The organism is Allobosea sp. NPDC055353 (genome assembly GCF_053644975.1).
This window is the reverse complement of record NZ_JBSHMC010000001.1, coordinates 933,376-1,044,468: the sequence shown is the minus strand read 5'-3', so window position 1 is coordinate 1,044,468 and position 111,093 is coordinate 933,376. Positions and strand designations below refer to the sequence as shown.

The window sequence follows — 111,093 nt, the reverse complement described above, 5'->3', positions numbered from 1 at the left end:
GCCCGGCCCGCAACATGGCCGAGGTCTCGCTCACCCTCGACAACAGCGACCGCAAGGCACCGGCCGCCTTCAACGAAGCCGATGTGCTGGAGGTCACGCGCCGGATCGAGCGCGAGGAAGGCTCGACCTACCGCATCAACGGTAAGGAGGTGCGGGCCAAGGACGTACAGCTCCTCTTCGCCGACGCCGCGACCGGCGCGCGCTCGCCAGCCCTCGTCCGGCAGGGCCAGATCAGCGAGATCATCTCGGCCAAGCCGCAATCGCGCCGGCGCATTCTGGAGGATGCCGCCGGCATCGCCGGCCTGCACAGCCGCCGCCACGAGGCGGAACTCCGCTTGCGCGGCGCGGAAGACAATCTGACCCGGCTGGAAGACGTGCTCGGCGAGATCGACGGGCAGATCGACGCGTTGCAGCGGCAGGCGCGGCAGGCGGGGCGCTATCGCAGCCTCGCCGCCGATATCCGCCGGGCCGAGGCGACGCTCGCCGTCATCGCCCTGCACGACGCCCGCGCCCAGGAGGCGCAGGCCGCGCATGTGCTGGAAGAAGCGGTGCGCGGCGTTGCCGACCAGACCGGGCTCCAGGCCGAGGCCGCCAAGCGACAGGCCATCGCCGCGCACGAATTGCCGGCCTTGCGCGAGGGCGAGGCGACGGCCGCCGCCGCTCTGGTCCGACTGAAGCGCGGGCTGGACGAGCTCGAAGCCGAGAACAGGCGTGCCCGCCTGCGCGCGGAGGAACTCGAAAAGCGCCTCGCCGAACTGCAGACCGATCTTTCGCGGCAGGAGAGTATCGGCCGCGATGCCGCCGACAGCCTCGCCCGGCTTGCGGAAGAGGACGCCGCGCTTGCGGGCGAGAACGATGGCGCCGCAGGGGATGCCGAAGCAGCGGCAACGGCACAGCGGGAGGCGGAAGATGGGCTCGCCGCGGCCGAGGCAGAGCATGCTTCGGCCCAGGCGGGATTGTCCGAGCTCACCGCGCGGCGCGATGCACTTGAACGCTCGGTTCGAGAGGCAGGCGAACGCCGCAACCGGGCGGCGGCCGAACAGGACAAGCTGCGCCGCGAACAAGGCGCGCTCGATGCGTCCGACACCAAGATTGCGCTGGACAGGCTGCGCGAAGCGGTGACTGCAGCGGAAAAGGCAGCGCAGGCGGCCGAGGCCGGGACCGTTTCGGCTCGCAACGCCGTCGCGGCGGCGCGCGAGCGCGAGGCGGAATTGCGCGCACCGCTTGCCGAGGCGGACCGGCGGGCGCAGCGGCTCGACACCGAGATCGGCACGCTGCGCAAGCTGCTCGCGCCGGCGGCCGGGGATCGCTGGCCGGCGGTCCTCGACGCGATCAGCGTCGCGAAGGGCTTCGAGATCGCACTCGGCGCGGCGCTGGGCGACGATCTCGACGCCTCCGCCGAAGCGAATGCGCCGGCGCATTGGGACGATACCGGCCCCGGCACCGGCGACCCGGCTTTGCCTGGCGGCATCGAATCCCTGCTCGGCCATGTCGAGGCCCCGGCCGCGCTGCAGCGGCGCCTCGCCCAGATCGGCGTCATCGCGCGCGGGGATGGCGAGGCCGCTCGCCTGCAATTGAAACAGGGGCAGGTCCTCGTCTCGCGCGAAGGCGATCTCTGGCGCTGGGACGGCTTCACCAGCGCTGCGGACGCCCCTTCGCCCGCGGCGCGGCGTCTGTCGGAGAAGAACCGCCTCGGCGATCTGGAAAAGGAGGCGAAGGCCGCGCGCTCAGCCGCCGAGACAACCCGCAAGGCGCTGGAAACAGCCGGCGCTGCGGCACGCGCTGCCGCACAGGCGGAAACCGCTGCGATCGAAGCGACGCGGCAGGCCCGGCGCGTCGTCGACCAGGACCGTCAACACCTGGCCAGGGCCGAAAACAAGGCCGCCGAGACGCTGGTGAAGCGCTCGACTCTGGCCGAGGCGATCAAGCGGCTGGGCCAGGCGGTTTCCGAAGCGACGGGCCTGATCGCGACCCATGAGGCCGGGCTTGCCGCCCTGCCCGCTCCGGCGGAGCTTGAAAACACGCTGCTCAAGGCCCGCGTGCAGCTCGGCGAGCGCCGCTCGGCCGCCTCCGATGCGCGAGCGCGCGTCCAGACGCTGGTGCGCGAGGTCGAATTGCGCAGCCGGCGCCGCGCCGGGATCGCCAACGATATCAAGGCCTGGACGGAACGTGCCGCAGCGAGCCGTCACAGCGCGGAAGAGACGGCGCGCCGGATCGCGGCCGCCCGCGCCGCACAGCGGACGCTGCTGGAAGCGCCCGACACCTTCCTGACCGAGCGGCGGCGTCTCGTCGCCGAGATCGAACAGGCCGAAACGGCGCGCCGGGAGGCCGCCGACAGGCTCGCCGCCGGCGAAACCGCGCTGGCTGAGGCCGACCGGCAGGCACGGATCGCGCTCGAAGGCCTGTCCGGCGCCCGCGAACGCCGCGCCTCGGCCGAAGCACGGCTCGAGGCCGCCCGCCAGCGCGTTGCCGACATCACCCGGCAGACCGAGGATGGTCTCGATACCGGTCTCGACGGGGTGCAATCGATCGCCGGCATCAAGCCCGGAGACGCCCTGCCGGAGCCGGAAGCCATCGAGCGGCGGCTCGCCAATCTCAAGGGCGAGCGCGAGCGGCTCGGCGCGGTCAACCTGCGCGCCGAAGACGAACTGACCGAGGTGAAGGCCAAGCGCGAAGGGCTTGCCAGTGAGCGCGACGACCTGACCGAAGCGATCCGCCGCCTACGGCAGGCGATCGGCGCGCTCAACCGCGAAGGGCGCGAACGCCTGATCGCCGCCTTCGATGTCGTCAACGGCCATTTCCAGCGGCTGTTCGGCGTGCTGTTCGGCGGCGGCGAGGCAGAGCTTCGGCTGGTGGATTCGGAAGACCCACTGGATGCCGGGCTCGAAATCTTCGCCCGCCCACCCGGCAAGAAGCCGCAGGTGATGACGCTGCTGTCCGGCGGCGAACAGGCGCTGACCGCGACCGCGCTGATCTTCGCGGTGTTCCTGACCAATCCCTCGCCGATCTGCGTGCTCGACGAGGTCGACGCGCCGCTCGACGACGCCAATGTCGAGCGCTACTGCGACCTGCTCGTCGACATGGCCCGCAATACGCAGACCCGCTTCATCCTGATCACGCATAATCCGATCACCATGGCGCGGATGGAGCGCCTCTTCGGGGTGACGATGGCGGAACGCGGAGTGAGCCAGATGGTGTCGGTCGACCTCGCGACGGCAGAGCGCATCCGCGAGGCGGGCTAGGCCGGGACGTGCCCTCATGCTCGGGCTCGCCCCCAGCATCTCAGGCCGAAGGAGGGTCCTATGGTCTCTCGTCCCGCGATTCTCGGGTCTGCGCGCGGCTGAACCTGAGAATGACGGCCCGGCTGTTGCGCTGCTTTGATGACGAACGCCTTGGGAAAACGCTCCGGTGCCGCTGAAAAAATGCCACATTCGCTCCCGCAATGCGGCGAGATTGTCGCACTTTGCCAGAATTTATAGATATTCCAATACGTTAGACATTATCCCCCTGTCTTGACAGCGCCGGGGGCTGCCAATAAAGGAGGCCGTGCTGACGACGGCTCGATGCGCGGGTTTGATCGTGGTTATAGTGGTTTTTCGCGGGATCGCGACGTAAACGCGATCAAGACGGAGGCCCAAGACCATGTCCGAACCCGACCCAAACGCCTCAGACTCGGAGTTGCGCGCAAGACTGGGTTCCCTGAAGACCGCGATCAAGCGGGCGGAAGAGAACGAAAAGCCGGGCGCGAGCCCGGTTGGAGAGGACAAGGCGCTTGCGGGCGCGATGTCCTCAGGCTTTCGCGCCGCGACGGATCTCGCAGGTGGCATCATCGCAGGCGCCCTGATCGGGTACCTCGGCGACCGGTGGCTGGGAACCTCTCCGTTCCTGCTGATCGCCTTCCTGGTGATCGGTGCCATCGCGGGCTTCAGATCCGTCTATCGGCTCGGTTCGCGTCCGACCTCCGGGTCGAAGGGCGGTCCGAAGGACAATTGATCGAAAGGCGGCCATCCAGGCCGCGCGACGAGGAACGAGACCATGGCGGCCGGCGGCGGAATCGATCCGATCCACCAATTCCACATCGCTCCGATCGTGGAGCTGAAGCCGTTCGGCATCGACCTCTCCTTCACCAACACCTCGCTGTGGATGGTGATCGTGCTCGCCGTCGTTTCCGCCATCATGATCTATGGCTCGAGCCAGCGTGCGGTCGTCCCCGGCCGCCTGCAGTCGCTCGCCGAGATGGCCTATGAGTTCGTCGCCTCGACGATGACCGGCGTGATGGGCAAGGACGGCCTGAAATTCTTCCCGTTCGTGTTCTCGCTGTTCATGTTCGTGCTGGCGTCGAACCTGCTCGGCCTGCTGCCCGGCTCCTTCACCGTCACCAGCCAGATCATCGTCACCGCTGCGCTCGCGCTGCTCGTGATGACCATCGTGGTGGTCTACGGCGTCGTGAAGCATGGCAGCCATTTCTTCGGCCTGTTCGTGCCGTCGGGCGTGCCCGGCTGGCTCCTGCCCTTCATGGTGCTGATCGAGGCCGTCTCCTTCCTGTCGCGCCCGGTTTCGCTCTCGCTTCGTCTGTTCGGCAACATGCTCGCCGGCCATATCGCGCTCAAGGTCTTCGGCGGCTTCGTCGTCGTGCTGCTGGGCTCGGGCGCGGCGCTGAACTACGCCATCGCGCCGCTGCCGCTGCTGCTGGCGGTCGCGCTGACGGCGCTCGAGGTCATCGTCGGCATTCTGCAGGCCTATGTCTTCGCGATCCTGACCTGCGTCTATCTCAACGACGCGCTGCACCCCGGCCACTGAGGCCAAGGGCAGCGCTCGCGAGAGTTCATCCCACCCGTCAAAACGTTCCACACTGGAGAAACACCATGGATCCTGTTGCAGCCAAGTTCATCGGCGCCGGCCTCGCCTCGCTCGGCATGGGCCTCGCCGCCATCGGCGTCGGCACCATCTTCGGCAACTTCCTCTCGGGCGCCCTGCGCAATCCGTCGGCCGCCGACGGCCAGTTCCCCCGCGCGTTCATCGGCGCGGCGCTCGCCGAAGGTCTGGGCATCTTCGCGTTCGTCGTCGCGCTCGTGCTGCTCTTCGTGGTCTGACGCTTTCGTCGACCGCTTTCTCGTCGCGCGTTCGGGCCATTCCGGCCGGCGCGCGACGGTTCCGTATCTTAAGCGCTGAAAGGCACGCTATGCCGGTTCGATCTTCAGGGTTCGCGCGACAAGGATGGCTTCTGGCTGTCGGCTCGTTCGCCACTCTGGCGGCGGGTGCGGCGCAGGCTGCCACTCCGGGCCTGAGCGGCGAGAAGGCCTCCTTCCCGCCCTTCGACCCCGCGCATTTCGCCAGCAACCTGTTCTGGCTCGCGGTCACCTTCGCGGCTCTCTACTGGCTGATGTCCAAGGTCGCGCTGCCGCGCCTCGGCTCCATCCTGGAAGAGCGCGCCGAGACGATCGGTCGGGATCTCGACCAGGCCACCGAGATGCAGGCCAAGGCCGAGGACATGGCGCAGGCCTATGAGAAGGCTCTCGCCGAAGCGCGCAAGAACGCCCAGGGCATCGCCCAGACGGCGCGCGAGGCCGGCGCCAAGGCGAGCGACGCCCAGCGTCACGCCACCGAGGCCGAGCTTGCCGCCAAGCTGGCGCAGGCCGAGGCGACCATTGCCAAGACCAAGACCGGGGCAATGGGCAATGTGCGCGGCCTCGGCAGCGACATCGCCGTCGCCATCGTCGCCAAGCTGACCGGTCAGGCTCCCAGCGCCAGCGAGGCGTCGGCGGCTGTCGACCAGGCCCTGACGCAGGGCTGAGGAGAGTTCAAATGGATACTTTCTGGGTCGGCGTCGCGCTCGTCATCTTCCTGGCCATCCTGGTCAAGTTCGGCGTGCCGGGCGCCATCGTGAAGGCACTCGACTCGCGCGGCGAGAAGGTCGCGCAGGAGCTGGCGGAAGCCCGCCGCCTGCGTCAGGAGGCCGAGAAGCTGCTCGCCGAGTACGATGCCAAGCGCAAGGCCGCCGAGGCCGAAGCTGCCGAGATCGTCTCCTCCGCCAATGACGAGGCCAAGCGCCTCGCGGCGGAAGCCGAGGCGAAGCTCGCCGATTTCGTCGCCCGCCGTACCAAGGCGGCCGAGGAAAAGATCGCTCAGGCCGAGAGCCAGGCCGAGGCCGAGGTTCGCGCCGCGGCTGCGGAGGCCGCCACCAAGGCCGCCGAGACCATCCTGCGCGGCCAGATGGCCGGCAAGGCCGGTGAAGCCGCCTTCGCTGCGGGGCTGACCGAGGTCAAGGCCAAGCTCAACTGAGCCCTTAGCCGATTGCTCGATATGATGACGCCGCGCCCGCAAGGGCGCGGCGTTTTTCTTTGCCCCTCTCCCGCCGGAATCCCGATGCGGGATGCGGCCGTCGCCGTCGTCTGCGGCGCATCGGCGATCCCAGGAGTTTCGAGATGATCGGCCGTCTTGCCCGTGTGCTCATCGCGATCGTCTCCGTCGTTGCGGCAGCCGGCCCCGCGAGCGCCTTCGAGAAGGTCAGCTTCCCGTCGCGGGACGCAGGCGATCTCGTGGGCTGGCTGGCGCGGCCTGCTGGAGCAGGTCCCTTCCCGGTCGTTATCGGCCTGCATGGCTGCGCTGGGCTCTATGCGCGCTCAGGCGAGATCAACGCCCGCGAGAGCGACTGGTCGGGGCGTCTCACTGGGGCCGGCTATGCCGTGCTCCTTGTCGACAGCTTCGGGCCGCGTGGCATCAAGACCCTGTGCAACGAGCGCGAGCGCTCGCTGACGCCGGCTGGCCGCGCTCGCGATGCCTTCGCCGCCATCGATTGGCTGGAGAAGCAAAGCTTCGCCCTAAAGCAGCGTGTCGCCCTGATCGGCTGGTCGAATGGCGGCTCGACGGCGCTGCGCGTCGCGGGGGCTCTCGAAGCGAAGCGTCTGCGCCATGTCATCGCCTTCTATCCCGGCTGCCGCGTCATCCTGAAGCGCGGCTGGCAAGCGCAGACCGATACCGCGATCTTCCAGGGCCTGGCTGATGACTGGACGCCGGCGGCACCTTGCGAGGAGCTCGCCCGCAGCGGCGGGGCGCGCTTCGTCGGCTTTCCCGGCGCCTATCACGACTTTGAACATCCGAGCCTGAAGCTGCGCGAGCGCAAGGCGGCCTATTCGCAGCGGCCAGACGGCATGGTCACGATCGGCAGCGATCCGAAGGCCCGCACCGAGGCCATCGACGCGGTGATGGCGATCCTGAAGCGGTCTTAGGCTGCCCGGATCATTGCCAAACTTTTCGCTGTTGGAGTCACCCCTGTCATTCCGGGGCTTCGCGTAGCGAAGAACCCGGAACCCACGACCGGGTGAGCGGCCCGCAGCCCGGCATCGAAATGTCTCACCGGGTCGTGGGTTCCGGGTTCGCACCTTCGGCGCGCCCCGGAATGACAATCGTCGAGCTTGAAAGGCTGTCAGTTGCTGGCGGTCGCCGTCGCTGCCGGCTGATTGCCCGAAGCCGCCATCGGTGCCGCCACAGGCCTTGCCGGCGGGATCACCACCGCCTTGGGCTTCGGCTTGCGGGCCTGGATCGTCGAGGTGACGATGCCTTGCGGCGTATCCAACCCATAGATGTCGTCGCGGAACTGGACCTGTCCGTCGGCGCCCTGCCAGCCGGTGAGATAGACCCAGGCGACCGGCACCGACTTCTTCAGTGTGATGTTCTTGCGCTCGCCCTTGGCGATCTCGTCCTCGATCGACTGACGGTTCCACTCCGAACCCTCCAGCAGCCAGGCGGCGAGGTCGCGGACGCCCTCGATGCGGGCACAGCCGGAGGAGTTGAAGCGCACATCGTTGCGGAACAGCGTCTTCTTCGGCGTATCATGCATATAGACGGCTTCGCTATTCGGCATGTCGATCTTCATCTGGCCGAGCGAATTGGTCGGGCCCGGCTCCTGGCGCACGTAGAAATAGGGGTTCTTCAGCGTCGCCCAGTTGACGCTCGCCGGGTCGATTTCCTTGTTCTCGGCGCCGAGCAGCTTCATGTTCGACTTGACGATGAAGTTCGGGTCCTTGCGCATATGCGGGATGATGTCGGCCTTCACGATCGACATCGGCGCCGTCCAGTAGGGGTTCAGGTTCACCGAGGTGATGTTGGCCTGGATCACTGGCGAGGGCCGGTCCGGGCGACCGACGATGGCGAGATGGCGCTGGGCGACCGCGCCGTTCTCGACCGCCTCGACGCTGGCGCCGGGGATGTTCACCACGACATAGCGGCTGGCGAAATTGAAGCCGTTGCCCTTGAGGCGCTCCAGCGTCGCGGTGAGCTGGTTCAGGCGCAGCTCAACCGGCGTGTTCATCGCCTTGAGGGTCAGGCGGCCGACCGTGCCGAGATCCGACAGGCCATGCCGACGCTGGAAGCGCTTCACCGCCTCGGTCACGTTGGCGTCATAGAGGTCGCCGGCGATGGCCTCGGACGCCAGATCGCCGCTGGCGAGCAGACGCTGCTTCAGAACAGTGACATCCGGCCCTTGCGAATCCGGCTTCAGCGCGGTGACGCTCGCCGGCACCTTGGGCCAACCACCGCGATTGGCGATGTCCTCATGGGCGATCAGGGCCTCGAGCGTGCGGTCATAGGTGTTGGGGCCGTAGCTCGGCTCATTGGCACGCACGAACGCCGTCGAGACCAGCAAGGCAGCAGCCGCTAGAGCGAGGATGGAGGGACGCGCAGACATGAAAACCCCCGGGCCGCAGAGAGCGGCACCGGGGGATCATTCCGCGACATGGTCAAGGAATGCTTAAGACGCGATCACCGCCCTTCACCATGCTGACGCGGGGCGTCAGCGGTGGGGGCGTGGGACATTTGTCATTCCGGGGCTTCGAGAAGCGAAGAACCCGGAACCCGCGAACAGGCGTCACGGCAAGAATATTCGATCGGCGCACCCGGTCGTGGGTTCCGGGTTCGGCCCTGCGGGCCGCCCCGGAATGACAACGGCTCTTACTCCGCCGCCTGGGCCGGCGCCGGCTTTTCCCATTTCAGCACCGGCGAACGGGCGGCGCGGGTCTCGTCGAGGCGGCGGATCGGGGCGTGATGCGGGGCGCTGGTGAAGCGCTCCTTGTCATTGCCCTTGGCCGCGATGGCGAGGTCGCGCAGCGTCGCGATGAAGAGGTCGAGCGCCGCCTTCGATTCCGACTCGGTCGGCTCGATCAGCATGGCGCCATGGACGACCAGCGGGAAATACACCGTCATCGGGTGGTAGCCCTCGTCGATCATCGCCTTGGCGAAATCGAGCGTCGAGACGCCCGAGCCTTTCAGCCATTCGTCGTCGAACAGCACTTCGTGCATCGACGGATGGTCCGGGAAGGGCAGCGACATCAGGTCACTGAGCCCGGCGCGGATGTAGTTCGCGTTCAGCACCGCATCCTCGGAAGCCTGGCGCATGCCGTCCGAGCCGTGGCTGAGCATGTAAGCCAAAGCGCGGACATACATGCCCATCTGGCCGTGGAAGGCGGTCATCCGGCCGAAGGGCTGGTTGCCCGCCGGCGCTTCAGCGCGCGACTCGATCAGATGCGGCTTGTCGTTTTCGACATGGATGAAGGGCACCGGCGCGAAGGGCGCCAGACGCTCGGAGAGCACGACCGGGCCGGCACCGGGACCGCCGCCGCCATGCGGCGTCGAGAAGGTCTTGTGCAGGTTGATATGCATGGCGTCGACGCCGAGATCGCCCGGACGGGCCTTGCCGACGATGGCGTTGAAGTTGGCACCGTCGCAGTAGAAATAGGCGCCGGCCTCATGCATCGCCGCGGCAATCTCGACGATCTGAGGCTCGAAGATGCCGCAGGTGTTCGGGTTGGTCAGCATGATCGCGGCGATGTCCGGCCCGAGCAGGGCCTTGACGTCCTCGACCGCGACGGTGCCGTCCGGACGGGCCGGAACCGCCTTCACCGAGAAGCCGATCAGGGCCGCCGTCGCCGGGTTGGTGCCATGGGCCGATTCGGGGACGAGCACGACATTGCGGGTCGCGCCCTCGCCCTTGGCGGCGATCGCAGCCTTGATCGCCATCATGCCGCAGGCCTCGCCATGGGCGCCGGCCTTCGGTGACAGCGCCACGGCCGGCATGCCGGTCAGCGTCATCAGGTAGCGGGAGAGCTCCAGCATCAGTTCCAGCGCGCCGGGCACGCTCGAGGTCGGCTGGAGCGGATGCACGTCGGAGAAGCCCGGAAGCCGCGCCACCTTCTCGTTGAGGCGGGCATTGTGCTTCATCGTGCAGGAGCCGAGCGGGAAGAGCCCGGTATCGATGCCGTAGTTCTTCTGGCTGAGGCGCACATAGTGGCGCATCGTCTCGGGCTCGGAGAGGCCGGGCAGGCCGATCTCGCCCTGGCGGGCATGCTTGCCCAGCCGCGACTTGAACGGCGCCGGCTTGTCGATATCGACGCCGGTCGACTCATGATGGCCGATCTCGAAGATCAGCGGCTCGATCTGCTGCAGCGCCTTGTTGCCGGTGAAGGTGGCGTGCTCGGCATGAGCGGCCTCGCCGGCCTGGGTGGGACGTCCCTGACGGTTCAGCATCACAGCACCTCCACGAGCGCCGCCACGAGGGCCGCCCGGTCTTCATCAGTATTCACCTCGGTCGAGGCGATGATCAGCAGATCGTCGAGCCCGGCCTTGGGCAGGAGCCGCGAGACGGGAACGCCTGCCAGGATGCCCTTGGCGGCAAGAACTTCGACGACCTCGGCGGCAGGCTTCTTCAGCTTCACGGTGAACTCGTTGAAGAAGCTGTCGTTGAGGACGGTGACGCCTTCGACGCCCGCGAGCGCGTCGGCGAGCTTCACGGCATTGGCGTGGTTCACCTCGGCGAGACGGGCGAGGCCGGTCTGGCCCAGCAGCGTCATGTGGATGGTGAAGGCCAGCACGCAGAGGCCGGAATTGGTGCAGATATTCGAGGTCGCCTTGTCCCTGCGGATATGCTGCTCGCGGGTCGAGAGCGTCAGCACGAAGCCGCGCTGGCCGGTCGAATCGACCGTCTCGCCGCAGAGCCGGCCCGGCATCTGGCGGATATATTTCGACTTGGCGGCGAAGAGGCCGACATAGGGGCCGCCGAAGTTCAGGGCGTTGCCGATCGACTGGCCCTCGCCGACGACGATATCGGCATCCTGGGCGCCCGGAGGCACGACGGCGCCGAGCGAGACGACCTCGGTGAAGACCGCGATCAGCAGGGCGCCATGGGCATGGGCCTTCTCGGCGATCGGCTTCAAGTCCCGAAGGTTGCCGAACACGTCCGGCGACTGGACGACGACGCAGGAGACGCTGTCGTCGATTTGGGAGAGGATGTCCTCTTGGGCCGAGACATCGGGCTTCAGGGCCACGACCTCGTCATTGGCCATCTCGGAGAGGGTCTCGACAACCGCGGTGTAATGCGGGTGCAGGCCGCCGGAGAGCACAGCCTTGCGACGCTTGGTGACGCGATGGGCCATCAGCACGGCTTCGCCGGTGCCGGTCGAGCCGTCATACATCGAGGCGTTGGCGACCTCCATGCCCGTCAGCGCCGCGACCTGGGTCTGGAATTCGAAGAGATATTGCAGCGTGCCCTGCGCGATCTCGGGCTGATAGGGCGTGTAGCTGGTCAGGAATTCCGAGCGCTGGATCAGGTGATCCACCGTCGCCGGGACATGGTGCTTGTAGGCGCCGGCGCCGACGAAGAACGGCACGGCCGAGGCGGCGGTGTTCTTGCCGGCCATCCTGCCGAGGATGCGCTCGACCTCGAGCTCGCCCTTGGCGCGGGGCAGATCGACCGGGGCCTTCAGCAGCTTGCCGGCCGGCACGTCGCTGAACAGCGCGTCGACATCGGAGACGCCGATCCGCGCGAGCATGTCCTCGCGGTCGGTGTCGGTGAGCGGGAGATAGCGCATGGGGTGATTCCGTTTCGGGGTGTCATCCCGTGCGCGCCGCAGCGCTTGAGCGATGCGGTGCAGACACGGGATCGTGCGACGAGAAGGCGCCTTGTCCGGATGGCGGTCCCGCATCTGCGCAGCGGCATTTCATGCCGCAGCGCGTGCGGGAAGACCGCGATCAGAGCGACTTCACGTAGTCCTGGTACTCGGCCTCGTTCATCAGGGCGTCGAGCTCGCCGGCATCCTTGATCCTGATCTTCAGGAACCAACCCTTGCCGGCCGGGTCTTCGTTGACGGTGCCGGGCGCGGCCTCGAGCTCGCCGTTGACCTCGACGACCTCGCCGGAGACCGGGGCGTAGACTTCGGAAGCGGCCTTGACGCTCTCGACGACGGCAGCTTCGCCACCCTTGGCCAACGCCTTGCCGACGCTCGGGAGCTCGACGAAGACGACGTCGCCGAGCTGGCCCTGTGCGTAGTCGGAGATGCCGACGGTGCCGACGTCACCCTCGATGCGGATATATTCGTGGTCCTTGCTGTAACGGGTCTCGGCCATGGTTTCCTCCTGGCGTCAGTTGTCTGGAAAAGGGTTCAGCGCTTGTAGCCGTTCGGCACGAAAGGCATCATCGCCACGACCGCCGGCAGCGGCTTGCCGCGCACGATCAGGTTGAGCTGCGTGCCTGGCGCGGAATGAGCCTTGGCGACGTAGCCCATGGCGCAGGGGCCGTTGAGCGTCGGGCCGAAGCCACCGGAGGTCACCACGCCGATCACCTCGCCCTCGGGCGTCGCGATCTCGGTGCCCTCGCGGGCGGGAGCGCGGCCTTCGGGCTTCAGGCCGACGCGGATGCGCGAGACACCCTCGGCGAGTTCGCGCTGGACACGCGCGGCGCCGGGGAAGCCCCCCTCCTCGCGGCGGCGCTTCTGGATCGACCAGTTGAGCGCCGCTTCGATCGGCGAGGTCGTGGTGTCGATGTCATGACCGTAGAGGCAAAGCCCCGCTTCTAGGCGCAGCGAATCGCGGGCGCCGAGGCCGATCGGCTTGACGTTGGCGTCGAGCAGCAGCGTGTCCCAGATCTCGCCGATCTTGTCGGCCGCAGCCGAGATCTCGTAGCCGTCCTCGCCGGTATAGCCGGAGCGACTGACATTGGCCTTGATGCCGGCGACCTTCATGGTGCGCGAGGTCATGAAGCCCATCTCGGCGGCTTCGGGAGCGATCGCAGCGAGCGCAGCTTGGGCGCCCGGCCCCTGCAGCGCGATCAGGCCGCGATGCTCGGCCTTGACCAGCTTCACATTGGCCGGCAGGCGGGCCTCGATATGGGCGTAGTCGGCATCCTTGCAGGCAGCGTTGACGACGACATAGAGCGCGCCGTCCTCGTCGGGATCGATCGAGCGCGTCACCATCAGATCGTCGAGGATGCCGCCCTCCTCGTTGAGGAGCTGCGAATAGCGCTGCTTGCCGGGGGCGAGATTGACGATATCGGCGGGGATCAACGCTTCCAGCGCCTTGGCCGTCGTCTCGTGATCGGGACCGATCAGAAAGCACTGGCCCATATGCGAGACGTCGAAGAGGCCGGCCTTCTCGCGCGTCCAGTTATGCTCGGTCAGGATGCCGCTCGGATACTGCACCGGCATGTCGTAGCCGGCGAAGGGCACCATGCGGGCACCCAGCGCGACATGGCGCGAATGGAGCGGGGTCTTCAGCGGCGCAGCCGCGCCGGCGGTATCGGTAGTGACCTCGGCAGCCATGGCATGCCCCTTCCAGAATCGAGCGCAAGCCCCGGACGATAGTGTCCGGGACGCGCCCCCTCTGTCTTGGGACCTGAGAGATTTCCCCGCCGGCCGCGAAGCCGGACGAGTTACACCCTTCGGTGGGCGGACATCGCTGTCCGCCGCTTTCCAGAGCGCCAAATCCCCAGCGGCCCTTTTGCCTGAGCGTTTCCGGGGCGGTTGCGCCTTCGGCGCCGAGCCCTGACGGGCCCGGTCTCTCCCGCGGGGATATGCGGCTTCGGCACAGATACAAGACGCGCCGTCTTAGTCAATCGGCGCGCCGCCGTCTTTCACGGCAAAACCGGCTTTACCGACGGCGCTTGCGCGCCGGTGCGGCAGGCCCGCCACCGCCAAGGCTGACGAAGATATCGACATCGCCCTTGCCGGCCGGCACCATGATGCCTTCCTCGACATGGGTGAAATCGACGCCGCCCTGGCCGGACGGGACCGTGCCGCCGACACGCGCGCTGCGCTTGCCGATGACGGTCGTCCCGCGCATCACGGTGGTGGTCAGCGTGGCGCCGTAATTGCCCGGGCTGCCGGCCGGGCCGAGCAGCACGCGCCCCTCGACGCCGACCTTGAGCCGGAAGGTGCCGTTGCCGGTCGCATTGCATTCGCGCGCGACGTTGGCGATCGAGATCTGGTAGCGCAGGCCGCTCGAATCCTGTCCGGACTGGGCGCGGATCGCGGCCCCACCTTCGGAGACGATGACCTCCGGGCAGACCAGTTGCTCGTCCTGATTGTCGTCCGTCGGCAGCGGGTCCGGGGCCGGCCGCGTCGCGGACTGGAACATGACGATGTTGCCGAAGGTCTGCATCGCGCCCGGCTGCCCCGACGACGACGAGGAACCGCAGCCGGCCAAGCCGAGGCAGAGCAGCGGCAGGGCTAGCCAGCGGCCCTGGCGAAGAGTTTGATCGATCACGGCAGCGCCTCCACGCCCGGGCCGAAGCCATTGAGGGAAATGGGCACGCCCACCCCCTCCTCCGGCGTCTGGAATACGATGAAAGTCGCGCTCTTGCCGCCCTTGAGCTGGCCGAGCAGGGTATCGTCCATGACGACCTCCGCCACGCAACCGGTGGTCAGGCAGCGCACGAAACCGGCGCGGCCGATATCCTTGTCGTCGATCTTGAGGCCGAGCCCCGAGGGCAGGAGCACGCCGAGCGGCGCGACGACGCGCAGGAGCCGGCTCTTCTGATCCGCCGTCTTCAGCACGATGACGAGGAGCGTGAGATTCGGCCGGTCCTCCGCCGCGACGTTCTGGACCAGTGCGCATTGCTCGGCCTTGGCGCCCGGCGGCACCTCGCAGCGCATCTGCCAGTCGCCATGTGTCGAACGCACTGCGCCCTGCGCGAAAGCGGAGCCGGCGGCGAGGCTCGTCCCCACGAGCGCCAGCGCCAGCGCGCCTGCCGCCCCGATGATCCTCATCATCCCTGCCATCCCTTCCAAACCGAACTCAGAAACCGCAGCTGAAGCGCAGAATTCAGGCAAAACGCCGACCGCACCAAAGAATCCTGCCGTCTCTCAACATAAACCGCGTTGGGACCATGGAGGTCCGGTCCTGTCAAGGCGCGATGGCGGTTCGCGGCAAAGGTCAAGGCCTCGTGCGATTATGCCGCACGGCCGTTGGGGGCAGTCTTCATTGTCCCTCTGGCGCAAGCGTGATCTTTGATTTATCGCAATCTCGAAGAATGAGGCGACTTCGCGGTCGCCCCTTCATGCGTGGGGCAAAAGCCGGTCGGTTCCCATGCAAGTCGATTGAGGAGCATGTCGGATCGATGCGATTTCTGAGCAGGACCTTTGCAACAGCGGCCGTCGCGGCCCTTGCCGTCGCCACGCTGGCGAGCGTCCCGGCGCTGGCCGGCACCGGCATGCCCACCGACTGGCAGATGAACCTGCAGGGTGCGGTCACGCCCGTCGCCGAGTTCATCCACTGGTTCCATAACTGGCTGAACGTCATCATCACCATCGTCACGCTCTTCGTGCTGGCGCTGATGATCTATGTCGTTTTCCGGTTCAACGAGAAGGCGAACCCGGTCCCGTCCAAGACGACGCACAACGCCCTGCTCGAAGTGTGCTGGACCGTGATTCCGGTCCTGATCCTCGTCGTCATCGCGATTCCCTCCTTCCGTCTCCTCAAGCTCCAGCTCGAAATCCCGAAGGCCGACATGACCCTGAAGGTCACCGGCAAGCAGTGGTACTGGTCTTATGAATACGTGCAGGACGGCGGCAATTTCGGCTTCGATTCGCTGATGCTCGACGAGAAGGCCCGTGCCGAGGCGATCGCCAGCAACAAGATCGCCGCCGCCGAGGCCCCGCGCCTGCTCGCCGTCGACAACGAGGCGATCGTGCCGGTCGGCAAGACCGTCCGCGTCCAGGTGACCGGCGCCGATGTCATCCACAAGTTCACGGTTCCGTCCTTCGGCATCAAGATCGACGCCATTCCCGGCCGCCTGAACGAAACCTGGTTCACGGCCGAGCGCGAAGGCATCTATTACGGCCAGTGCTCGTTCATCTGCGGCCAGAACCACGCCTACATGCCGATCGCGTTCCGCGTCGTCAGCCAGGAGCGCTATGCCGCCTGGCTCGCGGAAGCGAAGCAGAAATTCGCCAATGCCGAAGACGCGGGCAGCAAGCTCGCTGCCGCGTCCAAGTAAGTCGCCGAGGAGAAGAACGATGGCAACAGCGGCTCACGCTCACGGCCATGACGAGGCCCATCACGACCATCCGACCGGATGGCGCCGGTGGCTCCTGTCGACCAACCACAAGGACATCGGCACGCTCTACCTGATCTTCTCGATCATGGCGGGGCTCGTCGGCGGCTTCCTCTCGATCATGATGCGCATCGAGCTGCAGCAGCCCGGCCTGCAGATCTTCGCCAACGGCCAGAGCTACAACGTCTTCGTCACCGGCCACGGCCTGATCATGATCTTCTTCATGGTCATGCCCGCCGTCATCGGCGGCTTCGGCAACTGGTTCGTGCCGCTGATGATCGGCGCACCGGACATGGCCTTCCCGCGGATGAACAACGTCTCGTTCTGGCTGCTGGTCGCCGCCTTCATCCTGATGATCATCTCGATGTTCATGGAGGGCGCGCCGGGTGCGCATGGCGTCGGCACGGGCTGGACGGTCTATCCGCCGTTCTCCACGGTCGGCCACCCCGGCCCGTCGGTCGATTTCGGCATTCTCTCGCTCCACCTGGCCGGTGCCTCGTCGATCCTTGGTGCAATCAACTTCATCACCACGATCCTGAACATGCGCGCGCCCGGCATGACCATGCACCGCATGCCGCTGTTCGCCTGGGGCGTGCTGGTCACGGCCTTCCTGCTGCTGCTGTCGCTGCCGGTCCTGGCGGGCGCGATCACCATGCTGCTGACGGACCGCAATTTCGGCACGACCTTCTTCGACCCGGCCGGCGGCGGCGACCCGATCCTGTACCAGCATCTGTTCTGGTTCTTCGGTCACCCCGAAGTGTACATCATGATCCTGCCGGCCTTCGGCATCGTCAGCCACATCGTCTCGACCTTCTCGAAGAAGCCGATCTTCGGCTATCTCGGCATGGCCTACGCGATGGTCGCGATCGGCGTCGTCGGCTTCATCGTGTGGGCTCACCACATGTATACGGCCGGTCTGTCGCTCAACACGCAGCGCTATTTCGTGTTCGCGACGATGGTGATCGCGGTGCCAACGGGCATCAAGATCTTCTCCTGGATCGCGACGATGTGGGGCGGCTCGATCCGCTTCACCGCGCCGATGCTCTGGGCGATGGGCTTCATCTTCCTGTTCACCGTCGGCGGCGTCACCGGCGTCGTGCTGGCCAATGCCGGCGTCGACCGCTCGCTGCATGCGACCTATTACGTCGTGGCGCATTTCCACTACGTGCTGTCGCTCGGCGCCGTGTTCGGCATCTTCGCGGGCTTCTACTACTGGTTCCCGAAGATGAGCGGCTATGTGATGCCCGACTGGATCGGCCGCCTGCACTTCTGGATCGCCTTCGTCGGCGCCAACGTGCTGTTCTTCCCGCAGCACTTCCTCGGGCTCGCCGGCATGCCGCGTCATTATGTGGACTATCCGGACGCCTTCGCGCACTGGCATTTTGTGTCGTCGATCGGCTCCTACATCTTCGCGTTCGGCCTGCTGGTGTTCTTCTACGGCATCATCGTCGCCTTCACGAAGAAGCAGCTCGCCGGCGACAACCCGTGGGGCGAAGGCGCGACGACGCTGGAATGGACGCTGCCCTCGCCGCCGCCGTTCCACCAGTTCGAGACGCTGCCGCGTATCACCGGCTCGGACCACTGAGACTTCGATCATCGCGCGTCGATGGACGCGCGATGATCTCGCCGATTGCTGGAGCATCCGATTTTTCCGAAAAGTGGGATCCACTTTTCGGTCAGATGCTCGAGGCGGCGGGCTTTTCGGCCCGCCGCCGCCCTTCCCCCGAGCGCCCCGCGGCGTTCCGGAGACGGGCGGCTACCACCGCCGCGAATACCCAGCGCCCATGGCGCCGTTCACAAGAGTACGAAGACGATTCGACTGATGTCTGCTGCGTTCGAGACCCATACCGAGAGCCTGACAGCCTCCACCGGCGAAGCGCGCGACTTCTTCGCGCTGCTGAAGCCGCGCGTGATGTCGCTGGTCATCGTGACGGCGCTGACCGGCATGGCCACCGCGCCGGGCTCGGTGCATCCCGTGCTCGGCCTTGCCGCCTTGCTGGCGATCGCGGTCGGCGCCGGCGCGTCAGGCTGCCTCAACATGTGGTACGACGCCGATATCGACGCGCTGATGAGCCGCACGGCCAAGCGGCCGATCCCGTCGGGCCGCGTCCTGCCCTCCGAGGCGCTGGCCTTCGGGTTGACGCTGTCGATCGGCTCGGTGCTGGTGCTCGGCCTCATCGCCAACGCTCTCGCCGCGGCGATGCTCGCCTTCACCATCTTCTTCTACGCCGTCGTCTATTCGATGTGGCTGAAGCGCTGGACGCCGCAGAACATCGTGATCGGCGGCGCTGCCGGCGCCTTCCCGCCGATGATCGGCGAGGCCGTCGTGACCGGCGATTTCGGCTGGCATTCGATCGTGCTGTTCGCGATCATCTTCCTGTGGACGCCGCCGCATTTCTGGGCGCTGGCCCTGGTGAAATCGGCCGACTATGCCCGCGCCGGCATTCCGATGATGCCGAACGTCGCCGGTCCTGCTGCGACGCGCCGGCAGATCGTGCTCTATTCGCTGATCATGGCTCCGGTCGCCGTCCTGCCCGCGCTGATGGGCTTCGGTGGACTGCTCTATCTCGCCGTCTCGGTTTCGACCGGGCTCGTCATGATCGCATTGTCGATCCGGGTCTGGCTGCGCACGGAAGGCCCGGCCGCGACCAAGGCCTGCTGGTCGCTGTTCGGCTTCTCGATCCTCTATCTCTTTCTGCTGTTCGCCGTGCTGATCGTCGAAAACGGCTTCGGGCTGATGTGGGCCCTGCCGAAGGTGCTGGGATGAGCGACCAGCGCCCTCAGCACTCCGCTCCCGCCGCGTTCTCGCCTGAGGACATGGCGCGCCGCCGCCGCCGCTCGATCGCGCTGGCGCTGGTGCTCGGCGGGCTCGTGATCTTCTTCTTCGCGGTGACGCTGGTGAAGATCGGCCCCGCCGTCCTGAACCGGCCGCTGTGATGACGAACGCCTCTCCCCAGAAGTCCGGAGGCCACCCGGCCCGCACCGCCCTGATCTGCACCGGCGTCGCCTTCGGCATGCTCGGCGCCTCCTTCGCTGCGGTGCCGCTCTACGACCTGTTCTGCAAGGTCACCGGCTTCGGCGGCACGCCGATGACCGGCACGGCCGGCGCCGGCAGGATCCTCGACCGGACCATGTCCGTGCGCTTCGACGCCAATGTCGCGCCGGGGCTGGGCTGGAAATTCGAGGCCGAGAGCCCGGAGATCAAGGTCCAGGTCGGCGCGACCCAGACCGTGTTCTACAAGATGACGAATCGGTCGGACCGCACGGTCACCGGCATCGCGACCTACAATATCGCCCCCGAAAAGGGCGCGGCCTATTTCGTCAAGATCCAGTGCTTCTGCTTCACCGAGCATACGTTGAAGCCGGGCGAGAGCTTCGAGGCGCCGGTGGTGTTCTATATCGACCCCGAAATCGCTGATAATCGCGAGCTCGACGGGGTCCACGCCATCACGCTGTCCTATACCTATTTTGCCTCCAAGTCGGGCCAGCCCGTCGCGGAGGACAAGGCCGGCTCCGTCAAGGGTGACGCGGGCAATCCGAAACTGTAGAACGCGCTAGAGCAGAAGCGCGGACAAAAAGCCGTACGCGGAGACTGAATACGATGGCCGGGGCCCATACGAAGCACCACGACTACCACCTCGTCGATCCGAGCCCGTGGCCGCTCGTCGGCGCCGCCAGCGCGACGATCATGGCGATCGGCGCGGTGATGTGGATGAAGGCGCTGCCGATCGGCGGCATGCATCTCGGTCCGCTCGTCTTCGGCGCCGGCCTGCTCGGCGTGCTCTACACCATGCTCGCCTGGTGGATGGACGTGGTGCGCGAGGCCGAAAAGGAAGGCCACCACACCCGCGTCGTCCAGATCCATCACCGCTACGGCATGATCATGTTCATCGCCTCCGAGGTGATGTTCTTCGTCGCCTGGTTCTGGGCCTATTTCGACGCGAGCCTCTTCGCCGGCGAGGAGATCAACTATCTCCGCTACGACTTCACCGGCGGGCACTGGCCGCCCAAGGGCATCGAGACCTTCGACCCCTGGCACCTGCCGCTGCTCAACACGCTGATCCTGCTGACCTCGGGCACGACCGTGACCTGGGCGCATTACGCGCTGATCAACAATGACCGCTCCGGCCTGAAGCAGGGCCTGTGGCTCACCGTGATCCTGGGCATCCTGTTCACGATCTGCCAGCTCTACGAGTACTCGCACGCCACCTTCGCCTTCAGTGGCAATATCTACGGCGCCACCTTCTTCATGGCGACCGGCTTCCACGGCTTCCACGTCTTCATCGGGACGATCTTCCTGGCGATCTGCCTGTACCGGGCCTATCTCGGGCACTTCAAGCCGGAGCAGCATCTCGGCTTCGAGTTCGCCGCCTGGTACTGGCACTTTGTCGACGTGGTCTGGCTGTTCCTGTTCGCCGCGATCTACGTCTGGGGCGCCGGCGCGCACGCTGCCGCCGCGCACTGACCCTGCGCTCCACCGCGCTCTCGCGGTCAACGTCTGACGAGAGGCGGCCGCGAGGCCGCCTTTCCTGTTTAGGTCCTTTGATTGTGCAACGGCTTTCCCGAAAACCGCCTTCCACGTTTCGGGCCGATGCTCTGGGAGGCTGCGATGGCCAATTCTGACCCCACCCTCCCCTCTCCCTATTCGACGGGCCTGGCGGGGCGCTGCCCGCGCTGCGGCGAGGGCGCGCTGTTCGATGGTTTCCTCAAGCTCAAACCAAGCTGCAATGCCTGCGGGCTCGACTACAAGTTCGCCGATTCGGCCGATGGCCCGGCCGTGTTCATCATGCTGATCGTCGGCTTCGTCGTGCTCGGCGCGGCGCTCTATGTCGAGATCGCCTATGAGCCGCCGATCTGGCTGCACCTGCTGATGTGGCTGCCGCTGGCCATCATCCTGTGCCTCGGCCTGCTCCGGCCGATGAAAGGGCTCGCGGTTGCCCTGCAATATGCCCACAAGGCCGAGGAAGGCAGGCGCGAGCCGTGACCGCAACGTCGACACCCGCCCCCCGCAAGTCCGGGCTGCTGCTGCTGACGCTGCTGACCATCGTCGGCGCCGTCGTCCTGTGCGCGCTCGGCGCGTGGCAGCTCGAGCGGATGGGCGAGAAGCACGCCTATATCGACCGCCTCCAGCAGCAGGCAGCCGGGGCCCCCGCCCCGATGCCATCGAGTGCCGACTGGGCGAAGCTCGATCCTGCCGCGCTCGACCTGACCCATGTCGTCGCCAGGGGCAGCTATCTCGACGAACGCATCGCCGGGGTGCGCACCACTATCGCCGCCGGTCCGCCCGGCAGCCGGCAGCTTTCCGGCTTCGGGCGCTGGATCTTCCAGGCATTCAAGCTGGAGGATGGCGGCGTCATCCTGGTCAATCGCGGCTTCGTGCCGGAGGGCCGGCTCGGCCAGATCGGCCCGGCCAGCGGGCCCGATACGATCAACGGTTTCCTGCGAGCGCCCGAGGCGCGCAACAGCTTCACCCCGCAGGACCTGCCGGCGATCCGCGAATTCTACACGCGCGACCCCGCCGCGATCGCAGCCTCGCTCGGCCAGCCGCCGGCGCCGTTCTACCTGGAAGCGGCGCGCGAGGGCGACGGCATGACGCCGCCGGCCGGCGTCGATGTGCGCGAGCTGATCGGGCGCATTCCGGACAACCACCTGCAATATGCGCTGACCTGGTTCGGGTTGGCGCTGACGCTGCTCGGGGTGTTCGCCGCCTTCGTCTGGCAGGCCCGCAAGGGCGCCGCGGCGAGCTGAGCGCGCAACCTTTTGCCGAATGCGCCGGACCGGCCTATAGCAACAGGCTGAGATCATCGAGGCCAAGACCGTGCTGCATGTTTCCACCCGGGGCGAAGCTCCGGCGCTCAGTTTTTCCGACGCATTGCTGACCGGGCTTGCCCGTGACGGCGGGCTTTATCTGCCGCAGAGCTGGCCGACGCTCTCCACCGCGGAGATCGCCGGTTTCGCCGGAAAACCCTACACGACTGTCGCCGAGCGCGTGCTCGGCGCGTTGAGCGACGGCGACATCGAGAGCACTGCGCTCTCCGGCATGATTCACCAGGCCTATGCCGGTTTCCGCCATCCGGCCGTCTGCCCGCTGACGCAGATCGGCGACAATCTCTTCGTGCTGGAGCTGTTCCACGGCCCGACGCTCGCCTTCAAGGACGTGGCGATGCAGTTGCTGGGGCGCCTGATGGACCATGTGCTCGGCCAGCGCGGCCAGCGCGCCACCATCGTCGGCGCGACCTCGGGCGATACCGGCGGCGCTGCCATCGACGCCTTCAAGGGGTTGAAGAGCGTCGACGTCTTCATCCTCTATCCGGAAGGCCGCGTCTCGGACGTGCAGCGCCGGCAGATGACCACGGTCGATGCGCCGAACGTCCATGCCATCGCGGTCGAGGGCACGTTCGACGACTGCCAGAATCTCGTGAAGGCGATGTTCAACCATCACGCCTTCCGCGACGAGATCGGCCTGTCCGGCGTCAATTCGATCAACTGGGCGCGCATCGCAGCGCAGGTGGTCTATTACTTCACGGCGGCCGTCTCGCTGGGCGGGCCGGGCCGGAAGGTCTCCTTCACCGTCCCGACCGGCAATTTCGGTGATATCCTCGCCGGCTGGGTCGCCAAGCAGATGGGCCTGCCGATCGAGCGGCTGGGCATCGCGACCAACAGCAACGACATCCTGGCGCGCACGCTCGAAACCGGCGCCTACGAGATGCGCGGCGTCCAGGCGACGACCTCGCCCTCGATGGATATCCAGATCTCCTCGAATTTCGAGCGCCTGCTGTTCGAGGCCCATGGCCGCGACGGCGCTGCCGTGCGCCGTTTGATGCAGTCGCTGCAGCAATCCGGCCGCTTCGAGATCGCGCCTGAGGCACTCCAGCGCATCCGCAGCGAGTTCGACGCGGCTTCGCAGAGCGAGGACGAGATCGCAGGCGAGATCAAGAAGAGCTGGAGCGAGGCCGGCTACCTGCTCGATCCGCATACCGCGATCGGTGTCGCCGCTGCGCGGCAGGCGCTGAAGCGCGATTCGGCGACACCGATGATCGTGCTCGGCACAGCCCATCCCGCCAAGTTCCCGGCGGCGGTGAAGGCGGCAAGCGGCATCGAACCGGCGCTTCCGGCCCATCTCGCCGACCTGATGGAGCGCAAGGAACGGATGACGCTGCTGCCGAACGATCTCGGCACGATCGAGGCCTTCGTGCGCGAGCATGCACGGGCCGTGCGCGGAGCGGCAGCGTGAGCGCGACGGTTCCTCACGAGACCACCGAGCTCGCCGCCCCCGCGCGACCGGAAGGCCAGCACGATCCCGATGTCGCGCTGACTGCCCTGCCCTCCGGCCTGCGCGTCGTTTCGCAGCGCATGGACCATGCCGCGACCGTCTCGCTCGGCATCTGGATCGGAGCCGGCTCGCGCGATGAAATGCCTGATGAGCATGGGCTTGCCCATCTGCTCGAGCATATGGCGTTCAAGGGCACGGCGCGCCGCAGCGCGCTCGCGATCGCCGAGGAGATCGAGAGCGTCGGCGGCGATCTCAATGCCGCGACCTCGGTCGAATATACCTGCTACACCGCCCGCGTGCTCGGCTCCGATCTCGGGCTGGCCGTCGACATTCTCGCCGACATCATCACCTCGCCGTCACTGACCGCGGAGGAATTGAAGCGCGAGAAAGGCGTGATCCTGCAGGAGATCTCGGCCGTGCAGGATACGCCGGACGATCTCGTCTATGATCGCTTCCTGCAGGCTGCCTTCCCGGACCAGCCGATCGGCCGGCCGATCCTCGGCACCGCCAAGACGGTCAAGGGTTTCACGCCCGACGCGATCCGCGCCTATCTCGCCCGCAACTACCATGCCGGCAACATGGTGCTCGCCGCCTCGGGCGCGGTCGACCATGACGAGCTCGTCGCGCTCGCCCGCCAGCACCTGTCGAATCTTCCAGCACCGCCGGCCGAGCCATTGACCCGCGAAACCGGCGAGTATCGCGGCGGCGAGGCCCGCATCGGCAGCGACGAGGAACAGGTCCATCTGGTGCTCGGCCTGCCTGGCCTGCCCTTCACCGGAGGCACACATTATCCGCTCCAGATCTTCGCCTCGGTGCTTGGCGGCGGCTTGTCGTCGCGCCTGTTCCAGGAGGTGCGCGAGCAGCGCGGCCTCGCCTATGCGATCGATGCCTTCCACTGGCCTTTTTCCGATTGCGGCGTCTTCGGCATCGGCGCCGGGACCGCGCCGGAGGATGCGGGCGAATTGATCGAAGTCGCCCTCGGCTGCCTTCGTCAGGCTGCCGAAGACGTCAGCGAGGTCGAGGTCGCCCGCGCCCGCGCCCAGATGAAGGTCGGTTTGCTGGCTTCGCTCGAGAGCCCCGGCGGCAAGCTCGAGCAGATGGCGCGGCAGGTTCTGCTCTTCGGCCGGGCGATTCCGCGCGAGGAGCTCGCCGCCCGGCTCGATGCCGTGACGCTTGAGGATGTGCGCGCCGCCGGCCGCTCGCTGTTGGGCCACCAGCCGACGATCGCGGCGGTCGGCCCGACTCAGGGCCTGCCCCCGGCCAAGCGCCTGCGCCACGCGGCCCGGGCTGCGGACTGAACCGCAATGGCGCTCTTCCGTTTCCCGAGCGAGCCGCCGAGCCGCCCGCTGATCCGGACGCCGAATCTCTATCTGCGCGCACCGCAAGCCGGCGACCATGCAGCCTGGAGCGCCCTGCGCATGGAAAGCCGGGAATTCCTGGCGCCGTGGGAACCGACCTGGAACGAGGACGACCTCACCCGCACCTCCTTCCGGCTGCGCGCCAAGCGCGCGGCCCGCGAAATCTCGACCGACGAGGCCTATTCGCTCTTCATCTTCGAGACGCATACGGAGACCCTGCTCGGCGGGCTGACCCTCGGGCTGGTCCGGCGCGGCGTCGCCCAGGCCTGTACGCTCGGCTACTGGATGGGGCGGCACCATGCCGGCAAGGGCCATATGACGGAGGCCGTGCGCGGTGCCGTGCGCTTCGCCTTCTCCGATCTCGCCCTGCACCGAGTCGAGGCGGCCTGCCTGCCGAACAACGAGCCGTCGCGGCGCCTGCTCGAACGGGTCGGTTTCCGGCATGAAGGGCTGGCGCGCGCCTATCTCAAGATCAACGGAAACTGGGCCGATCACCTGCTTTACGGCATGCTGTCCAGCGACGTGCTGCCCGGAAGCAGACCGTGACCGCGACGGTTGACCACAGGCCAGCTCCGCCTTGCCCTTGCCATGAGCGGCCGATAGGGCTTTTCGTTAAATTTCGAATGATCGCTTCCCGCCTGAGAATCGAGCACAGCTTGTCCATTTCCGAGCGCGTCTTCCGGGCCGGCCTCATGCTGGCCGGCCTTGTCCTGTGGTTCTGCGCCGCTGCCCTGCCGGCCCAGGCCGTCGAGGCGGTCCGCGTTCCCGTCGATGCCCCCGTGATCGACCTCACCCATGTCGTCGAGCGCAACAAGTCCGACGGCGACGTCATCCAGATTTCCACCGCGCCGGGGCCGGATGGCATCGTCAGGCGCATTGCCGTGAAGGCACGCGAAGCCGGCGCCCGGCCGGACTGGATCGTCTTCGCGCTGACCAACGATTCCGACGAGCAGATCGACCGCCTGCTGGTCGCGCCCTTCCACCGGCTGATCGGCTCCGGCGTGGTCTGGCCCGATCTCGGCGACAAGCGCATCGAGGCAGTGACCGCGAGCCAGGGTCTCTCGCCCGACCGCGAGCCCAGCCCCGATGCCGATGTCTTCCTGATCACGCTCGACCCCGGCACGACGGTCACCTTCGTCGCCGAGCTGAAATCGCCGAACCTGCCCCAGCTCTATCTCTACGAAGCCGAGGCCTATCGCCAGAAGACCAACGGGCTGACGCTCTACAAGGGCATCATCATCGGCATCGCCGGCCTGCTGGCGCTGTTCCTGACCATCATCTTCGTGGTCAAGGGCGCGGTGATCTTCCCGGCCGCCGCAGCGCTGGCCTGGGCGGTCCTGGCCTATGCCGGCCTCGATTTCGGCTTCTTCCAGCGCCTGTTTCCGCTCACGCCGGCGATCGAACGAATCTACCGCGCCGGCGCCGAGGTGGTGCTGGCGGCGACGCTGCTCGTCTTCCTCTTCGCCTATCTCAACCTGTCGCGCTGGCACGTGCGCTACGGCCATGTCACGGCAATCTGGATTCTCGGCCTTGCCGGGCTGATCGGTCTCGCCGTCTTCGACGCGCCGATGGCGTCCGGCATCGCGCGCATCTCGATCGCCGCTGTCGCGGCGATCGGCTTCATCCTCGTCGTGCATCTGGCGACGCATGGCTATGAGCGGGCGGTGATGCTGATCCCGACCTGGTTCCTGCTCGCCGTCTGGGTGACCGCCGCGAGCTTCACGGTGACCGGGCAGTTCCAGCGTGACCTCGTGGCGCCTGCCTTGTTGGGTGGCCTCGTCCTGATCGTGCTGCTGATCGGCTTCACCGTGATCCAGCATGCCTTTGCCGGCGGCGCGATCTCGCAGGGGCTGGTCTCGGATACGGAGCGCCGGGCGCTGGCCCTCTCCGGCTCCGGCGACCTCGTCTTCGACTGGGATGTCAGCTCCGACAAGGTCTTCGTCTCCCCACAGATCGAGGCATTGCTCGGCCTGCCCAAGGGCGCGCTCGAAGGCTCGGCCGCGCGCTGGCTGGAGCACATGCACGTCGCCGACCGCGACCGCTATCGCGTCACGCTCGATGCCGTGCTGGAGCAGCGCCGGGGCAAGCTCAACCTCGATCTGCGCCTGCGCGCCGCCAGCGGCGCCTATCACTGGGTCAACGTCAAGGCGCGCCCGGTGATCGGCTCTGACGGCGAGGTCATCCGCGTCATCGGGACGCTCACGGACGTCACCGAGCAGCGCACCGCGCAGGAGCGGCTGCTGCACGACGCGGTCCATGACAATCTGACCGGCCTGCCCAACCGCAAGCTGTTCCAGGACCGGCTGGGGGCGATCTTCGGCTTCACCCGCGCCGACGACAATATCCGCCCGACCGTGCTGGTCATCGATGTCGACCGCTTCAAGCAGGTGAACGAGTCGGTCGGCTTCTCGGCCGGCGATTCGATCCTGCTGACGCTGGCGCGCCGCCTCGGCCGCCTGCTGCGGGCGCAGGACACGCTCGCCCGCATCGGCGGCGACACCTTCGCGATGATCCTCGTCTCCGAGCGCGACCCCGAGCGCATCCTGGCGCTGGCCGAACTGGTGCGCCGCGCCGTCTCGACGCCGATCACCTATGCCGAGCGCGAGATCGTGCTGACGCCCTCGATCGGGCTTGCGCTGTTCGATCCGGCGCCGGCCTCGCGCAAGGAAGACGCGCTGAAGAACGCCGAGCTCGCCATGGCCCATGCCAAGCGCCAGGGCGGCAACAAGATCGAGGTCTTCGTGCCGGCGATGCGGACCGACCGCAACGACCGGCTCGCGCTGGAAAGCGACCTGCGCCGGGCGATCGAGCGCAACGAGATCCAGGTCGTTTACCAGCCGATCGTCCGGCTGGAGGACCGCACCATCGCCGGGTTCGAGGCGCTGGTGCGCTGGGACCATCCGCGCGAAGGCCGATTGATGCCGCAGGACTTCCTCGCCATCGCCGAGGAAACCGGGCTGATCGTCGATCTCGGCGTCTATGTCATGGACAAGACGGCGCGCGAGCTGGAGGCCTGGCAGGCGGCGCTGGAGGTCGATCCGCCGATCTTCGCCAGCGTCAACGTCTCCAGCCGGCAGTTGCTGCGCCATGACCTGCTGCATGACGTGAAGACCGTGCTCGGGCGCCGGCGCGTGCTGCCGGGCACGCTGAAGCTGGAGATCACCGAGAGCCTGGTGATGGAGAACCCGGAATATGCCGCGCAGATGCTGCAGCGCATCCGCGATCTCGGCGCCGGCCTCTCGCTCGACGATTTCGGCACGGGCTATTCCTCGCTGTCCTATCTGCAGCGCTTCCCGTTCGACACCATCAAGATCGACCAGAGCTTCGTGCGCCAGATGGGCAATGGCCGCCCGCCGGTGATCCTGCGCTCGATCGTGCAGCTCGCCGCCGATCTCCACATGGATGTCGTTGCCGAGGGCGCGGAGAGCGAGTCGGATGCGATCGAGCTCTACCAGCTCGGCTGCCAGTATGCGCAGGGCTACATCTTCGGCCAGCCGATGACAGCGGCGGAAGCGCGCCGGCTGATGGGTGCCACGGCTGCGGCGGCGACCGAAGCGGCTTGAGAATCCTTCTCCCCTCGGGGGAGAAGGTGTCAGCGCGCAGCGCTGACGGATGAGGGCAGCGCCACATCGCAGAAACAACGAAGGGCCGCTTGCGCGACCCTTCCCTCATCCGTCTGCTTCGCAGACACCTTCTCCCCCGAGGGGAGAAGGAATTACGCGTGCCCGGCCTCGCGCGACAGGAACGCCGGGTCGATGCCGATCTTGTTCAGCGCACGCTGATATTTCGTCTCGACGCCCTCGTCGAAGAGCAGCTCAGGGTCGGCAGCGCAATGCAGCCAGCCATTGGACTGGATTTCCGATTCGAGCTGGCCGGCGGCCCATCCGGCATAGCCCAGCGCCAGCACCGCATTCTCCGGCCCGTCGCCATTGGCGATGGCGCGCAGGATGTCCAGCGTCGCAGTCAGGCAGATGCCTTCGTCGATCGGCAGGGTCGCCGATTCCAGAAAGAAATCGGCGCTGTGCAGGACGAAGCCGCGCTTGGTCTCGACCGGTCCGCCACGCAGCACCTGCATGCGCTCGGCCCGGCTCGGCAGCCGGATCAGCTCTTCCGAGGGAATCACGTCGAGCTGGACGAGCAGCTCGGGGAATTTCGTGTCGCCCGCCGGCTTGTTGACGATGATGCCCATGGCCCCATCCTCGGAATGGGCGCAGACATAGACGACGCTGCAGCTGAAGCGTGTATCGGCCATGCCCGGCATCGCGATCAGGCATTGCCCATCGAGATAGCTGCGGCCGCCGACGCGCGATTGTGAGCCGATCTTCATGGTGAGCATGCTAGAGGCTGTCGGGGAGGGTCGGCAAGGCTTGGCTTGCAGCCGCGCGCTGTCGAAGGACGTACCGGCCGGAGGTTGCGGCGTGGATCACGTTCGCGTGCGCCTGTACCATCGCGACGGGCAGCGGCCGCGCTATCGCGATTGTGCCCCAATCCTGCGCAAGGTTCGGCGCGTGCCGCATCGGCACGGACCGGCGGAGGATGACAGGTTTTGTTCGCTTTTCAGGGCCGCAATCGGTAAAGGCTGGGCCCGTGAACCGCATTCTTCCCCTGCTCGCCCTGCTGCCCCTGGCGCTCGGCTCCGCTGCTCGCGCCCAGGAGGCGATGACCGAGGCCGCCACCTCGCCCTGGTCGGCGAGCGAGCACGCGAAGCTGCGTCTGATCGCCGGGCCGACCACCGCGACCGGCAAGCAGCGTGTCGGCGTCGAGATCGCGCTGTCGCCGGGCTACAAGACCTATTGGCGCAGCCCCGGGCAGTTCGGCGTGCCGCCGGCTTTCGACTGGTCGGGCTCGACCAATATCGGCGGGCTCGACGTGCGCTGGCCGGTGCCGGAGCGCTTCCAGGATTCGGCCGGCTATTCCATCGGCTATGCCGGCGAGGTCGTGATCCCGATCTCGGTCCAGCCGGTCGATCCGACGCGGCCGGTGCTGGTCGTGCTCAAGCTCGACTATGCCGTCTGCGAGAAGATCTGCATTCCCGCCAAGGGCGAGGCGAGCCTGTGGCTCGAGCCCGGCGTGACGATGGTGACCTCGCCACGCCTCGAAAGCTACGAGGCGCGCGTGCCGGTCCCGGCCAAGCCCGGAACCCACAAGGAAAAGATCGCGATCATCGAGGCCGGGCCCGATGACAGCGTGGTCGATCCGGGCCTACGGCTCGTGCTGCAACCGCCACCGGAAGGCCGCATCGAGGACGTTTTCGTCGAGGGATCGGGCATGTGGTCCTTCGGCAAATCCCGCCTGACGGCGCAGGCGGACGGCACGGTCGTCGCCCAGATCCGAATCGACGAGCGGCCGAAGGGCGCGTCCGGTCCGACCCCGCTGATCTTCACCGTGCGCGGCACGCCGCGGCCGATCGAGACGCGGCTGGAACTCGACATCCCCGCCGGCAAGCCCTAATCCGTGAGGCCGGGCGGCCCCTCTGGCCGCAGGCTTCACGGAGAGACAGGCTGATGACCATCAAGGTGGGTGACAAGCTTCCCCAGGCGACGTTCCGCGTCATGACCGCCGACGGCCCGGCCGCGCGCACGACCGACGACCTGTTCGCCGGCAAGAAGGTGGTGCTCTTCGCCGTGCCCGGCGCCTTCACCCCGACCTGCCATCGCAATCATCTGCCGGGCTATCTGGAGAAGGCGGCCGAGATCAAGGCGAAGGGCGTCGATGCCATCATGGTCACCAGCACCAACGACGTCTTCGTCATGGACGCCTGGTCGAAGGCCACCGGCGGCGCCGGCGTGATCGAGTTCCTCTCGGACGGCAATGCCGATTTCGCCAAGGAGATCGGCCTTTCGATGGACGGCTCGGGCTTCGGCCTCGGCACCCGCTCGCAGCGCTACTCGATGCTGGTCGAGGACGGCGTGGTGAAGGAGCTCAATGTCGAGGAAGCCGCCGGCAAGGCGGAAGCCTCCGGCGCCGCGGCGATGCTCGAGAAGCTCTGAGCCTTAAGGCACGGAAACAGATTGGAGCCCGCGCAGCCGCTGCGCGGGCTTTTTTGTTGGCTGGCCGGATAGGGTAAATGTCTGCAAAGGTCGGTAGCGGACGACCTACTGATTGTGGTCTGGCCGCCAAGTTCCGCTGATCGAACTCTTTTCAGCTGAATGCTTATGACATTCTGCCTCGCGAGCAGTCCGCATGGATGGAACAAGCAAGCAGAATGCAGCTGTAAGGTTTGGCTATGTAGAGCCCCAAAAGCGCTCCGGATTGAGGCCAACCGATGCCAGAGGTCAATCTCCTGTAAAATCGAGCTTCTCGCTTTCGCGCGCCCAGCGCTTTGGCGTTGGGCTGGCTTGAACTAGCGAGCTCGCTTCGCCTTTGGGGACTTCCCTGTCTCGCGCTGCTTGATACGCATTGGCCGATCTGCTGGGTGCTCGATCTCGAAAGCGTTCGTTTTACGAACTAGGTCACTAAGCTTACGGAAGCCGTAAGTGCGCGGATCGAAATCGGAAGCAAGATTGGCCAACCGATTGCCAACCATGCCAAGCGGCACCCAACCATCCTCGCTTTCCATCTGGTCGATGATTTTCCGGATAATTGGAACCGCGTCCGATGGTTGCTGGAGGGACCTAGAATTCGGAGCGGCTTCCTGATGATTAGATGGCGGGCTGACCAGCAGATTCTCTGTGTAGACAAATCGTCGGCAAGCCTGCCGAAAGCTCTCTGGAGTCTTTTGCTCGCCAAATCCGAAGACGTCGACGCCCTGTTCTCGAATGCGAGCAGCAAGCCTAGTGAAGTCGCTGTCGGAGGAAACCAAGCAGAAGCCGTCGAACCGACCGCTATGAAGTAAGTCCATCGCATCGATGACAAGCGTGATGTCAGAGGCGTTTTTGCCGGTTGTATAAGCAAATTGCTGCTGAGGAATGATGGCGTGCTTTGACAGCACATCTGCCCATGCCTTCGAGCGAGAGCTAGAGAAATCACCGTAAATTCGGCGGACGCTAGCCTCGCCGATCTCGGCGATTTCCTCGAACAGGCGGTCGACAATCTTCGCCGAGGCGTTGTCCGCGTCGATCAGAACGGCAAGGCGAGGCGATCGAGGGCCAATTGGCATGAGTTGCTCACGAGCAGCGGATGCGTAGCAAGGGTTCACCAAACGAGATTATAACCCAAATCTCATTGGTGCGATCACCCGTCCCCACAAGGCAAGCGTGCACCAGAATGCGCGCCGCTGCGTTCGCCCTCCACCAAGCTGAAATATCCGCAACGGGTCGGAAGCCGACCTAGCTTTTGACATTGCGAGGCGTGCGCTGCCTCTTAAACTGCTCCACGTCTCTGGCGTATGCGTATGGGGGAGAGGACATGCCGTTTCAAGGCTTTGTTGTCGAACCTGCGGAGCTGGCAAAATTGGCTGGCGCTTTCGACGCGGCCTGGATGGCGGTGAACAGCGTCAACACCGTCGGCGGCCAGCAGCAGAGGCGGGCGAGAGCCCGCCTGGCAGGCATCATTCTCGATCTCTGGAGGGAAGATCCCGCTCAGGCTTTGAGCGCCAGCGCTGTCGAGCGTTTCCTGGCATCAGACCAGATCAACTGATCGATCCGATCTGCGCTTGTCATGAGACAAGCTGCGAAACCACCGCTAGCTTCCGGGCCGGAGGAGAATACCGATGGCCGAGATCACCATTCGCCCGCTTGCCGCGACCGACCGGGAGGCCTGGACCCCGCTCTGGCATGGCTACCTGACCTTCTACAAGGCGACGCTGCCCACGGAGATCGACGCCATAACCTTCGGGCGCCTGACCGGTGGCCAGGAGCCGATGGGCGGCTTCCTCGCCTTCGAGGGCGACAAGCCGCTCGGCATGGTCAACTGGGTCATCCACCGCACGACCTGGAGCGAGAAGCCGATCTGCTATCTGCAGGACCTGTTCACCGTGCCGGAATCGCGCGGCACCGGCGTCGGCCGCAAGCTGATCGGGGCCGTGAACGAGATGGCGCGGGCGAAGAACTGCTACCGCGTCTACTGGCAGACGCATGAATCCAACCTGCAGGGGCAGGCGCTCTACGACAAGGTCGCCGACAAGTCGGGCTTCATCGTCTATCGCCAGCCGCTGGGCTGAGCCTCAACGACCGCCGCTCTTGAACGGCGCCATACCGGCGCGCGCCAGGGCATCGGCGCGCTCGTTCATCGCGTCGCCGGCATGGCCCTTGACCCATTTCCACTCGATCTTGTGACGGCCGAGCGCCGCCTCGAGGCGCTGCCAGAGCTCGGCGTTCTTGACCGGCTTGCGATCGGCCGTCTTCCAGCCGTTCTTCTTCCAGCCATGAATCCAGCCGGTGATGCCCTGGCGCAGATACTGGCTGTCGGTGTGGAGCGCGACCGTGACCGGGCGCTTCAGCGCCTCCAGCGCGGCGATCGCCGCCATCAGTTCCATGCGGTTATTGGTGGTCTGGGCCTCGCCGCCCGAAAGCTCCTTCTCGACGCCGTTGAAGGTCAGGATCGCGCCCCAGCCGCCGGGGCCGGGATTGCCGGAACACGCACCGTCCGTCCAGACTTCGACCGTGTCGCTCACCGCTTCAATCCATATTCGCGAGCGTCGGCGACGCGCTGGTGGAAGGCGAGCTTGCGGTCGTATTCGAGCGGGTCATGCGGCTTGACCAGCGCGCCTGCCGGCACGTTGAGCCAGTCGACCAGGCGCGTCAGCAGGAAGCGTAAGGCGCTGCCCCGGCAGAGCTGCGGCAGCGCCTCGACCTCCGCCTCATTCAGCCGACGGACCTCCTCGTAACCGGCGAGCAGCGCCTGGCCCTTGGTGAGGTTGAAGGAGGAATCCGCCTCGAAGCACCAGGAATTCAGGCAGATCGCGAGGTCATAGGCATAGGCGTCGGTGCAGGCGAAATAGAAATCGATCAGGCCGGAGAGCCGGTCGCCGATGAAGAAGACGTTGTTGGGGAAAAGATCGGCATGGATCACGCCGCGCGGCAGGTCTTGCGGCCAGCTTGCCTCATGCACGGCGATCTCGGCGGCGACACGCCGGGCAAGGCCGGGCGAGACCTTGTCGGCGTCAGGACCGGCCTGCTCGGCCAGCGGCCGCCAGCCCGGCACGGAGAGCGCGTTGACCCGCTCCATCGCGAAATCCGCGCCCGCCTTGTGCAGCAGCGCGAGCCCCCTGCCGAGTTCCTGGCAATGCGCGGCCGTCGGGCGGCGCACCGAGAGACCGTCGAGGAAGGTGACGATGGCAGCGGGGCGACCCGCAAGCCGGCCGAGCATCTCGCCGCGGCTGTCGCTAACCGGCTGCGGGCAGATCACCCCGCGCGCGGCGAGGTGCTGGATCAGCCCGAGGAAGAACGGCAGGTCGTCCGGATTCACTCGCTTCTCGTAGAGCGTGAGGATGAAGGACCCTTGCGTGGTGCGGATCAGGTAGTTCGAGTTCTCGACGCCCTCGGCGATGCCCTTGGCGGAGAGGAGTTCGCCGATGCCGTAGCGCGCCACGAAGGCGGCCATCTCGTCATCGGGCACTTCGGTATAGACGGCCACGATTGCACTCTTTTGCTGAGATTATTCCGCCGCGTCCGGCGTCGCCTCGCCGCGCAATTCGCGCGGCAGCGGGAAGAAGACGTTCTCGTCGGCGGTCGAGACGGTCTCGACGCGAACCTCGTAGCGCGCGGCAAAGGCGTCGATGATCTCCTCGACCAGCACTTCGGGGGCGCTGGCGCCCGCAGTGATGCCGAGGCTGCGGATCTGGCCGAAGACCGACCAGTCGATCTCGTCGGTGCGCAGCACCAGCCGCGCCACCGGGCAGCCGGCGCGCTCGGCGACCTCACGCAGGCGCTGCGAGTTCGAGGAATTGGGCGAGCCGACCACGATCAGACCATCGACCAGCGGGGCGACGCGCTTCACCGCCTCCTGCCGGTTGGTCGTGGCGTAGCAGATATCTTCCTTGTGCGGGGCGATCAGCTCCGGGAAGCGGGCCTGCAACGCTTCGACGATCCCGCGGGTATCGTCGACCGAGAGCGTGGTCTGGGTGACATAGGCGAGAGGCTGGCCCTCCGGCGCCTGAAGCGTCGCGACGTCCTCCAGCGTTTCGATCAGGGTGATCGCGCCCTCGGGGAGCTGGCCCATCGTGCCGATCACTTCCGGGTGGCCGGCATGGCCGACGAGCAGGATATGGCGGCCGCGCTTGTGATGGACCTCGGCCTCGCGATGAACCTTCGTCACCAGCGGACAGGTCGCGTCGATAGCGAAGAGATTGCGCGCCTTGGCCGCCGCCGGCACCGCCTTGGCGACGCCATGGGCCGAGAAGATCACCGGCCGCGTCTCGTCTGGCACCTCGTCGAGCTCGGCGACGAAGACGGCGCCTTTCCGCTTCAGGGATTCGACGACGTATTTGTTATGGACGATCTCGTGGCGGACATAGACCGGCGCGCCATGCAGCTTCAGCGCCTTCTCGACGGCGTCGATGGCGCGCACGACCCCGGCGCAGAAGCCGCGCGGGGCACAGAGCAGGATGTCGAGCGGCGGCTTGGTCACGCGCGAAAGGTTCTCCGATCAGTCCGCGTCTTCTTTCGGCGGGATCGGGGCGATGTCAAGGAAGCGAAGCGGCGCAGGCTGGACGCCTTTGTCATTCCGGGGCGCGCCACAGGCGCGAACCCGGAACCCACGACTGGGTGGAACATCAGGTGTTCGGTTGCGAGCCGCTCACCCAGTCGTGGGTTCCGGGTTCTTCGCTGCGCGAAGCCCCGGAATGACAAGGGCGGGGCAGATCAAGGGCGATCCATCAATCACCTGATCGCCCAAGGCTGGACCGCGATGCCGATTGCCCCTCGCAGGATCGTCATCGAAAGCCTAGATAGAGCGACGGACCGCCACGCCGAGCGTCGCGCCGGACCGAAAACCCGTTCCCGAGGACCGAGACCCGCATGGCCGACGCAGCCTCGCATGCCAGCTATCTCCCGCCGATCCTGACCTTCTGCGCGGGGGCGGTGATCGCCGTGCCCCTGTTCCGCAAGCTCGGCCAGTCGGCCGTGCTCGGCTATCTCGCGGCCGGCATCGTCATCGGCCCATCCATCCTCGGCGTGATCAAGGACCCTGACGCGATCCGCGGCACGGCCGAGATCGGCGTCGTGCTGCTGCTTTTCCTTGTCGGCCTCGAATTGCAGCCCTCGCGGCTCTACTCGATGCGCAAGGACATCCTCGGCTCCGGTCTGGCGCAAATGGCGCTCAGCGCCGGCGGCATCGGCCTGTTCGGCTGGTATTTCGGCCTGTCGGCCGCGGGGGCGGTCGCCGTCGGCGTGGCGCTCGCGCTCTCCGCGACTTCGATCGCGCTGCAACTGCTGGAGGAGCGCGGCGACGGCAACGAAACCTATGGCCGGCGCACCTTCTCGATCCTGCTCTTCCAGGACATGGCGATCGCACCGGTGCTGGCGCTGCTGCCGCTGCTCGCGACCACCGGCGGGCAGGAGACCGGCAGCCCGATGATGGCGCTGGCGAGCCTGGGCATCGCGCTCGTCGCCCTCGTCCTGATCGTGCTGGCCGGGCGCTACGTCATGAACCCGTTCTTCCGCATCCTCGCCCATACCGGCGCCAAGGACGTGATGACGGCCGCCGCGCTCTTGATCGTGCTGGGTTCGGCGCTGCTGATGGAGCATGTCGGGCTCTCGATGGCGATGGGCGCCTTCCTTGCCGGCGTGATGCTGGCCGACTCGCATTTCCGGCACGAGCTCGAAGCCGATATCGAGCCCTTCCGCGGCGTCCTGCTCGGCCTGTTCTTCATGGCGGTCGGCATGTCGCTCGACCTCAAGCTCGTCGCCGACAACTGGATGCTGCTGGCGCTCGCGGCGCCGCTGCTGGTGCTGTTCAAGATCGCGGTCGTCACCTCGATCCTGCGGCTGTCCTGCTCGTCCTGGCTCGAAGCCGTCCGGGCCGGCGCCCTGCTCTCGCCGGCCGGCGAATTCGCCTTCGTGCTGCTGCCGCTCGGCCTGGCAAACGGGCTGCTGACGCCTCAGCAATCGGCGATGGTCACCGCGCTCGCCGCGATCAGCATGCTGCTCGGCCCGGTCGTCGCCAAGCTGATCGATGCCGTGCTGCTGGCGCGCATCGCGCCCGCGACGATGGACGAGGACTATGACGGCGTCGGCGACAGCCCGGTGATGGTGATCGGCTTCGGCCGCTTCGGCCAGATCGTGACGCAGGCGCTGCTGCTCCAGCATATCGACGTGACCGTGATCGATTCCGACGTGGAGCGCATCCGCTCGGCGGCGCAGTTCGGCTTCAAGATCTATTACGGCGACGGCACCCGCCTCGACGTGCTGCGCGCGGCGGGCGCCGGCAAGGCCCGCGTCATCTGCATCTGCGTCGACGACAAGCAGGCCGCGCTCAGGATCGTCGAGATGGTCAAGGCCGAGTTCCCGAGCGTGCGGTTGCATGTGCGCGCCTATGACCGCATCCACGCCATCGAACTGATGAAGGCGAATGTCGATTTCCAGATGCGCGAGACCTTCGAATCGGCGCTCGGCTTCGGCCGCGTCACCCTGGAAACGCTGGGCCTGACCCGCGACGAGGCCGATCTGGTGATCGATCACGTCCGCGACCGTGACGCGCAGCGCATGGAGATCCAGTTCCACGAGGGGCTCGCTGCCGCGATCAACCGTGTGCCGCGCGTCTCGCCCGAGCCGCTGGTCACGCCCAAGGCCAAGTCGAAGCCGCTTACGCCTGAAACGCGGCAGGTCATTGAGGATGGTGGCGCCGAGGTCGCCGTCGGCGGCGTCGGGGAACCGGAACGATGAGCCAGGCTTCGGCCCGGCCACAGGCCGTCTTCCTCGAAGGCCCGCTGATGCGCCATGTCGCGGTGATGACCGCGACGAGCTCGGTCGGCCTGATGGCGGTCTTCGTCGTCGATCTGCTCTCGCTGCTCTACGTCTCCTGGCTTGGACGGCCGGAAGCGACGGCCGGCGTCGGCTTCGCCACCATCGTGCTCTACCTGATGATCTCGGTGAATGTCGGCCTGATGATCGCCGTCACCGCGCTGACCTCGCGCAGCATCGGCGCGGGCGACCGTGCGGCGGCACGGCGCATCGCGGGCTCGACCATGGCCCTGTCGGCGATGGTGGCTCTCGTCCTCTCGCTCGCGGCGCTGCCGCTGCTGCCCTGGCTGCTCAGCTTGCTCGGCGCGCGCGACCAGTCGCATGCGGTCGCCCTCTCCTTCCTCCATATCGTGCTGCCGTCGAACGCCCTGATGGCGATCGGCATGGGCTTCTCCGGCATCCTGCGCGCGGTCGGCGACGCCAGGCGGGCGATGTATGTGACGCTCGGCGGCGGCATCGTCACGGCGGGCCTCGATCCACTATTGATCTTCGGCTTCGGGCTCGGGCCGGACGGCGCCGCGATCGCGATCGTGCTGGCGCGGGTCATCATCTGCGCCATCGGCTTCCACGGCTGTGTGACCGTGCACGGCATGATCGAACGGCCGCGCCTCTCCTTCATCCGGCAGGACAGCGCCCGAACCTTCGCCATCGCCGGCCCCGCGATCCTGACCAATCTCTCGAACCCGATCGCCAACGCGGTCTTCGCCAGCGTCGTTGCCCGCTTCGGCGATGCGGCGGTGGCGGCGCTCGCGATCATGGACCGGCTCGTGCCGGTCGCCTTCGGCGTGCTGTTCGCGCTGTCGGGCGCGGTCGGGCCGATCCTCGGCCAGAACTGGGGCGCCGGGCGCTTCGACCGGATGCGCCGGGGCCTGACCGATGCGGCGATCTTCGCCGGGGCCTCCGTGCTCGTCTCCTGGGCGCTGCTCTTCGTCTTCCGCGGCGCCATCGTCTCCGCCTTCCATGCGACGGGATTGACGGCCGAGCTCGTGCTGTTCTTCTGCCTGATCGCCGGGCCGATGTGGATCTTCGTCGGCATGCTCTTCGTTGCCAACGCCGCCTTCAACAATCTCGGCATGCCCTTCCTGTCGACGCTGTTCAGCTGGGGCCGCGCCACGCTCGGCACGATGCCGCTTGCGTTCCTCGGCGCGCATCTCGCCGGGCCGAAGGGCGCGCTCGCGGGCTCCGCGCTGGGGGCCGTCGCCTTCGGCGTGCTGGCGCTGGTCTTCGCCTTTCGTGGGATCACAAGGCTGGAGCGCAAGGCCGCGGAGCGCCGCGCCGCAATCGATTTGCCAGGCAAGGACACCCTGCTATCGTCACCCTAGGCACGGCGCCAAAGGCCGGCCGGGGAGAAGCGTCCATGATGAACCTGTTCGAGATCATGCAATCGGCCCAGAGCGGCCAGGCGCTGCCGAACCTCGCCCAGCAATACGGCCTGAGCCTGCAGCAGACGCAGGCCGCACTCGACGCCCTGCTACCGGCCTTCTCGATGGGCCTGCAACGACAGACGCGCGACCCCTATGCCTTCGGCTCGCTCGCCCAGATGATGACCGCTTCGCCCTATGCGCGTTTCTTCGAGGCCGGCGGCTACGGCATCCCGGCCGGCGCCCAGAACGCCGGCAACGACGTGCTGAGCCAGCTCTTCGGCTCGCGCGAGGTCAGCCAGGCGATCGCGGCGCAGGCCGCCGCGACCAGCGGCGTCTCGCAGGCGATCCTCAAGCAGATGCTGCCGGTCATCGCCGCGATGCTGATGGGTGGCCTGTCCAAGACATCGAACAACGAAGGCCTGGGCGGCATCCTCGGTCAATTCGCCGAGATGATGCGCGGCCAGATGCCCGGCATGCAGCCGGCGCCGCAGCAACCGCAGATGCCGGGCAATCCGTTCGAGGCGATCCTCAAGGGCATGTTCGGCCAGGGCGGCGCCCAGCCGCAGAGCAACCCGCAAGCCGCCCCATCCGACCCGTTCGGCGGCGCGTTCGGCCAGATTCTCGGCGGCATGTTCGGCGGCGCAGCAGCGCCCCAGCCCGAACCTGCGCCCGCTCCCCCGCCCCGCAGCGCCCCCAGGCGCGCACCAACGCCAGAGCCCGAGCCCGAGCCCGATGAGGCCCCGCCATCATCTTCCGCTTCCGGACCGGGATCGATCGGCCTCGACGCGCTCAACCAGATGTTCGAGCATGGTCGCCAGATTCAGGACGACCACCAGAACGCGCTGAAATCGATCCTCGACGCCATGCTCGGCGGCGGACAGGGCCGTCGCTGAGACGGATGCCGCTCTTCCCACGTTAAAGACATAAAAAAGGGCGGAAGCACGAAGCTCCCGCCCGCAGGGACGCTGACGCCAAGGGGTCAGGCGCAGCGTGCAACCGCAATATCGGCCTTCTTCGCCAGCATCGGCGTGGAACCAGCATGGCGCAGGGCATGCTCGCGCCGTGCGGCGGCGAGATCCGACGACGTGCGCGAGCGCTCCGCCAGGACGGCGGACGGATCGTCCAGCCAGGATGCCGCCAGCGCGCCATCGATATCCGATCGAACGAGGCCGATATCCTTGAGTCCACGCTCGTCGAGCTCAGCGGACAGACGCATCACCTCACGGCGATGGGCGAGCGCACGCACGAGTTGAACAGCCCCGGCAAACCCGATGGTGGCAACACGCGTGACGCCGGCCGAAACGGTCGAGAGCGACTTCGCGGTGATGGTCATGAGCAGCATGACAGCCTCCTTGGCGGTGCGGAACGTTGATCTGAGTTTCTCCCCCTGCCCGGACGCGCCATTGACAGGGAACTTCGGAGAACACCCAGACCCTAGCGAAGCTCTGGTCATCAGCCAAACGAATGGTTATGATGTCTCGCAACACTGATATTGATGGACAGTGGACGGGGATCGCCAATGGCCCATGTGCTCGACGCCGATCAGCTCAAGACCTTCGTCGCCATCGCCGATACCGGCTCCTTCACCCGCGCCGCGGAGATCGTCTTCAAGACGCAATCGGCCGTTTCGATGCAGATGAAGCGGCTGGAGGAGCGGGTGGGACGGCCCCTGTTCGGCCGCGACGGGCGCCATGCCAAACTGACCGAGGATGGCGAGCGGCTGCTCGACTATGCCCGCCGGATCGTGCGCCTCAATCTCGAATGCGTCGCATCCTTCGCCGATGCCGACCTGAAGGGCCGCATCCGCCTCGGGGTTCCCGACGATTATGCCGACCGCTACCTGCCGGAAATCCTGGCGCGCTTCGCCCATTCCAATCCGCGGGCCGAGGTCACGGTGGTCTGCGAACCGACGCCGATGCTGGCGGAGCGGATCGCGACCGGCGATATCGACCTCGCGATCATCACCCATGTCGAAAGTCGCAGCCAGGGCGAGATCATCCGCATCGAGCCGCTGCTCTGGGTCACCTCGGCGCGCCACAGCGTGCATGAGGAGGATCCGCTGCCGCTGGCGCTGGGCCGGCCGACCTGCAACTGGCGCCAGGCTGCGGTCGATGCGCTGGAATCGAAGGGGCGCCGCTTCCGCGTGCTCTATGCGAGCTGGAACTCCACCGCGGTCGGCGCCGCCGTCCTGGCCGGACTTGCGATCTCGGTCTTGCCGGAGAGTGCGGTCAGGCCGGGCATGCGCATCCTCGGCCCGTCCGAAGGTTTCGCGACCTTGCCCTCATGCAAGATCGGGCTGCTGCGGACCCGCTTCGACCCGTCGGTTCTGTCGAACGCGCTGGCCGAGCACATCATCCAGAGCCTCGACAACCTGGCGAGCTTCAAGACGGCGGCCGAGTAGAGTCTCAGGGCACCTTGATCGCGTCGGCCGCTGCCAGCAGGAACGAGCTGATCTGGTTCCCGTAGAAGGTGGCCGACGTGATGATCGTGATCGAGACGAGGCCCGCGATAAGGCCGTACTCGATCACGGTCGCGCCGCGCGCGTCGCGAGCAAACTCGAGAAAGCTGGCCTTGATCCGCCCCATGCCGCTAGGTTAGCGGCGACCTTCATCCAACTCGTTAATTTCCGAGACAAAATCCACTCGAAACGGCAGTTTTCGAGCGGAAAATCTGGTCAGGCGTCAGAGCGCCATCTCGGTCAGCACGGGCTCGACCTTGCCGTGCCAGGCATTGCGGTAACGCTCTTCCAGAGCCTGCGCCAGGTTTCGGCGGCGCTCCAGAATCCCGTGCAGCGGCGCAAGGAAGCGGGTCTCGTCCTGACCGGCGGCATTCTTGAGCGCCCGCCGGGCCAGGCCGGCGCGCGACAGTTCCACGACCTCGGCGGCAATCTCGATGAGCTTGCGCCCGCCGATGTTCGCAGCCAGCCCTTCGCGCGGGACGGCATCGCGCAAAGCCTGCCGTTCCTCCGCGCTCCACCCCTTGACGAGGTCCCAGGCCGCATCGAGCGAGGTCGCATCATAGAGCAGGCCGACCCAGAAGGCCGGCATCGCGGTCAGCATGTCTGCCGGGCCGGCATCGGCACCACGCATCTCCAGAAAGCGCTTCAGTCGGACCTCGGGAAACAGCGTCGAGAGGTGGTTGGCCCAGTCGGACATGGTCGCCTTTTCGCCCGGCAACTGCGGCAGCCGGCCGGCCAGCAGGTCACGGAAGGAGGCACCGGCGACATCGTGATAGGTATCGTCGCGCTTGACGAAATACATCGGCACGTCGAGCGCCCAGTCGACATAGCCCTCATAGGACATGCCCTCGTCGAAGGCGAAGGCGAGCATGCCCGAGCGGGCATTGTCGGTATCGCGCCAGATCTCGGAACGCATCGACTGGAAGCCGTTGAGCTTGCCGTCGAGGAAGGGCGACGATGCGAAGAGAGCGGTGGAAAGCGGCTGGAGGGCCAGCGAGACCCGGAGTTTGCGGACCATGTCCGCCTCGCTGCCGAAGTCGAGATTGACCTGCACCGTGCAGGTCCGGAACATCATGTCGAGGCCCATCGTGCCGACCTTCGGCATGTAGTTCGCCATGATCTTGTAGCGCCCCTTCGGCATCACCGGCGTCTGCGCACGGGTCCAGAGCGGGGACGCGCCAAGGGCGGCGAAGCCGATATCGTGCGGAGCGGCCACGGCGTTGACGTCGGCAAGATGAGCCTGAAGCTCGGCCTCCGTCTCATGCAGCGTCACCAGCGGCGCGCCCGACAATTCGAACTGCCCGCCCGGCTCCAGCGAGATCGCCCCGCCGCCATCCGGTCCAGCCAGCCCGATGATATGGCCGGCATCGACGATCGGCTCCCAGCCGAGCCGCTGCTGCATGCCTTCCAGAAGAGCCCGGATGCCGCCTGCGCCGGCGCGGCCTTCATAGGGAACAGGCGCGAGATCGCTGCGGTAGAACGGGAATTTCTCGTGCTCGGTGCCGATTCGGAAGGATGAATCCGGTTTCTCGCCGGCGGCGATCCACGCAATCAGTTCGGCCTTGGAACCGATCGGGGTCGAATCGGACACGTCGCGAGCCATGGGCGCTCCGGCAGATGGGCAAACAGCCAGCCCCGCGCCGAAGGCGCGGTCGAAGCCGGCAGAGGATGGACAGACATAAGCGAGCGCCGGGCGCTCGACAACGACCGGAACCGTGCATTCGCGCAAAGGCGCCCGGCGCTGGCGGCAGGTCTCGACACCCTCCCGATCAGGCTCGCGGCCAGTCGCCGAGGACAGCCTGCACCAGCGCAAGCGCTGCCACCGCGGCCGTGTCCGCCCTCAGGATGCGCGGGCCGAGCGAGATCGGCAGCGTGTTGGGCCGCGCCCGGATCAATTGCCGCTCGGCCTCGTCGAAGCCGCCTTCGGGGCCGATCAGGACGGCGAGCGGCGCGGGTTCATGCGCCGCCAGCGCCGCCACCGGGCTCGCCTGCGCCATGCCCTCGTCGCAGAAGATCAGCAATCGCTCCGGTGCCAGGCTTGAGAGCGCCGCGTCGAGCGGACGCTCCGGTTCGATCCCGGGCAGGCTCAGGATACCGCATTGCTCGGCCGCCTCGACGGCGTTGGCGCGCAGGCGATCGAGATTGAGCCGCGAAACCTGGGTGCGGCGGGTCAGGACGGGCTGGAGCAGGCCTGCTCCCATCTCGACCGCCTTCTGCGCCATGTAATCCAGGCGCGCATGCTTCAGCGGCGCGAACAGGTAATGCAGGTCGGCGGCGGGCGGCTGCGGCCTCGTCTGTCTGACCAGCTCGAGGCTCGCCTGCTTGCGCCCTTCCGGCACGAGGCGCGCCAGCCATTCGCCGTCACGCCCGTTGAAGACGAGCACCGAGCCATCGACCCGCAATCGCAGGACGTTGAGGAGATAATTCGCCTGCTCGCGATCGAGCGGCAGAATCGCCGCCGGTGCGAAGGAATTGTCGATGAAAAGCCGGTGCCGGGCGAAATCGGGAACGGGCATGGGCACGGGCGGCTCCGGGAAACGGTGGATTCATCGAGAGCGACGTAAAAAACGCCACAATCAGCTTGTAACAGGCAGCGCTTCCCACAAGGCCACCATAGACTCGCAAGAGTCGTTGGCGTTAACAGCGCCTGCTGTTAAGGACGTATTTAACGATCGGCCGGGCGGGCCGGCAATCCGGAGTAAGGACACCATGCGGCGTTGGATGGCTTCAGGCGTTATCGCGGTGCTCGGCGTTGCCGTGGCTCCGTTGCTGTCGGCTGCTCCCGCAAGCGCGCAGGTCTCCGGCTGCGAACAGATCCAGAAGCTGCTCGGCGAGCGCCAGTCGATCGTCGCCAAGCTCTCGGCCTCCCAGAAGGCCAAAAAGAAGATGACGCCGCAGGAAGCCTGCAGCGCCTTCGGCCGCCTCGCCAACAACGGCGACGCCGCAATCAAGTTCGCCACAGCCAACCAGGACTGGTGCCAGATTCCGGCATCCTTCATCGAAGGCATGCAGACCGACAACAAGAAGGTTTCCGGCTTCCGCGCGCAGGCCTGCAACGCCGTGAAGCAGCAGGCCGCGATGCAGCGCCGCGCCCAACAGCAGGCGCAGAGCGCCAACCCCTTCGGCGGCGCCGATTCCGTCACCAGCGGCGCCGGCGGCGGGATGCGCGTGCCGCAGGGCGCGCTCTGACCGGCGCCCCTCGGCGCCATGCCCGACCCGGCTCCCCTCGGAACCATGCCCGCGCGTGACGCGCGCCTTCCCCACGCGCTCCCGCCCGACGCGCCCCTGCCCGATGCGCTGACCGGGCATTGGGTCGATACGCGGGCGCCTCTCGCCACCCGACCGTTCCTGAAGCTCGCCCGCATCGAGCGGCCGATCGGCTGGTGGCTGCTGCTGATGCCCTGCTGGTGGGCGGCGGGACTTGCCGCCATCGCCGCCGGCCAGCCCTATCCCAATCCCTGGCACTGCCTGCTCTTCTTCGTCGGCGCCGTGCTGATGCGCGGGGCTGGCTGCACCTTCAACGACATCATCGACCGCAAGCTCGACGCCGAGGTGGCGCGTACCCGCGGGCGCCCGCTCCCGTCAGGACAGGTGACGGCGAAGGCCGCCGCGCTGTTCATGATCGCGCAGGCGCTCGGCGGCCTCGTCGTGCTCCTGCAGTTCAACCGCTTTACGATCATCCTCGGCATCGCCTCGCTGGCGATCGTTGCGATCTATCCGTTCATGAAGCGGATCACGAACATGCCGCAGTTCGTGCTCGGCCTCGCCTTCTCGTGGGGCGGGCTGATGGGGTGGAGCGCCGTCTTCGGCCGGCTCGATGCGCCGGCCTACCTGATCTACGCGGCCTCGATCGCCTGGACCGTCGGCTACGACACGATCTACGCGATGCAGGATCTCGAGGATGACGTCATCGCCGGCATCCGGTCGAGCGCGCGCTATTTCGGCGATCACACGCGCGAGGCGGTGGCGCTGTGCTTCGCGCTGGCGGCTCTGCTCACGGGCATCGCGATCTGGCTGGTCGGCGGCGGCCCCGTCGCCTGGCTCGGCTTCGCTGCTTTCGTTATTCACCTCGGCCGGCAGGTGACGCGCATCAACGGTGCGAGCGCGCCCGAAGCCCTCAGGATATTCCGGTCGAACCGCGATGCCGGGCTGCTGCTGGCAGCCGGGCTCGCGCTCGATGCGATGAGCCGGGGCTGGTTCCTAAGTTAAGCTTGCGAAACCGGCCGGATCGCTTCCAGTCGCACGACCTTTGTCATTCCGGGGCTTCGCGTAGCGAAGAACCCGGAACCCACGATCAAGCAAGCGGCGAGCAAATGGGCATCGAATCTCTCACCCGGTCGTGGGTTCCGGCTTCACCCCTGCGGCGTGCCCCGGAATGACAACCGCGGAGTTCAAAGCCGGCGTTTCAATTTTTGGCTGAACCTAGTCCGTCATCCGGTCGCCGTTGACGATCACCGGCAATTCAGCGAGGCGGCCGGTCTTGCGGCGCGTGAGGAAACGCGGGCGGCGACCGTTGAGCAGGCCGTGGCGGCGGCGGATACGCACCGCGCCAAGCGCCACGCGGCCGAGCTGCGGATAAGGCTCGCTGACCACGCCATCGGCGGCTTCGAGCAGCAGCGGCAAGCCGCTGGTCCGGCCGAAATCACGCCAGAGCGCGACCGCATCCTCCTGATCGGCCGAAGCGACCACGATGGAACGCCCGTCGCCGGCGGTCAGGGCCAGTTCGAAACGCTCGTCGTCACCGGCCGGATTGGCCAGGCGCAGCGCGACGCCGCGCCAGTTGGCGCTGCCGCGCAGGATCCGCACGGAACCGATGCGCTCGATCGCCGGAGCGACCGGACGGTCCGGCATCGGGTTGCGGGAAACGATCGCTGTGGTGGTCGGGCCGCCGGAGAAAACGGGCACAAAACCGCTCTCTCCGGCGGCCGGCGTGACGCTGGCCATCGGTTATAACGCCTCTCTTTAATCCCTGCTGCAACGGAGCCCTCTGTCGATGCCGGGGCTCTCGTGCTTGCCCTGCGAGGATGGCCGCCAGCCGTGTCCGAGCGCTTAAGGGGTTGGGTTAAAGGAAGGTGTTTTCGCCCTGATCCGCCCCCAAACCGGGGGTTTCCTGCCGGATGCTTGACGGAATCTTTCGATCCTTGGCCGCATTTTCGGCTTGAAACAGCGACTATCGCGGCCGATAGGAATGCCATGAACGCAACCACGCTACCGATCGCGGCCGAGCTGCTGAAGGCCGTCGGCGAAAGCTGCCTGGAAGCCGGCACGATCGCCCTCGACCTGTTCCGGCCCGGCGCGGCAACCGCGGCGCGGACCTGGGCGAAAAGCGGCGGCTCGCCCGTCACCGAAGCCGATATCGGCGTCGACACTTTCCTGCGCATCCGACTTTCGGAATTGCTGCCGGAAGCGGCATGGCTCTCCGAGGAGACGGTCGACGACGCCCAACGGCTCTCGCACCGCTATGTCTGGGTCGTCGATCCGATCGACGGCACGCGCGCTTTCATGCAGGGCTCGCCGGACTGGGCCGTCTGCGTCGCACTTCTCGACCAGGGTGCGCCGATCCTCGGCATCGTCCATGCGCCGGCCTGCCAGGCGACCTATCGTGCGCTCGCCGGCGGCGGCGCGACGCTCAACGGCGAAACCATTCGCGCCTCATCCGCGCAAAGCCTGACCGGCGCGCGCATCGCCGGCCCCAAGCCGATGCTCGATGCGCTTGCCCAGTTCGAAAGCTTCCAGGCCGTTGCCCGGATTCCATCGCTGGCGCTGCGCCTGACGCGCATCGCCGATGGCACGATCGATGCCGGGCTGATCTCCCCCGATGCCCGCGATTGGGATCTGGCGGCGGCCGATCTCGTGCTGAGCGAGGCTGGTGGGCGGCTGACCGATGGCGAGGCCGGGCCCGTCATCTATAACCGCGAGATTCCTGTCCATGGCATGCTCGTTGCGAGCAACGGCAAGCTCGCCTCGCCCCTGCAGACCGCGATCGAGCGCCTGCGCGACGGACGGACGCAGCCGGCCTGACGATTTTTTTCAACGCTTCCGGCGCGGTCCGCTCGCATGGACGACCGGGATGGCTTATGGGGGCGCCACGGCCCTTGCAGGAGAGTTCGATGAGCGCGGAACCGGAACAGAAGCAACTCCTTCACCTCGTCCTCGGCGGCGAGCTCGCCTCGCTCGAAGGCATCACTTTCAAGGACCTGGCCAAGCTCGACATCGTCGGCGTCTTCCCGAATTATGCCAGCGCCCACACGGCCTGGAAGGCCAAGGCGCAACAGACCGTCGACCAGGCGCAGACGCGCTATTTCATCGTCCATCTCCACCGGCTGCTCGACCCCGAGACCGCCAAGAACTGAGCCGGGACAGGCTCTGAGCGACAGGACCTGACGACAGAACCTATGGGTTTTTCGATCCTCAAGACGCGCGTGGCGCAGGAAACGCTCGGCCGCCTGTTGGCCGGCTACCTGCGCCTCGTCCAGCGCACCAACCGGATCGTCTTCGAACCCGCCGATATCTACGACCATGTCCGGCCGGATTTGCCGCTCATCTTCGCGATGTGGCACGGCCAGCACCTCATGATCCCCTTCGCCCGGCCGGATTGGATGCCGGCCTGCTCGCTGGTCTCGCGCCATGGCGACGGCGGCTTCAATGCGGTGGCGCTGCGCGAGCTCGGCATCGGCGCGATCCGCGGTTCCGGCGCGCTCGGCAAGAAGATTCGCGAGAAGGGCGGCGCCGCCGCCTTCCTCGCCATGGTCAGGCGCCTCGCCGCGGGCGACACCATGGTGCTGACGGCCGACGTGCCGAAGCGCGCCCGCATCGTCGGCCCCGGCATCATCGCCTTGGCACGCGCCTCCGGCCGGCCGATCCGGGCCGTCGCCGTGGTGACCAGCCGGCGCATCGATTTCAACAGCTGGGACCGCGCCTCGATCGGCCTGCCCTTCGGGCGCTGTGCTATCGTCGTCGGCGAGCCGATCCTGGTCGCGCGCGATGCCGACGAGGCCACGCAGGAAGCCGCACGCCTCGCCGTCCAGGCCAGCCTCGACGATGTCCATGCCCGCGGTTATGCGATCGTCGGCAGCCGTGATCCGGGCGCCGGCCTGCGCGAAAAGCAATTGGCCGCCGGGGCGCCGGCATGAGCGGCAAGGGCGCGATCCTCAGGACCTATCGCTACGCGACGGCGCTGCTGGAGCCGGCGGCGGCGGGGCTCCTGCTCTGGCGCCGGCGCCGCGGCAAGGAAGACCCTGCGCGGCACGCGGAACGGCGCGGCCACGCGAGCGTCAAGCGGCCGAACAAGCCTTTGGTCTGGCTGCATGGCGCCAGCGTCGGCGAGACCGTGACCCTGCTGCCCCTGATCGCCAAATTGCAGAAGCGCGGCTTCGCCGTGCTGGTGACCTCGGGCACCGTGACATCCGCCAAGCTGATGGCGGCGCGGCTGCCCGGCGGCGTGATCCATCAATACATCCCGCTCGACGTGCCCCGCTACATGCGCCGCTTCATGGAACACTGGCGCCCGGATCTCTGCCTGATCTGCGAATCCGAGATCTGGCCGAACCTGCTGATCGAAGCGCAGCGCCGCGCCATGCCCGTGGTGATGGTCAATGGCCGGATGTCGGAGCGTTCCTTCGCCCGCTGGTACAAGATGCCGAAGACCTCGCGCTTCCTGCTCTCCTGCTTCGAGGCCTGCCTGGCGCAGTCGCAGGGCGATGCCGAGCGGCTGGCCCAGCTCGGAGCGCCGCGCGTCAGTGTCGCCGGCAACCTGAAATTCGACGTGCCGGCGCCGCCAGCCGACCCCGATACGCTCGCCATCCTCGACGGCCAGACGACGGGCCGCCCGGTCTGGATCGCCGCCAGCACGCATCCCGGCGAGGACGAGCTGGTGCTTGCCGCCCATCTCGCGATCAAGCCTTACCTGCCGAAGCTGCTCACCATCATCGCGCCGCGCCATCCCCAGCGCGGCCCGGAGATCGAGGCACTGGCAGAGGCGAATGAAGTCGCCGTCTCGCGCCGGGCGACCGGGGGAAGCCCGGAACGGACCATCGACCTCTATGTCGCCGACACCGTCAACGAGCTCGGGCTGTTCTACCGGCTCTCGCAGGTCGCCTTCCTCGGCGGCTCGCTGGTCGAGGGCATCGGCGGGCATAACCCGATCGAGCCCGCCAAGCTCGGCTGTGCCCTGCTGCACGGGCCCTATGTCCACAACAACGCCGAGATCTTCGCTGCCTTCGACCGCGACGGCGGCTCGCGCGAGGCCGCCGATGCGCAGGCGCTGGCTGGTGCGGTGCATCGCTGGCTGAACAACCCGGCCGAGGCCCGGCAGGCGGCCCGTGCCGCCGCGCAGACCGCGACCGAACTCGGCGGCGCGCTCAACCGCACCCTGCACGCGATCGAACCGCTGCTGATGCGGGTCGCGATCGGCCAGCGCGAGAGCGCGCCCTGATGCTGCGGCGCGCCCCGCGCTTCTGGTGGCGGGAGAAACCCACGCTGCTCGCCCGGCTGCTCCAGCCGTTCGGCTTCCTCTACGGCCGGATTACCTTGCAGCGGATGCGCCAGCCCGGAACCGAAGCCGGCCTGCCGGTGATCTGCGTCGGCAATTTCATCGCCGGCGGCGCCGGCAAGACGCCGACCGCGATCACCATCGCCCGCCTGCTGGACGAGCGGGGCGAAAAGCCCTTCGTGCTGATGCGTGGCTATGGCGGCCGGCTCGCCGGGCCTGTCGAGATCGATCCCGACCGGCATCGCGCGGTGGATGTCGGCGACGAGCCGATCTTGATGGCCCGCCATGCCCGCACCGTCATCGCCCGCGACCGGCTGGCCGGCGCGAGGCTGGCGCGAGGGCTCGGCGCCAGCGTCGTCGTGATGGATGACGGGCTGCAGAATCCGGCGCTGGTGAAGCATCTCAAGCTGGCGGTGGTCGATGGATCGAGCGGCATCGGAAACGGGCTTTGCCTCCCGGCCGGCCCCCTGCGCGCGCCGCTCGCCGAGCAGTTGAGCGAGACGGACGCCGTCATCGTGATCGGCCCGGGCGATGCCGGGGAGCGGGTCGCGACGATTGCGCGGGCCCAGCAGAAGCCGGTTCTCCACGCCGCGCTCACGCCAGCGGGCGGCGCCGTCGCGCGGTTGCGCGGACAGAAGGTCGTCGCCCTGTCAGGGATCGGCAGGCCTGAGAAATTCGCGGCGACGCTGCGGGATGCGGGGGCCAGCGTGGCGGTAGAGCAAGCCCATGGCGACCATCACGCTTATGGGCAGGCCGATATTGTGGCAGCGATCGCAGCGGCGCAGGAGCACTCAGCCCTGATCGCGACGACGGAGAAGGACTGGACCAAGCTCGCCCCGCTCTGGCCCGCGGACAGGCATCAGGCCCTGATCGTGGTGCCGGTCTCGCTGATTTTCGAAGAGCCCGCCGACATTGCCGGCCTGCTTGCCCCCCTCGGCAAAGCGCGCTGAATGTCGGCCTTGGTCAGGCCCGGCCGGCGCGGCGCAGCCTGAGCAACGCGGCCTCGGACGAAGCATAGGCTTCCTGCCATTCGATAGACCAGTAGCGGAGATCGTCGAGGCGGATCGGCGCGCCCGTCACGGCGCAGCGCACGAAGGCGCCGGGCTTGACGACGCGGAACTCCCCTGGACCGTAGTCGACCACGGCTTCGGGGCCATGAGGCGGAAGGCGCTCGCTGATATTCATCAAAATTGCATCAAATCATTGATCGGGAAGCGGAAAGCCAGGATACTCCGGGGTTTGTGATAACCTTCTGGTCGGCGATGTCCAGTCTCCAGCGCCTCGCGGCGTGCCTGATGAGCCTTGCGCTGCTCGCAGCTCCGGCCGCCCGTGCCGGTGGCTATGAGCGCGTCGCGATTCCGGCCGACCAGGGAACGCTGACCGGCATCCTCTATCTGCCGGCCGGCCAGGGGCCTTTCCCGGCAGTGATCGCCCTGCATGGTTGCGGCGGCTTGTGGCGCGCGCAAGGCCAACTCTCGATGCGGCATGCCGATTGGGGCGAGCGGCTGGCCGGCATGGGCTTCGCCGTGCTGATGCCGGACAGCTTCGGCTCGCGCGGGCTCGGCTCGCAATGCGGCGTGAAGGACCTGACGGTCAGGGCCGGGCGCGAGCGCGTGGCCGATGCGATGGCCGCCCGGATCTGGCTGCAGCAGCGCGGCAATATCAAACCCGATTCGATTGCCCTGCTCGGCTGGTCGAGCGGCGGCCTGACCGTGCTGACAGCGATCCGCAAGGAGCGGGCTCCGGCCGACGGCAAACCGGATTTCAAGCGCGCCGCCGCCTTCTATCCGAGCTGCCGGAGCCAGTCGGAATCGCCGAGCTTCTCCGCCCGCATCCCGCTGCTGATCCTGATGGGCGATGCCGACGACTGGACGCCGGCCGCACCCTGCGGGCATCTCGCCAAGGCCGCACAAGCGCGCGGCGAGCAGGTCGGCCTCGTGCTTTATCCCGGCGCCCTGCATGATTTCGACCATCCGCGCCTCGAGGTGAAGGAGCGCGAGAACATCGCCTATTCCGCCAGCAGCACCGGCAAGGTCACGGTCGGCACCAACATGGCGGCGCGCGAGGATGCGCTGAAACGGGTCAAGGCCTTCCTGAGCGCGCCTTGAAGTAGAACGGGCGCTTTTCACGAAAACGCGTGCCATCCCGGACGCAGCGAAGCGGAGATCCGGGATCCATGCCTGAACCTCGATCGGAAGCGCTCCGGAATGGATCCCGGGTCAAACCCGGGATGACGGCGTGTTTCCGCTGACAATCAACAGGTTCTAGAACAGATCGCCCTGCGTTCCCGATGCCGGTCCCTTGCGAACCGGGCGCGGCGCCGACGGCTTTGCTCCTCCGGCCTCACCGCCCGAAACGGTGACGCCGAAGCTGCCATCGGCCAGTTGGACCGAAAGCGCCCTGCCCGGCTGGGCTGCCTCGACGCTGCGGACCAGCGCCCCGGCCTCGTCGCGGATCAGGGCATAGCCGCGGGACAGCACCGCTTCCGGCCCGAGCGAGCGGATCAGCGTCCAGAGCGAGGAAAGCCGATCTGTGCGACGGTGCAGCGCCTGGCCAAAGGCGCGCTCGGCCCGCTGTGCGAGTACCGCCGCGCGTTCGCCGCGCTGGACCAGGCTCTGGCCGAAGGCGTTGCGGGCTCGCGTCTCCAGCGTTGCGAGACGATCACGGGCGTTCGTCACCCGGATACGCTCGCCGGTGATGGCATTGCCTCTCGCGGCGGCCAGAACACGCCCAAAACCAGCAAGTTCGGCGCGCAGCCGGGCGAGGGCGACGCGGGGCGAGCGCGCCTCCAGCCGGCGAGACAGGGCCTGCAATTGCTGCTCATGCGTGCGCGCGTTCCTGGCAAGCGCCGGCGCCAGCCGCGTCGCGGCGAGGTCGAGCCGCTGACGCGGCGCAGAGAGGACGGCCTCCGGCCCCGGCAAGGCGCGGGCGAGCGCCCTGAGATCGCTGCGGCGACGATCGGACAGGCGCAGCATCGCGCCTGAATGGCGGCGCGCGAGATCGGCGACGAAGCCCATCAACTCCGCTCGGACCGGCACGACCTTCTCGGCCGCGCCCGTCGGCGTCGGTGCGCGCAGGTCTGCGGCGTGGTCGATCAGCGTCCAGTCGGTCTCGTGGCCGACGGCGGAGACCAATGGAATCGCCGAATCCGCGGCAGCGCGGACCACGATCTCCTCATTGAAACTCATCAGGTCTTCGAGCGAGCCACCGCCGCGCGCGACGATGATGACGTCCGGCCGGGGGATGCGGCCGCCTGCCGGCAGCGCATTGAAGCCGGCAATGGCGTTGGCGACCTCGGCGGCGCTGGTCTCGCCCTGCACCCTCACCGGCCAGACCAGGACATGGCGCGGAAAGCGATCCTGCAGCCGGTGCAGGATGTCGCGGATGACCGCGCCGGTCGGCGAGGTCACGACGCCGATGACGGAGGGCAGATAGGGGATGAGCTGCTTGCGTTCCTCGGCAAAGAGCCCCTCGGCCGCGAGCCGCCTGCGGCGCTCCTCCAGCAGCGCCATCAGTGCGCCGGCCCCGGCCAGCTCCAGCGAATCGATGACGATCTGGTAGCTCGACTTGCCGGCGAAGGTGGTGATCTTGCCGGTGGCGATAACCTCCAGCCCCTCCTGCGGGCGCGTCTTCAGGCGGCCGAAGACGCCCTTCCAGATCACCGCATCGATCTTGGCGTTGGTGTCCTTCAGCGAGAAATAGACATGGCCGGAGGCGACCGGGCCGCGATAGCCGGAGATCTCGCCGCGCACGCGCACGAAACCGAAATTGTCCTCGATCGTGCGCTTCAGCGCACCGGAGAGGTCCGAGACGCTCCATTCGGGCGCATTGCCGGTCGTCTGCTGCGATTCGCTGGTCATGGCCGGACCATAGCGGGATGAAAGAGACAGCAGAAGCGTTGCCCATGGCGCGCGCTGCCGCTATTGCGCCCGTGACGGAGCGGAGAGCGCCATGAAAATTCTTCTGATCGGTTCGGGCGGCCGCGAGCATGCGCTCGCCTGGGCAATTTCGGCCTCGCCGCTCTGCGACACGCTGTTCATCGCGCCGGGCAATCCCGGCACTGCCCATTGCGGCGAGAATGTCGTGATCGATATCGCCGATCACGCCGCCGTCGTGGCGTTCTGCCGGTTGCAGGGGGTCGGCCTCGTCGTCGTCGGCCCCGAAGGCCCCCTGGTCGCGGGCATCGCCGACGATCTCAGGGCGGCCGGCATCAAGGTCTTCGGACCTTCCAAGGCCGCCGCCCAGCTCGAAGGCTCGAAGGGCTTCACCAAGGAGCTCTGCGCCGAATTCGACATTCCGACCGCCGGCTTCGGTCGCTTCGGCGATGCCGCTTCCGCCAAGGCCTATGTCGCGGCCCAGGGCGCACCGATCGTGATCAAGGCCGACGGGCTCGCCGCCGGCAAGGGCGTGATCATGGCGCAGACGCTGGACGAGGCGAACGAGGCCATCGACATGATGTTCTCGGGCAGCTTCGGCATGGCCGGGGCCGAGGTCGTGGTCGAGGAATGGATGATCGGTGAGGAAGCGAGCTTCTTCGCGCTCTGCGACGGCAAGCATGCGCTGGCTCTCGCCTCGGCGCAGGATCACAAGCGCGTCGGCGACGGCGATACCGGCCCGAATACCGGCGGCATGGGCGCCTATTCGCCGGCCCCGGTGATGACGCCCGCGCTGACCGAGCGCGTCATGGCCGAGATCATCCGGCCGACATTGGCCGGCATGGCCAAGCGCGGCACGCCGTTCCAGGGCGTGCTCTTCGCCGGGCTGATGATCACTGAGCAAGGGCCGAAGCTGATCGAGTACAACACCCGCTTCGGCGACCCCGAATGCGAGGTGCTGATGCCGCGCCTCAAGAGCGACATCGTGCCGGCGCTGCTCGCCGCCTGCGACGGCGTGCTCGACCGGGTCGACCTGCGCTGGCGCGACGAGGCGGCGCTGACCGTCGTGCTCGCGGCCAAGGGCTATCCGGCCAAGCCGGAAACCGGCAGCGTCATCCGCGATGTCGAGAAGGCGGAGGCGCTGGATGAGGTTCTCGTCTTCCATGCCGGCACGAAGCTCTCGAACGGCGATCTCGTCGCCAATGGCGGGCGCGTGCTCAATGTCGTCGCGCTCGGCAGGAGCGTCGGCGAAGCGCAGGACCGCGCCTACGAGGCGGTCGACAAGATCGACTGGCCCGGCGGCTTCTGCCGCCGCGACATCGGCTGGCAGGCGGTCAAACGCGAGCAAGGCTGACAGGACGCCGCGGCCGGGGCTATGCTCTCAGGCATGGCGAACATCGACAGTCTCTTCCCCGGCTTCAAGGCGCACTGGATCGACGGGCCGGTCGGCAAGATCTTCGCGCGTGTCGGCGGCGAGGGCCCGCCACTGGTGCTGATCCACGGCTTTCCGCAGACCCATGCCGAATGGCACCGATTGGCGCCGGAGCTGGCCAAGACGCACACCGTCGTCTGCCCCGACCTGCGCGGCTATGGCTGGTCGGCTGCCCCGCATGGCGATGGTGGCCGGGAGACCTATACGAAGCGCGGCATGGGCGAGGATATCGTCGCGGTGATGCAGGCGCTCGGCCATATCCGCTTCGGCGTGATCGGCCATGATCGCGGGGCGCGGGTCGCCTATCGCCTCGCGCTCGACCATCCCGGCCGCGTCGAGCGACTCGTCCTGCTCGATATCCTGCCGACCGCCTCGATGTGGGAAGGCATGAACGCGGCGCGCGCCATGCAGGTCTATCACTGGACCTTCCTGGCCCAGCCCGAGCCGATCCCGGAAAACCTGCTCAAGGCCGATCCGGTCGGCTGGCTCGACCGCACCATCGCGAGCTGGAGCCGGGCGAAGAATCTCGACCTGTTCGATCCGCTGGCGATGCAGTCCTACGCGGAATCCTTCAGCGACCCGTCGCGGACCCACGCGGCCTGCGAGGATTACCGCGCCGGCGCCACCACCGATATCGAGCACGACAAGGCCGATCTCGCCGCGGCCAAGCGCATCCTCTGTCCAACACTCGCGCTCTGGGGCGAAGCCGGCATCCCGGCCAAGGGTGCAAGCCCGCTCGACGTCTGGCGCGAGACCTTCGCGCCGCAGGCCGAGGGTCAGGCGATCGACAGCGGGCATTTCCTGCCGGAGGAGAATCCGCAGGCGACACTTGCGGCTTTGAAGCCGTTTCTCGCACGGGCTGTGGCCTGAGCCATGCCGGCCGCCCGGCATCTTCAAAAGCGCCGTCATTGCGAGCGCAGCGAAGCAATCCAGGGGGACGGGGTGAGGCGCCCTACCCAGTCTCCCTGGATTGCTTCGTCGCTTCGCTCCTCGCAATGACGAGGAAGCCGAAACATCGTTCGGCAGGCACGCTCGAGATCGCCCTCGTGCTCGGGGCCGGCGGAGCGCGGGGCCTCAGCCATATCGCGGTTCTGGAAGCCTTCGACGAGCTCGGCCTCAGGCCCGCCCGCATCTCCGGCTGCTCGATCGGCGCCATCATCGGCGCAGCCTTCGCCGCCGGGCTCTCCGGCCGGGAGTTGCGCGAGCATGTGCTCGGGACCTTCCGCGACCGGGCACGGGTGATCGCGCGCCTGCTCGATTGCCGCGTCGGCAAGCTCGCCGATCTCGTGCGTGGCCTCGGCAATCCCGTCCTGATCGATGGCGAAAGACTGCTCGATCTGTTCTGGCCGGAAGCCGTACCCGATCGTTTCGAGGAACTGGCGATCCCATTCGCCGCGATGGCTGCGGACTATCACCGGCACACCGCAGTCATGCTGCATGACGGGCCATTGACCCCTGCCGTCGCGGCCTCGCTCGCCATTCCCGGACTGGTACGGCCGGTCGCGCTCGGCGGGCGCGTGCTGATCGATGGCGGCGCGATCGATCCCCTGCCCTATCGGGAGTTGCTCGCGCCCGGACGTGTCGTCGTCGCGGTCGATGTCAGCGCGCCCATGACCGAGCCCGGCGAAGCGCGCATTCCCGGCGCGATGGAAGCGCTCGTCGGCGCCTCGCAGATTCTGACCCGCACGCTAGTGCAACGCATGGTCGACCAGGAGCCACCGGACATCCTGATCCGGGCCGGCGCGGACGGCATCGGCGGGCTCGACTTCTTCAAGGCCAAGGCGATCCTTGCCGCGGCCGAGCCGATCAAGGACGAGGTCAAGCGAGCGCTGGAACGGGCTCTCGAAGCACGGGACTAGCCGGCTCCGGCGCATCGCAGCGGAAGCCGGGAAGCGCGGCTTCCAGTACCCCACGCCCCTCCTCGGTCAGGATCACCGCGCGGCTGTCCTTGCGGCGACGCACCCAATCCATCTCGAAGCAGCGGCACGCAAGCGAAGCCGCGAGATGGCCGGCGAGATGGGGCCTACGCTCGCTCCAATCCAGGCAAGGGCGCAGGGCGGCGCGGCGGCTCCTGGAGCTGGCATCGGGATCGAGGCCCAGCGCCGTGAAGATCGCCTTGCCCGAAGCGGTCAGCGCATAGCCGCCCTCGCTCGCCGCGAGATGACTGCCAGCCATCAGCGCATCATGGATGCCTATGCCGAGCCTTCCGGCGAAATGGTCGTAGCAGGTGCGGGCCTGACTCAGGTCGGCGCCGACGCGTGAGGGCAGGCGCCGGCTGGTGCCGTCGAGATTGGCGAGCACCATCAGACCTTCCAGCGCCGTCGCCACCTCTGGCCCGGCAAGCCGGTAATAGCGATGGCGCCCTTGCGCCGCGACGTCGATCAAGCCGCCCTGCATCAGCTTGGCGAGATGACCGCTCGCCGTCTGCGGCGCGACACCGGCGATCCAGGCGAGTTCCTTGGCGGTCAGCGCGCGGCCGTCCATCAGCGCGTGCAGCATGTTGGCGCGGGCCGGATCGCCCATCAGATGGGCGATCTCCGCGAGATAGGGACCGTGGGTGCTCATGGTTACATGATGCGCCATCCCGCCGTCGCCGCAAGCGGGAACGCTACGGCGCCGGCCGTAGCATCGGGCCGCGACAGCCGCCCGCGGCAATGCCACAAGCAGGGCATGGACAACACGACTCTCATCATCTTCGTCACCGCGACCTTCGTGTTCGCCGGCTTCGTCAAGGGCGTTATCGGGCTGGGACTGCCGACCATCGCGGTTGGCATCCTCGGCGTGGTCATGGCTCCGGCGCAGGCCGCCGCACTATTGGTCGTGCCCAATCTCGTCACCAATGGCTGGCAGATCGCGACCGGCCCGAAGCTGCCTTCGACCTTGCGCCGGCTCTGGCCGATGCTCGCGACCATCTGCCTGGGCACCTGGGCCGGCGCCGGGCTTTTACAACAGCAGAAAGACGGCTCAGCCACGCTCTGGCTGGGCGCGGCGCTCATCCTCTATGCACTGGTCGGCCTGAAGGCGGCGAAGCTGCGCGTGCCGGTGCGCTGGGAAGGCTGGCTCGGCCCTGTCATCGGCTTCACCACCGGCGTCGTCACGGCCGCGACCGGCGTCTTCGTGCTGCCGGCTGTTCCCTATCTGCAGGCGCTCGGCTTCGACAAGGACGAGCTCGTGCAGGCACTGGGCATCTCCTTCATCGTCTCGACGCTGGCACTGTCCTTCGGCCTGATCGGGGTGGGAGCCCTCAACGGCACCGTCGCCTGGCAATCCCTGCTCGCGCTCGTCCCTGCCCTGATCGGCATGGGCGGCGGCCAGTTCATCCGCAGCCGCATCTCGCCGGCGACCTTCAAGATCTGCTTCTTCGCCGGCCTGCTGGCGCTCGGTGCCTATCTCTGCTGGCGCAGCCTCGGCTGACGGCCTTAACCGGGTGCTAACCATACGGGCGCAGCCTCGACCGCCAGCAACGGGAGCGGCTCGCATGGATGCCTTCACCATGGTCGTCATGGCCTGCGTCGCCGGCGAGGCGCATTGCGCCACCAGCCGCATCAGCGAAATGGGCTTCACCACGGCGCAGGCCTGCGAGGCGCGGATCGACGACGTCGCCCGCACGATGACCCGGGAATTCGGCAAGCGCCCGGAATTCAAGGGCCGGCAGGTGACCTATGACGTCTCCTGCATGGACCGCGCGCAGCTCGCGTCGAAATTCGGCATCGCCTCGTCGGATACCTGAGCGTCAGCGCCGCTCGCGGAAGAAATCCTTGAGCAGTGCCGCCGCGTCCCGCTCCCGCAAGCCGCCATAGACCTCCGGCGCATGGTGGCAGGTCGGACTCTCATAGAGCCTGACGCCGTTCTCGACCGCACCGCCCTTCGGATCGCCCGCGCCGAAATAGAGCCGCCTGATCCGGGAGAACGAGATCGCCGCCGCGCACATCGGGCAGGGCTCGAGCGTGACGTAGAGATCGCAGCCGATCAGGCGCTCGCTGCCGATTGCCTCGCAGGCGAGCCTGAGCGCCAGCATCTCGGCATGGGCCGTCGGGTCCTTCAGTTCCAGCGTGCGGTTGCCGGCACGGCCGAGCACCACGCCGTCGCGCAGCACCACCGCGCCGACCGGCACCTCGCCGCGCGAAGCGGCGGCCTTCGCCTCGTCGAAGGCGAGCGCCATGGCGTCGACGGTGGATGAGTGTTGCGGCAGCGACATCGAAAACCCCGGTTTTGACGCTCGCAGCGAGGGAAAGCCTCTGCTACAAGCGCCGGTTATAGCGAATAAGCGAGTCAGGCCTTTCCCGCAAAGCGGTTGTGCTCGGCCGGCTCAGGAGCAGCCATGAAAGACGACGACAACAACAGAGGCCGCGGTCCACGCAAGGGCGGCGGCGCCGGCGGCCGTGGACCCGGCTCCGGTGGCAAAAGCTTCGGCGGCAAGCCCTTCGGCAGCCGTGCAGGCGGCGAAGGTCGCGGACCTGCGCGCGATGGCGAACGCAAGCCTTTCCGCAGCCGCCCGGCTGGTGATGATCGCCCCGCCCGTGACGGCGAGCGCAAGCCCTTCCGCGGCCATTCGGCCGGCGACGAGCGTCCCGCTCGCCGCTTCGAGCGCCCTGCCGGCGCCGAGGGCGAGGCTCCGCGTCCGCGCCGCTTCGATGGCGACAGGCCGGCTCGCTCCGGAGCCGAGGGCGAAGGCCGTGGTTTCCGCGAGCGCTCAGGCGATGAGCGCCCGCGCCGTCCGGCCCGCACGGGCGATCGTCCTTTCGCAGGCCGCGACCGGCCGCAGGGTGACCGGCCGCCACGTGGCGAGAGCCGCGATGGCGAGAAGCGGTTTTCGCGCCCGCGCGCGCCGCACTTCGAGGGACATGACGATCGTCCGCGCCGTCCGCGCGAGGATGCGCCCGAGCGCAAGCTGATCACGGCGGAGGAGCCGGAGCGGATCGCCAAGGTGATGGCGCGTGCCGGTGTCGCCTCACGCCGCGACAGCGAGGCGATGATCGCGGAAGGACGCGTCAGCGTGAACGGCACCGTGCTGGACAGCCCGGCCCTCGACGTGAAGCCGACCGATATCGTGCTGATCGACGGCGAGCCCTTGCCGGCCCGCGAGCGCACGCGGCTGTGGCTCTATCACAAGCCCCGCGGCGTGGTGACGACCAATTTCGACCCGGAAGGCCGGCCGACCGTCTTCGACGTGCTGCCGGAGGATCTGCCGCGCGTGCTGACCATCGGCCGGCTCGACATCAACACCGAAGGCCTGCTGCTGCTGACCAATGACGGTGGGCTGGCGCGCGTGCTGGAGCTGCCGGAGACCGGCTGGCTGCGCCGCTACCGCGTGCGCGCCTTCGGCGAGGTGACGCAGGACAGGCTCGACACCGTCAAGGACGGCGTCACCATCGACGGCATCCAGTACGGGCCGGTGATCGCCCGCTTCGAGCGCCAGCAGGGCTTCAACACCTGGCTGACGGTCGATCTGCGCGAGGGCAAGAACCGCGAGGTCAAGACCGTGCTCGAGCATCTCGGGCTGACGGTGAACCGGCTGATCCGCATCTCCTTCGGCCCGTTCCAGCTCGGCGAGCTCGAAGAGGGCGAGGCCGACGAGATCCGCTCGCGCGTGCTGCAGGACCAGCTCGGCAGCGAGCTTACGGCCAAGGCCGGCGCCGATTTCGAATCGCCGCGCCGCGATGCCCTGCCCACCGCACCGCGCCCGGCTCCGGCCGGCGACGATCGCCCGCGCCGCCGCCGCGACGAAGCCGGCCGCGATGACGAGCCGGCGCGCGCGCCGCTGCGCGGTGACAAGCCCTGGACCCGCACCGTCTGGCGCGATGCCGAGACCCAGCCGCAGCGCGAACGCAAGGCCCCGCCGCGCCGCGGTGCCGACCCGAAGCTGGAGCGGCAGGAGCGCGAGGCCACCGGCGACGTCAAGCGCCGCCGCGACACACCGATCGCCGATCCGAAAGGCCGGCGCGTGCTGGTCGAGCGCGTCAGCGCGCCCGTTTCGGAAGAGCGCGCCGCTCCCGAACGCGAGAGCAAGCGCCGCCCCGACCGCAAGCCGCGCCAGGAACGTGGCAATCATGAGCGTGGCGGCGACGAGGCGCGCGCGCCGCGTTCCTTCGAGCGGTCCAGCGGCGACGAAAGGCCAGCGCGGCGCCCGCGCAGCGATGCCGGCGAACGCGACCGCGGCGGCGATCGCCCCTGGGAACACCGCGCGCCGCGTGGCGAGCGTCCCGACCGCCCCCCGCGCGACGGCACTGAGCGCCCTGCCCGCGCCTTCCGCGAGCGTTCCGCCGAGGATCGGCCACGCAGCCGCAGCTTCGGTGACAAGCCGGGCGGCCGGGATTTCGGTGGCAAGAGCTTCGGCGCCCGTTCTTCGGAGCGCTCGGGCGAAGATCGGCCCCGTGGCCGCAGCTTCGGCGACAAGCCGGGTGGCAAGAGCTTCGGAGGCCGTTCATCCGAGCGGCCGGCCGGCGGCGGACGGCCCTTCGGCGGCAAGCCCGGCGGCGGCAGGCCGGGTGGTGGCAAGGGTCCGCGCCCCGGCGGCGGTGGCAGAGGCCCCCGTCCCGGTGGCGGCAATCGCGGCTAAGCGATGCGGATCGTCGGCGGACGCCTGCGGGGCCGGCCTCTGGCCGGCCCGAAACCGGGGATCGGCAGCATCCGGCCGACCTCGGACCGTCTGCGCGAATCCCTGTTCAACGTGCTCGCCCATGCCTATGGCGAGGCGGTCGAGGGCGCGCGCGTCCTCGATCTCTTCGCCGGCACCGGCGCGCTCGGCTTCGAGGCCCTGTCGCGCGGGGCGGGCTTCGCGCTCCTGGTCGATGACGGCACCGAAGCGCGCGGCATCATCCGCGAGAACCAGATGGCGCTGGGGCTTGCCGGCTTCAGCCGCATCTTCCGCCGCGACGCGACCAACCTCGGCCCGATCACAGGCATGGCGCCGTTCAGCCTCGTCTTCTGCGACCCACCCTATCGCAAGGGGCTAGGCGAGAAGGCGCTGGCCTCAGCCCGCGAAGGCGGCTGGCTGGCGCCGGACGCGCTGATCGTTCTGGAAGAGGCGGCGGATGCCGAGATCACGCTGCCTGATGGCTTCGAGGAGCTGGAGCGGCGGGCTTACGGCGAAACACAGGTTCTTATGCTGCGGGTCAAGGAATAGGCCTCAAGACGGCACGGCAGGCCGGCAGACGGTTCTGCGCCTGACCGCAGGCAAACTTTCCGGCCCGGGCCGCGCTTCAGGGGGCGCGGCAACCTTGTTTTCGAAAAGCGCCATCGCAGGGACTGGCCGGAGGCGCGCTTCGCGCCCGGCCGCCAAGGGCGTATTCTAGCTTCAATTGCGGCGCTGCCGGATCTGCGAGCCCATGTCGGACGTTATGGCGATGCGGAGCCTCGCTGCTGGAGCCGGGGCCAGCTCTCAGGAGCGGAAACGATGTCCGGACATGCTCTTCTGAACGCGCAGACCGTCGAGGACTGCATCATCGACCAGGGCTGGGAGCGCTACACCCCCGAGGACCACGCCATCTGGCGTGTGCTGTTCGAGCGTCAGCAGCACACTCTGAAGGGCCATGTCTGCCAGGAATATCTCGACGGTCTGGCAGCGCTCGGCATCGGCCCCAAGGGCGTACCGGATTTCGCACGCATGAACGAGCGGCTGCGGCGGCTGACCGGCTGGGAGGTCGTGGCGGTTCCGGGGCTCATCCCGTCGCGCCCCTTCTTCCAGATGCTGGCCAACCGCCAGTTTCCGGCCGGCACCTTCATCCGCAGCCGCGAGCAGCTGGACTATCTGGAGGAGCCCGACATCTTCCATGACGTCTTCGGCCATGTGCCGCTGCTGACCAACCCCGCCTATGCCGACTACATGAACGAATATGGCCGCATCGGACTTGTCGCGGTCGAGACCAAGGGGGTGAAGTTCCTCGCCCGCCTCAACTGGTACACCATCGAATTCGGGCTGATCCGCAAGCCCGAAGGCATCCGCATCTATGGCGCTGGCATCGTCTCGTCCTTCGGCGAGGCGAAATATGTGGTGGACGACCCCTCCGCCCACCACTTGGCCTTCAATCTCGAGCGCGTGTTGCGCACCGGCTATTACATCGACGATTTCCAGGCGAGCTATTTCGTCATCGACCGCTTCGAGCAGCTGTTCGAGCTGCTCAGGGGCAGCGATTTCGCCACCCGCTTCGACGAACTGCGTGCCCAGCCGGCCCACACGCCCTTCGAGATCCTGCCGCAGGACGTCGTTGTCCGGAAAGGCAGTGGCCAGTTCTGGCGCGATTTCCCGACAACGAAGACGAAGCTGAAGTGAGTTGAAGCCGTGCCGCTGCTGGGCTCGGCAGCAGACGCCGACGTCTCAGCGCCGCCCGAACAATCGCTCGATATCGCTGAGCTTCAGCTCGACATAGGTCGGCCGACCGTGATTGCACTGCCCGGAATTGGGCGTGATTTCCATCTCGCGCAGCAACGCATCCATTTCCTCGGGGCGCATGCGCCGGCCCGCGCGGACCGAGTTGTGGCAGGCCATCGTCGCCAGGACATGGTTGAGCCGGCGTTCGAGGGAGCCTGTCGTGCCGTGCTCGGCCAAGGCATCGGCGACGTCGCGGACGAGGCGCTGGAGATTGCCGCCGGCGAGCTGGCTCGGCGCCTCGCGCACCAGCACCGCGCCGGGGCCGAAGGATTCGATGATGAGGCCGAGGCTTTCGAGCTCGCTCCCTGCCGCGATCAGGCGGTCGGCATCGACCGGATCGAGCTCGACCACTTCCGGCAGCAGCAGCGGCTGGCGGGCGATGCCGTTGCGGGCGCGCTCGGCCTTGAGGCGCTCATAGACCAGCCGCTCATGGGCGGCGTGCTGGTCGACGATGACGACGCCCTCGCGGGTCTGGGCAACGATATAGGTCTCGTGGACCTGGGCGCGTGCGGCGCCGAGCGGCCGGTCGAGCGCATCCGGCGAAGGGTCGACGAGATGCGCGCGGGCATCCGCGGAAGGCGCAGCGAAATCGGAGAAGCCGGATTGCGGGGCACCTGTCGGAGCGGGGGCGCTCCAGCTCGGGGCCTGCGGAAAGGACGGGCGCGGGACCGCGTTGCCGCTGCCGCCCATCGAGAGCACGGCGCGGAAAGCGTCGAGCGTGCGGGCGCCGCCCGTCGTGGTGGCGCGGTGGCCGGCGGCGGCGAGCGCCGCCTTCAGCCCGGAGACGACGAGGCCGCGGACCAGAGCGGGATCGCGGAAGCGCACCTCGCTCTTCGCGGGGTGGACGTTGACGTCGACCGCGCGCGGATCGCAGCCGACATCGAGGAAGAGCACGGGATGCCGGTCGGAGGGCACGACATCGGCATAGGCGCCGCGTACGGCGGAGAGGAGCAACTTGTCGCGCACCGGGCGGCCGTTGACGGAAAGATGCACGCCGGCCGAGGTCCCGCGATGGAAGGTCGGCAAGCCGGCGAAGCCGGAGATGCGGAAGCCCTCGCGCTCGGCCTCGATCCTGAGCGCGTTCTCGGGGAAGTCGCGGCCGAGTGCGCGGCCAAGGCGGCGCAGCAGGCCCTCCTCCCCGATCGGCTCCGCCGGCCAGTCGAAGGCGCTGATATGCTCGCCTTCGAGCGAGAAGCGCACCTCGGGATGGGCGATGGCGAGGCGCCGGAGCATCTCGGAGACGGCCTGCGCTTCGGCCCGGTCGCTCTTCAGGAATTTCAGGCGGGCCGGGGTGAAGATGAAGAGGTCCGAAACCTCGATGCGCGTGCCGGCGGCTGCCGCGACGGGACGGACGACGCCCTTCTCGCCGGCCTCGACGACGAGGCCGGAGCCCTGCGCGGCATCGCGCCGCCGCGTCGCGATCGAGAGCCTTGCGACCGAGCCGATCGAGGGCAAGGCCTCGCCGCGGAAGCCGAGCGTGTCGATGGCGAAGAGATCACCGTCGGGGAGCTTCGAGGTGGCATGACGGTCGACCGCGAGTTCAAGGTCCTCCGGCGTCATGCCGGCGCCGTCGTCAACGACGCGGATCAGTTCGCGCCCGCCGCCCTGGATGGTCACGGCGATGGCGCGGGCGCCGGCATCGATCGCGTTCTCGACCAGCTCCTTCACGGCCGCAGCCGGCCGCTCGATCACCTCGCCGGCGGCGATACGGTCGACCAGGACGGGATCGAGGCGGCGGACGGTCATGGCTTCTTCGTCGTTACGATGCAGTGCGTTTAACCGTTGTCATTCCGGGGCTTCGCGTCAGCGAAGAACCCGGAACCCACGACTGGGTGAGGCGATCCGGACAGCGCGGAAAGGGCTAACCCAGTCGTGGGTTCCGGGTTCGGCTCTGCGAGCCGCCCCGGAATGACAACGGGCTTGCCTGCGACTCAGGCCCGCCCCTCGGCAAGATAGCGCTTGGCGAGGAGCTTCGCCTCTTCCACCGCCGGCTGGTCGAACGGGTCCACGCCCATGGCATAGCCGGTCAGGATCGTCTCCAACATGAAATGCATCAGCATCTCGCCATGGCTGGTCTCGTCGATGCGCTCGACATGGAAGCGACGCACCGCGCAACCGTTCTTGGCGAAGGTGTCGATCATGGCGATACCCTGCGCCGCCACCAGATCCCCGATGGTCTTGCCGGCGAAATCGGCCTGGCCGATCTTTTCCGCCAGGGCGGCATCGATCTGCGGGCCCTTGCCCTTCACGCTGGTGGTGATGACCGTGAAGAACTTGTCCTTGGGGCCGGCGAGATAGAGCTGCTGCTGCGAATGCTGGTCGACGGGGCCGAGCGCACCGACGGGCTGCGTGCCCTGCCCGTCCTTGCCGAGGCTTTCGGCCCAGAGCTGCATCCACCAGCGCGTGAGCAAAGCCAGCTTGTCGGCATAGGGCATCAGCACGGCGATGTTCTTTCCCGAACGCATGGCGGCGAGATGCAGCGCGGCGCCGACCGCAGCCGGCGTCTCGTTGACGCTCTTTCCGGCGAAGAGCGGCGCGACCGCGCGGCTGGCGCCAAGCCTCAGCGCCTCGATGTCGAGGCCGAGCACGGCGGCCGGCAGCAGGCCGCAATTGGTCAGCACGGAATAGCGTCCGCCGACATCGGTGTGATGTTCGAGGAAGGGCGTGCCGAAGGGTTCGAGCAGCGCGCGCAGGGGATGCAGCTTGCCGGGCGTGGCCGGCTCGGAGAGCCCTTCGAAATGCTGGCCGATCTGCTGGTCGCTGAGATGCGCGCCACGCAGTGCCTCGATCGCCGCGATCGACTGCAGCAAGGTCTCGCCGGTGCCGCCGGATTTGGAGATGGCGACGAACTTGGTCGTCTTGAGCGGCAGTTTCGCGAGCAGGGCCGCATAGGTCGCCGGGTCGAGATTGTCGATGAAATGGACATGCGGGCCGGGCGTGAACTGCGAAAGGCCGGCGATGCCGTAGCCGGTGAGCTGCGCCAGCGTCTGGCCGCCCAGGCTGGAGCCGCCGGTGCCGAGCACCAGCACATCGGTGGTGCCGCCGGATTTCAATCGCGCGGCTGCGGCTTTCACCGGGCCGAGATCGGCGGTGTCGCTGGGCAGCTTGAGGAGCGGCAGGGAACCGTCCTTCGCCTGCGCCTGCAGCTTCGCCAGCGCCGGTTTGAGATCGGCCAGGGCCTTCTCGAAGGCGGCATCGGGGATACCGCCCTTGCCGACCCTGGATTCGAGCGCGAGATCGAAGCTTTGCTGAGGCATGAACCCTATCCGTAACGACAGAAGAAGGAAGCTATTTCAGACCAGCGCGACGGGCTTGCCAACCGCCTGGACGAGCAGCTCGGGCTGGCCGAACAGGCGCTGCGCGACGCGCTTGACATCGGCCAGCGTCACGGCCGCGAAGAGGCCGTTGCGGCGAGCGAGGAAATCCGGCGTGTCGCCACGCAGCGCCAGCGCCAGCAATTCCCCGGCGATCTTCGGCGAGGTGTCGAAGCGCAGCGGGTAGGAGCCGATGATGTAGCGCTTGGCTTCCTCGACCTCGTGCTCGGTCGGGCCGTTCTCAGCGAGCTTCAGCATTTCCTCGCGGATGACCTTCATCGACTCCGCCGCGCGGTCGTTGCGGGTGGCGGTGCCGCCGACCAGCATGGCGCTCTCGCGCATCGGCATCAGGCTGGAGGAGACGCCATAGGCAAGCCCGCGCTTCTCGCGTACCTCCATGAAGAGGCGCGAGGTGAAGGCCGAGCCGCCGAGGATGTGATTCAGCACGCTCGCGGTCATGAAATCCGGATCGTCCCACATCAAGCCCGGTCCGACGAAGCGCAAAACGGTCTGCGGCACGTCGAGATCGATGACATGGGTCTGGCCGAGCCCCTGGATCGGCAGAGGCTCAGCCGGGCGGGCCCGCGCCTCGCCCTTGGGCAGGTCACCGAACAGCGCATCGAGCCGCCCGACGAGTTCGGCCGCGCTGATGTCCCCGACGACGACGACCTTAAGCCCGGCGCGATCGAGCAGCGTCGGCCGCAACGCCTTCAGCGCGGGAGCTTCCAGCTTGGAGACACTGTCGATATCGCCCTTCTCGGGCCGGCTGTAAGGGTGTCCGGGGAAGGCCGCGGCGTAGAGCGCGTTGCGGCACATCACCTCGGGATTCTTCGCCTGGCGCTGCAACCCCGCGATGACCTGGGCGCGGACGCGGCCGACGGCGTCGGCATCGAAGCGCGGCTTGTTGATTGCCAGACCCAGCAGCTCGAAAGCCGTGTCGCGATGCGTGGAGAGCGTCTGGAGATAGCCGTGGAAATCGTCGCGGCGTGCCTCGAAGCCGAGGCTGATGGCATGATCGGCCATGCGGCCCTGGAAGGCCTCGGCGTCGAGATCGCCAGCGCCCTCGTCCAGCAGCCCGGAGATCAGATAGGCGCTGCCGGCGGCGTTCTCGGGATCGCGGCTGGCGCCGCCATCGAAGGCGAAATCGACCGCGATCAGCGGCAGGCTGTGCTCCTCGACCAGCCAGGCCTCGATCCCGCCGGGCGAACGGACGGTCTGGACAGCGATGGCGGGGCCGGCCGTGTTGAGCTTGGGCGTCGGAATCGGGGCGTTCATGTCGCTTCCTGTCGGCGGAGCCTGATCTCCGCCCGTTCGATAAGACGGCGGCGTCAGGCCGGCAGCAGCAGGCCGGTGACGCTGCGATCAGGTTTGAGGTAACGGCGCGCCGCCTCGACGATCGCTCCGCGGCCGACGGCCTCGATGCGCTGAGGCCAGGCGAGCACATCCTCGACGGTCTCGCCCACGGCAAGAGCCGAGCCGAAGATGCGGGCGAGCGAGGCCTGGTTGTCGCGCGCGAAGACCGTCTCCGCCACCAGCCGCGTGCGGGCCCGCGCCAGTTCCAGCTCCGTCGGCCCGTCGGTCAGGAAGGCGGCGAGTGCCGCATCGAGCCCGGCCTCCATCGCCGCCATCTCGACGCCGGGGCGCGGGCTGGCAGAGATCTGGAAGGCCGCACGGTCGACCATCGAGGCCATGAAATAGGCGCTGGCGCCGGCAGCCAACTCGTCTTCGACGCAGAGCTTGCGGTAGAGCCGGGAGGTCGTGCCGCCGCCGAGGATCTCGGCTGCAAGTTCGAGCGCCAGAACCTCGTCGCGCTCACCGGCGGTATAGGTCGGCGTCAGCCAGCCGCGACGCAGCGAGGGTTGCTGCACGCGCGGATCGTTGAGCTGGACGCGGCGCGAGGCGCGGGGTTCGGGCTCGATCGGGCGGGAGCGGACAGGCGCCGCGCCACGCGCGGCAATCCTACCATAGGTTTCCTCGGCGAGCCGACGAACCTCGGCGGCGTCGGTATCGCCGGCGACGACCAGGATCGCATTCTCCGGCGTGTAGAAGCGCTGGTAATAGGCGAAGGCGTCATCCCGGCTCAGGCGCTCGATCTCGTGCTCCCAGCCGATGATGGGCGTGCCGTAAGGGTGGTGGAAGAACAAAGTCGCGGAGAATTCCTCGCCGAGCTGGGCGGCAGGATCGGAATCGACGCGCATGCGCCGTTCCTCCAGCACCACGTCGCGCTCGGGCGCGACCACGCCCTCGTCGAAGGAGAGGCCGGTCATCCGGTCGGCTTCGTAATCCATCATCGCGCGCAGGTGTTCCTTCGGCACGCGCTGGAAATAGGCGGTGTAGTCGAAGGAGGTGAAAGCGTTCTCCTGGCCGCCGAAGCCGGCGACGATCTTGGAGAACTCCCCGGCCGGCCAGGCTTTCGTACCCTTGAACATCAGGTGCTCGAGGAAATGCGCGATGCCCGACTTGCCCGCCGGATCGTCGGCCGAGCCGTTGCGATACCAGACCATGTGGGTGACGACCGGCGCCCGCCGGTCCTTCACCACCACGATATCGAGGCCGTTGGCCAGCCGGAACGATTCGACCGGCTGCGCCAGGTCGGTCCCTTGCGCATGGATGTTCACCTGGTGCCGTCTCCTCGATCGAAAAAGGGCGGGCGCGACGCGCCCGCCCTTCTGGACAACTTGGTCAGGCGCCCCTGCTTCGGCAAGGGGCAATCGGGCGCGGCGACCTGATCCGGGTCAGGGCGCCGTTCGTCGATGCCGTACCGCCTACTGCATCACCGGGCCGCGCCCGGTGGAGAATTCACGCGCACCGACAGCCTGCTTGTCTTCGACCGGACCGCGTTCGCCCGGGCCGAGCGCCGCCGACGAAGCCGGACGGCGATAACCGACCGGCGGCTCGGTCAGGGTGCGGCGCGGCGGCTCGGTGCCATAGGCAAGTGTGTCCTGATCGACCTGGTTCTGACGCGCAGCCAGCTCGCGGCCGATGCGGATCGGCTTGATCTGGTTGTTGTACATATTCTGCTCTTCCGAGACCATCGGCCCGGTCGGTTGACGCGCCGCGGTCCGGCCGCGGCGGATCTCCTGCGGCGACATGATCGGGTTGTTCTGCAGGCCGAGCGCCGACACGTAGGGCAGTGCGTTGGCCTCGTCCTTGCGGCGCTGGACATCCGGATCGTTCGGCCAGGCGGCATTGCGCTCGCTGGCCGCCTCCTGCGGGCGCGGCAGCGTCGAGTTCGGCGGAACGACCAGCGGCGCGCGGGCGCGATAATCGATATCGCTGCCATCGCCCTTGCCCATGATGCCTTCCATCAGATTCTTGAACAGCATGCCGTCCTGCGCGAAGGCCGGCGAAGCGGCAAGCACAAGCCCGCCGGCGATCAGCAGATGAGCCACGCGAATGCGTCCGGCCATGTCAAATCTCCCTTCGGACAATCCCGCCATGTCTGAAACCCAGACGAACGGCAAAACAATGGCGAAACCGTCGTTAAGCTGTTTTTTCTGTGCTCGGGCGGAAGGACTCATACAGCAGACCGAGCACTCCGACAACGATCGCGACATCGGCGATGTTGAAGATATACCAGCTGAAACTGCCCCAATGGAAATGCACGAAGTCGACGACCGCGCCATAGACCGCGCGATCGACCCCGTTTCCAAGCGCTCCGCCGATGATGAGCGCCAGGCTGAACACGGAAAAGCGCCGCGGCTCGCGCCACATCCAGCGCCAGAGCCAGACGGCGGCGACGAAGGAGATGACGACGAGGAACCAGCGGCCGAGATCGGTGCCCTGCTGGAACAGCCCATAGGAGATGCCGCGATTCCAGGCGAGGATGATCGTCAGGAAGGAGGCGAGATCGAACGGTCCGTTCTCGGCCAGTCCGACGCCGTAGAGCAGCCACGACTTCAGGGCCTGATCGGCCAGGAAGACGATCAGGATCACGGCGAGGCCGAAGCGGCGGGCGGGCGTCATCAGGCGCGCACTCCCAGCTCCTTGAGCGCCTTGGCGTCGCGCGGCGTCACCTGAGGATAGACCTTGTCGGCGCTCGCCGGGTCGAAATACTTCCAGGAGCGGGCGCATTTGATGCCGGCGGCGCGATGCGGCACGACCGCGACGCCCGGCACATCGGCCAAGCGGAAGGCGTCAGCCGGCCCCTCCCCACTCTCGACGCGGATGCCGGAGGTGATGCTGATCTCGGCGAGATCGGCCCCGGACAGAGCGGCATAGAGATCGCTATCGGAGACGAAGACCTGCGGCGCTGCTTCCAGCGAGGAGCCGAGGCGCTTGGCGGCGCGCTCAAGCTCGAGTGCGCCGGTGACGACACGGCGCACGCGGCGGATCTTCGACCAGCGCTCGGCCAGCTCCGGATCGAGCCAGCCGGCTTGCGCCGCGACGAAGCGCTCGAGATGGACCGAGCCCTCGCCCGCCTTCTGATCGGGATAGCGGTCGAGCCAGGCTTCCTCGGCGGTGAAGACCAGGATCGGCGCGAGCCAGGTCGTCAGGCAGCGGAAGAGATGGTCGACGACGGTCAGCGCGCTCTTGCGGACATGGCTCGACAGCGGATCGCAGTAGAGCGCGTCCTTGCGCACGTCGAAATAGAAGGCCGAGAGTTCGGTGTTCATGAACTGCGAGAGCAGGAACACGACCTTCTTGTAGTCATAAGTGCGATAGGCTTCCTCGACCTGCGGCCCGAGCTCGGCCAGCCGGTGCAGCATCAGCCGCTCCAGCTCCGGCATGGTCTGCGGATCGGAGACGCGGACATCCTCGCTGAAATGGGCGAGCGTGCCGAGCATCCAGCGCATGGTGTTGCGCAGCTTGCGATAGGTCTCGACGAAGGTCTTGAGGATTTCCTTGCCGATACGCAGGTCGTCGGAATAGTCGGCTGCCGCGACCCAGAGGCGCAGGATGTCGGCGCCGCTATCTTTGATGATGTCCTGCGGGGCGGTAACGTTGCCCTTCGATTTCGACATCTTCTCGCCCTTCTCGTCCAGGCAGAAGCCATGGGTCAGGACGATGTCGTAGGGCGCCCGGCCGCGCGTGCCGCAGCTTTCCAGCAGGCTCGAATGGAACCAGCCGCGATGCTGGTCCGAGCCTTCGAGATACATCACCCGGTCCTTGCCGCCATCGCCGCGACGGCGGGCGCGCAGGTCGGCGCGCTTCTCCAGCGTGAAGGCATGGGTCGAGCCGGAATCGAACCAGACGTCGAGCACGTCGGTGACGCGCTCATACTGCGCCGGATCATAGCCGAAGGGCTTGAGGAAGCGGGCTCCGTCGAGATCGGTGAACCAGGCATCGGCACCCTCGGCCTCGAAGGCCTCGGCGATCGCGGCGTTCACGCGGTCATCGACCAGGATCTGCTTCGTCTCCTTCTCGACGAAGACGGTGATCGGCACGCCCCAGGCGCGCTGGCGCGAGACGACCCAGTCCGGCCGGTTGGCGATCATGCCGGTGATGCGGTTCTCACCGGCGGCGGGCACCCATTCCGTTTCCTTGATCGCCTTCAGCGCGCGGTTGCGCAGCGTGTCGGTGTTGCCGCCCGCGACCGGCTGCGGATCGGCCGCATCCGGCGCGCCGGCCTCGCCGATCGGCTTGTCCATGGCGATGAACCATTGCGGCGTATTGCGGAAGATCACCGGCTTCTTCGAGCGCCACGAATGCGGATACTGATGCTTCAGGCGGCCACGCGCGATGATGTTGCCGGCCTCGACCAGCGCCTTGATGACGACGTCGTTGGCATTGCCCTTGTCGCCCTTGTCGGTGATGACCTGCGCGCCCTCGAAGCCCGGCGCCTCCTTGGTGAAGCGGCCATCGGCATCGACGGTATAGGGGATGCGGGTCTCGATGCCGCGCTCGGTGAGCTGGCGGCCATTGGCCATCCAGACGTCGAAGTCCTCGCGGCCATGGCTCGGCGCCGTGTGGACGAAGCCGGTACCGGCATCGTCCGTGACATGGTCGCCGTCGAGCAGCGGAACGACGAAGTCGTAGCCGCGGCCGCGCAGCGGATGGGCGGTGGTCAGCGACGCGAGATCATCGGCGGAGATATCGGCGACGAGCTCGAACGCCTCGACCTTGGCCGCCTTGAAGACGCTCTCGGCGAGGTTCTTGGCGAGGATATAGGTCGCGCCGGTCTTCGCCCAGTTGTTCTCCGGCGCAGCGGTGACCTTATAGAGGCCATAGGCGACCTTGTTGTGGAACGAGATCGCGCGGTTGCCCGGGATCGTCCAGGGCGTGGTGGTCCAGATCACGACGGCGGCGCCAGCGAGGGCAGCCGGGCCGTTCAGCACCGGAAACGCCACATAGATCGTGTCGCTGACATGCTCCTCGTATTCGACCTCGGCCTCGGCCAGCGCGGTCTTCTCGACCACCGACCACATCACCGGCTTGGAGCCGCGATAGAGCTGGCCGGTCTCGGCGAATTTCATGATCTCGCGGGCGATCTGCGCCTCGGCCGGATAGGCCATGGTCAGGTAGGGGTTGGCCCAGTCGCCCTCGACGCCGAGGCGCTTGAACTCCTCGCGCTGGACGTCGACCCAGTGCTCGGCGAAGGAGCGGCATTCCTTGCGGAACTCGACGACCGGCACGTCGTCCTTGTTCAGGCCCTTGGCGCGATACTGCTCCTCGATCTTCCACTCGATCGGCAGGCCGTGGCAGTCCCAGCCCGGCACGTAGTTGGAATCATAGCCGAGCATCTGCTGCGAGCGCGTAACGAGGTCCTTCAGCACCTTGTTCAGCGCGTGGCCGATATGGATGTTGCCGTTGGCGTAGGGAGGGCCATCGTGGAGCACGAATCTGTCGCGCCCCTGCCCGGCTTCGCGCAGCTTGCGATAGAGATCCATCTTGGCCCAGCGGGCAAGCAATTCCGGCTCGCGCTGCGGCAGGCCGGCGCGCATCGGGAACTCGGTCTGCGGCAGGAACAGCGTCTGCGAATAATCGACGCCGTCGGCAGCGGTCTCGGCGGCTTTGGCGGTATTGGTCTTGTCGGTCATCGTCCGGCTCGGGCAGTCGGGACGTCAGGCCGGTCGATGGGCCTCGAGCGTCCACTCTTGAAACGGGAAAAGCGGTCTTCAACCCGGACTGCGCAAGCGCCCGCGCCTTATCTAGCGCGAGCCGGCAGCCGGGCCCGTAATTCGCCGGGAAAGATCGATCAACAAGGCGCGGTTGGCGAGCATGGAGGGCTTCTAGCAGGCGCAGCTTACGGAAGGAAGGGCGGCGTCTTCGCCAGAATGTCGCGCGCGCGGGCGCTGTCGGCGTCCATCTGCACGATCAGGGCTTCCAGCGTGTCGAACCTCTCCTCGCCGCGCAGCCAGTCGACGAAGGCGACATCGACGCGCTCGCCATAGAGATCGCCTGAGAAATCGAAGACGAAGGTTTCCAGCCGCGGGGCGCCGTCATCGAAGGTCGGGCGGCGGCCGAAGCTCGCGACGCCGTCATGCCAGGTGCCGTCGATCTTCATGCGGACCGCATAGATGCCATGGCGCAGCCGGCAATCGCGGGCGAGCTGCATGTTGGCGGTGGGATAGCCGAGCTCGCGCCCGCGCTTGTCGCCATGAGCGATGAGCCCGCGCACCAGCCAGGGCCGGCCGAGGAAGGTCGCGGCACGCCCGACATCCCCGGCCTCCAGTGCCGTGCGGATCAGCGTCGAGGAGACCGGCTCGCCCTGCCAGGAATAGGGCGGCACGACCGCAACCGGAATGCCGGCAGCAAGGCCATGGGCCTGCAGCATTTCCGGCGACCCCGTCCGGCCCTTGCCGAAATGGAAATCATAGCCGCAGACCAGGCCCGCGGCGCCGAGCCGGCCGACGAGCAGGTCGTCGACGAAGCGCTCGGCGGGGATTGCCGCGATCTCGCGATCGAAAGGCAGGACGAAGACCTGGGCGAAGCCCGCTTGCGTCAGCCCTTCGAGCTTGAGCTGCGGCGAGGTCAACCGGAAGACCGGCTCGTCCGGGCGGAAGACGCTGCGCGGATGCGGCTCGAAGGTGAAGGCCGCCGGCTTCGTGCCGAGATCGTGCGCCATGGCGCCGGCCACGCGCGAAAGCTCGGCATGGCCGCGATGAACGCCATCGAAATTGCCCAGTGCCAGGACGGCACCGCGCAAGATTTCCGGAGTGGGCTTGTCGAGGTCGAGGACCACGGCCGTCGGCTCGGGGCGCGACGGCGCATCGGCTTGGAATGGCATCAATCGGGAACGTCCACGTCCACCTGCCCTGAAACGCGGGCGATGACCGTCTTTGCGGCGAAGGCCGGCGGGGCGTCAAGGCCGCGCGCGGACGGAAGACCTCAAGCTCACCGCTTCGGCGGCATCGCGACCCAGGCCTCGCCTTCCATCACGGCCTTGCCGTCGACGAGGCATTCGCAGAAGAAGCGGGCTCGGCGGCGCTCCGCCACCAGCTCGACGACCTCGACGCGGGCCGTGACCACGTCGCCGATCTTGACCGGCGCCAGGAAGGTCAGCGTCTGCGAGAGATAGACCGCACCCGGCCCCGGCAAACGCGTGCCGAGCAAGGCGGAAATCAGGCTCGCGGTCAGCATGCCATGGGCGATGCGCTGGCCGAACTTGGTATTGGCGGCGAAATGGTCGCAGAGATGGATCGGATTGGCATCGCCGGACAATTCGGCGAAGAGCGCGACATCCCGCTCCATCACGGTCCGCATCAGGCTTTCGCTCTGGCCGACGGCCAGATCCTCGAAGGCGTGGACGGTGTAGAGCCCGCCGGGCATCGGCTGAACGGTCATGGATCACGCAAGGCCCGCAGGGGCCCTGCCCTCCTGTCTGCGATCCGATTAAGGATCTCGCAACCGCAGCATGAATGCAATTGAACTTTGGTGCAGCGCACGCTTCTGCCCTTGCGTCACTTCGGCATCGAATTAACCGGTTCGCAAGGCGCTGCGGCTATCAACTCAGACGAGCGGCACGGCGCTGGTATGTCCCGGCACCGCGACCGTCATGCCTGGAGCATCGCAATGGCTCTCGACCCGTCCATGCCGATCCTCGTCGTCGACGATTACCAGACGATGGTCCGCATCATCCGCAACCTGCTGAAGCAGATCGGCTTCGAAAATGTCGACGATGCCTCGGACGGCTCGGCCGCGATCTCGAAGATGCGCGACAAGAAATACGGCCTCGTGATCTCCGACTGGAACATGGAGCCGATGAGCGGCTTCGAGCTGCTCCAGAAGGTCCGCGAGGAGACGGCGCTGTCGGAAACGCCGTTCATCATCGTCACCGCCGAGTCGAAGACCGAGAACGTCGTCGCCGCCAAGAAGGCCGGTGTCAGCAACTACATCGTCAAGCCGTTCAACGCGCAGACGCTGAAGACCAAGATCGAATCGGTCTGCGTCGCCGCCTGAAGCGCGCCGGTCATTGCGAGCACAGCGAAGCAATCCAGGTGGACTTGGCTTAGCGTTCCACCCGGTCCTCCTGGATTGCTTCGTCGCTTCGCTCCTCGCAATGACGGAGGAGCGGTCTCAATCTCACCAGACCAGATGCGGCATCGCATAGGCCGGACGATGCGTCTGCCGGCCGAACCAGCCGTGACGCTCATCCCATGACGCTTCCATCAAATCCTGGGCGTGGATGCCGGCCAGCACCATGATGCCGGCCGCGCCGAAGGCGTCGGCCCCGGCGATATCGGTGCGGATCGCATCGCCGATGGCGCAGATCCTGTCCCGTGCGATCGCGCTTCCCCGCGCCTTTTCGGCGGCAGCCACGGCCGCCTCGTAGATCGGCCGATGCGGCTTGCCGGCATAGACCACCCGTCCACCGATCTCCTCATAGGCCAGCGCGATCGAGCCGGCGCAGGGAATGATGCGCCCGCCGCGCTCGACCACGAGGTCGGGATTGGCGCAGATCAGCGGCAGGCCGCGCGCGGCGAAGCCGGCAAGCAGGTCGGCATAGGTTGCCGCCGTGTCGTTCTCGTCGTCGAACAGGCCGGTGCAGAGCACATAGGCAGCCTCATCCGGCCCGGTCTCGCGCACGTCGAGCCCGGCGACCAGCGGCAGGTCCCGATCGGGACCGAGGCGGAACATCGGCTCGCCTGCCCGCTCGCGGATCAGGGAGCGGCAGACGTCGCCGGAGGTGACGATGGCATCCCAGGCCTCGCGCGGCACGGCGAAATTGTCGAGCTGGCCGACGATGACCTCGGCCGGGCGTGGCGCGTTGGTGACGAGGACGACGCTGATGCCGCGCTCGCGCATCCGCATCAGGGCCGCGACTGCATCGCGATAGGCGGCGACGCCGTTATGGACCACGCCCCAGACGTCGCACAGGCAGAGATCGAAACGATCCGCGACCTCGGAAAAACCCGAAAGCGGAAGGGTGGAAGCGATCCCCGATGGCGACACTGTCTCGATCTCCGGCGGCTGGATGAGGAAGGCGAGCTTCGCCCCTCGGCAAGGCCTGATCTAGACGGGATTCGCCGGAAGCGGAACCGGAGACCGCGGCGGGCGGCCGCGCGTCAGGCGCTGGCGCGGCGCAGCACGGCCCGGAAGGGCAGCCGCTCCGGCGGCGCTTCCTGTGCCGCGGCGTCGGGGAAAGGCAGCGCCGCCGGCGAACCCTTGTCCTGGCCCAACAGGCGCTCGGCAATGCTCTGCGGCGGGCGCTCGGCCTCGGCAGGCGCGGGGGCAGGCGGCGTCACGCGCCCGGGCTCCGGCTCGGCGAAGACCTCGGGCTTCACCGGGCGCGGCGGCGAAAAGGCCAGGCCCTGTCCCATCGTGGCGCCAAGCTCGATCATGTCGGCGGCGGCGGGATTGTCCTCGACCTGATCGGCAACGAGGCTGATCGAGACGCGGGCCAGCAAGGCGGCGAGGTCGCCGGCCGCGATGTCGCTCTGGATCCGGCCTTCGACATGCGCCTGGAGCAGCGCGGCCGGCGCCTTCACATGGCGGATGCCCCGATCGAACAGGGCACGCGGGTCGAGGCGCAGGTCTACGAGCTGATCGAGCGCGAAACGCACGCCGTTCGCCGACATCGCGCCGAGCAGGCCGAGGCTGGTGGGGTCGAGCTCGCGGAAGACCGCCTGCGGCATCTCGATGACGAGATGGCCTGTATGCTCGCGGTATTTGTCGAGGATGCGTGTCAAGGTGGCCAGCGCCCGCGACGAACTCCAGGTCGCATTGCTGAAATTGCAGGAGACGAAGATGCCCCCGTCCTTCGAGCCGAGATGGCGGGCGATCGCCAGCGCCCGCGTCAGGACGAGCGCGTCCAGCGTCGGCCCGAAGCCGCGCGCCTCGACCGTCTCGATGAATTCATGGGGCAGCAGCAGCGTGTTCTCGTCGAGCCGCAGGCGCGCCAGCGCCTCGTAGCCGCAGGTCCGGCGCTGCGGCAGCGAGACGATCGGCTGCAGATGGATCTCGAGCCGGCCTTCTCCCAGGGCCTTGCCGATCAGCGCGGCCCGTTCGGCCTCGGCCTCCTCACGCGCCGCAGCAGCGGCGGCGGTCCGTTCGGCCGCAAGCTTCTCGGCCCGTTCCCGGCGCATTGCTTCCGGGTCGAGCACCACCTCGAGCACCGGCGCGGCAGGCACGGCGACGACAGGGGCCGGCAGGCGAGCCAGGACGTTCTCGTGATCGGCGAGCGTCGTCGCCACCTGATGGATCAGGTCGCCGAGCAGCCCGACCTCGGCCGTCAATTCATGGATCGCAGCACGCGCCGGCGCGGCATCGGCATCGCGCATCGGCATCTGCTCGACGCGCTGCGACAGGGCATCGAGGCGAATGGCGTTGGTGGCGAGACGGACCTTGACCTCGCCAAGCCCCGCCATGGCCTGTTCGTGCCGGGCAAGGCCGCGCCGCTCGAAGGCCCGCATCGCCAGCATGAAGCCGGCGCCGGAGGCCAGAAGGCCCAGCGCCATACCGAGACCGCCCGGAAGCAGGATCGCGACTGCTGCGCCGGCCGACAGGCCGGTCACGGCGCCAGCAAGAGGGTGCAGGGCTTTCAGGCGGGCAGGTGCCACGGCAGCGTTCGCGCCACGTCGAGGAATCGGATTGTCGACCGAATCACGGCCTCGGTCGACAGATTAACCTTGCCGGCGAGGTTAAGCGAGCGATCCGCCTCATTTCCGCCACAGCCGGCGCCTGCCGACCCTGACCTATGGCTTGTTCAGCCCGAGCGCGGTCAGAATCCTGTCGATGACCGGCCCGGAAAATGCCCGCCGTTCGAGAAAGGCGCGGGGGCTCTGCGCGAAAAGCGGGGATTTCTCGGTCAACTGGGCGAGCGCCTTCGCCTGTTTCTCCGGGTCGTTGTCGACAGCGGCCTTGAGCGCCTGGCCGAGCAGACTGAGCTGGCTCGTATCCGCGACCAGCATCCCGGCATGGCTTTCCGACGCATTCCTTGCCCCGGTCAGGTAAGCGCCCAGGAATGCATAGAAATCATATCGCGGCGGGCGGGCGACGCTGAGCGCGGTCGCGCGTTCCAGCAGCGGCAATCCTTCGAGCGGGCGATCGAGCCGCACGTAGAGCGCCCCCATGTCAGCCAGGATCTCCGGATCATAGGGGTTGCGGGTCTGCGCCTCGCGGCCCATCTGGATCGCCTCTTCGGTGGCGCCGCGCAGCAGCAGCACCTTCATCATCGCCTGGTAGGCCCGCGCTCCGGACGGGGCGAGGCGGATCGCCGTCAGCGCCGCGGCGAGAGAGCGGTCGAGCGGAGATCGTGCCTCGCCCGTGTCTCCCTGCGGCTCCGTGGCCGGCGAGGCCGGAGCCAGGCCGCGTTCGCCGAGCGTCATGATCGCGAGATGGGCCCAGGCCGGATAGAAACCCGGGTCCTGCTCGACCAGCTGGGCCAGGCAGAGTCGGGCAGCCTGGTGCATCTCGGGCAGCATGGCGCGGCGCGCGTCGAAGGCCTTCAGGATGCAGCGGATGGCGGGAGACGGCGAGAACTGGCGCGCATCCGCCAGAATGATGCCGAAGGGCTCGGTCAGCCGCGTCGCCAGCCGCCGCGCCATCTCGGCGAGATCGCTTTCCTGCAGCGCCGCAAGCGAGCGGCGGTTCGACGAAGTCGTCCAGACGATGCGCCCGTCCCGGACAAAGCGCAGGCGGCCGAGTCCCTCCGCCCCGCCATTGACGCCCTGGGCGTCGATCTCGAACACATAGTCGATCTCGTCCGAAAGCGTGGAGCCGGGCGACGGTGTCTTGATCGTGACGAGATCGTCGAAGCGCGCCATCGCATCGACGAGCAGCGCGGAGAAGCGACGCAGGATATCGGCCAGCCTGGGATCGGAAGGCGGATCGGGAATCGTGATCGCGACACGCACGAGGCGAGGCGCCGCTGCCGCCTCGGGCAACGCGTCGACGGCCTGCCCGACCGCAACCGATTTCGAGGCCTCGGATAAGACCGATCCACGCGGCGGCGCCAGATACCACCAGCCAAGCGCGAGCAGGCCCAGCGCCAGCGCGGCGAGAGTCAGGCCGGCCCAGCGGCGGGCCATGCGGCGATCCGGCTCGGGCTCATCTTCCGATCCGTCGGCCGCAACCCGGCTCCCCTCGCCGCCGAACCAGGTGAAGACCGGGACATACCCGCCCACCGGCATCGAAATCTGCACGGGGTCATCGCGGCCGTCCCCCGCATAATATTGCGCCAGCGACCGCCTCAGCCGCCCGGCCTCGACGCGGACGATCGGATCGATCTGGGGATTGAAGTCCGCTGGCCGGCCAAGGCCTTCGACCGCGATCGTATAGCCTTTCAGCTCGGCTGCCCGCCCTTCGACCGTACGCTCGACGATGAAGCTCAGAAACGCCGAAAGCTGAGGAGCGGCGCGAAAGGTGTCGGAGACGAGGACGCGGTCGAGACCCGCGCGAATGATCGCCGCGGCTCGGACATCCAGCCGTCCAGGATCATCTGCACCTTCCGTCATCGGGGTCCGTTCAGTTTGTCGCCCCCACCAGGGGAGCTTACGCCATTGGCGACCTAACGTCACCCGCAGCCGGCTTCGAGCCGTCATCCGCCGGACGCAGCCTTGAGCCGCCATGATGGCGATTTACAGGCTGCTGGCTCCTGCTAGCTTTAACCAAGGTTAATCCACAGGGGTCCTCGCATGACGTCAGCATCCTCCGCCATCGCCGCACCGAACGACCTCGAAGCCTACTGGATGCCGTTCACGGCCAACCGGTCGTTCAAGAAGAACCCGCGCATGGTCGCGCGGGCCGAGGGCATGTTCTACTACACGCCCGAAAACAAGCCGGTCATGGACGGCACCGCCGGCCTGTGGTGCTGCAATGCCGGCCATGCCCGCGAGCCGATCATCCAGGCGATCCAGGCGCAGGCGCGCGACCTCGATTACGCCCCCTCCTTCCAGTACGGCCACCCGAAGGTGTTCGCCGCCGCCGCGCGCATCGCGGCCCTGGCGCCGGGCGATCTCGACCACGTCTTCTTCGCCGGCTCCGGCTCGGAAGCGGGCGATTCGGCGCTCAAGATCGCGCTGGCCTACTGGAACGTCTCCGGTAAGGCCGCCAAGACCCGCCTGATCGGCCGCGAGCGCGGCTATCACGGCGTCGGCTTCGGTGGCATCTCGGTCGGCGGCATGTCGAACAACCGCAAGTTTTTCGGCTCGCTGCTCACCGGCGTCGACCACCTCGCCCACACTTACGACCGCGAGAAGCAGGCCTTCAGCAAGGGCGAGCCTGAATACGGCGCGCATTTTGCCGATGACCTGGAGCGCATCGTCGCGTTGCACGACGCCTCGACCATCGCCGCCGTCATCGTCGAGCCGATGGCCGGCTCGACCGGCGCGCTGCCGCCGCCGAAAGGCTACCTCAAGCGCCTGCGCGAGATCTGCGACAAGCACAACATCCTGCTGATCTTCGACGAGGTCATCACCGGCTTCGGGCGGCTGGGCTTCGCCTTCGCGGCCGAGCGCTACGGCGTAATCCCGGACATGATCACCTTCGCCAAGGGCGTGACCTCGGGCACCGTGCCGATGGGCGGCGTGATCGTGCGCAAGCACATCTACGAGGCCTTCATGGGCGGCCCGGACAATGTCATCGAGCTGTTCCACGGCTACACCTATTCGGGCCATCCGCTGGCGGCGGCCGCCTGCCTGGCGTCGCTCGACATCTACCGCGACGAAGGCCTGTTCGAACGGGCGCGCGCGATGGAAGACGCCTGGGCCGATGCGGTGATGAGCCTGAAGGGCGAGCCCAACGTCGTCGACATCCGCACGCTCGGCATCGTCGGCGCCGTCGACCTCGCACCCCGCGCCGACGGCGTCGGCAAGCGGGCCTTCGAAGCGATGGACCGTCTCTTCCGCGAGGAAGGGCTGATGGTGCGGACAGCCGCTGATACGCTCGCCTTCTCGCCGCCGCTGATCATCTCGGAGAGCCAGATCGAGGAGCTGATCGAGAAGCTGCGCCGGGCAATCCGGGCGGTTGCGAACTGAACAGCGGGGATACTGCTTCGTCATGGTCGGGCTTGTCCCGACCATCCACGTCTTCCTGTGAGCCACGCGGTGTTCAAGACATGGATGCTCGCCACAAAGGCGAGCATGACGTGGCAGCCGACGTTCTGCGACTTTAATCCCGCCTTAGCTTCCTGTACCTCGCAATCAGCCTGTCGCGCTTGAGCCGCGACAGGCGGTCGATCCAGAAGATGCCGTCGAGCTGGTCGATCTCATGCTGATGGCAGACGGCCAACAGGCCGTCGGCACCCTCGACATGCTCCACCCCGTCGAGATCGCGATAGCGCACGCGGACTTGGGCGTGGCGCTCCAGCTCGTCGGTCACGCCCGGCATCGAGACGCTGCCCTCGACATGGCGGATCGCCTCGCGCGAGACCGAGTCCAGCACCGGATTGACGTAGGTCCTCACCTCGCCCGGCGTCAGCTCCAGCACGACCAACCGCTGGGACACACCGATATGCGGGGCGGTGATGCCGATGCCGGGCGCCTCCCGCATCGTGTCGAGCAGATCGGCGGCAAGCTCGCGCAGATCGGCATCGAAGCGCGTGACCGCCGTGGCGGCGACGCGCAGGCGCGGATCGGGGAAGCGCAGGATCGGCCGGATGGCCATGACGGCCCGCCCGTTCAGGCCACCTTCTTCTCGGCCGTGCCGTAGAAGCTCTCGCCGGTCTTGGCCATGCGCTTGAGCAGGCGGTTCGGCTTGAAGCGCTCGCCATGGGCCTTGGCCAGCTTCTCGCAGAGCTTCACGAAGGCAGCCGCGCCCATGTTGTCGATATAGGAGAGCGTGCCGCCCGAGTAAGGCGCGAAGCCGAAGCCGATGATCGAGCCGACATCGGCCTCGCGCGGATCGGTGACGACGCCTTCCTCATAGGTCTTCGCGGCTTCGAGTGCCTGCGTCACCAGGAGGCGGTGCTGCAGCTCCTCCATGTCGACGCTGTCGGGATCGAGGCGCGGGCCTGCGAGATCGGCGAGGCCCGGCCAGAGCCGCTTCGGACCGGCTTCCGGATAGTCGTAGAAGCCCTTGCGGTTCTTGCGGCCCAGCCGCCCGTGCTTCTCGACCATGTCGGCGAGCAGCTTTTCCTGCGCCGGATCGACCGCGCTTTCGCCGAGCTGAGCCTTGGTCGCCTTCAGCACCTTGTAGGCGAGATCGACCGCGACCTCGTCATTGAGCGAGAGCGGGCCGACCGGCATGCCGGCCTGCTTGCCGGCGGCCTCGATCATCGCCGGCGGCACGCCTTCCATCAGCATCAGATGGCCTTCGCGGATATAGTTGCCGACGCAGCGATTGGCGTAGAAGCCGCGGGTATCGTTGACGACGATCGGCGTCTTCTTGATGGCGCGGACGAAATCCAGCGCCATAGCGAGCGCCTTCTTGCCGGTCTTCTTGGCCATGATGACCTCGACCAGCAGCATCTTCTCGACCGGCGAGAAGAAATGGATGCCGATGAAGTTCTTCGGGCGCTGGCTGGTCTGGGCGAGGCCGGTGATCGGCAGCGTCGAGGTGTTGGAGCCGAAGATCGTGCGCGGGCCGACGACCGCCTCGACCTTGGCGATGACCTCGGCCTTGACCTTCGGATCCTCGAACACGGCCTCGACGATCAGGTCGCAGCCCTTGAGATCGGCATAGTCTGCCGAGGCCTTGATTCGGCCGAGCAGCGCGTCGCGATCGGCGGTCTTGGCGCGGCCCTTCATGATCTGGTCGGAGACCAGCTTGTGCGAATAGGCCTTGCCCTTCTCGGCTGCCTCGATGTCCTTGTCGACCAGCACGACCTCCAGGCCGGCATTGGCCGTGACATAGGCGATGCCGGCGCCCATGAAGCCGGCGCCGATGACGCCGACCTTCTTGAGCTTCGAGGGCGGCACGTCGGCCGGGCGGCGGGCGCCCTTGTTGAGATCCTGCATCGAGACGAAGAGCGAGCGGATCATCGAAGCCGCCTCCTTCGTCCGCAGGATCTTGGCGAAGTAGCGGCTCTCAACCTTGAGGCCGAGATCGATCGGGAGTTGCAGGCCCTCATAGACCGCCGAGAGGATGGCGCGGGCCGCCGGGTAGTTGTCGTTGGTCTCGCGGCGATAAATCGCATTGGCCGGCGGCCAAATCTGCATGCCGGCCGGCGAATGCACCTTGTTGGAAGGCAGCTTGAAGCCCTTCTGGTCCCAGGCTTGAGTCGCCTGCGGGTTGGCCTTGAGCCAGTCCTTGGCGTTCTGGACGATGTCGGCGCGGGGCGCGACCGTATGGACGAGGCCGGAATTGCGCGCCGGCAGCGCCTTCACCTGCTCGCCCTTGAACATCATCTGCAGCGCGTCGCCGGTCTGCATCAGGCGCGCCACGCGCTGGGTGCCGCCGGCGCCCGGAAACAGCCCGACCTTGATCTCGGGCAGGCCGACGCGGGTCGAAGCATCGTCCGAGACGACGCGGTACTGACAGGAGAGCGAGAGCTCGAAGGCACCGCCAAGGCAGACGCCATGGATCGCGGCGGCGAAGGGCTTCCCGCAGGTTTCGAGCTTGCGGTAGAGCAGCGAGAGCTTGCGACTCTCGTCGAAGAAGCTCTGCATCGCGACCGCTTCGCCCTTCTCCTTGGCGAGCGTCACATAGAGGTCGCGCAGGCCCTGGAGCATGGTGAGATCGGCGCCGCCGGAGAAGCTCTCCTTGCCGGAGGTGATGACGCAGCCCTTGATGGCTTCATCGCCCGCGACCTTGTCGACGATCTGGTTGAGCTCTTCCATCACCTCTGGGGTGATGACGTTCATCGAGCGGCCCGGCATGTCCCAGGTCGCGACAGCGATGCCGTCGGCGTCGGTCTCGAAGCGGAAGTTGGTGAGGTTCATGGACGGTCCCTCCGGTGGGTCGGGTCATCCCGGACGCCGCATCGCGGCGATCCGGGATCGTCATCAGGAAAAGGCGGTGCTGGGGGCTAGCTCGTCATGCGGTCCCGTGTCTGCGCAGCGGCATTGCATGCCGCAGCGCGCACGGGATGACGCCTGTCACACCCGCTCGATGATGGTGGCGACGCCCATGCCGACGGCGACGCAGAGCGTCACCAGCGCGGTCTGCTTGTCCTGACGCTCCAGTTCGTCGAGCACGGTGCCGAGCACCATGGCGCCGGTTGCGCCGAGCGGATGGCCCATGGCGATGGCGCCGCCATTGACGTTCAGGACGGCGTCATCGATGTCGAGCGCCTGCTGGTAGCGCAGCACCACCGAGGAAAAGGCCTCGTTCAGCTCGAAAAGGTCGATGTCCTTCTTGGACATACCGGCCTTTTTCAGCACGAGTTCGGTGACATCGACCGGGCCAGTCAACATCAGCGCGAGGTCGGAGCCGACCGTGGCGAAGGCCTTGATGCGGGCGCGGGGCTTCAAACCCGCGGCCTTGCCGGCCTTCTTCGAACCGACGAGCACGGCAGCCGCGCCATCGACGATGCCGGAAGAATTGCCGGCATGATGGACGTGGTTGATGAACTCGACATCCGGATGCGCGGCGGTGGCAACCGCATCGAAGCCGCCCATCTCGCCCATCTGGACAAAGGAGGCCTTGAGCGCGGCCAGCGCCTGCATGTCGGTGCCCGGCCGGATCGTCTCGTCATGGTCGAGGATGGTCAGGCCGTTGACGTCGGTGACCGGGATCACCGAATTCTTGAAGCGGCCTTCCTTCCAGGCTTTTGCCGCGCGCTGGTGCGAGCGCACGGCGAAGGCGTCGACATCGTCGCGGGAGAAACCGTATTTGGTCGCGATCAGGTCGGCGGAGACGCCCTGCGGCATGAAATAGGTGTCGATGGCGACTGATGGATCGACCGCGATGCCGAAGCCCGAGGCGCCCATGCCGATGCGTGACATCGATTCGACGCCGCCGCCGATCGCCATCTCCTTCTGGCCGGACATGACCTGCGCCGCGGCAAGGTTCACCGCATCGAGGCCCGAGGCGCAAAAGCGGTTGATCTGGACGCCCGGCACTTCCTTGCCGTAGCCGGCCTTGAGCGCGACGGTGCGGGCGATATCGGCGCCGGCCTCGCCGACCGGGTCGACGCAGCCCATCACCACGTCCTCGACGAGGAGAGGATCGAGGTTGTTGCGATCCTTGATCGCGCGCAGCGCCTGGGTGCCGAGCTCGATCGCCGTCACTTCGTGAAGCGAGCCGTCGGCCTTGCCCTTGCCGCGCGGGGTGCGGACGTGATCGTAGATGAATGCGTCTGCCATCGAGGGAACTCCCTGGCGTTATTCTTGGTCGAGCCTATCCGTCATTGCGAGCGAAGCGAAGCAATCCACGGGGACCGGGTCGAAGCGTCGAGCCCTGCGGCTCCTGGATTGCTTCGTCGCTATGCTCCTCGCAATGACGGCGAGGCCGGCGGGGCTCAGAACTGCTCGGCGCTCAGCGCCATGGTGGTGTCGGCGCCAGAGGTGATACGCGCCAGATGGGCGCCGGTTTCCGGCAAGGTGCGCTCCATGAAGAAGCGCGCCGTCACCAGCTTTGCGCTCATCCGCTCGTCGGCACCGGCCTTGAGCTTCTCCTGCGCGGCCTTGGCCATCTTCACCCACATGTAGCCGAGCGAGACCAGGCCAAGCAGATGCATGAAATCGTTGGCGCCGGCGCCGGCATTGTCCGGCTTGGCGAGCGCGTTGTTCATGAACCACATCGCCGCCTGCTGGAGATGGCCCAGCGAAACCTGCAAAGGCCCGAGCAGCGGCTTCAGCGCCTCGTCCTCGGCATTCTCCTTGAGGAAGGCGCCGACCTCGTTGAAGAAGGCCATGATGCCGCGGCCGCCGTCACGGCCGAGCTTGCGGCCGACGAGGTCCATCGCCTGCACGCCGTTGGCGCCCTCATAGATCATCGCGATGCGGGCATCGCGGACGAACTGCTCGACGCCGGTCTCGGCGATATAGCCATGGCCGCCGAACATCTGCTGCGCCTTCACGGCATTGTCGAAGCCGACATCCGTGAGCACGCCCTTGAGCACCGGGGTCATCAGGCCGAGCTGGTCGTCGGCCGCCTGGCGCTCCGCCGCATCGCCGGAGCGATGGGCGATGTCGGATTTCAGCGCGTTCCACAGCACGAAGGCGCGAGCGGCCTCGTTGAAGGCCTTGATCGACATCAGCGTGCGGCGCACGTCGGGATGGACGATGATCGGGTCGGCCGGCTTGGCCGGCTCCTTGGCGCCTGTGAGCGCGCGGCCCTGCAGGCGCTCCTTCGCATAGGCGACGGCGTTCTGGTAGGCGACCTCGGACTGGGCGAGACCCTGGATGGCGACGCCGAGGCGAGCCTCGTTCATCATCACGAACATGGCGTTGAGGCCCTTGTTCTCGGCCCCGACCAGCCAGCCCTGCGCGCCGTCATAGTTCATGACGCAGGTCGCATTGCCGTGAATGCCCATCTTGTGCTCGATCGAGCCGCAGGAGACGTGGTTGTTCTCTCCGACGGAGCCATCCTCGCCCACCGCATTCCTCGGCACGACGAAGAGCGAGATGCCCTTCACGCCGGCCGGCGCGCCCTCGATGCGGGCGAGCACGAGATGGACGATGTTCTCGGTGATGTCCTGCTCGCCGGCCGAGATGAAGATCTTGGTGCCGGTGATGGCATAGGAGCCGTCGCCGTTCGGCACGGCCTTGGTCTTGAGGAGGCCGAGATCGGTGCCGCAATGCGGCTCGGTCAGGTTCATGGTGCCCGACCAGGTGCCGTCGATCATCTTCGGCAGGTAGGTCTGCTTGATCTCGTCGGAGCCGTGGACATAGAGCGCGGCGATCGCGCCCATGGTCAGGCCCGGATACATCGCGAAGGCCATGTTCGCGGCCGAGGCATATTCGTTCATCACGGCGCCGAGCGTATAGGGCAGGCCCTGCCCGCCATATTCAGGGTCCATGGCGAGGCCGATCCAGCCGCCGCCAGCATAGGCCTGATAGGCCTCCTTGAAACCCTTCGGCGTAGTCACGCTGCCGTCAGCGTTGCGGGTGCAACCCTCCTGGTCGCCAGAATGGTTGATCGGCTGGAGGACTTCCTCGCAGAGCTTGGCGCCCTCGCCGAGCACGGCCTCGATCACGTCCGATGACGCGTCGGCGAAGCCCGGCAGGTTGTTGTAGCGCTCGATGTTGAAGACGTCGTTTAGCAGGAAAAGCGTGTCGTCGACGGGCGCCTTGTAGACCGGCATCTGATCCTCCCTCTCGTCGCAAGGCGGCGGCTGGTTCCTGTCGCCGCAGCAAGATAGTTCATATATAAACAATCTGGGCGGAGTTGCAACTGCAGCGTCGCGATTTGTCGCTTGCGGGATGGCGGGAACATGACGCGGCCATAAAAAAAAGCCCCGGCGAAGCCGGGGCTTTGACTGTCGAGCCGAGAGCCTCAGGCTTTCGGCATACGAACGAGCGATGCTTCGAGCTCGGTGATCGCGCTTTCGATCTCGCCGCGCTGGCTGCGCAGCAGCTCGAGCTGCTCCACGATCTGCTCGCGGCTGAGCTGAAGCCCCCCGACGGAAGCTGCCATATCGCCGGCTCCGCCCTTCTTGTCCTCGTTGGCCAGCATGGCGCGGATCTCGACGAGCGTGAAACCGAGCTGCTTGCCCTTGAGGATCAGAGCAAGACGCGCCCGGTCGCGCGCCGAATAGATGCGGGTCATGCCGGAACGGCTCGGGGCGATCAGGCCCCGCGATTCATAGAAGCGGAGCGTGCGCAGCGTGACGCCGAAATCGCGGGCAAGATCGCTGATGCTGAAATCGCCGGTCTGGTCGGCATCGGGGGAGCGGGTTTCATGAATCGAGGAACCCGCCACAGCTAGGCTTTGGCGTGACATGAAAGCTGCAATCCTTGCGAGTGTGTCGAATCGCCGGCCATTGGCGGCGTCGATTGGTGTCGCAGTGATAGGGTGGGCGCTCCCGCAGCGTCAGGTAATACGTCGCCCCGGCGGGGTAAGTTACCGTTACATGGCCCGGAAAGGTGCCTTCCCAAAGGGCATTCTCAAAAAATTAACGATCGGAGCCCCGGTTATTAACCTGCTGTTTACCATGCCGGCCAAATGTCGGGAACGCGCATCGGCGTCGTGGCTTCGTCAACGATATCTTCACGATCAGCCAAGGTACGCGCGGAAGGTGACGGCACCAGGGGGCCTCGCCTGCCGCAGACAAGGTCCCCTTAGGCGAGCGAAATCATGGCCACGAGCTTGCCCTGGAGCGTAAAGGGCGTCGATCCCCGGACGCGCGATGCGGCAAAGGCAGCGGCCCGCCGCCTGGGAATGACGCTGGGCGAATGGCTCGACCACAAGATCCGCGACGAGAGCGAGGAGGCTCACTTCCCCGCTGCTGCCCCTGCCCCCGAGCAGCTTGACATCACGGCCCTGTCCGAGCGGTTGGCCCGCCTGTCGCAGGGCCGGACCGATACCGCACCGCGCCAGCCGGCTCCGAACCCGTCGCGCGAGGCGATCGACAGCCTCGTCGGCCAGGCCGCCGCTCTCGAAAGCATGACCCGCGAGGCCAATGCCCGGACCGCAGGCGCGCTGGATTCGATCACCCGCTGGATCGAGAAGACCGAGGACCGCCTGTCGTCGAGCGAGCGCGGTTCGGCCGAGCGCCAGGAGCGCGCCACCAACGTCATTGCCGACGCGATCAAGACGATGGGCGAGCGCATCGCCGAAATCGAGCGCCGCAGCGTCGAGACCCAGCAGAGCCGCGCCGAACAGGCGCCCCGCCTCGCCTTCAGCCGCGAAGGGCTTGCCGCCGCCGTCACCGACATCCGCACGCGCCAGCGCGTCCTCGACACCGACGAGGGCACACGGCCGGCCGCGGTCGCGCCCGAGCGCATCTCGGCCCTGCGCGAGGACCTGCGCGAGCTCGGCTCGCGGCTCTCCTACGAGGGCCGCCGCCCGGCCCAGCCGCAGCGGCCGGCCGCCCCGGTCCGCGTCGATACCAGCGCCATCGAAGCCAAGATCGGCCTGCTGGCCGAGCGCCTCGACCGGTTCGACCGGCGCGACCAGTTCGAACCCCTGCTGAAGCCCCTCACCCGCATCGAGGCGGAAGTCTCGCGGTTGTCCCAGGACCGGGCCGGCGAGAGCTACCAGCGCTTCCAGCTGGAGATCGCGCATCTCGCCGCCAAGGTCGATGCGCTCGCCACCCGCGGCGGCCAGGTCACCAATCTCGATCCCATCCGGCGGGACATCGCCGAACTCCGCGACATCCTCGGTGCCGGCGGGCAGGACCACAAGCTCGACGACCTCTCCCAACAGGTGGCGACTCTCGGCTTCGAGATCGGCCGGCTGCGCGACGTCCGCCCCGACATGGGCGAGATGCGCAGCCTGGCGAGCGCGATCGACGACGTGCGCAGCGTGGTGCTGTCGCAGCGCGGCGAGTTCCCCGGCGCCGGCCTGCTGACCTCCCTTTCGAGCCAGGTCGACGCGCTGTCGCGCAAGTTCGACGAGGTCGCCACGCAGAAGCTGGACGAGGGCAGCGCCTCCCGGCAGAGCGACTACCTCGCCAGCCGCATCGACTCGCTGCAGCAGCGGATCGACGTCCTGGTCGAGCAGGGGCCGTCCAACGTCACCCGCGAGATCGAGGCCCTCTCGAGCCGGATCGAAAGCCTTGCGGCCTCGAACCAGATGACGCGGATCGCCGGAGAAGGTGCGGCCGCGGTCGATCTCAACCCGATCGAGCAGATGCTGCGCCATCTCGCCGAGAAGATCGACGAAGCCGGCGCGCCCGGCGCGAACGCCGAATCCTTCGATGCCCTCGAACGGCAGATTTCCGGCATCGCCAGCCGCCTCGACGAGGCGTCCGCGACCCGCTCGGCCGAGAATGGCATGGAGCGCACGCTGCAGGATCTCGTCGTGCACCTGCGTTCGATGCGCGAGGAAACGGCGGCCGAACGCGCTGCCCTCGTCCAGGCCGCCAGCACCGCCGCTTCCGGCAAGGGCATCGCCGAACTGTCGAGCCTGGTGACGGGCCTGCGCGACAACCATGTCTCGTCCGACAGCCAGACGCGCGACGCGATCGGCGCCGTTCACGGCTCGCTCGAACTGATCATGTCGCGGCTGGCGAGCCTCGAAGCCGAGCTGCAGGGCGAGCGGCATCCGCCGACGAACGGACTGGCCGCAGCGATGCGCGCCGGGGATGGCGTGATCCGGACCAATCCCGTCTCGACCCGTGACAGCACGAACCTCTCGGTCGGCGTCGCAGCGCAGGACCGCTTTGCCATGCCGGCCGGCGAGCCCGTCCGCAGCGAGCCGGCCCTGCCGGCGAGCACCGCTTTCGACATTCCGCTGGAGCCGGGCTCCGGGCGCCCGCGCCCCGAGACCGTGATCGGCGCAGGCCAGGACCCGCAATCGGTGCGCCAGAGCCTGATCGCCGCCGCACGGCGCTCCGCCAAGGCCGCCAGCGAGGCGGCGGCATCAACGCCCTCGCCCGCAGCGGAGCCGACGGCGAAGAGCCCGGGCCGCCTCAAGGATATCCTGGAGAAGCGCAAGCGCCCGCTGCTGCTCGGCCTCGCCGCGCTGATCCTCGCCATGGGCACCGCCCATCTCGTCACGAATTCCCTGCGCGGCGACAGCACCAAGACCGCCAACAGCGAAGCGCGCAGCCTGATCGTGCCGCCCGCCGCCCAGCCGGAAGCGCCGGCCACGCCGGCGCAGGCCCCCGCCAAGGACCAGTCCTCGGCGCTGCCCGCAACCCCGCAGGACGCTCCCGCCCAAGCGGCCGTGAACCAGGCCGCACCCGAGCAGCCCGCTGCCGCGGCGGCCGCGCCCGCAACCCCTGCCATCGCGGAAGCCGCACCCGCAGCCACGACCGCTCCGGCCGAACAGGTTCAGGCCGTGACCGGGATCGGCGACCTGCCGGCCGGGTTCGGCAGTGCCGGCCTGCGCAAGGCCGCCCAGGACGGCGATGCACGCGCGGTCTACGAACTCGCGAGCAAGGCCGCCGACGGCCCCGCCAACCAGCGCGATCCGAAGCTGGCCCTGCGCCTGTTCGAGCGCGCCGCGGTCGCCGGCCTCGCCCCGGCCCAGTTCCGCGTCGGCAACATGTTCGAGAAGGGCATCGGCACGCAGCGCGACCTGTCGCTCGCCCGGATCTGGTACCAGCGCGCTGCCGAACGCGGCAACGCCAAGGCGATGCACAACCTCGCCGTGCTCCATGCCGAAGGCGCCGCCGGCAAGCCGGATTACGCCATGGCGACGGAGTGGTTCCGCCGCGCCGCCGAACTCGGTGTCCGTGACAGCCAGTATAATCTCGCCGTCCTGCTCGGCCGCGGCCTCGGCGCGCCGACTGATCTCGCCCAGTCCTTCGTCTGGTTCTCGGTCGCGGCCAGCCAGGGCGACGAGGATGCCGGGCGCAAGCGCGACGAGGTGGCCCAGCGCCTGAAGGCGGAAGACCTCACCTCGGCCAAAGCGGTCGCCGCGAGCTGGAAGCCGAAGACGCTCGATGCCGCCGCCAACGAGGTCGCGGCCCCCGCCAAGGGCTGGGACCCCCAGCCGACCGCAGCGGCTGCCAAGCCGGCCAAACAGTCCCGGTCCTGAGCCGCGTTGCGCAACGTCATGCTTTCGACGTGTTGACGCGGCACGAAGAACAATCGTTTCCTAGGGCGGGCCGGAAGCGGCCCGCCTTTTCCTTTCAGGAACTTGTCTTAACCCAGGCGCTCTAGTCTGGGGCCCATCAGGCGCATGCAAACGTCCATGCGCCCGCCTTGCGAGGGGTAAGCGTGCAGATCTACCTGCCGATCGCCGAGCTGCCGATCAGCGTGCTGATGGTTCTCGGCCTGAGTGGCGCGGTGGGCTTCATCTCCGGCCTGTTCGGCGTCGGCGGCGGCTTCCTGCTGACTCCCCTCCTGATCTTCCTCGACATCCCGCCGGCGGTCGCCGTTGCCACGGTCGCGGCGCAGGTCGCGGGCTCCTCGATGACCGGCGTCCTCACCTATCTCCGGCGCAAGGCGCTCGATCTCAAGCTCGGCGGCGTGCTGGTGAGCGGCGGCATCCTCGGCACGGTGCTCGGCGTGCTGTTCTTCAACACGATGAAGCGGCTCGGCCAGCTCGAGCTCGTCATCACCCTGTCCTATGTCACGCTGTTCTCGATCATCGGCGGGCTGATGCTCTACGACGCGCTGCGGGCGATGCTGCGCGTCCGAGCCGGCAAGCCGGCGCGCCTGAAGCGGCGCGGCGGCATGCATCCGTGGTGGATGGGCCTGCCCTTCCGCCAGCGCTTCTACCGGTCCGGCCTTTATTGCAGCGTCATTCCGATCGCGCTGCTCGCGGTGATCATCGGCTTCATCGGCGCCGTGCTCGGCGTCGGCGGCGGCTTCATCCTGGTGCCCGGCCTGATCTATTTCTTCCGCATTCCGCCAGCCGTGGTGGTCGGCACCTCGCTGTTCCAGATCCTGGTGACGATGACCGGCGCCACCGTGCTGCACGCCGTCACCAACCAGTCGGTCGACATCGTGCTGGCCGTGCTGCTGCTGCTCGGCGGGGTGATCGGCGCGCAGTTCGGCGGCCGCGCCGCGCGCAGCCTCAATGTCGAATCCTTCCGCCTGCTGCTGGCGCTGCTGATCCTCTCCGTCGGCCTTCGCTTCGCCATCGAGCTGTTCATCCCGCCGAGCGAACCCTTCTCGGTCGTCGTGCCGGAGAGCGGACGATGAGGTGGCTCGCTGCAACCCTCGCCGCTCTCGCGTTCGGGCTTACCGCCGGCACGGCCCGCGCCGAGACGCTGATCGCGGCAATGTCGAGCCACCAGATCCAGATCACCTCGAACTATACCGGCAGCCAGCTCACGGTGTTCGGCCTGGTCGAGCGCGACGGCAGGACGGTCTCGCGCGGCGACCCCTACGACATCATCGTCACGGTGCGCGGTCCCCGGCGCATGCTGCTGGTGCGCGAGAAAGAACGGCTCGGCCCGATTTGGATCAACCGGACGCAACGGCGTTTTCCCGACAACCCGGTCTTCCTGCATGTCGCCAGCAACCGCCCGATCGCGGAGATGATGTCGAACGAGACGGCGCAGCGCGACCGCATCGGCCTCGTCAATGCCGAGCGCCCCTCCGGCAGCTGGGTCGATCTCGATCCCGGCGCGCGGCGCTTCCGCGAAAGCCTCGTCCGGATCATGCAGGGCAAGGACCTCTACGGCTACGAGGAGCGCGGCGTCACCTTCCTGTCGAACGCGCTGTTCAGCGCGCCGGTCGACATCCCCGCCACGGCGCCGACCGGCTCCTACACCGTCGACATCGTGCTCTATTCCGGCGGTGTGCCCCTGGCCCGGCAGCAGACCAATTTCGAGGTGATCAAGACCGGCATCGAGCAGCGCCTGGCGCTGGGCGCCTATGACTGGGCCCTGCTCTACGGCCTCATCACGGTCCTGCTGGCACTGTTCCTCGGCTGGGGCGCGAGCGTGATCTTCCGGCGCGACTAGGACCTACGGACAATTGCCGGATCACACCTGGCGAGCTCCGTTGTCATTCCGGGGCTTCGCGCCAGCGAAGAACCCGGAATGAAAAGGATTTGGCTTGCATTCGCTGCAATCAAGGGGCCGCAGCCCCTAAAACAGCTCGGCATAGGGCAGGAAGGGCGCGGCCTCCCCCGCCTCGAGCCGCGCGATCTCCTCCGCCAGCACGACGAGCCCGTCCGACTGCGCAAGCGAGGCGAGCGAGCCCGCCCCCTCACCCGGATGCCTGCGCGCGATGGTCACGCCCTCGCCATCCTGCTCCAGCGACACCCGCAGGAACTCGCGCCGGCCCGGCTTCTTGGCATGCGCGAAGCCCAGCCGAACCAGCCGGGCCTGCGGCGGGGAATAAGTCTCGCCCGCCAATCGGGCGAGCAGCGGGCGCGCGACGAAGGCGAACCCGACGAAGACCGCAACCGGATTGCCGGGCAGCCCGATGAAGGGAGTGCCGGCAACGCGGCCGATCGCGATCGGCTTGCCCGGCTTGATCGCCACGCGCCAGAGATCGAGCGTGCCGCAGGTCATGACCGCATCCCTGACATGGTCTGCCTCGCCGACCGAGACGCCGCCGGATGTGAGGACGAGATCGCAGCCGGCGGCCGCCTCGCGCAGCCGTCGCTCCAGGCCCTTGGCTTCGTCGCTCAGGATGCCGAGATCGACGACTTCCGCGCCGGCTCGCACCAGCATGGCACGCAGCATCGCCCGGTTGGCGTCGTAGATCGCGCCGGGGCCGAGCGTCCAACCGGGCTCCGTCAATTCGTCGCCGGTCGAGAACAGCGCAACACGCGGGCGCCGGCGCACCGTGACATCGGCCAGCCCCAATGCTGCGAGCAGGCCAAGATCCTGCGGGCGCAGGCGCCGCCCGGCCGGCAGTACCTCCTGCCCGCGCACCACATCCTCACCGGCCGGGCGCAGGTTGGCGCCGCGTCTGATGCCGGCCGGCAGGACGACCGCATCCTTCTCCGCGACGACGTCCTCCTGCATCACGATCGTATCGGCGCCCTCGGGAACAGGCGCTCCGGTGAAGATGCGCCAGGCGCCATGTTCCAGCGACGCAGCAGCTTCGCCTGCCATCGTCCGGCCGCGGATCGGCAGACGGGCCGCCGCACCGGTCGTGAGATCGGCGAAGCGGATGGCATAGCCGTCGACCGCGGAATTGGCGAAGGGGGGCAAGTCGCGGGGCGCGACCACCGCTTGCGCCAGCACATGACCATCGGCCTCGGCAAGAGGCAGTTCCAGCGCACCGCCAACCGGATGGACGCGCGACACGGCGTCGGCCGCGGCTTCGTCCAGCGTGAGGAGCCCGGAATCGGATCTGCCGCCGCCCAGTCGCACCATCACGGTCCCCGCCTGCTTCGGCCGCCTGGACGCATCGCCGCCCGCTTCCTCCCGATCGCTCGCTTCTTCATCGTCGGCGTGGCGGAAGGGGTCAAGTGACCTGCGTCAAGGCGGCGGTTGCCGCGCCCCGAACAGCCGTCCTATGAAGCAGCATGACGACGATCGCCTCTGCGGACGCAACCCAGGATGCCATTGCGCTCGACCTGCGCGGCCTGAAATGTCCGCTCCCGGTGCTGCGTGTCCGCAAGGCGCTCATCGCCGCACAGGCCGGCAGCCTGCTCGTCGTGCGCTGCACCGATCCAATGGCGGCGATCGACCTGCCGAACCTGGCGCGCGAGACCGGCAGCATCATCGAGCGAGCGGGGGATGCGGATGGCGCCCTCGTCTTCCATATCCGCAAGGCGGCGTGAGGCCGCGAGCGAACGGAGTTCAACCACGTGAGCCTTTCCCAAGCCGATGTCCTGCGGGCGCTCGAACTGGTGAAGCTGCCGGCGAGCGGGCAATCGCTCGCCGCCTCCGGCCGGATCGGCGATATTCTCGTCGATGGCGGCAAGGTGATCTTCGCGATCGGCATCGACGCGACCGAAGCCGCGGCGATGGAACCGGTGCGCAAGGCGGCCGAGAGCGCGGTCGGCGGCCTGCCCGGCGTGACGCAGGTGCTGGTCGGGCTGACCGCCGACAAGGCCGGTCCCTCGGCCGGCATGCAGGCCCGCCAGCAGGCGCAGCGCCCCGGACCGGGCGGGCCGCCGAAGCCCGCCGGCGTGCCGGGCGTGAAGCAGATCATCGCCGTCGCCAGCGGCAAGGGCGGCGTCGGCAAGTCGACGACCGCGGCCAATCTCGCGGTGGCGCTCTCGACGCTCGGTCTCAAGGTCGGCGTGCTCGATTCGGATATCTACGGGCCGTCGATGCCGAAGATATTCGGGATCACCGGCAAGCCGCAGATCGTCTCCGGCCGGACGCTGGCGCCGATGGAAGCCTACGGGCTCAAGGTGATGTCGATCGGCTTCCTCGTCAACGAGGAGACGCCCATGATCTGGCGCGGGCCAATGGTGATCTCGGCGATCACCCAGATGCTGCGCGAAGTCGCCTGGGGCGAGCTCGACGTGCTGGTCGTCGACATGCCGCCGGGCACCGGCGATGCGCAGCTCACCATGGCCCAGCAGGTGCCGCTCGCAGGCGCCGTCATCGTCTCGACGCCGCAGGACCTCGCCCTGCTCGACGCGCGCCGCGGCGTCGCGATGTTCAGGAAGGTCGCGGTGCCGATCCTCGGCCTCGTCGAGAACATGAGCTATTTCACCTGCCCGGCCTGCGGGCACCGCTCCGATATCTTCGCCCATGGCGGCGCCCGGCACGAGGCCGAGCGGCTCGGCATCCCCTTCCTCGGTGAGATCCCGCTGGCCATGCCGATCCGCGAGACTTCCGACGGCGGGCGGCCGATCGTCGCCAGCGATCCGTCGAGCGCCCATGCCAAGGCCTATGTCGCGCTGGCGCGTCAGGTGCAGGCCAGCCTCGGCGGCGCGGTGCGGGCCGCGCCGCGGATCGTCATCGAATAGCGGCAATCCCGCGATGTCAGCGGCTTGACAGGCGCCGGAATTTGTTCTTCTTTTGTTCTAATCAATTGCTTGGGTTGGAACCGCGGCGTCATCCCGGGCTTGACCCGGGATCCATGCCGGAGCGCTGCCGATGAAGATTCCGGAATGGATTCCGGAACTTCGCTTCACTGCGTCCGGGATGACTCGCGCTTGAGTTTGGAAGGACGAAAACCATGGCCGTCCATCGCGCCCGCCATATCGGAATCGGCATCGACCGCCCGGTGGAGGAGGTCTATTCCTTCCTCGCGGACCCCGTGAATTTTCCACGCTGGGCCGAGGGCCTCGGCCACAGCTTCGTGCCGGTCGAAGGCATGACCTGGCGGGCAGAGACGCCGATGGGGCCGATGCGCATCCTGTTCAGCGAGCCGAACAACCATGGTGTGCTCGACCATGCCGTCATCCCCGAGCACGGCCCGGCGATGCACAATCCGATGCGCGTCGTGGCCAATGGCGATGGGGCGGAGGTCGTCTTTACGCTGTTCCAGCGCGACGGCATGTCCGACGACGAGATGGCACGGGATGCGGCCATGGTGAGCCGCGATCTGGCGGCGTTGAAGGCGTTGCTGGAGGGTTAGACGCGGTCAGCGCGCCATCGTCAGACGCTCGGCTTCGGCAAGATCCTCGGGCGTGTTGACGTTGAAGAACGGGTCGGAGGGCTCAGCCGGCCATTCCGCGACGGCAACGCCGTGGATTTGCGTCCAGCGGCCGAGCCTGCGTTCCCCCGCGGCCAATGCCTGGCGCAGGTCCTCCCGCAATACGACAGGCCAGAGGCCGATGGCGTGATGCTGCTGCCCCCCCGAGGCGGCGCAGGCGAGCGGCGTGCCGGCGGCGCGGCGCACCTGGTGAAGACGCGAGGCAAGATCGCCGGGGATGAAGGGCGTATCGGCAGCGACGCTGAGCAGCCACCCGGTTTGCGGCCGATGCGCGGCGACCCAGTCGAGGCCCGCGAGAATGCCGGCGAGGGGACCCGCGAAATCCGGCACGGTATCGGCGACGATCGGCAGGCCGAATGCGGCCAGACGCGCGGGATCGCCATTGGCGTTGAGCAGGAGTTCGTCGCACTGGCCGCGCAGGCGATCGATGACGTGGTCGAGGATCGGCCGGCCGGCGAGCGGCTTCAGGGCCTTGTCGCCGCCGCCCATGCGCCGGGCGAGACCGCCCGCGAGGATCAGGCCGACGGTCGATATCTCCACCAAGGCGCTCAATCAGGCTTCAGGCCGCGACGGAGGTCGCAGCGTGTGCCCAACGCTCCACCGCAGCCTCCTCGGGCAGCAGTTCGAGCCAGTCGTCGCCGGCGAAGTCGCGCCAGGCCGGCAGGAAATCGCGGCGCACCGCGATCAGGAGCGGCAGGCCCGCGAGCAGCGCGCCGGCGATCTCCTGGCGCAGCCCCCCGCCCAGGGCCTCCTGCTTGCCGAAGCGGTTGACGATCACGAGATCGGCGCGCCCGGCCAGCGCATCGGAAAAGGCTGCGGCTGCGGCCGCAAGCCCGGCTGCGTCGAGATGGCAACCGGAGGCTCCGGCTCCGAGATCCTGGCTGATCGGAAAGCGCCGGCCGCTCGCGACATCCTCCAGCGACATCGCCATGCAGCGATCGTCGCAGGTCGCGTCGTTGTGCTGGACCACGCCGCCGAGGCGCAGCCCCTGCCGCTTCAGCCTGTCGACGAGGCCGTGCATGAAGGCATCGATCGCGAAGCCGCTCGCAAAGGGGATGGCTGCCAGCATGGTCATGCCGCTTTCTCTCATGAACGCTGCCCCTCCGCCAGTGGCGGCAGCGCCGCGCCCCTGCAATCCCGCCGGAGAGATGCCGCGACAGTGTTGCGCCGCACCTACAGTCGGGCGCGCCTGCGCCCGCTAGGGTGGCAGGCTGAGGCCCCGTGACGACCGCCGGAACGCATGATCCGAAAGAACGCCCAAGCCCCGCTCGACCCGGCCACCGACGCCGCGCTGCTGCTGCGGCGCATCGGCTTCGGCACGCTGGCCCTCGTCCTGCCGCTGGCCGCGCTGGTATCGCGCCGAGCCGCCGTCGTGCTGGTGCCGATCGGCATCGCGCTGCTGATCATCGCGGCCCTGATCGAGGATCCCCGCAAATTCGTGGCGACCCTTCGGGCCTTGCTGCTGAGCCGCCCTGGCGTGATCCTGATCGGCCTGATCGCATGGGCCTTCCTGTCGCTGGTCTGGAGTCCGTTCCCGGGCGCGGCCGCCGAGAAGGCCGGCAATCTCATGCTCGCGGCCATTCTCGGCTTCGTCGGCCTCTCCGCCCTGCCCGATCGGATGCGCTCGTCGAACCTCAATCTCGTCGCACTCGGCACCGGCAGTGCCGGCATCTTCGCGCTCGGGCTGATCGCGGTCGCGGCGCTGCGCCATGCCGAAACGCCGCCCGGGGCCGTCGAGCGCGGCATCTCGATCATTCTGATCACGGCCTGGCCCGCGCTGGCCTGGCTGCTCTCGCGCGAACGCGGATTGAGCGCGCTCGGGCTCGCGCTCGTCGTGGCGCTGCTGGCGCTGACGCGGTTCGAGGACGGGGAAACGCTGGCGATGATCTTCGGCGCCGTCGCCTTCGGTGCCGTCACCGCCAGCCGCGAGCGCGCGACGCAGATCATCGCGGTCATCGTCGCCGGCTTGATGCTGCTGGCGCCGATCCTGCCCTTCCTGCTGGCGCCGCTCGTCTCGATCCTGCCGGACAGCGCCGACGACTTCGCGCAGATGCTGTCGATCTGGGCCGATGTGATCCGGCAATCGCCGATCGAGGTGATCACCGGGCATGGCCTCGATACCGTCCTGCGCGGCCAGATGAGCGGCATCCTGCCCCAGCCCGCTCCGGCAACCTTGCTGTTCGAGACCTGGTATGAGCTCGGGCTGGTCGGTGCCGCAGCCGGCGCGGCCTGCCTTTATTTCGCGATCCGCGCTGCCGGGCGCATGACCGGAGCGCTGGCGGCCGGCGGCGTCGCCGCTTTCACGACCGCCTTCGCGCTCAGCGTCTTCGGCTTCGCGCCGCTGCTGCCCTGGTGGCTGATGACCCTGACGGCCGTCATGCTCCTGTTCGGCGCCATCGCGCGGGGCCAGTACCGGACCGACCGCCCCGCCGTGCCGCTGCCGACACGCGCCCCCAACCATACGCGACCCAAAGCCTCCCAACCGCCGCATCAATAGTGGCCCAGGCTCACGGCGCTTGACGGGCCTGCACCGGCCGCGCTCTCGTGCCGCCTGATCGGAATCGCTGCGGCAGAGGACAAGAGCGCCATGACCTTCGACGTCACCCCGTTCGACGTCACCCTTGCCGACGTCCAGGCCGCCGCCGCGCGCATCGCCGGCAAGGTCCGGCGCACGCCGACCTATCACAGCGTCGGATTGTCGGAGCGCCTGGGAGTCGAGACCTGGATCAAGCTGGAAAGCCTGCAGCTTGGCGGCTCCTTCAAAGTGCGGGGCTGCTTCAACAAGCTGTCAGGCCTGAGCGAGGCGGAGCTCCGGCGTGGCGTCGTCACCGTGTCCGGCGGCAATCATGCGATCGCCGTCTCCCTCGTCGCGCGCGCTGTCGGTACGCGGGCGCTGGTGCTGATGCCGAAGGCAACGCCGGCGCTCAACATCCGCCTGACGGAGGAAGCCGGCGGGCAGGTCGAGCTCTGCGAGGATTCCATCGCCGCCTTCGCCAAGGCCGAGTCTTACGCCACGCAGGGCATGACCCATGTCCATTCCTATGACGATCCGGCGATCATCGCCGGCCATGGCACGCTCGGCCTCGAACTGGCCGCCGATGCCGGCGGGCGGCTCGACCATGTCTTCGTCTCGGTCGGCGGCGGAGGCTTTTCGGCCGGCGTCGGCGCGGCCCTGAAAGGCCTCGACCCGGCCGTACGATTGCACGGAGTCGAGACCGAAGGCGCCACGACGATGACGCAGGCGCTGGCGGCCGGCGAGCCGGTTTCGATCCGACCGACCTCGATCGCTCGCACGCTCGGCGCGCCCTTCGCGACCAGGCGCACGATGGCAGCGGCGCAGCAGTTCCTCGAGGAGATCATCGTGGTGTCCGATGCGGACGCCATCCGCGAGCTCGTCTGGGTGCTCCAGAACGGGAGGGTATTGCTGGAGCCGGCCGCCGCCTGCGTGGTCGCCGCGGCGCTGGAGCGAAAGGACAGCTTCCGGCCGGGCGAGCGCGTCTGCCTCGTGCTCTGCGGCTCGAACGTCGCGCTTGAGGATATCGAGGGCTGGCGCAAGAGCTTCGGCGTCTGAACGCCGCTCCGGAACCTGCTATGCCCCACCGATCGCCCCCGACGTTGCAGACGCAGCGCCTCGTCCTGCGCCCCATGATGGAGGCGGATTTCCCTGCCTATGCCGCCTTCCTCGCCTCACCGCGTGCGGCAGGGCTCGGCGGGCCATTGTCAAAGCGGCAGGCCTGGGGGCTGTTCTGCCACGACATCGCCTGCTGGAGTCTGTACGGCCATGGCGGGCTGATGATCGACCAGCGCACAAACGGAATCTGTATCGGCCAGGTCGGCATCAGCCACGGCCCGCTCTTCCCGGAGAAGGAGCTGGGCTGGCTGCTCTATGAGGGTCATGAAGGACAGGGCTACGCGAGCGAGGCCGCCCGTTCCTTACGCGACTGGGCGGCGCAGACGCTCGGGGTTGCCGAACTGGTCAGCTATATCGCGCCCGACAATGCGAGTTCGGCCGCCCTGGCGGAACGCCTCGGCGCCGTCCGCGACCTGGTGGCCGACAGACCCGACCCGAAGGATCTGGTCTATCGGCACAGGCTCATGTCTGCGCCTCGCTAAGAAGCGCGTCAGGCTGCGTCAGTTGCTGTTGCGGGCCACCCGCGTGTAGTGGCGGCGCTTGCCGGCGGAAGCGTAGCGGCTGCGCTTGTGGCCGTGCCAGGAGGCTTCGCGCGCACCGACATCGGCATGGACCAGACCGTTGGAATAGGTGCCGACACCGCCAACGCTCTCGATCGCACGCGCTGCAGCGGCAGCCTTGCGCGACGACGTCGCCATCGGCCGGAAATCGATCGCCCGGCCGCTGTAGTGCTGGGAGTGGCGGGCATGACGGCCGCCGCAAGTCGAGGTGATCTGGATCGGGCCGATCTTCGCAACGAGTTCGGCGATCATCGCTTTCGTCTCGGGCTTGAGGCAACCGAGGCCTTTGACCTGCGGCTGAAAGGATATTTTCTCGGGCGTGACATCAGCCAGGGCGGCAGCAGGCAAGAAGCCGCACAATAACGCAAGCAACGACAAGCGACGCATCATCTACCAGACATGTAAGGGGAGATTGGAAAGGATCAGGCCAGATATTCTCGATGGCCCGAGCGGATGCCGCCTCCGCTAATCGTCAAGCAAGGCCAAATCATGGCTGTAGGCTTTCCGGATTATTTCAGAGCCGTCATCTTGACCGTTCGTGGCCCTTGGTCATGCAGGAAATGATATCCGAGAAGCCGGTGGCGTAAGGCTGTCATCCCGTGCGCGGTGCAGCGCGCAGCGGTGCTCCGCAGACACGGGACCGCGCGACGAGAAGGCGCCTCTTTCTGAGGACGGTCCCGTGTCTGCGCAGCGGCATTCCATGCCGCAGCGCGCACGGGATGACCCGGTGAATAGCGCCCGCCATTCCGCGAAGGCCCATCCCCTGCGCGCCACCGGCTTGGACAGGCGGGTCACGGCTGGGCTAGCCTGCGCGACGGCACCCGCTTTCTGCGCGGTCGCCCCATACCATCTCAGAGGATACGATGCCCAAGACCGACATCATCGCGGCGCTGACCCCGGAAATCACCGCCATCCGCCGCGACATCCATCGCCACCCCGAGCTGATGTACGACGTCCACCGGACCGCCGGTCTCGTCGCCGACAAGCTCAAGGAGTGGGGCGTCGACGAAGTCGCCACCGGCGTCGGCCAGACCGGCGTGGTCGGCATCATCAAGGGCAAGGGCCAGAATTCCGGCCGGGTCATCGCCATGCGCGCCGACATGGATGCGCTGCCGATCCATGAAGAGACCAATCTCCCGCACCGCTCGACCGTGCCCGGCAAGATGCATGCCTGCGGCCATGACGGCCACACCGCGATGCTGCTCGGCGCCGCCAAATACCTGACCGAGACCCGCGATTTCGACGGCACCGCCGTGCTGATCTTCCAGCCGGCCGAAGAAGGCGGCGCCGGCGCCAAGGCGATGATCGACGACGGGCTGATCACCCGCTTCGGCATCCAGGAAGTCTACGGCATGCACAACAAGCCGGGCGTTCCCGTCGGCAAGTTCGAGATCCGCAAGGGCCCCGCCATGGCCGCGGCCGACCGCATCCATATCAAGATCGAGGGGCTGGGCGGGCACGCGGCGGCGCCGCACCGCGTCAACGACCCGATCGTCGCTTCCTGTGCACTCGTCACCGCGCTGCAGACGGTGTCCTCGCGCAACGCCGATCCGCTCGATTCCATCGTGGTCTCGGTGACGGCCCTGAATGCCGGCGAGGCGTTCAACGTCATCCCGCAGACCGCCGAGATCAAGGGTTCGGTCCGCACGCTGACGCCGGAGATGCGCGCGCTGGCGCAAAAGCGCATCACCGAGATCGTCGAAGGCGTGATGAAGGCCTTCGGCATGAAGTACGAACTGGAATACCATCTCGGCTATCCCGTGACCTTCAACCATGCCGGCCAGACCGATTTCGCCACCAGTGTGACGAAGGAAGCCTTCGGCTCGGACGCGATCAACACCGAGGTGCCGCCGACCATGGGCTCGGAGGACTTCTCCTACATGCTGGAGGAGCGCCCCGGCGCCTTCATCAATATCGGCAACGGCGACTCGGCCGGCCTGCACAACCCGGCCTACGAGTTCAACGATGCGGCGATCCCGGTGGGCGTGAACTACTGGGCGAGCCTCATCGAGATCGCCATGCCGCAGCGCGGCTGACGGCCGGCGATGAGCGACATCGATTGTCTGGTGATCGGGGCCGGCGTTGTCGGCCTCGCGGTTGCCCGCGAACTGGCACTGGCCGGACGCGAGGTCGTTATCACTGAGGCTACTGAGGGCATCGGCACCCAGACCTCGGCCCGCAATTCCGAGGTCATCCATGCCGGGATCTATTATCCGCCCGGCTCGCTGAAGGCCCGCGCCTGCGTCGCGGGCCGTGAGCTACTCTACCGCTACCTGCAAGAGCGCGGCTTGCCGCACAAGGCCTGCGGCAAGCTGATCGTCGCCACCTCCGAGGCCCAGAAGCCGGCGCTGGAGACGATTATGACCCGCGCCAAGGCTTCGGGCGTCGACACGCTGCGCTGGCTATCAGGCGCCGAGGCGAAGGCGATGGAGCCTGAGGTGCGCTGCGAGATCGCGCTCCTCTCGCCCGAGACCGGCGTGGTCGACAGTCACGCGCTGATGCTCTCGCTGCTTGGCGAATGCGAAGCGGCCGGCGGCTCGCTCGCCCTCAACACGCCGATCACCGGCTGGCGGCGCGAGGCTGAAGGCTTCAGCGTCGATTTCGGTGGCGACGATCCGGCGACGTATAGCGTGCGGACCGTGGTCAATTCGGCGGGGCATGGTGCGCCGAAACTGCTCGGCCTGCTCGACGGCTTCCCGGGTGAACATGTGCCGGTGCAGCACTATGCCAAGGGCAATTATTTCGCGCTGACCGGCAAGCAGCCGTTCAGCCATCTGGTCTATCCGGTGCCGGAAGCAGCCGGCCTCGGTATCCATGCCACGATCGACATGGGCGGGCGGGTCAAGTTTGGCCCCGATGTCGAGTGGGTCGGGAGCGACCAGGATCTGGTGGTCGATCCGGCGCGGGCGGAGAAGTTCTACGCGGCGATCCGAACCTATTGGCCGGCGCTGCCGGACGGGGCGCTCGTCGCGGATTATGCCGGCATCCGGCCGAAGCTGCATGGGCCGAGCGAGCCGATGCCGGATTTCCGCATCGACGGGCCGGAGGTGCATGGGGTCGCCGAGCTGGTCAACTTGCTGGGCATCGAGAGCCCGGGGCTGACAAGCTCGCTGGCGATCGCGGAAATGGTGCGGGAGAAGCTCGCGGCGTGAAGGGTGTCTTCCCGCACGCGCTGCGGCACGTCAGTGCTGCTGCGCAGATGCGGGACCGTATGACGAGAAGGCGCCTTTTTCTGCGAACGATCCCGTGTCTGCCCAGCGGCATTCGCATGCCGCAGCGCGCACGGGATGACACTCTTTCGCGCGCGCCTCGCTTATTTTCCGCGGTTATCCCCGCGCCTTCTGAAATGCTTCCTTCGCCTCGCGCGCCAGTATCTCGATCCGCTTCCAGTCGCCGGCAGCGATCGCATCGGCAGGCACCAGCCAGGAGCCGCCGACGCAGATGACCTGCGGCAGGGCGAGATAATCACCGAGGTTCTTCAGGCCGACGCCCCCGGTCGGGCAGAAGGTCATTTGCGGGAACGGGCCGGAGAGCGCCTTCAGAGCCGGCGGGCCACCAGCCTGCTCGGCTGGAAAGAACTTCGCGGTGGTGCGGCCAGCGGCGACAGCGCGCATGCAGTCCGACGCCGTGGCGACGCCCGGCAGCCAGGGCAGGCCCGCCTTGCGCAGAGCCTCATCAACGCTTTCGCTGAAGCCGGGGCTGACCACCGCCTGCGCGCCGGCATCCTTGACCTGCTGGGCCTGCGCCGGCGTCACCACCGTTCCAGCAACCGCCAAAGCCTTCGGCACCGACTTTGCGATAGCCGCAAGCGCTTCCATCGCGGCCGGGCGGCGCAGCGTGACCTCGACGACATCGATGCCACCGGCCACCAGCGCATGGGCGAGATCGACGGCGCGCGAGGCGTCCTCGATCACCACCACGGGGATCACGCCGCAGCTCTTCAACCGGGCAATCGCGGCAGTCTCGTCCATGGTCTCGTCTTTCAATCGATTTGAACTGGAAACCGGGCTCTACTCCTTCGCCCAGTAGACGTCGAGCCCTCGCGCGCTGCCGAGCAGAAGATCGACCGGCAGCGGCTGCTGCTCTCGCTCCGGGGACGCCTTAAGCACCGCCTCCTTGGCGGCGCCGGAGACGAGCAGGCTCGCCCAGCCGGCCCCGAGGAGGCGGGCGGGCGACAGCGACAAGCGTGGCGGCAAGCCCGGCGGTCGGGCGACGACGATGCCGCTATCCGGCACGGTGTTGAAGGCAGCATCGGCTCCCGGAAAGAGCGAGGCGATATGTCCGTCCGCGCCCATGCCGCTGACGAGCAGATCGATCTCAGGCAGTTCGGCGAGCTTCGCGCAGAGCACAGCCGCAGCAGCCTCGATGTCGCTGCCATGCTCGTGGAAGGACAGGAAGGCGGCCCGCCCGTCCGCCAGCGGCGCGAATTGCGCGCGGATCATGCGCTCGTTCGAGGCGGCGTCATCGGCCGCGACGAAGCGCTCGTCGGTCGGCAGCAGCGTGACCTGCTCCCAAGGCAAGTCATGTTCGCCAAGCGCCGCGAGGAAGCCGGCCGGGGTCGAACCGCCGGGCACGGCGAGAAGCGCCCTGCCCTGCCCGGCAAGCAAATCCTTCAGCCGGATGGCGACTGCCTCCGCCAGCGCTTCGGAGGCGTCGGCGAGGGTGGCGAAGCGGTGCCAGGCGAGGGGGCCGGCCATCAGACCAGATCCGGATCGGCCCAGGAGCGGCCGTCGCGCTCGATCAGGCCGATCCCCTGCGACGGCCCCCAGGAGCCGGCGGCATAGCGATGCGGGTGGGGATAGTAGTCCTGCCAGCCGGCGATGATCGGATCGACCCAGGCCCAGGCCTGCTCGACCTCGTCGCGATGCATGAACAGCGTCTGATCGCCGCGGATCACGTCGGTGAGCAGGCGCTCATAGGCGTCCGGCGTGCGCTCGTCGAAGGCGGTGGAATAGCGCAGGTCGAGCTGACGCGGCACGATCTTGAGCCGGCCGGAACCCGGCACCTTCATCATCAACTGGAGCTGCACGCCATCGTTCGGCTGCAGGCGGATGAACAGGCGGTTGGCGTCGAGCCGGTCGCCGCCGCCATTGCCGAAGATCGAATGCGGCACCGGCTTGAAGGTGACGGCGATCTCGGAATAGCGCTGCGCCATGCGCTTGCCGGTGCGCAGATAGATCGGCACGCCGGCCCAGCGCCAGTTGTCGACCTCGCAACGGATGGCGACGAAGGTCTCGGTGTTGGAGGCGTGGCCGAGTTCATCGGCATAGCCCTTGACGCGCTGGCCATCGATCTGGCCGGCGCCGTACTGGCCCCGCACGGTGAAGCGCTGGACATCCGGCCCGACGATGGGGCGCAGCGCCTTCAGGACCTTGATCTTCTCGTCGCGAACAGCGCCGGCCTCCAGCATATTCGGCGGCTCGATGGCGAAGAGGGTGAGGAGCTGCATGAGATGGTTCTGCACCATGTCGCGCATATGCCCGGACTTGTCGTAATAGCCGGCGCGCTGCTCCAGTCCGACGGTCTCGGCCACGGTGATCTGGACATGGTCGATGTCGCGGCTCGACCAGGAGCGCTCGAACAGCGTGTTGGCGAAGCGCAGGACGAGCAGGTTCTGCACCGTCTCCTTGCCGAGATAATGGTCGATCCGGTAGGTCCGGCTTTCCGGCAGGATGCGCGCGACGGCATCGTTGATCGCCCGCGCCGAGGCGAGGTCGCGGCCGAGCGGCTTCTCCAGGATGACGCGCGATGTCGGCGTCAGGATATCGGCCTTGGCGAGGTTCTCGCAGATCGGGATGAACAGGTCGGGCGGGGTCGAGAGATAGAAGGAGCGGACGCGTTCGCTCTCGCCCAGTGCCTTCTTCAAAGCCTTGTAGGTTTCCGGCTTCAGCGCATCGAGCATCACCATGGTCAGGCGGCGCAGGAAGGATTCGACCTGCTCCTTCGGGATGCCTTCTTCATCGAGGCGCCTGGCGATCTGCTTCGGCAGGCCCTCGACATCCTCCTCCTTGCGGACGACGGCGAGGATGCGGCTCTCTTCGGGCAGGACGCCCTCGCGGTTGCGCTGGGCCAGCGCCGGGAAGAGCTTGCGCAGGGCGAGATCGCCGCCCGCGCCGAAGATCACAAGATCGAAGGGCGGGACCGGCGTCCGCTCGGGAATGGTCTCGGGCCGAAGCGCGTTGTCCACGGTGGCGTCCATAGGTCCTGTAACTCCGTCAGGCGGTGCCGGTTCGCTGGACCGGCGCAAGCCTCGTCAGCCGGCTGCGGTCCGGGTCGAACCCGAAGCAGCTAGCGCAAGGCTGCGACCAGAGTGAGACGGTTTTGCCGCGCTGCAAAGAGGGCGCCACGCAGGTCCGCTGCCCTCATTGCTCAGCCCGCGCGGCGGAAGCCCGCGCTCGCAGTCAGCAATTGCCGGGCATAGGCCGTCTGCGGCTGGCGCGCGGCCAGCGTCTCGACCGTCATTTCCTCGACCGCGCGGCCGAACTGCATGACCAGCAGGCGCTCGCACATGTGGCCAACGACCGAGAGATCGTGGCTGACGAGGATATAGGTCAGCTTGCGCTCCTGCCTAAGCGCCGCGAGCAGGTTCAGCACCTCGGCCTGGATCGAGACGTCGAGCGCCGAGGTCGGCTCGTCCAGCAGCAGGATCGAGGGTTCGAGCACGAGCGCTCGCGCGATCGCGACACGCTGGCGCTGACCGCCCGAGAGCTGGTGCGGATAGCGGAAGCGGAAGGAGGCGGGCAAGCCGACATCGGAAAGCGCCTTGCCGATACGGGCCTCGGCATTGTCGAGGCCGTGGATTGCGAGCGGCTCGGCCAGCGTGTCGTCGACCGTCTTCTTGGGATGCAGCGAGCCATAGGGGTCCTGGAAGACCATCTGGACGTTGCGGTAGAAGGCCTTGTCGCGAACCTTGGGCTGCACAACGCCCTCGATCGCGACCTGGCCGCTCCATTCCCGGTTGAGGCCGGAAAGCACGCGCAAGACGGTCGACTTGCCCGAACCGGACTCGCCGACGAGGCCGTAGCTCTCGCCCTTGCGGACTTCGAAGGAGAGGTCCTTCACGACATGGGAATCGCCGAAGGAGACGTTGAGCTTGTCGACGGAGATCGCTGCGTTCGTCATGCCAGCCACGCCGGGTCACGGTTGAGGGTGGCGAGTTTCGCCCGGGGATGGTCGAGGTCCGGCAGGCATTCGAGCAGGCCGAGCGTATAGGGGTGGCGCCGGCTGCGCGCGGCCGTGTCGGCGAGTTCTGCCGCCGGCAGCGTCTCCATGACCTTGCCGCCATACATCACGATGACGCGGTCGCAGAAGGACTGCACCAGATGCAGGTCGTGGCTGATGAAGATCAGCCCCATGCCGCGTTCGGTGACGAGATCGTCGAGGATCTTGAGGATCTGGAGCTGCACGGTGACGTCGAGCGCCGAGGTCGGCTCGTCGGCGATCAGCACCTCGGGCTCGGCGATCAGCATCATCGCGATCATGACGCGCTGACCCATGCCGCCCGAGACCTCGTGCGGGTAGAGGTCATAGACGCGGGCGGGCTCGCGGATCTGCACCTGCTCCAGCATGGCGAGGCTGCGTTCGCGCGCCTCGCGGGTGCCGGCCTTGCGGTGGATGCGATAGGCCTCGGCGATCTGGCTTCCCACGGTCTCGACCGGGTTCAGCGAGAATTTCGGGTCCTGCATCACCATGGAGATATGGCGACCGCGCAGCTTGCGCCGCGCGCCCTTGTCCATGGCCATCAGGTCCTGGCCGCGGAAGCGCATGCGATCGGCGCTGACGACGCCGGGATGCGGGATCAGGTCGAGGATGGCGCGGCCGGTCATAGACTTGCCCGAACCGGACTCGCCGACGATGCCGAGCCGCTCGCGGCCCAATGTGAAGGAGAGGCCGCGCACGGCCCGGACGATGCCGGTCGGCGTGTGGAAGTCGACCTTGAGATTGTCGACTTCGAGAAGAGGCTGCTCGCTCGTCATCGACTTACCTCGCATCCATGACGTCGCGGAGCCCGTCACCGAGCAGGTTGAAGCCGAGGGCGACGATGCAGATGGCGACGCCGGGGAAGGTCGCGACCCACCACTGGTCGAAGATCTGCTCGCGGCCAGCCGAGATCATCGCGCCCCATTCCGGCATAGGCGGCTGGGCGCCGAGGCCGAGGAAGCCGAGGCCGGCGGCGGTCAGGATGATGCCCGCCATGTCGAAGGTGGTGCGCACGATCAGCGAGGACATGCACATCGGCACGACATGCTTCCAGATGATGCGCCCCTGCGAGGCGCCCTGCAGGCGCATCGCGGCGATATAGTCCTGGTTGCGGATCACCATGGTCTCGGCGCGGGCGACACGGGCATAGGGCGGCCAGGTCGTGATCGCGATGGCGATGATGGCGTTGACGATGCCGGGGCCGAGCGCCGCGACGAAGGCCAGCGCCAGCACGAGGCGCGGGAAGGCGAGGAAGACGTC

104 protein-coding genes and 1 riboswitch (2 of these 105 cut by a window edge) are annotated in these 111,093 nt (G+C 67.5%); of the genes, 56 read left to right on the top strand and 48 right to left on the bottom strand.

All coding sequences use genetic code 11. From position 1 onward, the window contains the following. From ACWIEX_RS04745 to ACWIEX_RS04715, 7 genes are all read left to right on the top strand, one after another. Nucleotides 1-3,242 carry the 3' portion of a chromosome segregation SMC family protein gene (locus tag ACWIEX_RS04745; protein ID WP_454031965.1) on the top strand. Its footprint begins 214 nt before the window's first position, so only the last 3,242 of its 3,456 coding nucleotides appear in the window; the start codon falls outside the window, past its left edge; the stop codon is at nt 3,240-3,242. 400 nt (nt 3,243-3,642) lie between these two features. Continuing rightward, nucleotides 3,643-3,993, top strand: a complete 351-nt coding sequence (locus ACWIEX_RS04740) for an AtpZ/AtpI family protein (protein ID WP_454031964.1) — start codon at nt 3,643-3,645, stop codon at nt 3,991-3,993. Nucleotides 3,994-4,035: 42 nt separating this feature from the next. Next, the gene (locus ACWIEX_RS04735) at nt 4,036-4,800 is read left to right on the top strand and encodes a F0F1 ATP synthase subunit A (RefSeq protein ID WP_061964843.1); all 765 of its coding nucleotides are present in this window, start codon (nt 4,036-4,038) and stop codon (nt 4,798-4,800) included. 65 nt (nt 4,801-4,865) lie between these two features. Further along, nucleotides 4,866-5,093, top strand: a complete 228-nt coding sequence (locus tag ACWIEX_RS04730; protein WP_038360954.1) for a F0F1 ATP synthase subunit C — start codon at nt 4,866-4,868, stop codon at nt 5,091-5,093. A gap of 89 nt (nt 5,094-5,182) precedes the next feature. Beyond that, nucleotides 5,183-5,794 carry a F0F1 ATP synthase subunit B family protein gene (locus ACWIEX_RS04725; RefSeq protein ID WP_454031963.1) on the top strand — a complete coding sequence of 204 codons (612 nt, stop codon included), beginning with the start codon at nt 5,183-5,185 and terminating at the stop codon, nt 5,792-5,794. Between the two features lie 11 nt (nt 5,795-5,805). Beyond that, nucleotides 5,806-6,282 carry a F0F1 ATP synthase subunit B family protein gene (locus tag ACWIEX_RS04720; protein WP_454031962.1) on the top strand — a complete coding sequence of 159 codons (477 nt, stop codon included), beginning with the start codon at nt 5,806-5,808 and terminating at the stop codon, nt 6,280-6,282. A gap of 143 nt (nt 6,283-6,425) precedes the next feature. Further along, entirely contained in the window at nt 6,426-7,229 is an 804-nt protein-coding gene (locus ACWIEX_RS04715) for a dienelactone hydrolase family protein (protein ID WP_454031961.1), read from the top strand. A gap of 197 nt (nt 7,230-7,426) precedes the next feature. Here the strand turns inward: ACWIEX_RS04715 and ACWIEX_RS04710 are convergent, their stop codons facing one another. The 7 genes from ACWIEX_RS04710 to ACWIEX_RS04680 all read right to left on the bottom strand — a co-directional run bounded on the left by ACWIEX_RS04710 (nt 7,427) and on the right by ACWIEX_RS04680 (nt 15,035). Continuing rightward, nucleotides 7,427-8,686 (bottom strand): L,D-transpeptidase family protein, encoded by a 1,260-nt coding sequence (locus tag ACWIEX_RS04710; protein WP_454031960.1) that lies wholly within the window; start codon nt 8,684-8,686, stop codon nt 7,427-7,429. Between the two features lie 263 nt (nt 8,687-8,949). Then, a complete protein-coding gene (gcvPB, locus tag ACWIEX_RS04705) occupies nt 8,950-10,521 on the bottom strand; it encodes an aminomethyl-transferring glycine dehydrogenase subunit GcvPB (RefSeq protein ID WP_454031959.1) in 1,572 nt (523 codons plus the stop codon). Continuing rightward, nucleotides 10,521-11,861, bottom strand: a complete 1,341-nt coding sequence (gene gcvPA, locus ACWIEX_RS04700; RefSeq protein ID WP_454031958.1) for an aminomethyl-transferring glycine dehydrogenase subunit GcvPA — start codon at nt 11,859-11,861, stop codon at nt 10,521-10,523. Before gcvPA ends, gcvPB begins: the two co-directional genes overlap by 1 nt. 160 nt (nt 11,862-12,021) lie before the next feature. Beyond that, entirely contained in the window at nt 12,022-12,396 is a 375-nt protein-coding gene (gene gcvH, locus ACWIEX_RS04695; RefSeq protein ID WP_454031957.1) for a glycine cleavage system protein GcvH, read from the bottom strand. Nucleotides 12,397-12,431: 35 nt separating this feature from the next. Beyond that, nucleotides 12,432-13,586, bottom strand: coding sequence for a glycine cleavage system aminomethyltransferase GcvT (gene gcvT / locus ACWIEX_RS04690; RefSeq protein WP_454031956.1), 1,155 nt, complete (start codon nt 13,584-13,586; stop codon nt 12,432-12,434). Nucleotides 13,587-13,746: 160 nt separating this feature from the next. Further along, nucleotides 13,747-13,840, bottom strand: a riboswitch (glycine riboswitch). 74 nt (nt 13,841-13,914) lie between these two features. Continuing rightward, nucleotides 13,915-14,529 carry a hypothetical protein gene (locus tag ACWIEX_RS04685; protein WP_454031955.1) on the bottom strand — a complete coding sequence of 205 codons (615 nt, stop codon included), beginning with the start codon at nt 14,527-14,529 and terminating at the stop codon, nt 13,915-13,917. After that, nucleotides 14,526-15,035 carry an invasion associated locus B family protein gene (locus ACWIEX_RS04680; protein ID WP_454031954.1) on the bottom strand — a complete coding sequence of 170 codons (510 nt, stop codon included), beginning with the start codon at nt 15,033-15,035 and terminating at the stop codon, nt 14,526-14,528. The genes ACWIEX_RS04685 and ACWIEX_RS04680 overlap by 4 nt, the downstream gene beginning before the upstream one ends. 347 nt (nt 15,036-15,382) lie before the next feature. On the opposite strand from ACWIEX_RS04680, the gene coxB reads away from it, so the two are divergent. The 12 genes from coxB to ACWIEX_RS04620 all read left to right on the top strand — a co-directional run bounded on the left by coxB (nt 15,383) and on the right by ACWIEX_RS04620 (nt 28,512). Continuing rightward, a complete protein-coding gene (gene coxB, locus ACWIEX_RS04675; RefSeq protein ID WP_454031953.1) occupies nt 15,383-16,261 on the top strand; it encodes a cytochrome c oxidase subunit II in 879 nt (292 codons plus the stop codon). A 19-nt stretch (nt 16,262-16,280) separates the two neighbouring features. Next, nucleotides 16,281-17,903, top strand: coding sequence for a cytochrome c oxidase subunit I (gene ctaD, locus ACWIEX_RS04670; protein WP_454031952.1), 1,623 nt, complete (start codon nt 16,281-16,283; stop codon nt 17,901-17,903). 237 nt (nt 17,904-18,140) lie between these two features. Further along, nucleotides 18,141-19,085 carry a heme o synthase gene (locus ACWIEX_RS04665; protein ID WP_454031951.1) on the top strand — a complete coding sequence of 315 codons (945 nt, stop codon included), beginning with the start codon at nt 18,141-18,143 and terminating at the stop codon, nt 19,083-19,085. Further along, complete coding sequence (locus ACWIEX_RS04660) at nt 19,082-19,255, top strand: hypothetical protein (RefSeq protein WP_170843302.1); 174 nt, start codon at nt 19,082-19,084, stop codon at nt 19,253-19,255. The genes ACWIEX_RS04665 and ACWIEX_RS04660 overlap by 4 nt, the downstream gene beginning before the upstream one ends. Beyond that, complete coding sequence (locus tag ACWIEX_RS04655) at nt 19,255-19,866, top strand: cytochrome c oxidase assembly protein (RefSeq protein ID WP_454031950.1); 612 nt, start codon at nt 19,255-19,257, stop codon at nt 19,864-19,866. The genes ACWIEX_RS04660 and ACWIEX_RS04655 overlap by 1 nt, the downstream gene beginning before the upstream one ends. Before the next feature lie 53 nt (nt 19,867-19,919). After that, complete coding sequence (locus ACWIEX_RS04650) at nt 19,920-20,783, top strand: cytochrome c oxidase subunit 3 (protein ID WP_454031949.1); 864 nt, start codon at nt 19,920-19,922, stop codon at nt 20,781-20,783. 144 nt (nt 20,784-20,927) lie between these two features. Beyond that, a complete protein-coding gene (locus tag ACWIEX_RS04645; RefSeq protein ID WP_454031948.1) occupies nt 20,928-21,302 on the top strand; it encodes a DUF983 domain-containing protein in 375 nt (124 codons plus the stop codon). Then, complete coding sequence (locus tag ACWIEX_RS04640; RefSeq protein ID WP_454031947.1) at nt 21,299-22,066, top strand: SURF1 family protein; 768 nt, start codon at nt 21,299-21,301, stop codon at nt 22,064-22,066. The genes ACWIEX_RS04645 and ACWIEX_RS04640 overlap by 4 nt, the downstream gene beginning before the upstream one ends. A gap of 70 nt (nt 22,067-22,136) precedes the next feature. After that, nucleotides 22,137-23,552: a threonine synthase gene (gene thrC, locus ACWIEX_RS04635; protein ID WP_454031946.1), complete on the top strand. Its 1,416-nt coding sequence runs from the start codon at nt 22,137-22,139 to the stop codon at nt 23,550-23,552. A 77-nt stretch (nt 23,553-23,629) separates the two neighbouring features. Then, complete coding sequence (locus ACWIEX_RS04630) at nt 23,630-24,889, top strand: M16 family metallopeptidase (protein WP_454033461.1); 1,260 nt, start codon at nt 23,630-23,632, stop codon at nt 24,887-24,889. A 6-nt stretch (nt 24,890-24,895) separates the two neighbouring features. Continuing rightward, nucleotides 24,896-25,495: a GNAT family N-acetyltransferase gene (locus tag ACWIEX_RS04625; protein ID WP_454031945.1), complete on the top strand. Its 600-nt coding sequence runs from the start codon at nt 24,896-24,898 to the stop codon at nt 25,493-25,495. Nucleotides 25,496-25,641: 146 nt separating this feature from the next. Continuing rightward, nucleotides 25,642-28,512 (top strand): EAL domain-containing protein, encoded by a 2,871-nt coding sequence (locus ACWIEX_RS04620; protein ID WP_454033460.1) that lies wholly within the window; start codon nt 25,642-25,644, stop codon nt 28,510-28,512. 152 nt (nt 28,513-28,664) lie between these two features. Here the strand turns inward: ACWIEX_RS04620 and ACWIEX_RS04615 are convergent, their stop codons facing one another. Beyond that, entirely contained in the window at nt 28,665-29,276 is a 612-nt protein-coding gene (locus tag ACWIEX_RS04615; protein ID WP_454031944.1) for a YqgE/AlgH family protein, read from the bottom strand. A 260-nt stretch (nt 29,277-29,536) separates the two neighbouring features. On the opposite strand from ACWIEX_RS04615, the gene ACWIEX_RS04610 reads away from it, so the two are divergent. Both ACWIEX_RS04610 and ACWIEX_RS04605 read left to right on the top strand, forming a co-directional pair. After that, nucleotides 29,537-30,400 (top strand): protein-disulfide reductase DsbD domain-containing protein, encoded by an 864-nt coding sequence (locus ACWIEX_RS04610; protein WP_454031943.1) that lies wholly within the window; start codon nt 29,537-29,539, stop codon nt 30,398-30,400. Nucleotides 30,401-30,453: 53 nt separating this feature from the next. Continuing rightward, nucleotides 30,454-30,939: a peroxiredoxin gene (locus tag ACWIEX_RS04605; RefSeq protein WP_454031942.1), complete on the top strand. Its 486-nt coding sequence runs from the start codon at nt 30,454-30,456 to the stop codon at nt 30,937-30,939. Between the two features lie 353 nt (nt 30,940-31,292). On the opposite strand, the gene ACWIEX_RS04600 is transcribed toward ACWIEX_RS04605, so the two are convergent. Beyond that, on the bottom strand, nt 31,293-32,048 hold the full coding sequence (locus ACWIEX_RS04600) for an NYN domain-containing protein (protein WP_454031941.1): 756 nt from the start codon (nt 32,046-32,048) through the stop codon (nt 31,293-31,295). 248 nt (nt 32,049-32,296) lie between these two features. On the opposite strand from ACWIEX_RS04600, the gene ACWIEX_RS04595 reads away from it, so the two are divergent. Then, nucleotides 32,297-32,527, top strand: a complete 231-nt coding sequence (locus ACWIEX_RS04595; RefSeq protein ID WP_454031940.1) for a hypothetical protein — start codon at nt 32,297-32,299, stop codon at nt 32,525-32,527. A gap of 73 nt (nt 32,528-32,600) precedes the next feature. Beyond that, nucleotides 32,601-33,050, top strand: a complete 450-nt coding sequence (locus tag ACWIEX_RS04590; RefSeq protein ID WP_454031939.1) for a GNAT family N-acetyltransferase — start codon at nt 32,601-32,603, stop codon at nt 33,048-33,050. Between the two features lie 3 nt (nt 33,051-33,053). Here the strand turns inward: ACWIEX_RS04590 and rnhA are convergent, their stop codons facing one another. From rnhA to ispH, 3 genes are read right to left on the bottom strand one after another with little or no spacing between them, the layout of a single operon-like run. Beyond that, complete coding sequence (gene rnhA, locus ACWIEX_RS04585; RefSeq protein ID WP_454031938.1) at nt 33,054-33,503, bottom strand: ribonuclease HI; 450 nt, start codon at nt 33,501-33,503, stop codon at nt 33,054-33,056. Continuing rightward, nucleotides 33,500-34,465, bottom strand: a complete 966-nt coding sequence (locus ACWIEX_RS04580; RefSeq protein ID WP_454031937.1) for a homoserine kinase — start codon at nt 34,463-34,465, stop codon at nt 33,500-33,502. The genes rnhA and ACWIEX_RS04580 overlap by 4 nt, the downstream gene beginning before the upstream one ends. A gap of 21 nt (nt 34,466-34,486) precedes the next feature. After that, a complete protein-coding gene (gene ispH, locus ACWIEX_RS04575) occupies nt 34,487-35,458 on the bottom strand; it encodes a 4-hydroxy-3-methylbut-2-enyl diphosphate reductase (protein WP_454031936.1) in 972 nt (323 codons plus the stop codon). Between the two features lie 389 nt (nt 35,459-35,847). Between ispH and ACWIEX_RS04570 the strand changes: the two genes are divergently transcribed. From ACWIEX_RS04570 to ACWIEX_RS04560, 3 genes are read left to right on the top strand one after another with little or no spacing between them, the layout of a single operon-like run. Then, nucleotides 35,848-37,713 (top strand): monovalent cation:proton antiporter-2 (CPA2) family protein, encoded by a 1,866-nt coding sequence (locus ACWIEX_RS04570; RefSeq protein WP_454031935.1) that lies wholly within the window; start codon nt 35,848-35,850, stop codon nt 37,711-37,713. After that, nucleotides 37,710-39,113: an MATE family efflux transporter gene (locus tag ACWIEX_RS04565; protein ID WP_454031934.1), complete on the top strand. Its 1,404-nt coding sequence runs from the start codon at nt 37,710-37,712 to the stop codon at nt 39,111-39,113. The genes ACWIEX_RS04570 and ACWIEX_RS04565 overlap by 4 nt, the downstream gene beginning before the upstream one ends. A 35-nt stretch (nt 39,114-39,148) precedes the next feature. Continuing rightward, nucleotides 39,149-40,048: a DUF937 domain-containing protein gene (locus tag ACWIEX_RS04560; protein ID WP_454031933.1), complete on the top strand. Its 900-nt coding sequence runs from the start codon at nt 39,149-39,151 to the stop codon at nt 40,046-40,048. Nucleotides 40,049-40,134: 86 nt separating this feature from the next. On the opposite strand, the gene ACWIEX_RS04555 is transcribed toward ACWIEX_RS04560, so the two are convergent. Then, a complete protein-coding gene (locus ACWIEX_RS04555; RefSeq protein WP_454031932.1) occupies nt 40,135-40,488 on the bottom strand; it encodes a DUF1127 domain-containing protein in 354 nt (117 codons plus the stop codon). Nucleotides 40,489-40,674: 186 nt separating this feature from the next. On the opposite strand from ACWIEX_RS04555, the gene ACWIEX_RS04550 reads away from it, so the two are divergent. Continuing rightward, entirely contained in the window at nt 40,675-41,556 is an 882-nt protein-coding gene (locus tag ACWIEX_RS04550; protein WP_061964910.1) for a LysR substrate-binding domain-containing protein, read from the top strand. Between the two features lie 4 nt (nt 41,557-41,560). On the opposite strand, the gene ACWIEX_RS04545 is transcribed toward ACWIEX_RS04550, so the two are convergent. The 3 genes from ACWIEX_RS04545 to ACWIEX_RS04535 form a co-directional block, all read right to left on the bottom strand. Further along, on the bottom strand, nt 41,561-41,740 hold the full coding sequence (locus tag ACWIEX_RS04545; RefSeq protein WP_061964912.1) for a Flp family type IVb pilin: 180 nt from the start codon (nt 41,738-41,740) through the stop codon (nt 41,561-41,563). A 96-nt stretch (nt 41,741-41,836) separates the two neighbouring features. Further along, nucleotides 41,837-43,216, bottom strand: a complete 1,380-nt coding sequence (locus tag ACWIEX_RS04540) for a glutamate--cysteine ligase (RefSeq protein ID WP_454031931.1) — start codon at nt 43,214-43,216, stop codon at nt 41,837-41,839. A gap of 166 nt (nt 43,217-43,382) precedes the next feature. Beyond that, entirely contained in the window at nt 43,383-44,129 is a 747-nt protein-coding gene (locus ACWIEX_RS04535) for a 16S rRNA (uracil(1498)-N(3))-methyltransferase (RefSeq protein WP_454033459.1), read from the bottom strand. Between ACWIEX_RS04535 and ACWIEX_RS04530 the strand changes: the two genes are divergently transcribed. Both ACWIEX_RS04530 and ubiA read left to right on the top strand, forming a co-directional pair. Continuing rightward, nucleotides 44,128-44,802: a hypothetical protein gene (locus ACWIEX_RS04530; protein WP_454031930.1), complete on the top strand. Its 675-nt coding sequence runs from the start codon at nt 44,128-44,130 to the stop codon at nt 44,800-44,802. The genes ACWIEX_RS04535 and ACWIEX_RS04530 overlap by 2 nt on opposite strands. Before the next feature lie 45 nt (nt 44,803-44,847). Continuing rightward, nucleotides 44,848-45,822 (top strand): 4-hydroxybenzoate octaprenyltransferase, encoded by a 975-nt coding sequence (gene ubiA / locus ACWIEX_RS04525; RefSeq protein ID WP_454031929.1) that lies wholly within the window; start codon nt 44,848-44,850, stop codon nt 45,820-45,822. Between the two features lie 213 nt (nt 45,823-46,035). On the opposite strand, the gene ACWIEX_RS04520 is transcribed toward ubiA, so the two are convergent. After that, a complete protein-coding gene (locus tag ACWIEX_RS04520; RefSeq protein WP_454031928.1) occupies nt 46,036-46,557 on the bottom strand; it encodes a DUF6101 family protein in 522 nt (173 codons plus the stop codon). Between the two features lie 249 nt (nt 46,558-46,806). On the opposite strand from ACWIEX_RS04520, the gene ACWIEX_RS04515 reads away from it, so the two are divergent. The 5 genes from ACWIEX_RS04515 (at nt 46,807) to lpxK (ending at nt 51,054) form a co-directional block, all read left to right on the top strand. Continuing rightward, on the top strand, nt 46,807-47,634 hold the full coding sequence (locus tag ACWIEX_RS04515) for a 3'(2'),5'-bisphosphate nucleotidase CysQ (protein WP_454031927.1): 828 nt from the start codon (nt 46,807-46,809) through the stop codon (nt 47,632-47,634). An 89-nt stretch (nt 47,635-47,723) separates the two neighbouring features. After that, on the top strand, nt 47,724-47,966 hold the full coding sequence (locus ACWIEX_RS04510; RefSeq protein ID WP_454031926.1) for a DUF4170 domain-containing protein: 243 nt from the start codon (nt 47,724-47,726) through the stop codon (nt 47,964-47,966). Nucleotides 47,967-48,008: 42 nt separating this feature from the next. Further along, entirely contained in the window at nt 48,009-48,746 is a 738-nt protein-coding gene (locus ACWIEX_RS04505; RefSeq protein WP_061964929.1) for a lysophospholipid acyltransferase family protein, read from the top strand. Then, a complete protein-coding gene (locus tag ACWIEX_RS04500; RefSeq protein WP_454031925.1) occupies nt 48,743-50,047 on the top strand; it encodes a 3-deoxy-D-manno-octulosonic acid transferase in 1,305 nt (434 codons plus the stop codon). The genes ACWIEX_RS04505 and ACWIEX_RS04500 overlap by 4 nt, the downstream gene beginning before the upstream one ends. After that, nucleotides 50,047-51,054, top strand: a complete 1,008-nt coding sequence (gene lpxK / locus ACWIEX_RS04495) for a tetraacyldisaccharide 4'-kinase (RefSeq protein ID WP_454031924.1) — start codon at nt 50,047-50,049, stop codon at nt 51,052-51,054. The genes ACWIEX_RS04500 and lpxK overlap by 1 nt, the downstream gene beginning before the upstream one ends. Nucleotides 51,055-51,067: 13 nt before the next feature. Here lpxK and ACWIEX_RS04490 read toward each other — a convergent pair whose 3' ends face one another. Continuing rightward, entirely contained in the window at nt 51,068-51,289 is a 222-nt protein-coding gene (locus ACWIEX_RS04490; RefSeq protein ID WP_061964934.1) for a DUF2093 domain-containing protein, read from the bottom strand. A 110-nt stretch (nt 51,290-51,399) separates the two neighbouring features. Here ACWIEX_RS04490 and ACWIEX_RS04485 point away from each other — a divergent pair, with 110 nt between their 5' ends. Then, nucleotides 51,400-52,212, top strand: a complete 813-nt coding sequence (locus ACWIEX_RS04485) for a dienelactone hydrolase family protein (RefSeq protein ID WP_454031923.1) — start codon at nt 51,400-51,402, stop codon at nt 52,210-52,212. A 156-nt stretch (nt 52,213-52,368) separates the two neighbouring features. Here ACWIEX_RS04485 and xseA read toward each other — a convergent pair whose 3' ends face one another. Then, nucleotides 52,369-53,964 (bottom strand): exodeoxyribonuclease VII large subunit, encoded by a 1,596-nt coding sequence (xseA, locus tag ACWIEX_RS04480; RefSeq protein WP_454031922.1) that lies wholly within the window; start codon nt 53,962-53,964, stop codon nt 52,369-52,371. 91 nt (nt 53,965-54,055) lie between these two features. Here xseA and purD point away from each other — a divergent pair, with 91 nt between their 5' ends. The 3 genes from purD to ACWIEX_RS04465 all read left to right on the top strand — a co-directional run bounded on the left by purD (nt 54,056) and on the right by ACWIEX_RS04465 (nt 57,270). After that, on the top strand, nt 54,056-55,333 hold the full coding sequence (purD, locus tag ACWIEX_RS04475; protein WP_454031921.1) for a phosphoribosylamine--glycine ligase: 1,278 nt from the start codon (nt 54,056-54,058) through the stop codon (nt 55,331-55,333). Nucleotides 55,334-55,366: 33 nt separating this feature from the next. After that, nucleotides 55,367-56,281 carry an alpha/beta fold hydrolase gene (locus ACWIEX_RS04470; protein WP_454031920.1) on the top strand — a complete coding sequence of 305 codons (915 nt, stop codon included), beginning with the start codon at nt 55,367-55,369 and terminating at the stop codon, nt 56,279-56,281. 125 nt (nt 56,282-56,406) lie between these two features. After that, nucleotides 56,407-57,270, top strand: coding sequence for a patatin-like phospholipase family protein (locus ACWIEX_RS04465; protein ID WP_454031919.1), 864 nt, complete (start codon nt 56,407-56,409; stop codon nt 57,268-57,270). Here ACWIEX_RS04465 and ACWIEX_RS04460 read toward each other — a convergent pair. Next, nucleotides 57,230-57,976: an ArsR/SmtB family transcription factor gene (locus ACWIEX_RS04460; protein ID WP_454031918.1), complete on the bottom strand. Its 747-nt coding sequence runs from the start codon at nt 57,974-57,976 to the stop codon at nt 57,230-57,232. The two genes, ACWIEX_RS04465 and ACWIEX_RS04460, sit on opposite strands and share 41 nt — an antisense overlap. Before the next feature lie 105 nt (nt 57,977-58,081). Between ACWIEX_RS04460 and ACWIEX_RS04455 the strand changes: the two genes are divergently transcribed. Both ACWIEX_RS04455 and ACWIEX_RS04450 read left to right on the top strand, forming a co-directional pair. Continuing rightward, nucleotides 58,082-58,825 carry a sulfite exporter TauE/SafE family protein gene (locus tag ACWIEX_RS04455; protein ID WP_454031917.1) on the top strand — a complete coding sequence of 248 codons (744 nt, stop codon included), beginning with the start codon at nt 58,082-58,084 and terminating at the stop codon, nt 58,823-58,825. A gap of 64 nt (nt 58,826-58,889) precedes the next feature. Beyond that, on the top strand, nt 58,890-59,141 hold the full coding sequence (locus ACWIEX_RS04450; protein WP_454031916.1) for a hypothetical protein: 252 nt from the start codon (nt 58,890-58,892) through the stop codon (nt 59,139-59,141). 3 nt (nt 59,142-59,144) lie between these two features. On the opposite strand, the gene ACWIEX_RS04445 is transcribed toward ACWIEX_RS04450, so the two are convergent. Beyond that, nucleotides 59,145-59,609 carry a nucleoside deaminase gene (locus ACWIEX_RS04445; protein WP_454031915.1) on the bottom strand — a complete coding sequence of 155 codons (465 nt, stop codon included), beginning with the start codon at nt 59,607-59,609 and terminating at the stop codon, nt 59,145-59,147. Nucleotides 59,610-59,732: 123 nt separating this feature from the next. Here ACWIEX_RS04445 and ACWIEX_RS04440 point away from each other — a divergent pair, with 123 nt between their 5' ends. From ACWIEX_RS04440 to phhA, 3 genes are all read left to right on the top strand, one after another. Then, on the top strand, nt 59,733-61,970 hold the full coding sequence (locus ACWIEX_RS04440) for a pseudouridine synthase (protein WP_454031914.1): 2,238 nt from the start codon (nt 59,733-59,735) through the stop codon (nt 61,968-61,970). Nucleotides 61,971-61,973: 3 nt separating this feature from the next. Beyond that, nucleotides 61,974-62,537, top strand: a complete 564-nt coding sequence (gene rsmD, locus ACWIEX_RS04435; RefSeq protein WP_454031913.1) for a 16S rRNA (guanine(966)-N(2))-methyltransferase RsmD — start codon at nt 61,974-61,976, stop codon at nt 62,535-62,537. A gap of 270 nt (nt 62,538-62,807) precedes the next feature. After that, a complete protein-coding gene (gene phhA / locus ACWIEX_RS04430; RefSeq protein ID WP_454031912.1) occupies nt 62,808-63,683 on the top strand; it encodes a phenylalanine 4-monooxygenase in 876 nt (291 codons plus the stop codon). Between the two features lie 45 nt (nt 63,684-63,728). Here the strand turns inward: phhA and mutL are convergent, their stop codons facing one another. From mutL to ACWIEX_RS04385, 9 genes are all read right to left on the bottom strand, one after another. Then, nucleotides 63,729-65,528 carry a DNA mismatch repair endonuclease MutL gene (gene mutL / locus ACWIEX_RS04425; RefSeq protein WP_454031911.1) on the bottom strand — a complete coding sequence of 600 codons (1,800 nt, stop codon included), beginning with the start codon at nt 65,526-65,528 and terminating at the stop codon, nt 63,729-63,731. A gap of 185 nt (nt 65,529-65,713) precedes the next feature. Next, nucleotides 65,714-67,039 carry a glucose-6-phosphate isomerase gene (locus ACWIEX_RS04420; RefSeq protein WP_454031910.1) on the bottom strand — a complete coding sequence of 442 codons (1,326 nt, stop codon included), beginning with the start codon at nt 67,037-67,039 and terminating at the stop codon, nt 65,714-65,716. A gap of 36 nt (nt 67,040-67,075) precedes the next feature. Continuing rightward, nucleotides 67,076-68,371: a M16 family metallopeptidase gene (locus ACWIEX_RS04415; RefSeq protein ID WP_454031909.1), complete on the bottom strand. Its 1,296-nt coding sequence runs from the start codon at nt 68,369-68,371 to the stop codon at nt 67,076-67,078. 53 nt (nt 68,372-68,424) lie between these two features. Beyond that, nucleotides 68,425-69,714: a M16 family metallopeptidase gene (locus ACWIEX_RS04410; RefSeq protein ID WP_454031908.1), complete on the bottom strand. Its 1,290-nt coding sequence runs from the start codon at nt 69,712-69,714 to the stop codon at nt 68,425-68,427. A 147-nt stretch (nt 69,715-69,861) separates the two neighbouring features. Beyond that, nucleotides 69,862-70,506, bottom strand: a complete 645-nt coding sequence (locus ACWIEX_RS04405; RefSeq protein ID WP_454031907.1) for a hypothetical protein — start codon at nt 70,504-70,506, stop codon at nt 69,862-69,864. Between the two features lie 73 nt (nt 70,507-70,579). Next, nucleotides 70,580-71,062 (bottom strand): signal peptidase II, encoded by a 483-nt coding sequence (lspA, locus tag ACWIEX_RS04400; RefSeq protein ID WP_454031906.1) that lies wholly within the window; start codon nt 71,060-71,062, stop codon nt 70,580-70,582. Continuing rightward, nucleotides 71,062-74,076, bottom strand: a complete 3,015-nt coding sequence (ileS, locus tag ACWIEX_RS04395; RefSeq protein WP_454031905.1) for an isoleucine--tRNA ligase — start codon at nt 74,074-74,076, stop codon at nt 71,062-71,064. The genes lspA and ileS overlap by 1 nt, the downstream gene beginning before the upstream one ends. Nucleotides 74,077-74,282: 206 nt before the next feature. Beyond that, nucleotides 74,283-75,266 (bottom strand): bifunctional riboflavin kinase/FAD synthetase, encoded by a 984-nt coding sequence (locus tag ACWIEX_RS04390; RefSeq protein WP_454031904.1) that lies wholly within the window; start codon nt 75,264-75,266, stop codon nt 74,283-74,285. A 107-nt stretch (nt 75,267-75,373) separates the two neighbouring features. Next, nucleotides 75,374-75,823 (bottom strand): MaoC family dehydratase, encoded by a 450-nt coding sequence (locus tag ACWIEX_RS04385; protein ID WP_454031903.1) that lies wholly within the window; start codon nt 75,821-75,823, stop codon nt 75,374-75,376. Between the two features lie 228 nt (nt 75,824-76,051). Here ACWIEX_RS04385 and ACWIEX_RS04380 point away from each other — a divergent pair, with 228 nt between their 5' ends. After that, a complete protein-coding gene (locus ACWIEX_RS04380; protein WP_454031902.1) occupies nt 76,052-76,438 on the top strand; it encodes a response regulator in 387 nt (128 codons plus the stop codon). 123 nt (nt 76,439-76,561) lie between these two features. On the opposite strand, the gene ACWIEX_RS04375 is transcribed toward ACWIEX_RS04380, so the two are convergent. The 3 genes from ACWIEX_RS04375 to ACWIEX_RS04365 form a co-directional block, all read right to left on the bottom strand. Continuing rightward, nucleotides 76,562-77,431 (bottom strand): TIGR01459 family HAD-type hydrolase, encoded by an 870-nt coding sequence (locus ACWIEX_RS04375; RefSeq protein WP_454031901.1) that lies wholly within the window; start codon nt 77,429-77,431, stop codon nt 76,562-76,564. A 113-nt stretch (nt 77,432-77,544) separates the two neighbouring features. After that, nucleotides 77,545-79,038, bottom strand: coding sequence for an EAL domain-containing protein (locus tag ACWIEX_RS04370; RefSeq protein WP_454031900.1), 1,494 nt, complete (start codon nt 79,036-79,038; stop codon nt 77,545-77,547). Nucleotides 79,039-79,173: 135 nt separating this feature from the next. Next, a complete protein-coding gene (locus ACWIEX_RS04365) occupies nt 79,174-80,934 on the bottom strand; it encodes a tetratricopeptide repeat protein (RefSeq protein ID WP_454031899.1) in 1,761 nt (586 codons plus the stop codon). Between the two features lie 180 nt (nt 80,935-81,114). On the opposite strand from ACWIEX_RS04365, the gene aptA reads away from it, so the two are divergent. Further along, nucleotides 81,115-82,455 carry an omega-aminotransferase AptA gene (gene aptA, locus ACWIEX_RS04360; protein WP_454031898.1) on the top strand — a complete coding sequence of 447 codons (1,341 nt, stop codon included), beginning with the start codon at nt 81,115-81,117 and terminating at the stop codon, nt 82,453-82,455. A gap of 133 nt (nt 82,456-82,588) precedes the next feature. On the opposite strand, the gene ACWIEX_RS04355 is transcribed toward aptA, so the two are convergent. From ACWIEX_RS04355 to ACWIEX_RS04335, 5 genes are all read right to left on the bottom strand, one after another. Then, a complete protein-coding gene (locus tag ACWIEX_RS04355; protein ID WP_454031897.1) occupies nt 82,589-83,083 on the bottom strand; it encodes a peptide deformylase in 495 nt (164 codons plus the stop codon). Nucleotides 83,084-83,097: 14 nt separating this feature from the next. Next, nucleotides 83,098-85,299 carry a 3-hydroxyacyl-CoA dehydrogenase NAD-binding domain-containing protein gene (locus tag ACWIEX_RS04350; RefSeq protein ID WP_454031896.1) on the bottom strand — a complete coding sequence of 734 codons (2,202 nt, stop codon included), beginning with the start codon at nt 85,297-85,299 and terminating at the stop codon, nt 83,098-83,100. 156 nt (nt 85,300-85,455) lie between these two features. Continuing rightward, on the bottom strand, nt 85,456-86,664 hold the full coding sequence (locus ACWIEX_RS04345; protein WP_454031895.1) for an acetyl-CoA C-acetyltransferase: 1,209 nt from the start codon (nt 86,662-86,664) through the stop codon (nt 85,456-85,458). Nucleotides 86,665-86,819: 155 nt separating this feature from the next. Further along, entirely contained in the window at nt 86,820-88,607 is a 1,788-nt protein-coding gene (locus ACWIEX_RS04340) for an acyl-CoA dehydrogenase C-terminal domain-containing protein (protein WP_454031894.1), read from the bottom strand. 191 nt (nt 88,608-88,798) lie between these two features. Continuing rightward, nucleotides 88,799-89,245, bottom strand: a complete 447-nt coding sequence (locus ACWIEX_RS04335) for a MerR family transcriptional regulator (protein ID WP_454031893.1) — start codon at nt 89,243-89,245, stop codon at nt 88,799-88,801. A 354-nt stretch (nt 89,246-89,599) separates the two neighbouring features. Here ACWIEX_RS04335 and ACWIEX_RS04330 point away from each other — a divergent pair, with 354 nt between their 5' ends. The 3 genes from ACWIEX_RS04330 (at nt 89,600) to ACWIEX_RS04320 (ending at nt 94,829) form a co-directional block, all read left to right on the top strand. Beyond that, entirely contained in the window at nt 89,600-92,950 is a 3,351-nt protein-coding gene (locus ACWIEX_RS04330) for an SEL1-like repeat protein (protein ID WP_454031892.1), read from the top strand. 182 nt (nt 92,951-93,132) lie between these two features. Then, nucleotides 93,133-94,062, top strand: a complete 930-nt coding sequence (locus ACWIEX_RS04325; protein ID WP_061964991.1) for a sulfite exporter TauE/SafE family protein — start codon at nt 93,133-93,135, stop codon at nt 94,060-94,062. Beyond that, nucleotides 94,059-94,829 (top strand): TIGR02186 family protein, encoded by a 771-nt coding sequence (locus tag ACWIEX_RS04320; protein ID WP_454031891.1) that lies wholly within the window; start codon nt 94,059-94,061, stop codon nt 94,827-94,829. The genes ACWIEX_RS04325 and ACWIEX_RS04320 overlap by 4 nt, the downstream gene beginning before the upstream one ends. 126 nt (nt 94,830-94,955) lie before the next feature. Here the strand turns inward: ACWIEX_RS04320 and ACWIEX_RS04315 are convergent, their stop codons facing one another. After that, complete coding sequence (locus ACWIEX_RS04315) at nt 94,956-96,197, bottom strand: molybdopterin molybdotransferase MoeA (protein WP_454031890.1); 1,242 nt, start codon at nt 96,195-96,197, stop codon at nt 94,956-94,958. A 152-nt stretch (nt 96,198-96,349) separates the two neighbouring features. Between ACWIEX_RS04315 and ACWIEX_RS04310 the strand changes: the two genes are divergently transcribed. From ACWIEX_RS04310 to ACWIEX_RS04300, 3 genes are all read left to right on the top strand, one after another. Continuing rightward, nucleotides 96,350-96,607: a sulfurtransferase TusA family protein gene (locus ACWIEX_RS04310; RefSeq protein ID WP_454031889.1), complete on the top strand. Its 258-nt coding sequence runs from the start codon at nt 96,350-96,352 to the stop codon at nt 96,605-96,607. A gap of 27 nt (nt 96,608-96,634) precedes the next feature. Further along, a complete protein-coding gene (locus ACWIEX_RS04305) occupies nt 96,635-97,750 on the top strand; it encodes an Mrp/NBP35 family ATP-binding protein (RefSeq protein WP_454031888.1) in 1,116 nt (371 codons plus the stop codon). Nucleotides 97,751-97,962: 212 nt separating this feature from the next. Then, nucleotides 97,963-98,364: an SRPBCC family protein gene (locus ACWIEX_RS04300; RefSeq protein ID WP_454031887.1), complete on the top strand. Its 402-nt coding sequence runs from the start codon at nt 97,963-97,965 to the stop codon at nt 98,362-98,364. 6 nt (nt 98,365-98,370) lie between these two features. On the opposite strand, the gene mobA is transcribed toward ACWIEX_RS04300, so the two are convergent. Continuing rightward, complete coding sequence (gene mobA, locus ACWIEX_RS04295; protein WP_454031886.1) at nt 98,371-98,994, bottom strand: molybdenum cofactor guanylyltransferase MobA; 624 nt, start codon at nt 98,992-98,994, stop codon at nt 98,371-98,373. A gap of 7 nt (nt 98,995-99,001) precedes the next feature. After that, nucleotides 99,002-99,517: a DUF2478 domain-containing protein gene (locus tag ACWIEX_RS04290; RefSeq protein WP_454031885.1), complete on the bottom strand. Its 516-nt coding sequence runs from the start codon at nt 99,515-99,517 to the stop codon at nt 99,002-99,004. 165 nt (nt 99,518-99,682) lie between these two features. Here ACWIEX_RS04290 and ACWIEX_RS04285 point away from each other — a divergent pair, with 165 nt between their 5' ends. From ACWIEX_RS04285 to ACWIEX_RS04275, 3 genes are all read left to right on the top strand, one after another. After that, entirely contained in the window at nt 99,683-100,939 is a 1,257-nt protein-coding gene (locus tag ACWIEX_RS04285; protein WP_454031884.1) for a peptide ABC transporter permease, read from the top strand. A 90-nt stretch (nt 100,940-101,029) separates the two neighbouring features. Then, a complete protein-coding gene (locus tag ACWIEX_RS04280) occupies nt 101,030-102,013 on the top strand; it encodes a threonine ammonia-lyase (protein ID WP_454031883.1) in 984 nt (327 codons plus the stop codon). Nucleotides 102,014-102,033: 20 nt separating this feature from the next. Further along, entirely contained in the window at nt 102,034-102,555 is a 522-nt protein-coding gene (locus ACWIEX_RS04275) for a GNAT family N-acetyltransferase (RefSeq protein WP_454031882.1), read from the top strand. Between the two features lie 18 nt (nt 102,556-102,573). Here the strand turns inward: ACWIEX_RS04275 and ACWIEX_RS04270 are convergent, their stop codons facing one another. Further along, nucleotides 102,574-102,885, bottom strand: a complete 312-nt coding sequence (locus ACWIEX_RS04270) for a hypothetical protein (protein ID WP_454031881.1) — start codon at nt 102,883-102,885, stop codon at nt 102,574-102,576. Between the two features lie 611 nt (nt 102,886-103,496). Here ACWIEX_RS04270 and ACWIEX_RS04265 point away from each other — a divergent pair. Both ACWIEX_RS04265 and ACWIEX_RS04260 read left to right on the top strand, forming a co-directional pair. Continuing rightward, complete coding sequence (locus ACWIEX_RS04265; RefSeq protein ID WP_061965010.1) at nt 103,497-104,669, top strand: M20 aminoacylase family protein; 1,173 nt, start codon at nt 103,497-103,499, stop codon at nt 104,667-104,669. 9 nt (nt 104,670-104,678) lie between these two features. Continuing rightward, nucleotides 104,679-105,785 (top strand): NAD(P)/FAD-dependent oxidoreductase, encoded by a 1,107-nt coding sequence (locus ACWIEX_RS04260; RefSeq protein ID WP_454031880.1) that lies wholly within the window; start codon nt 104,679-104,681, stop codon nt 105,783-105,785. A gap of 174 nt (nt 105,786-105,959) precedes the next feature. Here ACWIEX_RS04260 and eda read toward each other — a convergent pair whose 3' ends face one another. From eda to nikC, 6 genes are all read right to left on the bottom strand, one after another. Then, complete coding sequence (gene eda / locus ACWIEX_RS04255) at nt 105,960-106,604, bottom strand: bifunctional 4-hydroxy-2-oxoglutarate aldolase/2-dehydro-3-deoxy-phosphogluconate aldolase (protein WP_454031879.1); 645 nt, start codon at nt 106,602-106,604, stop codon at nt 105,960-105,962. 39 nt (nt 106,605-106,643) lie between these two features. After that, entirely contained in the window at nt 106,644-107,330 is a 687-nt protein-coding gene (gene pgl / locus ACWIEX_RS04250) for a 6-phosphogluconolactonase (protein ID WP_454031878.1), read from the bottom strand. Continuing rightward, nucleotides 107,330-108,832 (bottom strand): glucose-6-phosphate dehydrogenase, encoded by a 1,503-nt coding sequence (zwf, locus tag ACWIEX_RS04245; protein WP_454031877.1) that lies wholly within the window; start codon nt 108,830-108,832, stop codon nt 107,330-107,332. Before zwf ends, pgl begins: the two co-directional genes overlap by 1 nt. A gap of 170 nt (nt 108,833-109,002) precedes the next feature. Next, nucleotides 109,003-109,755, bottom strand: a complete 753-nt coding sequence (locus tag ACWIEX_RS04240) for an ABC transporter ATP-binding protein (RefSeq protein WP_454031876.1) — start codon at nt 109,753-109,755, stop codon at nt 109,003-109,005. Then, nucleotides 109,752-110,609 (bottom strand): ABC transporter ATP-binding protein, encoded by an 858-nt coding sequence (locus ACWIEX_RS04235; RefSeq protein ID WP_454031875.1) that lies wholly within the window; start codon nt 110,607-110,609, stop codon nt 109,752-109,754. Before ACWIEX_RS04235 ends, ACWIEX_RS04240 begins: the two co-directional genes overlap by 4 nt. 4 nt (nt 110,610-110,613) lie before the next feature. Further along, nucleotides 110,614-111,093, bottom strand: the 3' portion of a protein-coding gene (gene nikC / locus ACWIEX_RS04230; RefSeq protein WP_454031874.1) for a nickel transporter permease. The gene runs 426 nt beyond the window's last position; 480 of the gene's 906 nt are visible here — the last part of the coding sequence; its start codon lies beyond the right edge, outside the window — the gene reads right to left on this strand; it ends in the stop codon at nt 110,614-110,616.

What these genes read in the sequence shown, in the direction of transcription:
- ACWIEX_RS04520 (WP_454031928.1), bottom strand. Translation starts at nt 46,557, where the DNA reads ATGGCCAGCGTCACGCCGGCCGCCGGAGAGAGCGGTTTTGTGCCCGTT.
- ACWIEX_RS04515 (WP_454031927.1), top strand. Translation starts at nt 46,807, where the DNA reads ATGAACGCAACCACGCTACCGATCGCGGCCGAGCTGCTGAAGGCCGTC.
- purD (WP_454031921.1), top strand. Translation starts at nt 54,056, where the DNA reads ATGAAAATTCTTCTGATCGGTTCGGGCGGCCGCGAGCATGCGCTCGCC.
- coxB (WP_454031953.1), top strand. Translation starts at nt 15,383, where the DNA reads ATGCGATTTCTGAGCAGGACCTTTGCAACAGCGGCCGTCGCGGCCCTT.
- ACWIEX_RS04470 (WP_454031920.1), top strand. Translation starts at nt 55,367, where the DNA reads ATGGCGAACATCGACAGTCTCTTCCCCGGCTTCAAGGCGCACTGGATC.
- ACWIEX_RS04530 (WP_454031930.1), top strand. Translation starts at nt 44,128, where the DNA reads ATGGGCACGGGCGGCTCCGGGAAACGGTGGATTCATCGAGAGCGACGT.
- ctaD (WP_454031952.1), top strand. Translation starts at nt 16,281, where the DNA reads ATGGCAACAGCGGCTCACGCTCACGGCCATGACGAGGCCCATCACGAC.
- ACWIEX_RS04390 (WP_454031904.1), bottom strand. Translation starts at nt 75,266, where the DNA reads ATGCCATTCCAAGCCGATGCGCCGTCGCGCCCCGAGCCGACGGCCGTG.
- ACWIEX_RS04625 (WP_454031945.1), top strand. Translation starts at nt 24,896, where the DNA reads ATGGCGCTCTTCCGTTTCCCGAGCGAGCCGCCGAGCCGCCCGCTGATC.
- rsmD (WP_454031913.1), top strand. Translation starts at nt 61,974, where the DNA reads ATGCGGATCGTCGGCGGACGCCTGCGGGGCCGGCCTCTGGCCGGCCCG.
- ileS (WP_454031905.1), bottom strand. Translation starts at nt 74,076, where the DNA reads ATGACCGACAAGACCAATACCGCCAAAGCCGCCGAGACCGCTGCCGAC.
- ACWIEX_RS04725 (WP_454031963.1), top strand. Translation starts at nt 5,183, where the DNA reads ATGCCGGTTCGATCTTCAGGGTTCGCGCGACAAGGATGGCTTCTGGCT.
- ACWIEX_RS04535 (WP_454033459.1), bottom strand. Translation starts at nt 44,129, where the DNA reads ATGCCCGTTCCCGATTTCGCCCGGCACCGGCTTTTCATCGACAATTCC.
- ACWIEX_RS04265 (WP_061965010.1), top strand. Translation starts at nt 103,497, where the DNA reads ATGCCCAAGACCGACATCATCGCGGCGCTGACCCCGGAAATCACCGCC.
- lpxK (WP_454031924.1), top strand. Translation starts at nt 50,047, where the DNA reads ATGCTGCGGCGCGCCCCGCGCTTCTGGTGGCGGGAGAAACCCACGCTG.
- ACWIEX_RS04595 (WP_454031940.1), top strand. Translation starts at nt 32,297, where the DNA reads ATGCCGTTTCAAGGCTTTGTTGTCGAACCTGCGGAGCTGGCAAAATTG.
- ACWIEX_RS04445 (WP_454031915.1), bottom strand. Translation starts at nt 59,609, where the DNA reads ATGTCGCTGCCGCAACACTCATCCACCGTCGACGCCATGGCGCTCGCC.
- ACWIEX_RS04365 (WP_454031899.1), bottom strand. Translation starts at nt 80,934, where the DNA reads ATGACGGAAGGTGCAGATGATCCTGGACGGCTGGATGTCCGAGCCGCG.
- ACWIEX_RS04280 (WP_454031883.1), top strand. Translation starts at nt 101,030, where the DNA reads ATGACCTTCGACGTCACCCCGTTCGACGTCACCCTTGCCGACGTCCAG.
- ACWIEX_RS04605 (WP_454031942.1), top strand. Translation starts at nt 30,454, where the DNA reads ATGACCATCAAGGTGGGTGACAAGCTTCCCCAGGCGACGTTCCGCGTC.
- ACWIEX_RS04710 (WP_454031960.1), bottom strand. Translation starts at nt 8,686, where the DNA reads ATGTCTGCGCGTCCCTCCATCCTCGCTCTAGCGGCTGCTGCCTTGCTG.
- ACWIEX_RS04660 (WP_170843302.1), top strand. Translation starts at nt 19,082, where the DNA reads ATGAGCGACCAGCGCCCTCAGCACTCCGCTCCCGCCGCGTTCTCGCCT.
- ACWIEX_RS04335 (WP_454031893.1), bottom strand. Translation starts at nt 89,245, where the DNA reads ATGTCACGCCAAAGCCTAGCTGTGGCGGGTTCCTCGATTCATGAAACC.
- ACWIEX_RS04340 (WP_454031894.1), bottom strand. Translation starts at nt 88,607, where the DNA reads ATGCCGGTCTACAAGGCGCCCGTCGACGACACGCTTTTCCTGCTAAAC.
- ACWIEX_RS04290 (WP_454031885.1), bottom strand. Translation starts at nt 99,517, where the DNA reads ATGACCATGCTGGCAGCCATCCCCTTTGCGAGCGGCTTCGCGATCGAT.
- ACWIEX_RS04565 (WP_454031934.1), top strand. Translation starts at nt 37,710, where the DNA reads ATGAGCCAGGCTTCGGCCCGGCCACAGGCCGTCTTCCTCGAAGGCCCG.
- ACWIEX_RS04645 (WP_454031948.1), top strand. Translation starts at nt 20,928, where the DNA reads ATGGCCAATTCTGACCCCACCCTCCCCTCTCCCTATTCGACGGGCCTG.
- ACWIEX_RS04555 (WP_454031932.1), bottom strand. Translation starts at nt 40,488, where the DNA reads ATGACCATCACCGCGAAGTCGCTCTCGACCGTTTCGGCCGGCGTCACG.
- ACWIEX_RS04350 (WP_454031896.1), bottom strand. Translation starts at nt 85,299, where the DNA reads ATGAACCTCACCAACTTCCGCTTCGAGACCGACGCCGACGGCATCGCT.
- ACWIEX_RS04665 (WP_454031951.1), top strand. Translation starts at nt 18,141, where the DNA reads ATGTCTGCTGCGTTCGAGACCCATACCGAGAGCCTGACAGCCTCCACC.
- mutL (WP_454031911.1), bottom strand. Translation starts at nt 65,528, where the DNA reads ATGACCGTCCGCCGCCTCGATCCCGTCCTGGTCGACCGTATCGCCGCC.
- ACWIEX_RS04655 (WP_454031950.1), top strand. Translation starts at nt 19,255, where the DNA reads ATGACGAACGCCTCTCCCCAGAAGTCCGGAGGCCACCCGGCCCGCACC.
- ACWIEX_RS04270 (WP_454031881.1), bottom strand. Translation starts at nt 102,885, where the DNA reads ATGATCGCCGAACTCGTTGCGAAGATCGGCCCGATCCAGATCACCTCG.
- ACWIEX_RS04385 (WP_454031903.1), bottom strand. Translation starts at nt 75,823, where the DNA reads ATGACCGTTCAGCCGATGCCCGGCGGGCTCTACACCGTCCACGCCTTC.
- aptA (WP_454031898.1), top strand. Translation starts at nt 81,115, where the DNA reads ATGACGTCAGCATCCTCCGCCATCGCCGCACCGAACGACCTCGAAGCC.
- ACWIEX_RS04500 (WP_454031925.1), top strand. Translation starts at nt 48,743, where the DNA reads ATGAGCGGCAAGGGCGCGATCCTCAGGACCTATCGCTACGCGACGGCG.
- ACWIEX_RS04590 (WP_454031939.1), top strand. Translation starts at nt 32,601, where the DNA reads ATGGCCGAGATCACCATTCGCCCGCTTGCCGCGACCGACCGGGAGGCC.
- ACWIEX_RS04505 (WP_061964929.1), top strand. Translation starts at nt 48,009, where the DNA reads ATGGGTTTTTCGATCCTCAAGACGCGCGTGGCGCAGGAAACGCTCGGC.
- pgl (WP_454031878.1), bottom strand. Translation starts at nt 107,330, where the DNA reads ATGGCCGGCCCCCTCGCCTGGCACCGCTTCGCCACCCTCGCCGACGCC.
- ACWIEX_RS04465 (WP_454031919.1), top strand. Translation starts at nt 56,407, where the DNA reads ATGACGAGGAAGCCGAAACATCGTTCGGCAGGCACGCTCGAGATCGCC.
- ACWIEX_RS04440 (WP_454031914.1), top strand. Translation starts at nt 59,733, where the DNA reads ATGAAAGACGACGACAACAACAGAGGCCGCGGTCCACGCAAGGGCGGC.
- ACWIEX_RS04735 (WP_061964843.1), top strand. Translation starts at nt 4,036, where the DNA reads ATGGCGGCCGGCGGCGGAATCGATCCGATCCACCAATTCCACATCGCT.
- xseA (WP_454031922.1), bottom strand. Translation starts at nt 53,964, where the DNA reads ATGACCAGCGAATCGCAGCAGACGACCGGCAATGCGCCCGAATGGAGC.
- eda (WP_454031879.1), bottom strand. Translation starts at nt 106,604, where the DNA reads ATGGACGAGACTGCCGCGATTGCCCGGTTGAAGAGCTGCGGCGTGATC.
- ACWIEX_RS04510 (WP_454031926.1), top strand. Translation starts at nt 47,724, where the DNA reads ATGAGCGCGGAACCGGAACAGAAGCAACTCCTTCACCTCGTCCTCGGC.
- ACWIEX_RS04405 (WP_454031907.1), bottom strand. Translation starts at nt 70,506, where the DNA reads ATGGCCGGACGCATTCGCGTGGCTCATCTGCTGATCGCCGGCGGGCTT.
- ACWIEX_RS04355 (WP_454031897.1), bottom strand. Translation starts at nt 83,083, where the DNA reads ATGGCCATCCGGCCGATCCTGCGCTTCCCCGATCCGCGCCTGCGCGTC.
- ACWIEX_RS04315 (WP_454031890.1), bottom strand. Translation starts at nt 96,197, where the DNA reads ATGGTGCGACTGGGCGGCGGCAGATCCGATTCCGGGCTCCTCACGCTG.
- ACWIEX_RS04600 (WP_454031941.1), bottom strand. Translation starts at nt 32,048, where the DNA reads ATGCCAATTGGCCCTCGATCGCCTCGCCTTGCCGTTCTGATCGACGCG.
- ACWIEX_RS04275 (WP_454031882.1), top strand. Translation starts at nt 102,034, where the DNA reads ATGCCCCACCGATCGCCCCCGACGTTGCAGACGCAGCGCCTCGTCCTG.
- gcvT (WP_454031956.1), bottom strand. Translation starts at nt 13,586, where the DNA reads ATGGCTGCCGAGGTCACTACCGATACCGCCGGCGCGGCTGCGCCGCTG.
- phhA (WP_454031912.1), top strand. Translation starts at nt 62,808, where the DNA reads ATGTCCGGACATGCTCTTCTGAACGCGCAGACCGTCGAGGACTGCATC.
- ACWIEX_RS04415 (WP_454031909.1), bottom strand. Translation starts at nt 68,371, where the DNA reads ATGAACGCCCCGATTCCGACGCCCAAGCTCAACACGGCCGGCCCCGCC.
- ACWIEX_RS04380 (WP_454031902.1), top strand. Translation starts at nt 76,052, where the DNA reads ATGGCTCTCGACCCGTCCATGCCGATCCTCGTCGTCGACGATTACCAG.
- ACWIEX_RS04300 (WP_454031887.1), top strand. Translation starts at nt 97,963, where the DNA reads ATGGCCGTCCATCGCGCCCGCCATATCGGAATCGGCATCGACCGCCCG.
- ACWIEX_RS04730 (WP_038360954.1), top strand. Translation starts at nt 4,866, where the DNA reads ATGGATCCTGTTGCAGCCAAGTTCATCGGCGCCGGCCTCGCCTCGCTC.
- ACWIEX_RS04570 (WP_454031935.1), top strand. Translation starts at nt 35,848, where the DNA reads ATGGCCGACGCAGCCTCGCATGCCAGCTATCTCCCGCCGATCCTGACC.
- ACWIEX_RS04330 (WP_454031892.1), top strand. Translation starts at nt 89,600, where the DNA reads ATGGCCACGAGCTTGCCCTGGAGCGTAAAGGGCGTCGATCCCCGGACG.
- gcvH (WP_454031957.1), bottom strand. Translation starts at nt 12,396, where the DNA reads ATGGCCGAGACCCGTTACAGCAAGGACCACGAATATATCCGCATCGAG.
- ACWIEX_RS04680 (WP_454031954.1), bottom strand. Translation starts at nt 15,035, where the DNA reads ATGATGAGGATCATCGGGGCGGCAGGCGCGCTGGCGCTGGCGCTCGTG.
- ACWIEX_RS04260 (WP_454031880.1), top strand. Translation starts at nt 104,679, where the DNA reads ATGAGCGACATCGATTGTCTGGTGATCGGGGCCGGCGTTGTCGGCCTC.
- ACWIEX_RS04615 (WP_454031944.1), bottom strand. Translation starts at nt 29,276, where the DNA reads ATGAAGATCGGCTCACAATCGCGCGTCGGCGGCCGCAGCTATCTCGAT.
- lspA (WP_454031906.1), bottom strand. Translation starts at nt 71,062, where the DNA reads ATGACGCCCGCCCGCCGCTTCGGCCTCGCCGTGATCCTGATCGTCTTC.
- ACWIEX_RS04620 (WP_454033460.1), top strand. Translation starts at nt 25,642, where the DNA reads ATGCTGGCCGGCCTTGTCCTGTGGTTCTGCGCCGCTGCCCTGCCGGCC.
- ACWIEX_RS04720 (WP_454031962.1), top strand. Translation starts at nt 5,806, where the DNA reads ATGGATACTTTCTGGGTCGGCGTCGCGCTCGTCATCTTCCTGGCCATC.
- ACWIEX_RS04560 (WP_454031933.1), top strand. Translation starts at nt 39,149, where the DNA reads ATGATGAACCTGTTCGAGATCATGCAATCGGCCCAGAGCGGCCAGGCG.
- ACWIEX_RS04285 (WP_454031884.1), top strand. Translation starts at nt 99,683, where the DNA reads ATGATCCGAAAGAACGCCCAAGCCCCGCTCGACCCGGCCACCGACGCC.
- ACWIEX_RS04540 (WP_454031931.1), bottom strand. Translation starts at nt 43,216, where the DNA reads ATGGCTCGCGACGTGTCCGATTCGACCCCGATCGGTTCCAAGGCCGAA.
- ACWIEX_RS04715 (WP_454031961.1), top strand. Translation starts at nt 6,426, where the DNA reads ATGATCGGCCGTCTTGCCCGTGTGCTCATCGCGATCGTCTCCGTCGTT.
- gcvPA (WP_454031958.1), bottom strand. Translation starts at nt 11,861, where the DNA reads ATGCGCTATCTCCCGCTCACCGACACCGACCGCGAGGACATGCTCGCG.
- ubiA (WP_454031929.1), top strand. Translation starts at nt 44,848, where the DNA reads ATGCCCGCGCGTGACGCGCGCCTTCCCCACGCGCTCCCGCCCGACGCG.
- ACWIEX_RS04550 (WP_061964910.1), top strand. Translation starts at nt 40,675, where the DNA reads ATGGCCCATGTGCTCGACGCCGATCAGCTCAAGACCTTCGTCGCCATC.
- ACWIEX_RS04240 (WP_454031876.1), bottom strand. Translation starts at nt 109,755, where the DNA reads ATGACGAACGCAGCGATCTCCGTCGACAAGCTCAACGTCTCCTTCGGC.
- zwf (WP_454031877.1), bottom strand. Translation starts at nt 108,832, where the DNA reads ATGGACGCCACCGTGGACAACGCGCTTCGGCCCGAGACCATTCCCGAG.
- gcvPB (WP_454031959.1), bottom strand. Translation starts at nt 10,521, where the DNA reads ATGCTGAACCGTCAGGGACGTCCCACCCAGGCCGGCGAGGCCGCTCAT.
- ACWIEX_RS04545 (WP_061964912.1), bottom strand. Translation starts at nt 41,740, where the DNA reads ATGGGGCGGATCAAGGCCAGCTTTCTCGAGTTTGCTCGCGACGCGCGC.
- ACWIEX_RS04450 (WP_454031916.1), top strand. Translation starts at nt 58,890, where the DNA reads ATGGATGCCTTCACCATGGTCGTCATGGCCTGCGTCGCCGGCGAGGCG.
- ACWIEX_RS04455 (WP_454031917.1), top strand. Translation starts at nt 58,082, where the DNA reads ATGGACAACACGACTCTCATCATCTTCGTCACCGCGACCTTCGTGTTC.
- ACWIEX_RS04650 (WP_454031949.1), top strand. Translation starts at nt 19,920, where the DNA reads ATGGCCGGGGCCCATACGAAGCACCACGACTACCACCTCGTCGATCCG.
- ACWIEX_RS04235 (WP_454031875.1), bottom strand. Translation starts at nt 110,609, where the DNA reads ATGACGAGCGAGCAGCCTCTTCTCGAAGTCGACAATCTCAAGGTCGAC.
- ACWIEX_RS04740 (WP_454031964.1), top strand. Translation starts at nt 3,643, where the DNA reads ATGTCCGAACCCGACCCAAACGCCTCAGACTCGGAGTTGCGCGCAAGA.
- ACWIEX_RS04460 (WP_454031918.1), bottom strand. Translation starts at nt 57,976, where the DNA reads ATGAGCACCCACGGTCCCTATCTCGCGGAGATCGCCCATCTGATGGGC.
- ACWIEX_RS04490 (WP_061964934.1), bottom strand. Translation starts at nt 51,289, where the DNA reads ATGAATATCAGCGAGCGCCTTCCGCCTCATGGCCCCGAAGCCGTGGTC.
- ACWIEX_RS04485 (WP_454031923.1), top strand. Translation starts at nt 51,400, where the DNA reads ATGAGCCTTGCGCTGCTCGCAGCTCCGGCCGCCCGTGCCGGTGGCTAT.
- ACWIEX_RS04320 (WP_454031891.1), top strand. Translation starts at nt 94,059, where the DNA reads ATGAGGTGGCTCGCTGCAACCCTCGCCGCTCTCGCGTTCGGGCTTACC.
- ACWIEX_RS04310 (WP_454031889.1), top strand. Translation starts at nt 96,350, where the DNA reads ATGACGACGATCGCCTCTGCGGACGCAACCCAGGATGCCATTGCGCTC.
- ACWIEX_RS04345 (WP_454031895.1), bottom strand. Translation starts at nt 86,664, where the DNA reads ATGGCAGACGCATTCATCTACGATCACGTCCGCACCCCGCGCGGCAAG.
- ACWIEX_RS04420 (WP_454031910.1), bottom strand. Translation starts at nt 67,039, where the DNA reads ATGCCTCAGCAAAGCTTCGATCTCGCGCTCGAATCCAGGGTCGGCAAG.